This window comes from Saonia flava, assembly GCF_011927795.1.
Taxonomy (GTDB): domain Bacteria; phylum Bacteroidota; class Bacteroidia; order Flavobacteriales; family Flavobacteriaceae; genus Saonia; species Saonia flava.
Map to the genome: position 1 here is coordinate 57,672 of NZ_JAATJJ010000001.1, position 115,343 is coordinate 173,014.

Annotated in this window: 105 protein-coding genes (2 of these 105 cut by a window edge); 44 read left to right on the plus strand and 61 right to left on the minus strand. The window is 35.3% G+C overall.

The annotated features are described in order from the left end of the window. On the plus strand, positions 1 to 65 hold the 3' end of the coding sequence (locus GGR42_RS00285; protein WP_245201363.1) for a fasciclin domain-containing protein. The gene continues 514 nt to the left of window position 1, outside the view; 65 of the gene's 579 nt are visible here — the last part of the coding sequence; its start codon lies beyond the left edge, outside the window; its stop codon occupies positions 63 to 65. Here GGR42_RS00285 and pheT read toward each other — a convergent pair. After that, positions 57 to 2,480 (minus strand): phenylalanine--tRNA ligase subunit beta, encoded by a 2,424-nt coding sequence (pheT, locus tag GGR42_RS00290; protein WP_167959380.1) that lies wholly within the window; start codon positions 2,478 to 2,480, stop codon positions 57 to 59. The genes GGR42_RS00285 and pheT overlap by 9 nt on opposite strands. A gap of 85 nt (positions 2,481 to 2,565) precedes the next feature. Next, positions 2,566 to 3,738, minus strand: coding sequence for a 2-isopropylmalate synthase (locus GGR42_RS00295; RefSeq protein ID WP_167959381.1), 1,173 nt, complete (start codon positions 3,736 to 3,738; stop codon positions 2,566 to 2,568). 171 nt (positions 3,739 to 3,909) lie between these two features. Here GGR42_RS00295 and GGR42_RS00300 point away from each other — a divergent pair, with 171 nt between their 5' ends. The 3 genes from GGR42_RS00300 (at position 3,910) to GGR42_RS00310 (ending at position 7,890) form a co-directional block, all read left to right on the plus strand. Further along, positions 3,910 to 5,454: a hypothetical protein gene (locus GGR42_RS00300; RefSeq protein ID WP_167959382.1), complete on the plus strand. Its 1,545-nt coding sequence runs from the start codon at positions 3,910 to 3,912 to the stop codon at positions 5,452 to 5,454. Between the two features lie 180 nt (positions 5,455 to 5,634). Continuing rightward, the gene (locus tag GGR42_RS00305; protein WP_167959383.1) at positions 5,635 to 6,171 is read left to right on the plus strand and encodes a gluconate 2-dehydrogenase subunit 3 family protein; all 537 of its coding nucleotides are present in this window, start codon (positions 5,635 to 5,637) and stop codon (positions 6,169 to 6,171) included. A 3-nt stretch (positions 6,172 to 6,174) separates the two neighbouring features. Beyond that, a complete protein-coding gene (locus tag GGR42_RS00310; RefSeq protein ID WP_167959384.1) occupies positions 6,175 to 7,890 on the plus strand; it encodes a GMC oxidoreductase in 1,716 nt (571 codons plus the stop codon). Between the two features lie 108 nt (positions 7,891 to 7,998). Here the strand turns inward: GGR42_RS00310 and GGR42_RS00315 are convergent, their stop codons facing one another. The 4 genes from GGR42_RS00315 to panB are packed head-to-tail and all read right to left on the minus strand — an operon-like array spanning position 7,999 to position 10,574. Then, positions 7,999 to 8,526: a DUF4252 domain-containing protein gene (locus GGR42_RS00315; RefSeq protein ID WP_167959385.1), complete on the minus strand. Its 528-nt coding sequence runs from the start codon at positions 8,524 to 8,526 to the stop codon at positions 7,999 to 8,001. 37 nt (positions 8,527 to 8,563) lie between these two features. Beyond that, a complete protein-coding gene (locus GGR42_RS00320; RefSeq protein ID WP_317169665.1) occupies positions 8,564 to 9,262 on the minus strand; it encodes an RluA family pseudouridine synthase in 699 nt (232 codons plus the stop codon). Next, the gene (gene lspA / locus GGR42_RS00325) at positions 9,252 to 9,740 is read right to left on the minus strand and encodes a signal peptidase II (RefSeq protein ID WP_167959387.1); all 489 of its coding nucleotides are present in this window, start codon (positions 9,738 to 9,740) and stop codon (positions 9,252 to 9,254) included. Before lspA ends, GGR42_RS00320 begins: the two co-directional genes overlap by 11 nt. 15 nt (positions 9,741 to 9,755) lie before the next feature. Further along, positions 9,756 to 10,574 carry a 3-methyl-2-oxobutanoate hydroxymethyltransferase gene (gene panB, locus GGR42_RS00330; RefSeq protein ID WP_167959388.1) on the minus strand — a complete coding sequence of 273 codons (819 nt, stop codon included), beginning with the start codon at positions 10,572 to 10,574 and terminating at the stop codon, positions 9,756 to 9,758. A 155-nt stretch (positions 10,575 to 10,729) separates the two neighbouring features. On the opposite strand from panB, the gene GGR42_RS00335 reads away from it, so the two are divergent. From GGR42_RS00335 to GGR42_RS00345, 3 genes are all read left to right on the plus strand, one after another. Beyond that, positions 10,730 to 11,962, plus strand: coding sequence for a vWA domain-containing protein (locus tag GGR42_RS00335; protein WP_167959389.1), 1,233 nt, complete (start codon positions 10,730 to 10,732; stop codon positions 11,960 to 11,962). Between the two features lie 60 nt (positions 11,963 to 12,022). Beyond that, a complete protein-coding gene (locus GGR42_RS00340; RefSeq protein ID WP_167959390.1) occupies positions 12,023 to 12,490 on the plus strand; it encodes a nuclear transport factor 2 family protein in 468 nt (155 codons plus the stop codon). Positions 12,491 to 12,558: 68 nt separating this feature from the next. Next, the gene (locus GGR42_RS00345; RefSeq protein WP_167959391.1) at positions 12,559 to 13,488 is read left to right on the plus strand and encodes a 3-keto-disaccharide hydrolase; all 930 of its coding nucleotides are present in this window, start codon (positions 12,559 to 12,561) and stop codon (positions 13,486 to 13,488) included. A 12-nt stretch (positions 13,489 to 13,500) separates the two neighbouring features. Here GGR42_RS00345 and GGR42_RS00350 read toward each other — a convergent pair whose 3' ends face one another. The 10 genes from GGR42_RS00350 to GGR42_RS00395 form a co-directional block, all read right to left on the minus strand. Further along, positions 13,501 to 14,607: a Gfo/Idh/MocA family protein gene (locus GGR42_RS00350; protein ID WP_167959392.1), complete on the minus strand. Its 1,107-nt coding sequence runs from the start codon at positions 14,605 to 14,607 to the stop codon at positions 13,501 to 13,503. A 763-nt stretch (positions 14,608 to 15,370) separates the two neighbouring features. Then, the gene (locus GGR42_RS00355; RefSeq protein WP_167959393.1) at positions 15,371 to 16,246 is read right to left on the minus strand and encodes an amidohydrolase family protein; all 876 of its coding nucleotides are present in this window, start codon (positions 16,244 to 16,246) and stop codon (positions 15,371 to 15,373) included. A gap of 4 nt (positions 16,247 to 16,250) precedes the next feature. Further along, complete coding sequence (locus tag GGR42_RS00360; RefSeq protein ID WP_167959717.1) at positions 16,251 to 17,180, minus strand: amidohydrolase family protein; 930 nt, start codon at positions 17,178 to 17,180, stop codon at positions 16,251 to 16,253. Between the two features lie 23 nt (positions 17,181 to 17,203). Continuing rightward, entirely contained in the window at positions 17,204 to 18,028 is an 825-nt protein-coding gene (locus tag GGR42_RS00365; protein ID WP_167959719.1) for an AraC family transcriptional regulator, read from the minus strand. A gap of 543 nt (positions 18,029 to 18,571) precedes the next feature. Continuing rightward, positions 18,572 to 19,243: a hypothetical protein gene (locus tag GGR42_RS00370; protein ID WP_167959721.1), complete on the minus strand. Its 672-nt coding sequence runs from the start codon at positions 19,241 to 19,243 to the stop codon at positions 18,572 to 18,574. A gap of 340 nt (positions 19,244 to 19,583) precedes the next feature. Beyond that, on the minus strand, positions 19,584 to 19,733 hold the full coding sequence (locus GGR42_RS16955) for a DUF1272 domain-containing protein (RefSeq protein WP_317169684.1): 150 nt from the start codon (positions 19,731 to 19,733) through the stop codon (positions 19,584 to 19,586). Next, entirely contained in the window at positions 19,733 to 20,353 is a 621-nt protein-coding gene (locus GGR42_RS00380) for a DJ-1/PfpI family protein (RefSeq protein ID WP_167959723.1), read from the minus strand. The genes GGR42_RS16955 and GGR42_RS00380 overlap by 1 nt, the downstream gene beginning before the upstream one ends. An 11-nt stretch (positions 20,354 to 20,364) precedes the next feature. Then, complete coding sequence (locus tag GGR42_RS00385) at positions 20,365 to 21,150, minus strand: PIG-L deacetylase family protein (protein ID WP_167959725.1); 786 nt, start codon at positions 21,148 to 21,150, stop codon at positions 20,365 to 20,367. Between the two features lie 96 nt (positions 21,151 to 21,246). Continuing rightward, on the minus strand, positions 21,247 to 22,158 hold the full coding sequence (locus GGR42_RS00390) for a GlxA family transcriptional regulator (RefSeq protein ID WP_262887084.1): 912 nt from the start codon (positions 22,156 to 22,158) through the stop codon (positions 21,247 to 21,249). A gap of 432 nt (positions 22,159 to 22,590) precedes the next feature. Next, positions 22,591 to 22,968 carry a winged helix-turn-helix transcriptional regulator gene (locus GGR42_RS00395; protein WP_167959729.1) on the minus strand — a complete coding sequence of 126 codons (378 nt, stop codon included), beginning with the start codon at positions 22,966 to 22,968 and terminating at the stop codon, positions 22,591 to 22,593. A gap of 128 nt (positions 22,969 to 23,096) precedes the next feature. Here GGR42_RS00395 and GGR42_RS00400 point away from each other — a divergent pair, with 128 nt between their 5' ends. Continuing rightward, complete coding sequence (locus GGR42_RS00400) at positions 23,097 to 23,849, plus strand: SDR family NAD(P)-dependent oxidoreductase (protein WP_167959731.1); 753 nt, start codon at positions 23,097 to 23,099, stop codon at positions 23,847 to 23,849. A gap of 44 nt (positions 23,850 to 23,893) precedes the next feature. Here GGR42_RS00400 and GGR42_RS00405 read toward each other — a convergent pair whose 3' ends face one another. The 18 genes from GGR42_RS00405 to GGR42_RS00495 all read right to left on the minus strand — a co-directional run bounded on the left by GGR42_RS00405 (position 23,894) and on the right by GGR42_RS00495 (position 42,642). Further along, entirely contained in the window at positions 23,894 to 24,496 is a 603-nt protein-coding gene (locus GGR42_RS00405; RefSeq protein WP_167959733.1) for a class I SAM-dependent methyltransferase, read from the minus strand. Positions 24,497 to 24,612: 116 nt separating this feature from the next. Then, the gene (locus GGR42_RS00410; protein WP_209023905.1) at positions 24,613 to 25,383 is read right to left on the minus strand and encodes an alpha/beta fold hydrolase; all 771 of its coding nucleotides are present in this window, start codon (positions 25,381 to 25,383) and stop codon (positions 24,613 to 24,615) included. A gap of 212 nt (positions 25,384 to 25,595) precedes the next feature. After that, positions 25,596 to 26,489 (minus strand): hypothetical protein, encoded by an 894-nt coding sequence (locus GGR42_RS00415; protein ID WP_167959735.1) that lies wholly within the window; start codon positions 26,487 to 26,489, stop codon positions 25,596 to 25,598. 53 nt (positions 26,490 to 26,542) lie between these two features. After that, the gene (locus GGR42_RS00420) at positions 26,543 to 27,397 is read right to left on the minus strand and encodes an IS3 family transposase (RefSeq protein ID WP_167959737.1); all 855 of its coding nucleotides are present in this window, start codon (positions 27,395 to 27,397) and stop codon (positions 26,543 to 26,545) included. After that, on the minus strand, positions 27,394 to 27,765 hold the full coding sequence (locus GGR42_RS00425) for a transposase (RefSeq protein WP_167959739.1): 372 nt from the start codon (positions 27,763 to 27,765) through the stop codon (positions 27,394 to 27,396). The genes GGR42_RS00420 and GGR42_RS00425 overlap by 4 nt, the downstream gene beginning before the upstream one ends. Before the next feature lie 236 nt (positions 27,766 to 28,001). Beyond that, entirely contained in the window at positions 28,002 to 28,319 is a 318-nt protein-coding gene (locus GGR42_RS00430; RefSeq protein ID WP_167959741.1) for a hypothetical protein, read from the minus strand. Between the two features lie 337 nt (positions 28,320 to 28,656). Continuing rightward, positions 28,657 to 29,094, minus strand: a complete 438-nt coding sequence (locus GGR42_RS00435; RefSeq protein WP_167959743.1) for a hypothetical protein — start codon at positions 29,092 to 29,094, stop codon at positions 28,657 to 28,659. Between the two features lie 435 nt (positions 29,095 to 29,529). Beyond that, entirely contained in the window at positions 29,530 to 30,609 is a 1,080-nt protein-coding gene (locus GGR42_RS00440) for a serine hydrolase domain-containing protein (protein ID WP_167959745.1), read from the minus strand. 365 nt (positions 30,610 to 30,974) lie between these two features. Then, entirely contained in the window at positions 30,975 to 32,066 is a 1,092-nt protein-coding gene (locus GGR42_RS00445; protein ID WP_167959747.1) for a Fic family protein, read from the minus strand. Positions 32,067 to 32,308: 242 nt separating this feature from the next. Continuing rightward, the gene (locus GGR42_RS00450; protein ID WP_167959749.1) at positions 32,309 to 33,088 is read right to left on the minus strand and encodes a DUF6090 family protein; all 780 of its coding nucleotides are present in this window, start codon (positions 33,086 to 33,088) and stop codon (positions 32,309 to 32,311) included. 502 nt (positions 33,089 to 33,590) lie between these two features. Next, the gene (locus GGR42_RS00455) at positions 33,591 to 34,265 is read right to left on the minus strand and encodes an SIMPL domain-containing protein (protein ID WP_167959751.1); all 675 of its coding nucleotides are present in this window, start codon (positions 34,263 to 34,265) and stop codon (positions 33,591 to 33,593) included. Between the two features lie 605 nt (positions 34,266 to 34,870). Next, positions 34,871 to 35,260 carry a hypothetical protein gene (locus GGR42_RS00460; protein ID WP_167959752.1) on the minus strand — a complete coding sequence of 130 codons (390 nt, stop codon included), beginning with the start codon at positions 35,258 to 35,260 and terminating at the stop codon, positions 34,871 to 34,873. 571 nt (positions 35,261 to 35,831) lie between these two features. Continuing rightward, positions 35,832 to 36,359 carry a tetratricopeptide repeat protein gene (locus GGR42_RS00465; protein WP_167959755.1) on the minus strand — a complete coding sequence of 176 codons (528 nt, stop codon included), beginning with the start codon at positions 36,357 to 36,359 and terminating at the stop codon, positions 35,832 to 35,834. Between the two features lie 636 nt (positions 36,360 to 36,995). Next, on the minus strand, positions 36,996 to 37,871 hold the full coding sequence (locus tag GGR42_RS00470) for a carboxypeptidase-like regulatory domain-containing protein (protein ID WP_167959757.1): 876 nt from the start codon (positions 37,869 to 37,871) through the stop codon (positions 36,996 to 36,998). Between the two features lie 277 nt (positions 37,872 to 38,148). Then, positions 38,149 to 38,895, minus strand: a complete 747-nt coding sequence (locus tag GGR42_RS00475; RefSeq protein WP_167959759.1) for a DUF6794 domain-containing protein — start codon at positions 38,893 to 38,895, stop codon at positions 38,149 to 38,151. 364 nt (positions 38,896 to 39,259) lie between these two features. Further along, complete coding sequence (locus tag GGR42_RS00480; protein WP_209023906.1) at positions 39,260 to 39,667, minus strand: hypothetical protein; 408 nt, start codon at positions 39,665 to 39,667, stop codon at positions 39,260 to 39,262. Between the two features lie 558 nt (positions 39,668 to 40,225). After that, on the minus strand, positions 40,226 to 40,843 hold the full coding sequence (locus GGR42_RS00485; RefSeq protein WP_167959763.1) for a protein kinase family protein: 618 nt from the start codon (positions 40,841 to 40,843) through the stop codon (positions 40,226 to 40,228). A 536-nt stretch (positions 40,844 to 41,379) separates the two neighbouring features. Then, complete coding sequence (locus tag GGR42_RS00495; protein WP_167959767.1) at positions 41,380 to 42,642, minus strand: MutS-related protein; 1,263 nt, start codon at positions 42,640 to 42,642, stop codon at positions 41,380 to 41,382. A gap of 525 nt (positions 42,643 to 43,167) precedes the next feature. On the opposite strand from GGR42_RS00495, the gene dnaK reads away from it, so the two are divergent. Beyond that, entirely contained in the window at positions 43,168 to 45,075 is a 1,908-nt protein-coding gene (dnaK, locus tag GGR42_RS00500) for a molecular chaperone DnaK (RefSeq protein ID WP_167959769.1), read from the plus strand. Between the two features lie 80 nt (positions 45,076 to 45,155). On the opposite strand, the gene GGR42_RS00505 is transcribed toward dnaK, so the two are convergent. After that, entirely contained in the window at positions 45,156 to 45,863 is a 708-nt protein-coding gene (locus GGR42_RS00505) for a Bax inhibitor-1/YccA family protein (RefSeq protein ID WP_167959771.1), read from the minus strand. Between the two features lie 162 nt (positions 45,864 to 46,025). Between GGR42_RS00505 and GGR42_RS00510 the strand changes: the two genes are divergently transcribed. Beyond that, positions 46,026 to 46,955, plus strand: a complete 930-nt coding sequence (locus GGR42_RS00510; RefSeq protein WP_167959773.1) for a hypothetical protein — start codon at positions 46,026 to 46,028, stop codon at positions 46,953 to 46,955. Between the two features lie 49 nt (positions 46,956 to 47,004). Here the strand turns inward: GGR42_RS00510 and GGR42_RS00515 are convergent, their stop codons facing one another. From GGR42_RS00515 to GGR42_RS00525, 3 genes are all read right to left on the minus strand, one after another. Continuing rightward, positions 47,005 to 47,814 (minus strand): hypothetical protein, encoded by an 810-nt coding sequence (locus GGR42_RS00515; RefSeq protein ID WP_209023907.1) that lies wholly within the window; start codon positions 47,812 to 47,814, stop codon positions 47,005 to 47,007. A gap of 195 nt (positions 47,815 to 48,009) precedes the next feature. Continuing rightward, positions 48,010 to 48,564 (minus strand): GNAT family N-acetyltransferase, encoded by a 555-nt coding sequence (locus tag GGR42_RS00520; protein ID WP_167959775.1) that lies wholly within the window; start codon positions 48,562 to 48,564, stop codon positions 48,010 to 48,012. Beyond that, complete coding sequence (locus GGR42_RS00525) at positions 48,561 to 49,205, minus strand: alpha/beta hydrolase (RefSeq protein WP_167959777.1); 645 nt, start codon at positions 49,203 to 49,205, stop codon at positions 48,561 to 48,563. Before GGR42_RS00525 ends, GGR42_RS00520 begins: the two co-directional genes overlap by 4 nt. A 71-nt stretch (positions 49,206 to 49,276) precedes the next feature. On the opposite strand from GGR42_RS00525, the gene GGR42_RS00530 reads away from it, so the two are divergent. The 14 genes from GGR42_RS00530 (at position 49,277) to GGR42_RS00595 (ending at position 64,979) form a co-directional block, all read left to right on the plus strand. Continuing rightward, positions 49,277 to 49,699, plus strand: a complete 423-nt coding sequence (locus GGR42_RS00530) for a PaaI family thioesterase (RefSeq protein ID WP_167959779.1) — start codon at positions 49,277 to 49,279, stop codon at positions 49,697 to 49,699. Position 49,700: 1 nt separating this feature from the next. Continuing rightward, positions 49,701 to 50,756, plus strand: a complete 1,056-nt coding sequence (locus GGR42_RS00535; protein WP_167959781.1) for a chorismate-binding protein — start codon at positions 49,701 to 49,703, stop codon at positions 50,754 to 50,756. Positions 50,757 to 50,794: 38 nt separating this feature from the next. Then, positions 50,795 to 52,552, plus strand: a complete 1,758-nt coding sequence (gene menD / locus GGR42_RS00540) for a 2-succinyl-5-enolpyruvyl-6-hydroxy-3-cyclohexene-1-carboxylic-acid synthase (protein ID WP_167959783.1) — start codon at positions 50,795 to 50,797, stop codon at positions 52,550 to 52,552. 40 nt (positions 52,553 to 52,592) lie between these two features. Beyond that, positions 52,593 to 52,931 carry a DUF2853 family protein gene (locus tag GGR42_RS00545; protein ID WP_167959785.1) on the plus strand — a complete coding sequence of 113 codons (339 nt, stop codon included), beginning with the start codon at positions 52,593 to 52,595 and terminating at the stop codon, positions 52,929 to 52,931. A 78-nt stretch (positions 52,932 to 53,009) separates the two neighbouring features. After that, on the plus strand, positions 53,010 to 53,840 hold the full coding sequence (locus GGR42_RS00550; protein ID WP_167959787.1) for a CvfB family protein: 831 nt from the start codon (positions 53,010 to 53,012) through the stop codon (positions 53,838 to 53,840). A 156-nt stretch (positions 53,841 to 53,996) separates the two neighbouring features. After that, complete coding sequence (locus GGR42_RS00555) at positions 53,997 to 54,602, plus strand: SPOR domain-containing protein (RefSeq protein ID WP_167959789.1); 606 nt, start codon at positions 53,997 to 53,999, stop codon at positions 54,600 to 54,602. Positions 54,603 to 54,607: 5 nt separating this feature from the next. Then, complete coding sequence (gene menA, locus GGR42_RS00560) at positions 54,608 to 55,516, plus strand: 1,4-dihydroxy-2-naphthoate octaprenyltransferase (protein ID WP_167959791.1); 909 nt, start codon at positions 54,608 to 54,610, stop codon at positions 55,514 to 55,516. A 30-nt stretch (positions 55,517 to 55,546) separates the two neighbouring features. Next, complete coding sequence (locus GGR42_RS00565) at positions 55,547 to 56,308, plus strand: LytR/AlgR family response regulator transcription factor (RefSeq protein WP_167959793.1); 762 nt, start codon at positions 55,547 to 55,549, stop codon at positions 56,306 to 56,308. 426 nt (positions 56,309 to 56,734) lie between these two features. After that, positions 56,735 to 58,702, plus strand: coding sequence for a sensor histidine kinase (locus tag GGR42_RS00570; protein WP_167959795.1), 1,968 nt, complete (start codon positions 56,735 to 56,737; stop codon positions 58,700 to 58,702). Positions 58,703 to 58,778: 76 nt separating this feature from the next. After that, positions 58,779 to 59,831, plus strand: a complete 1,053-nt coding sequence (locus tag GGR42_RS00575) for an o-succinylbenzoate synthase (protein ID WP_167959797.1) — start codon at positions 58,779 to 58,781, stop codon at positions 59,829 to 59,831. Next, positions 59,822 to 60,781, plus strand: a complete 960-nt coding sequence (locus GGR42_RS00580) for a CPBP family intramembrane glutamic endopeptidase (RefSeq protein WP_167959799.1) — start codon at positions 59,822 to 59,824, stop codon at positions 60,779 to 60,781. The genes GGR42_RS00575 and GGR42_RS00580 overlap by 10 nt, the downstream gene beginning before the upstream one ends. Further along, entirely contained in the window at positions 60,765 to 61,850 is a 1,086-nt protein-coding gene (locus tag GGR42_RS00585) for an AMP-binding protein (RefSeq protein ID WP_167959801.1), read from the plus strand. Before GGR42_RS00580 ends, GGR42_RS00585 begins: the two co-directional genes overlap by 17 nt. A 39-nt stretch (positions 61,851 to 61,889) precedes the next feature. Next, a complete protein-coding gene (locus tag GGR42_RS00590) occupies positions 61,890 to 63,236 on the plus strand; it encodes a M24 family metallopeptidase (protein ID WP_167959803.1) in 1,347 nt (448 codons plus the stop codon). Between the two features lie 48 nt (positions 63,237 to 63,284). Continuing rightward, positions 63,285 to 64,979 (plus strand): tetratricopeptide repeat protein, encoded by a 1,695-nt coding sequence (locus GGR42_RS00595; protein WP_167959805.1) that lies wholly within the window; start codon positions 63,285 to 63,287, stop codon positions 64,977 to 64,979. A 28-nt stretch (positions 64,980 to 65,007) separates the two neighbouring features. On the opposite strand, the gene GGR42_RS00600 is transcribed toward GGR42_RS00595, so the two are convergent. Next, positions 65,008 to 66,636, minus strand: coding sequence for an acyl-CoA carboxylase subunit beta (locus GGR42_RS00600; protein WP_167959807.1), 1,629 nt, complete (start codon positions 66,634 to 66,636; stop codon positions 65,008 to 65,010). 65 nt (positions 66,637 to 66,701) lie between these two features. Between GGR42_RS00600 and GGR42_RS00605 the strand changes: the two genes are divergently transcribed. From GGR42_RS00605 to ettA, 3 genes are all read left to right on the plus strand, one after another. After that, on the plus strand, positions 66,702 to 67,685 hold the full coding sequence (locus GGR42_RS00605; protein WP_167959809.1) for a Gfo/Idh/MocA family protein: 984 nt from the start codon (positions 66,702 to 66,704) through the stop codon (positions 67,683 to 67,685). Between the two features lie 73 nt (positions 67,686 to 67,758). Further along, positions 67,759 to 67,941 carry a CAL67264 family membrane protein gene (locus GGR42_RS00610; protein WP_167959811.1) on the plus strand — a complete coding sequence of 61 codons (183 nt, stop codon included), beginning with the start codon at positions 67,759 to 67,761 and terminating at the stop codon, positions 67,939 to 67,941. Between the two features lie 39 nt (positions 67,942 to 67,980). Beyond that, positions 67,981 to 69,672, plus strand: coding sequence for an energy-dependent translational throttle protein EttA (gene ettA / locus GGR42_RS00615; protein ID WP_167959813.1), 1,692 nt, complete (start codon positions 67,981 to 67,983; stop codon positions 69,670 to 69,672). A gap of 52 nt (positions 69,673 to 69,724) precedes the next feature. Here the strand turns inward: ettA and GGR42_RS00620 are convergent, their stop codons facing one another. The 3 genes from GGR42_RS00620 to GGR42_RS00630 all read right to left on the minus strand — a co-directional run bounded on the left by GGR42_RS00620 (position 69,725) and on the right by GGR42_RS00630 (position 73,368). Further along, positions 69,725 to 71,113: a M16 family metallopeptidase gene (locus GGR42_RS00620; protein ID WP_167959815.1), complete on the minus strand. Its 1,389-nt coding sequence runs from the start codon at positions 71,111 to 71,113 to the stop codon at positions 69,725 to 69,727. Further along, on the minus strand, positions 71,113 to 72,504 hold the full coding sequence (locus tag GGR42_RS00625; protein WP_167959817.1) for a M16 family metallopeptidase: 1,392 nt from the start codon (positions 72,502 to 72,504) through the stop codon (positions 71,113 to 71,115). The genes GGR42_RS00620 and GGR42_RS00625 overlap by 1 nt, the downstream gene beginning before the upstream one ends. Before the next feature lie 63 nt (positions 72,505 to 72,567). Further along, the gene (locus GGR42_RS00630) at positions 72,568 to 73,368 is read right to left on the minus strand and encodes an MBL fold metallo-hydrolase (protein ID WP_167959819.1); all 801 of its coding nucleotides are present in this window, start codon (positions 73,366 to 73,368) and stop codon (positions 72,568 to 72,570) included. Positions 73,369 to 73,578: 210 nt separating this feature from the next. Here GGR42_RS00630 and GGR42_RS00635 point away from each other — a divergent pair, with 210 nt between their 5' ends. After that, positions 73,579 to 74,466: a hypothetical protein gene (locus tag GGR42_RS00635; protein WP_167959821.1), complete on the plus strand. Its 888-nt coding sequence runs from the start codon at positions 73,579 to 73,581 to the stop codon at positions 74,464 to 74,466. 69 nt (positions 74,467 to 74,535) lie between these two features. Here GGR42_RS00635 and fumC read toward each other — a convergent pair whose 3' ends face one another. Next, complete coding sequence (gene fumC, locus GGR42_RS00640) at positions 74,536 to 75,933, minus strand: class II fumarate hydratase (RefSeq protein ID WP_167959823.1); 1,398 nt, start codon at positions 75,931 to 75,933, stop codon at positions 74,536 to 74,538. A gap of 142 nt (positions 75,934 to 76,075) precedes the next feature. Between fumC and GGR42_RS00645 the strand changes: the two genes are divergently transcribed. After that, the gene (locus tag GGR42_RS00645) at positions 76,076 to 76,249 is read left to right on the plus strand and encodes a hypothetical protein (RefSeq protein WP_167959825.1); all 174 of its coding nucleotides are present in this window, start codon (positions 76,076 to 76,078) and stop codon (positions 76,247 to 76,249) included. A gap of 49 nt (positions 76,250 to 76,298) precedes the next feature. On the opposite strand, the gene GGR42_RS00650 is transcribed toward GGR42_RS00645, so the two are convergent. The 7 genes from GGR42_RS00650 to GGR42_RS00680 form a co-directional block, all read right to left on the minus strand. Further along, positions 76,299 to 78,794 (minus strand): TonB-dependent receptor domain-containing protein, encoded by a 2,496-nt coding sequence (locus GGR42_RS00650; protein ID WP_167959827.1) that lies wholly within the window; start codon positions 78,792 to 78,794, stop codon positions 76,299 to 76,301. Between the two features lie 13 nt (positions 78,795 to 78,807). After that, positions 78,808 to 79,296 (minus strand): hypothetical protein, encoded by a 489-nt coding sequence (locus tag GGR42_RS00655; RefSeq protein WP_167959829.1) that lies wholly within the window; start codon positions 79,294 to 79,296, stop codon positions 78,808 to 78,810. Positions 79,297 to 79,390: 94 nt separating this feature from the next. After that, entirely contained in the window at positions 79,391 to 79,735 is a 345-nt protein-coding gene (gene arsC / locus GGR42_RS00660) for an arsenate reductase (glutaredoxin) (RefSeq protein WP_167959830.1), read from the minus strand. A gap of 2 nt (positions 79,736 to 79,737) precedes the next feature. Further along, positions 79,738 to 80,836, minus strand: a protein-coding gene (gene prfB / locus GGR42_RS00665; protein ID WP_167959832.1) for a peptide chain release factor 2 whose coding sequence is annotated in 2 segments (ribosomal slippage) — positions 79,738 to 80,772 and positions 80,774 to 80,836 — 1,098 coding nt in all. Because the reading frame shifts where the segments join, the coding sequence is not laid out codon by codon here. A 61-nt stretch (positions 80,837 to 80,897) separates the two neighbouring features. After that, on the minus strand, positions 80,898 to 81,752 hold the full coding sequence (locus GGR42_RS00670) for a transglutaminase-like domain-containing protein (protein ID WP_167959834.1): 855 nt from the start codon (positions 81,750 to 81,752) through the stop codon (positions 80,898 to 80,900). A 45-nt stretch (positions 81,753 to 81,797) separates the two neighbouring features. After that, positions 81,798 to 82,745, minus strand: coding sequence for an alpha-E domain-containing protein (locus GGR42_RS00675; protein WP_167959835.1), 948 nt, complete (start codon positions 82,743 to 82,745; stop codon positions 81,798 to 81,800). 9 nt (positions 82,746 to 82,754) lie between these two features. Beyond that, on the minus strand, positions 82,755 to 84,218 hold the full coding sequence (locus tag GGR42_RS00680; RefSeq protein WP_167959837.1) for a circularly permuted type 2 ATP-grasp protein: 1,464 nt from the start codon (positions 84,216 to 84,218) through the stop codon (positions 82,755 to 82,757). Positions 84,219 to 84,415: 197 nt separating this feature from the next. Here GGR42_RS00680 and GGR42_RS00685 point away from each other — a divergent pair, with 197 nt between their 5' ends. Together GGR42_RS00685 and GGR42_RS00690 are read left to right on the plus strand one after the other, a co-directional pair. Continuing rightward, positions 84,416 to 86,821 carry a zinc-dependent metalloprotease gene (locus tag GGR42_RS00685; protein WP_167959839.1) on the plus strand — a complete coding sequence of 802 codons (2,406 nt, stop codon included), beginning with the start codon at positions 84,416 to 84,418 and terminating at the stop codon, positions 86,819 to 86,821. Between the two features lie 11 nt (positions 86,822 to 86,832). Next, positions 86,833 to 87,855: a threonine aldolase family protein gene (locus tag GGR42_RS00690; RefSeq protein WP_167959841.1), complete on the plus strand. Its 1,023-nt coding sequence runs from the start codon at positions 86,833 to 86,835 to the stop codon at positions 87,853 to 87,855. Here GGR42_RS00690 and GGR42_RS00695 read toward each other — a convergent pair. Continuing rightward, entirely contained in the window at positions 87,850 to 88,176 is a 327-nt protein-coding gene (locus GGR42_RS00695) for a YegP family protein (protein ID WP_167959842.1), read from the minus strand. The genes GGR42_RS00690 and GGR42_RS00695 overlap by 6 nt on opposite strands. Before the next feature lie 184 nt (positions 88,177 to 88,360). On the opposite strand from GGR42_RS00695, the gene GGR42_RS00700 reads away from it, so the two are divergent. After that, complete coding sequence (locus GGR42_RS00700; protein ID WP_167959844.1) at positions 88,361 to 89,461, plus strand: OmpA family protein; 1,101 nt, start codon at positions 88,361 to 88,363, stop codon at positions 89,459 to 89,461. A 49-nt stretch (positions 89,462 to 89,510) separates the two neighbouring features. On the opposite strand, the gene GGR42_RS00705 is transcribed toward GGR42_RS00700, so the two are convergent. Both GGR42_RS00705 and GGR42_RS00710 read right to left on the minus strand, forming a co-directional pair. Continuing rightward, positions 89,511 to 89,966: a thioredoxin family protein gene (locus tag GGR42_RS00705; RefSeq protein ID WP_167959846.1), complete on the minus strand. Its 456-nt coding sequence runs from the start codon at positions 89,964 to 89,966 to the stop codon at positions 89,511 to 89,513. 43 nt (positions 89,967 to 90,009) lie between these two features. Further along, complete coding sequence (locus tag GGR42_RS00710; RefSeq protein ID WP_167959848.1) at positions 90,010 to 90,336, minus strand: YbaB/EbfC family nucleoid-associated protein; 327 nt, start codon at positions 90,334 to 90,336, stop codon at positions 90,010 to 90,012. Positions 90,337 to 90,402: 66 nt separating this feature from the next. Between GGR42_RS00710 and GGR42_RS00715 the strand changes: the two genes are divergently transcribed. The 4 genes from GGR42_RS00715 (at position 90,403) to GGR42_RS00730 (ending at position 95,591) form a co-directional block, all read left to right on the plus strand. Further along, positions 90,403 to 92,541, plus strand: a complete 2,139-nt coding sequence (locus tag GGR42_RS00715; RefSeq protein WP_167959850.1) for a S9 family peptidase — start codon at positions 90,403 to 90,405, stop codon at positions 92,539 to 92,541. An 87-nt stretch (positions 92,542 to 92,628) separates the two neighbouring features. Next, positions 92,629 to 93,666, plus strand: coding sequence for a PLP-dependent cysteine synthase family protein (locus GGR42_RS00720; RefSeq protein ID WP_167959852.1), 1,038 nt, complete (start codon positions 92,629 to 92,631; stop codon positions 93,664 to 93,666). 122 nt (positions 93,667 to 93,788) lie between these two features. After that, positions 93,789 to 95,048: an aminotransferase class I/II-fold pyridoxal phosphate-dependent enzyme gene (locus GGR42_RS00725; protein ID WP_167959854.1), complete on the plus strand. Its 1,260-nt coding sequence runs from the start codon at positions 93,789 to 93,791 to the stop codon at positions 95,046 to 95,048. A 171-nt stretch (positions 95,049 to 95,219) separates the two neighbouring features. Beyond that, a complete protein-coding gene (locus GGR42_RS00730) occupies positions 95,220 to 95,591 on the plus strand; it encodes a DUF2200 domain-containing protein (protein ID WP_167959856.1) in 372 nt (123 codons plus the stop codon). Between the two features lie 24 nt (positions 95,592 to 95,615). On the opposite strand, the gene GGR42_RS00735 is transcribed toward GGR42_RS00730, so the two are convergent. Both GGR42_RS00735 and GGR42_RS00740 read right to left on the minus strand, forming a co-directional pair. Beyond that, a complete protein-coding gene (locus GGR42_RS00735) occupies positions 95,616 to 96,737 on the minus strand; it encodes a GNAT family N-acetyltransferase (protein ID WP_167959858.1) in 1,122 nt (373 codons plus the stop codon). Positions 96,738 to 96,824: 87 nt separating this feature from the next. Further along, positions 96,825 to 97,847 (minus strand): transporter, encoded by a 1,023-nt coding sequence (locus GGR42_RS00740; RefSeq protein ID WP_167959860.1) that lies wholly within the window; start codon positions 97,845 to 97,847, stop codon positions 96,825 to 96,827. Positions 97,848 to 97,959: 112 nt separating this feature from the next. Between GGR42_RS00740 and GGR42_RS00745 the strand changes: the two genes are divergently transcribed. The 4 genes from GGR42_RS00745 to GGR42_RS00760 are packed head-to-tail and all read left to right on the plus strand — an operon-like array spanning position 97,960 to position 103,404. Continuing rightward, the gene (locus tag GGR42_RS00745; RefSeq protein ID WP_167959862.1) at positions 97,960 to 98,223 is read left to right on the plus strand and encodes a DUF4834 family protein; all 264 of its coding nucleotides are present in this window, start codon (positions 97,960 to 97,962) and stop codon (positions 98,221 to 98,223) included. 21 nt (positions 98,224 to 98,244) lie between these two features. Further along, on the plus strand, positions 98,245 to 100,677 hold the full coding sequence (locus GGR42_RS00750; RefSeq protein ID WP_167959864.1) for a YfhO family protein: 2,433 nt from the start codon (positions 98,245 to 98,247) through the stop codon (positions 100,675 to 100,677). A gap of 1 nt (position 100,678) precedes the next feature. Further along, positions 100,679 to 101,965, plus strand: a complete 1,287-nt coding sequence (locus GGR42_RS00755; RefSeq protein WP_167959866.1) for a glycosyltransferase family 4 protein — start codon at positions 100,679 to 100,681, stop codon at positions 101,963 to 101,965. Next, positions 101,950 to 103,404 carry an oligosaccharide flippase family protein gene (locus GGR42_RS00760; RefSeq protein WP_167959868.1) on the plus strand — a complete coding sequence of 485 codons (1,455 nt, stop codon included), beginning with the start codon at positions 101,950 to 101,952 and terminating at the stop codon, positions 103,402 to 103,404. Before GGR42_RS00755 ends, GGR42_RS00760 begins: the two co-directional genes overlap by 16 nt. Before the next feature lie 90 nt (positions 103,405 to 103,494). Here GGR42_RS00760 and GGR42_RS00765 read toward each other — a convergent pair whose 3' ends face one another. The 4 genes from GGR42_RS00765 to uvrA form a co-directional block, all read right to left on the minus strand. Beyond that, a complete protein-coding gene (locus tag GGR42_RS00765) occupies positions 103,495 to 105,801 on the minus strand; it encodes a TolB family protein (RefSeq protein WP_167959870.1) in 2,307 nt (768 codons plus the stop codon). A 322-nt stretch (positions 105,802 to 106,123) separates the two neighbouring features. Further along, positions 106,124 to 107,320: a hypothetical protein gene (locus GGR42_RS00770; protein ID WP_167959872.1), complete on the minus strand. Its 1,197-nt coding sequence runs from the start codon at positions 107,318 to 107,320 to the stop codon at positions 106,124 to 106,126. Positions 107,321 to 107,678: 358 nt separating this feature from the next. Continuing rightward, on the minus strand, positions 107,679 to 108,509 hold the full coding sequence (locus tag GGR42_RS00775; protein ID WP_167959874.1) for a sulfurtransferase: 831 nt from the start codon (positions 108,507 to 108,509) through the stop codon (positions 107,679 to 107,681). A gap of 1 nt (position 108,510) precedes the next feature. Next, on the minus strand, positions 108,511 to 111,291 hold the full coding sequence (gene uvrA, locus GGR42_RS00780) for an excinuclease ABC subunit UvrA (RefSeq protein WP_167959876.1): 2,781 nt from the start codon (positions 111,289 to 111,291) through the stop codon (positions 108,511 to 108,513). A 245-nt stretch (positions 111,292 to 111,536) separates the two neighbouring features. Between uvrA and GGR42_RS00785 the strand changes: the two genes are divergently transcribed. From GGR42_RS00785 to GGR42_RS00795, 3 genes are all read left to right on the plus strand, one after another. After that, entirely contained in the window at positions 111,537 to 112,121 is a 585-nt protein-coding gene (locus GGR42_RS00785) for an RNA polymerase sigma factor (RefSeq protein ID WP_167959878.1), read from the plus strand. Between the two features lie 69 nt (positions 112,122 to 112,190). Further along, a complete protein-coding gene (locus GGR42_RS00790; RefSeq protein WP_167959880.1) occupies positions 112,191 to 112,334 on the plus strand; it encodes a hypothetical protein in 144 nt (47 codons plus the stop codon). A gap of 299 nt (positions 112,335 to 112,633) precedes the next feature. Beyond that, positions 112,634 to 113,215 carry an RNA polymerase sigma factor gene (locus GGR42_RS00795; protein WP_167959882.1) on the plus strand — a complete coding sequence of 194 codons (582 nt, stop codon included), beginning with the start codon at positions 112,634 to 112,636 and terminating at the stop codon, positions 113,213 to 113,215. A gap of 228 nt (positions 113,216 to 113,443) precedes the next feature. On the opposite strand, the gene GGR42_RS00800 is transcribed toward GGR42_RS00795, so the two are convergent. Continuing rightward, positions 113,444 to 114,109, minus strand: coding sequence for an endonuclease III domain-containing protein (locus tag GGR42_RS00800; protein ID WP_167959884.1), 666 nt, complete (start codon positions 114,107 to 114,109; stop codon positions 113,444 to 113,446). Positions 114,110 to 114,161: 52 nt separating this feature from the next. Here GGR42_RS00800 and bcp point away from each other — a divergent pair, with 52 nt between their 5' ends. Beyond that, complete coding sequence (gene bcp / locus GGR42_RS00805; RefSeq protein WP_167959886.1) at positions 114,162 to 114,614, plus strand: thioredoxin-dependent thiol peroxidase; 453 nt, start codon at positions 114,162 to 114,164, stop codon at positions 114,612 to 114,614. Positions 114,615 to 114,669: 55 nt separating this feature from the next. Here the strand turns inward: bcp and GGR42_RS00810 are convergent, their stop codons facing one another. Continuing rightward, a protein-coding gene (locus GGR42_RS00810; protein WP_167959888.1) for a TonB-dependent receptor crosses the window boundary here: on the minus strand, positions 114,670 to 115,343 show its 3' portion. Its footprint extends 778 nt past the window's final position; only the last 674 of its 1,452 coding nucleotides appear in the window; the start codon falls outside the window, past its right edge; it ends in the stop codon at positions 114,670 to 114,672.

The window sequence follows — 115,343 nt, forward strand, 5'->3', positions numbered from 1 at the left end:
AATGCAATGGTGTTATTCATGTCATTGATAGCGTAATCAAGCCTAGTAAAGTGGCCCTACCTTAATTCTGCCCCCAATTCCTTTTCATATCGATAGCGGAACTTCTCCATTATCTTGTCTATCTTCTTATCGGTTAACGTATTATTGGAATCTTGTAATGTAAAACTTACCGCATAGGATTTTTTTCCGCTAGGCAACTTATTTCCAGTATATACATCAAAAAGAGAAACATTCTTTAAAAGAACTTTTTCAGTCTGTAGTGCAATATCATAGACTTTTTTAAATGGAACATCATTATCCAATAACAATGCTAAATCCCTTTTTACGGCAGGATACTTAGGTATTGTTTGGTAAACAATACTATTGGATTTTGCAGCTTCTACAATATTGTCCCAATTAAAATCAGCAAATAGAACTTCCTGTTTTATATCAAACTCTTTCAGTATAGATTTTTTAATGACACCAAAAGAAACTATTTCCTTTTTGGAAAAGGTTATTGTAAGACCTTCAGAAAAAATGGAGTTTTTTGTATAGCCACTACTGGTATTGACAATGCCAAGGCGTGCCAAAATAGAATCTATTGTTGATTTTAAAAAGTAAAAATCTGATTTTTTTGTAGAAATGGCCCAACTGTCCTCAGCTCTATTTCCAGTAACCAAAAGTGACATGTGTTTATTCTCTACCCTTTCATTGAATTGGTGGTAGGTTTTACCAAATTCAAAAAACTTTAGACTAGACCTTTTTCTATTAATATTGTATGAAATAGCTTCCAAACCAGAAAAAAGAATAGATTGTCTTAGGACTGATAAATCCGAACTCAGAGGGTTCAACATATGAACATCATGCTCTTCATTTATTCCGTCAATGAGTTTGTTATAATCAGGATTGGTAAGACTATTGGCTAAAATTTCATAAAACCCATTAGATGCTAAAAGATCGCCAACAATGTTTTGTAGTTTATAGTCTTCAAACTTTGATGTAGGAGCAATAGAAGCATTTAATTTTTCCTTAAAATCAATTTTGTTATACCCATAGACCCTTAAAATCTCTTCAATTACATCGACTTCCCTTTGTACATCAGTTCTATAGAAAGGAATTGTTATGCCCAATCCTGTTTCCGTAACGTTCTGGACTTTGATGTCCAAAGAGGAAAGAATAGATTTAATAGTATCTCTTGGGATTTCTTGTCCAATAAGTTTATTTATTTTATCAAATGTTAAAAATACTTGATAGTCATCTTTTTTATTGGGATAGATATCCACAACTTCCGAGGTAATGTCACCGCCGGCAATTTCCTTAATAAGAATGGCAGCTCTTTTAAGGGCATACTCAACGTTATTTATATCTATTCCACGTTCAAACCGAAAAGAAGCATCAGTGTTTAACCCATGTCTTTTAGCTGTTTTTCTAATTGAAATAGGGTCAAAATAAGCACTTTCCAAAAATATTGATGTGGTATTTTCGGTAACACCAGAATGTATTCCGCCAAAAACCCCTGCTATACACATGGGTTTTTCACTGTCACATATCATTAGGTCATCCTTATGAAGTTCTCTTTCTTCACCATCTAAAGTTGTGAATTTTGTGCCGGAAGGAAGTGTTTTAACAACAATTTTATTTCCTTTTATTTTAGCAGCATCGAAAGCATGAAGTGGTTGCCCCAGTTCGTGCAATACATAATTGGTAGCGTCTACAACATTATTGATAGGACTTAAACCAATTGCCTGTAGTCTATTTTTTAACCAATCTGGTGATGGTTGAATAATAAGATTGCTCATGGTAACTCCACAGTATCTAGGAGCAAGTTCATTGTTCTCTACTTCAACATCAACCTTTAATGCCCTATTTTCAACATTAAAATTACTTGCAGAAGGCGTTATTAGTTCTTTGTTGATTTCTTGTTGTAGAAGCCCCGCCTTTAAATCTCTGGCCACTCCATAATGACTCATGGCATCTGAACGATTGGGTGTAAGACCAATTTCAAAAACCTCATCATTTTCTACTTTAAAAACTTCTGAGCATGGAGTTCCTATTTTTATAGTGTCACTAAGAACTAAAATCCCATCATGGCTTTCTCCTAAACCAAGTTCATCCTCGGCACAGATCATCCCATGACTTTCCTCTCCTCTAATTTTTCCCTTTTTAATAGTCCAGGCTTGACCTTCCTTATCGTACAAAGTTGTTCCAATGGTAGCTACTGGGACCGTTTGTCCTTCTTCTACATTTGGCGCTCCACAAACAATTTGTAAAGGTTCCTCCAATCCAACATCAACCGTAGTAAGCTTTAATTTATCGGCATTTGGATGTTTAACGCAAGTAAGAACTTTACCAACTACCACACCTCTTAATCCTCCTTTTACAGATTCAAAAGGTTGAATTCCTTCTACTTCTAAACCTAAGTCGGTTAAGAGTTCTGCAGTTTTGTTGGAATCCCAATCAATATTTATAAACTGTTTTAGCCAGTTGTAAGAAATTTTCATCAATGAGTTTTAAAGCAACCAAAGATAAAACAATGTCGGTATACATTCAATAGGGATGCAGTTCTATTATTGAGGGAATTTTGGACTAGGCTATACTTTCGATTTTAATACCGCTTGCCTCAATTATTTGATGGATATCCTCATCAAGAATTTCTTTCTTTTGGTCGGCAAATTCCAGGAATTCTGTATATACAATATCCAATTGAAGTTTTGTAAGTTCGTACCCAATGTTTTTTGCCCTGTATGCTAGAGCAGCTCTTCCACTTCTTGCTGTGAGAACAATAGAGGACTCGTTTACTCCAACATCTTCCGGATCCATTATTTCATAGGTTTCTCTATTTTTTATAACTCCATCTTGATGTATCCCCGAACTATGGGCAAAGGCATTAGAGCCTACAATAGCCTTATTGGGCTGTACGGGCATTCCCATTTTTTGCGATACCATTTGGCTGGTATCATATAATAACTTGCTGTTTACATTGGTATACAAATTCAGCGATGGATGCTGTCTTAAAATCATCACCACTTCTTCCAAAGAAGTGTTCCCTGCACGTTCTCCAATACCATTAATAGTGCATTCTATCTGTCTCGCCCCATTTATTACACCAGCAATGGAATTTGCCGTTGCCAACCCTAAATCATTATGACAATGACAAGAAAGTGTGGCCTTGTGGATTCCTTTTACATTTTCTTTTAAGTATTTCATTTTTGCACCGTACTCCTCTGGTAGACAATATCCCGTAGTGTCTGGAATGTTAAGCACTGTTGCACCCGCTTTTACAACTTCTTCGCATACTCTTGCTAAAAAATCATTATCCGTTCTACCTGCGTCTTCTGCATAGAATTCTACATCTTCCACAAAAGTTTTGGCATATTTAACGGCTTCAACGGCCCTTTCTATAATGGCATCCCTATTGGAATTGAATTTGAATTTAATATGCGAGTCAGAAGTACCTATGCCTGTATGAATTCTTGGCTTTTTTGCATGCTTTAATGCTTCGGCAGCTACCTCGATATCCTTTTTTACAGCTCTGGTAAGACCACATACCGTAGCATTTTTCACCAATTTTGCTATTTCATTTACAGAACCAAAATCACCTGGACTGGAAATAGGGAAACCTGCTTCAATTATATCCACTCCCAAATTATCCAATCGTTCGGCAATGACCAATTTTTGGGTAGTATCTAATTTACATCCAGGGACCTGTTCACCATCTCTAAGAGTTGTATCAAAAATTTGTACCTTATCTTTACTCATATTATTTGCATAATTTTAAGCTCTTAAATTTACATAATTTTAAGCAACCTTTACGAAGTTATGGTTAGCTAATGCCAAATTAGCGAAAAGCAAAAAACATTTACAACGCCAAATTATATTACGGTGTATTTAAAATGTTGATATACAATTATTTAAATTATATTTTTTACGATGACAAATGCCCATAAAGATACACTGTTTGTTTTGATTAAATCTCTTTCAAAATCTGAAAAAAGACAGTTTAAATTGTATGTAGGGCGTTTGGGAGTAAATACGGATGCCAAATTTTTGGCTTTGTTCAATTTATTGGACAAAATGAAACTGTATGATGAAAAGACAATTTTGGATAGTGGAGTGGTAAAAAAAACCCAGTTGTCCAACCTTAAGGCTCATCTGTACAAACAAATATTGGTAAGTCTTAGATTGAACCCAGTGAACCAGAACATAAGGGTTCAAATTCGTGAACAATTGGATTTTGCCACAATTTTATATCAAAAAGGCCTCTACAAACAAAGCCTGAAAATCTTAGATAAAACAAAGGCCATGGCCATAGAGAATGAAGAAAAAAACATTGCCTATGAAATTGTGGAGCTGGAGAAAATAATTGAAACCCAATATATTACGAGAAGTATTCCTGATAGGGCAGATGAATTGGCCATACAGGCAAAAGAGCTTTCTGCCCAGAATGTAATGACCAGTAAACTTTCCAATTTATCCTTACAATTATATGGAATAATGTTAAAGGTTGGGTATGTTAAAAATGATAAAGATTATCAGCAAGTACAGGAATATTTCGAAAAGCATTTACCAAAATATAACATCGAAAATTTAGGATTTAGAGAGAAATTATGGCTGTACAAAGCACACTTATGGTATAGTTTTTTAATTCAAGATTTTTTATCATGCTATAAGTACTCCAGTAAATGGGTAGACCTTTTCTATGAACATGAAAAAATGATTTATCTAAATCCAGTTTTCTTTTTAAAGGGAAACCATTATTTATTGGAATCCCTATTTTATGTGAGGTATAGTACCCAGTTTAAGGAGACGTTGGAAAAGCTTGAAAACATAGTAAAGAGTAAGGAGTTTCCAAAAAATGACAACATAAATTCATTGGCCTTTTTGTATATAAATTCAAACAAGCTAAATCAGCATTTTTTGGATGGAACCTTTGATAAAGGTCTGTATTTAGTGAATATTATAGAGTACGGAATAAACAAGCACAGGGATAGAATAGATGAGCATCATATCATGGTGTTTTATTATAAGATTGCCTGTCTTTACTTTGGAATTGGAGATAATAAGAATTGTATTCTTTATCTTAAAAAGATAATCAACAATAAGAATCTTAAAATGCGCGAGGACCTTATGTGTTTTGCGCGTGTATTAAGTTTGGTGGCACATTATGAAGCTGGAATGGATTATCATTTAGAGGTGCAATTAAAAAGCACATACAAGTTTTTGTTGAAAATGAACGACTTACATGCCGTGCAAAGGGAAATGATTAAATTTTTGAGAAAATTAGGCGATATCTACCCACATGAGTTGAACAATGAATTCCAAAAGCTTTATGACGAGCTTAAAAAATATGAGAATCACCCTTATGAAAAGCGAGCCTTCCTATACTTGGATATTCTTTCTTGGTTAGAAAGCCATTTGCAAAACAAGCCTGTTGCCCAAATTATTAAGGAAAAAGCCATGACATTAACAAGATAACCCTTATTGCCCTTCTCGTAGTTAAGTTGTTAAATTATTGCCAAAATCTAGTTAAAAACAGGAAGATGGTAATTATAGTCCTGCTTTTTAGTTATTTTAATAACTTAAACCATTCAGATTTTAAATATACCCAATCCAATGTTTAAGGGGTTGGAAGTTTAATAATTAACCAACCTAATCATGAATAGACGTAATTCACTTAAGAAGCTAGTTATGGCTTCTGCCGGACTGGTAGCATTGCCAGCTTGGGCCCAGGGATGGGAGGCAAGTACTATTGAGCTCCCCCAACTTTTTCCTATTGAGGAACAAGAAATACTTACAGCTGTTGCAGATACAATCATTCCTACAGGTGATTCCGTTGGAGCATTATCTGTTGGAGTGGAAAAGTTTTTGCAGCGATTGTTTGCCGATTGTTATGAACAAGATGTGCAAGACAATATAAAAGTTCAACTAAACGCATTGGATGCATCTGCAAATAATGAATATGAACAATCTTTTGTGCTTTGTGACCAATCCCAAAGAGAAGCATTGTTACTAGCTTTGACCGAGGTAGAAGAATCACCGGAATCCAACTTTTTTAATCTTGTAAAGAATGAAACCATAAGAGGGTTTAGAACTTCTAGAAAAGTTATGATGGACCATCTAGATTATGTAATGGCCCCAGGTTATTATAATGGATGTGTAGATGTCAAGGAAACGGAAACTGCAAGAAAATAGATTATGGCAAATTTTAATATAGACTCAGAAGAGAAAAGAACATATGACGCCATAGTTATTGGTTCTGGAGCCAGTGGTGGATGGGCGGCAAAGGAATTATGTGAAAAAGGACTAAAAGTTTTGGTTCTGGAACGAGGGAGAGAAGTTAAACATGGAAGAGATTACCCTACAGCATCTAAAGCCCCATGGCAATTTGACTATAGAGGTACTGTGCCTATTGAAAAGAGGACTGGTTTTAAAAATGCAAGATTTCTTAGTGAGTCCATATTGCCCTTTATGATAAAAGATGATGAACAGCCATATGTGCAGGAAAAACCTTTTCAGTGGTTTAGGGGATATCATATGGGGGGAAAGTCTATGCTTTGGGCAAGACAGACACAACGTTGGAGTGATTTTGATTTTGAAGGCCCAAAACGAGATGGATTTGCAGTGGATTGGCCTATACGTTACAAGGATCTTGCCCCATGGTATGAACATGTAGAAAAATTTGCAGGTATTGCTGGAAGCAATGATGGATTGGCCGAATTACCGGATAGTGTTACCATGAAAGGTTTTAACACCAATTGTATTGAGGATTATTTTAAGGAAAGTGTAAAAAATAATTATGAAGGACGATATGTAATTCAGGCGCGATGTGCACATTTAACGGACCCTCAGGAAATTCATAAACAACAAGGGCGCTCCAAGTGTATGCACCAAAACCAATGTTTTAGGGGTTGTTTGTATGGAGGCTATTTTAGCAGCAACTCTTCAACCTTACCATGGGCGGAAAAAACAGGGAATTTAACCATTCGACCACATTCTGTTGTACATTCCATTATTCATAATGATAAAAAGAAAAAAAAGAGTAGGGCAGAAGGAGTACGTGTAATAGATGCCCATACCAATGAAATGATTGAGTTCTACTCAAAAATAGTTTTTGTAAATGCATCAACTATTAACTCTAATGCAATCTTATTAAATTCAACCTCAAAAAGATTCCCAGAAGGTTTGGGTAATGAGAATGGGCTTTTGGGAAAGTATATGTCCTGGCACAATTATCGTGGAAAGGCGAGTGCGGAATATGAAGGTTTTAGAGATAAAAAAACAAGTGGACGCAGGGCAAGTCATGCCTATATGCCCAGATTTAGAAATGTATTTAAACAAGAAACCAATTTCTTAAGGGGATATGCTGCAGGTATAAGTGGAAGTAGAGGTAAATCAACAGATACGGATATGATCGGTGGACAATTGAGAGACAATATCCTTAATCCTAAATTAAATGATAATTGGAATATTAGTAGTTGGATGATGGGAGAGGTTGTTCCTACGGAAGAAAACCATGTTCGCTTGCATAAGGAGTTAAAAGATAAATACGGAATACCACAAATTGTTATTTCTTGTGATTGGACGGAAAATGATGATAAGATGGTAGAGGATTACATGGAGCAGACCCAAGATATGTTTGAAAAAGCTGGTTTTGTTAATATTGAAGTTAGGGACACCAAATCCGCTCCTGGATCCGACATACATGAAATGGGTGGTGTAAGAATGGGACATGACCCAAAAACATCCATATTGAACAAATGGAACCAAATGCATGCCTGTAAAAATGTATTTGTTACTGATGGTGCCTGTATGACGAGTACAAGTTGTCAAAACCCAACATTAACATTTATGGCCATCACTGCTAGAGCAGCAAACTATGCTGTTGAAGAATTAAAAAAGCAAAACATATAGGTTTTGGATTTTTATACGTTTGTAGTAATAGAGTAGTGTTTATTATTTAATTCAATATGATGCCTCAGAAGAAGTTCCTCTTAGTGCATCATATTGTTTTTATGCACTTTAATTTTGGTTAATGCTTGGAGTTTGTAAACTGAACTGGTTGACCAAACCATTGGATAGTTTCTCAAACTGGTCGCTCTGTGCCATGTTCCTAACTTTTATTGGGTCAAAATTTCCATTAAAATAAAGAAAGGAACCATTGATATTGTTATTGTTGTATATCAATATTTCTTTGACCACATCTCTTTTTTCCCTGATGGAGATCACGTTTCTCTTTGTTTCATCATTTTTTCTGAAAACTTCAATAAAAGAAGTACCTGTTATGCTATTCATTTGGCTGTTAAGGAAGTTGGTTCTAGATTCTGTTGCACTTGGAAATTGCATATAGCGTAAGTCTTTAGTGTTACCTACCAACGACTTCATTTCAGGAGAAATGTCACTAATGAGCGACAACATAAATTGGGGAACCCTAATGGCGGTAACCTGATTGTCATTTTTATGTGCAGCATAAAAACTGTCAATGGAATTGTAGCTACTACATGAAGTTATCAAAAGAAAAAACAACAAAAAAGAAAATTTGCGTATCATAGTTATAGTGTTTAAGGCACTAAAAGTAGGGAAAAAGTTATAAACACGCATTCCAAACTACGTCGTCGGGTGGAGAGGCAATTAATTGAAGCTCTTCCTTTTTTACAGGATGAATAAAAGATAAACTTCTGGCATGTAAGTGAATGCTTCCGTCTTTGTTACTACGGTCAAAACCGTACTTTAAATCCCCCTTTATTGGACATTTTAATGCGGTAAGTTGAGCCCGTATTTGGTGGTGACGGCCCGTTTTTAAATCAATCTCTAGGAGGTGATAATTTTCAAGTTTCTTCAAGATTTTATACTCTAAAATAGCTTTTTTACTTTCTGGAACTTCCTTTTTATGGGCGTAGGATTTATTCTGCTTGGTATTACGCTTTAGCCAATGAATAAGAATACCTTGTTCTTTTTCCGGTCTATTTTTAACCACGGCCCAATAGGTCTTTTTTGCTTCCTTTTCCGCAAACAGTTTATTCAATCTAGGTAGCGCTTTAGAGGTTTTGGCAAAAACAACAATTCCAGAAGTTGGTCTATCCAGACGATGTGCCACTCCTAAATAAACATTACCTGGTTTGTTATACTTATCCTTTATATATTGCTTAACTACTTCACTTAATGGCACATCCCCTGTTTTATCACCCTGAACAATATCACCGGGCCTTTTGTTGATGACAATTAGGTGATTGTCTTCATATAAAACTTGAAGATTATTGGAATTTGAAAGTGTTTTATTGCTCACTAAAAAGAGATTTTTTATATCTAAGGGAAAATAAAAGAATAAAAATTCCTCCAAGTGTAACGGATACATCTGCCATATTAAATATTCCTGTTTTTAAAGGTCCTAAGTTAATGTGCACAAAGTCCGTAACAGAACCATAGGCCACACGGTCAATTAGATTTCCTATTCCACCTCCGATAACAAAAGCAAATGCTACAATCAACCATTTATTTAAATTAGTTTTTTTAAGAATACTAAATAACAGAATCAATAAAATTATAATAGGAAAAATTTGTAATAGAATGGTTTTGAGAGGTTGCGGAAGATTTTGTCCCGTTCCCAACATGGCCCCTGTATTTTCAACGTTGGTCAACACTAGATTGTTCTTTACTACCTGTATATATTCGGATGGAGCTATTTTCTTTCGGACAATATCCTTTGAAATTTGGTCACAACCAATATTCAGTAGAACAATCAACAAAATTACAATTCTTTGCATGTTCGTTGTAATGCTTTAATACTGTTCTTCGTCGTTTGGAAAATCACAACTCTTTACATCATCCACATATTGAGATATGGCATTGCTCATGTCCTCATATAAATTTAAGTATCTGCGCAAAAATCTAGGATTAAACTCATGTGTCATCCCCAATAAATCATGTACAACCAAAACTTGGCCATCAACCCCATTTCCAGCACCGATTCCAATAATGGGAATGGAAACACTTTCTGCTACTTCTTTGGCCAATTTAGCAGGAATTTTTTCTAGGACAATAGCAAAACATCCAGCTTTTTCTAACATTTTGGCATCCTCCTTTAGTTTCTCAGCCTCATGCTTTTCTTTGGCCCTAACCGTGTAGGTTCCAAATTTATATATGGATTGTGGAGTCAGGCCTAAATGCCCCATGACAGGAATACCGGCATTTAATATTCGTTTTATGGATTCCTTAATTTCAACTCCACCTTCTACTTTTACTGCATGCCCACCACTTTCTTTCATAATCCTAATGGCAGAACGCAAAGCTTCTTTGGAATCACTCTGGTAACTTCCAAAGGGAATATCAACCACAATCAGGGCCCTTTTAGCAGCCCTAACCACAGATGATGCATGGTAAATCATTTGGTCTAGTGTAATTGGTAAAGTAGTCTCATGACCGGCCATTACGTTACTTGCCGAATCACCTACAAGAATAACATCCACATTGGCGGCATCCACAATTTTTGCCATTGAATAGTCATAGGCTGTGAGCATGGAAATTTTTTCACCGTTTTTTTTCATGTCCACAAGGGACTTTACAGTAACTCTTTTGTATTCTTTTTTGGCAGTAGACATTCTATTTTTTTTAATTGGGATAAATGTAAGGAGATTAGTTGAATTTTTTTTGTGGATGGGAATTGTTCTGGAAAACAGATTAAATACCATAACACAGATTTAATATTGCAGCAAGCAACCAAAATTGGTTTTGTCTATCTAAAAAGAAAAACAAGATGAAAAATTATACTAAGGTCTTATTGGTAGCATTGGGATTTATTTTCATGGGCTGCGATAGTAGTTCTGCAGAAAGTGACCCAACGGTGGACGGTATTTATTCTGATGAAGGTGAAAGTTCGCTTTCTTTTTCTGGAGAAGGGTCTGGTGGTTCTGGGACCTCCGGAGGGTCTGGAAATCAAGAAGGGGAAGCTGGTTTGGTTACGGCGGCAGAATGGAATGATTTGGATAACTGGACTTTTTGGAGCGGTTTATTGGAATCGGAAGAGTTTAAGAAAATGCCAAGTTATTGGAGCTTTTATAACAACAATAGAATTTCTGTACTGGTAAGGGACAATACAGGAGCTCCTGTACATGGAAGCAAGGTAGAATTGATAAAAGATGACAACCTAGTCTGGACAGCAAGGACCGATAATTTTGGAAAAGCAGAACTTTTTATTGGATTTAGACAAGAGGTTCAATCCTTTAATATTGAAGAATATAGTTTAAAGGTTAATGATCGGTCCATAAATACACCTGTGAAACTTTTTTCAGAAGGTATTAACGAAATAATGGATAATACCCCTGCTCTTAATGATAGAGTAGAACTTTCCTTTGTGGTTGATGCCACTGGCTCCATGTCCGATGAGCTTGAGTTTCTTAAAAAAGACCTTTTAAGTGTTATAGAACGGGTTAAATCAGAAATTCCAAATGCACAAATTTTTACATCTTCGGTTTTCTATAGGGATGAGCAGGATGAATATGTGGTTAAACAATCTGGCTTTACAGGTGATGCCAATACAACACTTAATTTTATAAAAGCGCAAAGTGCAGATGGTGGTGGAGATTATCCAGAAGCTGTTCATTCTGCCTTGGATGAGACGATAAATAAATTACAGTGGTCCAGTTCCGCTAAAACCAGAATAGCATTTTTATTGTTGGATGCCCCTCCACACTATAACACCATAGTAGTAGAAAGTCTTCAAAACTCTATAGAGACTGCTGCGGCAAAAGGAATAAAAATTATTCCAATATCGGCAAGCGGAGTGGATAAGGAAACAGAATTTGTTCTTAGATTTTTTTCAATTTCTACAAATGGAACCTATGTGTTTATAACCAATGACAGTGGTGTGGGAAATGACCATATCGAGGCCAGTGTAGGCGAGTACCAAGTAGAGAAACTAAACGATCTAATGGTAAGACTCATTGTTAAATATATAAATGGCGCCAATATTTCTTTTGATGGTGAGTAAGCAATTCCGATATTAAAATTTTATCATGTATTTTTGATTAGAACATCAATATCAAAAAACATGAAGACCCTAATTTGCTTTTTTCTTGCTTTTTTTACAATTGCCATTAATGCCCAAGATTCTGAAAAATCGGAGGTGCAAAAAACGGTGGAAGCCTTTTTTGAAGCGTTCCATAAAAAGGATTCAATTGCGATGAACAGTTTTGTTGGGGGAGAGGGAGTTAAATTGCAAAGTGTCTTTATGGATAAAGAGGGCAAGCACCATATAAGAACAGAAGAATTTAATGGTCTGGTAAAGTCCATTGTAAGTATTCCTGATAGTGTTGTTTTTCAAGAAAAATTATTTGATTTTAATATACAAGTGGACGGACTCATGGCCAATGTATGGGTACCCTATGAATTTTGGTATAATAATGAGTTTAGCCATTGTGGCGTTAATTGTCTTCAGATGTTTAAAGATGATGATAAAAAATGGAAAATTATATATTTAATAGACACCCGAAGAAGAGCAGGGTGTTTGGAGAAATAAATCTCTACTTAATAACAGTATTTGTATCTTTAACTAATTAATTTCAATTCAAAACCAACTTCTTTAAAATGAAAAATGTTCCCTATTTATTTTTGCTTACTTATTTTGTGTTTTCTACCATGATTTATGCCCAAGATGTTAATCCATTGGAAGGCAAATGGGATTTGGTCATTGACCAATCCGGAAAAGAACTTCCTTCTTGGTTGGAAATACGCCATTCTGGAAACCATACGCTTGTTGGTCGTTTTGTATATGCTTTTGGAAGTGCTCGCCCCATATCAGAAGTAAAGGTAAAAGATGGGGAGTTCAGTTTTGATATTCCACCACAGTGGGAACCAGAAGGAACTAACATGATGTTTTTGGGTCGTTTGAAAGAGAGTGGATTAGAAGGTACCATGACCTATACTGATGGAAAAACATACAATTGGACCGCAACCCGCGCACCCATTCTTCCGTACAATGAGAATCCTACTTGGGGAGAGCCAATTTCCTTGTTTAATGGTAAAGACCTTTCTGGATGGCATGCCATGGGAGAAAACCAATGGGTTGCGGAAGATGGTGTTCTAAAAAGTCCTAAATCTGGTTCTAATTTAGTGAGTGATGCTTCATTTAAGGATTTTAAATTACATATTGAATTCCGCTATCCTGAAGGAAGTAATAGTGGTGTTTATTTACGTGGGCGTTATGAAGTGCAGATTACGGACCCCATAAGCACTGAACCTTCTGATGTGGAATTTAGTGGAGTGTATGGATTCCTTACGCCCAATCAATTGGTGGCAAAGGGCCCCGGAGAATGGCAATCTTATGATATTACCTTAATTGGTAGACGAGTAACTGTAACAGTAAATGGCATAACAGTAATTAAGGACCAAAATATCCCAGGGATTACAGGAGGCGCCTTGGATAGCCAAGAGGGGGAACCAGGCCCTTTTTTAATACAGGGAGACCATGGTCCCATTGAGTATAGAAATATTGTGGTGACACCTGTTTTGGAATAGACCAGGCATATTTTAGTTATTGATCTTAATGGTTTTTTTGGATTTGGCACTTTTGACAGCTGCATCCAATATTTCCATGGTGATCATATTGTTTTCTAAGGAATACGGATCATAGGGACTTAATTTTGTATCTCCTCTAATCACCGATGCAAATAAGGCAAAAGGCTCATCATATGGTGGTGTTCGTTCTTCTAACCTAAAAACATTTTCACTAAAACCATCATATCCTTCGGAAATGCGAAGACGTAGGTCATGGCGGTTGTCTGCATAAATAGCTCCCGTTTCTCCATATATTTCCATATCCTTTCTTCCTATGGGCCAGTTCCAAGAAGGTTCTAATATGGCCATGGCATTATCATAGGTAAGGATAATAGTGGCATCGTCATCTACTTTGGGGTTGTTCTCGGGCTGTAATTGTTGGGTCACCGCTGTTACCGAAGTTGGTTTTTTTCCATCCTGCAACCATGTCATTAAATTGGCACCATAGCAGCCAAAGTCCATGATGGCGCCACCCCCATTAAGAATAGGGTCCGTGAGGAATTCTAAAAATTCGGCGCTTACATTTATTTTTTTTGGCCCCTTATGGCCATCGCGCACAATCACCTTTCTAAGCCCTCCAATAGTACCTTCCTTATAAAGCTCATATGCCCTTAAGTTGGTGGGATACCAAGAAGTCTCATAATTGGTAAGTAAATGAATGTTGTGTTTTGTAGCTAAAGTTTCCATTTTTTTTGCATGTTCCAGACTTACGGCCATAGGTTTTTCTACCATTACATGGATACCTTTTGGTGCACAGGTCTCCACAATGGCCAAATGGTCGTATATGTTACCAAATCCGGCCACGGCTTCTGGACGAACGGCAGTGATCATTTCCTCCATTGTGCTATAGACCATGTCCAATGGAAAATTATATTGTTTAGATAATCGCTCTGCCAAATCCCTATTGGTTTCCACAATACCCACCATTTCTACATCACCTTTGGATTCCCTGCTTAAAATCCAACCTACATGACCATGGTTTAAACCTATGACTCCTAACTTTATAGGTTCTTCTTGGGCAACCATTTTTAATGACACTAATAGAATAATACTGTATCTAAGTATGGATGTGTTTATCATGATCTTGAATATGTTCTAATGCCCTACTATAAGTAGTGGGTTATGGATTTTAAAAGTAATGATTTTATTTAGGTATTTATAAAAGATCCTTGAACGTTATCTATTATACTGTCCTACTGGTAAGTAGTATTTTATTAACTTAGTTTTTTAAATATTTTGGGAATAAATTCTGTCTATTAGCCTTTTTAAGGGAACTATGCCAATTTCTTTGTTCTCATATGGCACTAGTATAATTGGCAGGTATTTTTTCTATCATTTCTAGATTTGAGTGTTGAATTACGAACCACATAACATATTCAAATTTTTTCTCCCACAAGAGTTCATCTAATATATGATTTGTATAAATTTAAAAGCGAGTCAATAGCTTTTTGATTTTGTAGATCTAATTTCTTTTGTTCTTATCAGTAGTTTCTGTCCTATAAGTCTGATCGTCCGGCTTAATTTTATTAATCATTTAAATAATGGTAAATCCAAATTATTTGCTTTATTCTAAAATACTAAATGTTTCTTCAAGAGAAATGCAGATAAGACATTGAAATAATCTGCAAGGCTAAAAATTATTAGTATGGTTGTTTTTAATATTTACTAATTTAAAATTATGATGGCAATATCATTAATTTTAAATTTTATATCAGTTAACTACTGTTAACTTTTTTAGTAAAAATTTTTGTTTAGATTGCCCCTAACGTGTTTATATATGGGGAGTTGTGGTTTTGATAAAGTACTAAACTGCCTTATTTTTTATAAATGTTGTTGTGATGCGCTATTCTTTTAATTTCAAAAATCTTAGGGCGTTTTCATAAAATATTTTCCTTTTATCATTCTCTGATAGAAAATCATAGCTATTTAATTGATTTATGCTTTTTTCAATTGCATGTGGCCATACCATTTGATCAGAACCAAACATTATTCGGTCAATTAGCCCATATTTTTTGGCTTTTTTCAAAAACTGTTCGGCATAATCCATTGGTTGCTCATGCACCCAAAGAATTACTCCTAAATCAGTATACAATTGAGAGTATTGGAGCATAAGTCTTAATGTGTTTTCATAAAAAACTTCTCCGGCATGCATTATATAAATTCTCAATTTTGGAAATTTTGCAAGTACATCTTCAACTGTATAAGGGTCTCCGAGCTTTATTCTGAAATTTGGGTGGCCCATATAGGTAATACCAATGGGTCCTCCGCCAGTATGTACAGCAATAGGGACATCATATTGTTGACAAATTTTTAAAAAGGGCTCAAATCTTGGGTCTGATAAAGTAAGGCCATCATACAAGGCTCCTATTTCTCCGAAAACCTTTAGTTTTCCAGATTTAATTAATTCCTTAAAAGCAATGGTGTCTTTTGGGGGAGAGTTGGTATAATATCCTGGAATTAAAACCCCATCATTGTCCAATTTATTGGGTCCTCCGATAGTACTGACAATTGCTTTCTCGACATTGAAATCCTTAAGAATTTTAAGTAATTCGTCCCTATAGGTTTGGTAATCTTTAGGAGACATGATACCATCAGGCGCTGGAGCTGTATAATAGGTTTGCTCTGTATAGTCATGAAGATGCATGTCAATAATAGGTTGACCTTTTTGAGAATAACTTAAAAATGGAATAATTAGAAGTATAAATAATCTTTTTTTCATTTTACTAGTGTTTATAAGAGTTTTTATGTTTTGTAATTTCCTCCTCATTAAGACCGAGGAAATTTGCAGCGTTGTTGTAGAAAATATCTTCTTTTTGCTCCATGGTTAAAAATTCTGCCCGGTTAACTCCTTCAATTGCTTTTTCAATAGTAGATGGCCAGACCATTTGATCGGTTCCGAACATGATTCTTTTTCCAAATCCGGCATCGGTAAGCCCTTTCAGGTAATTATGAAATTCAGCCCTCGGCAGAATCCAACTAATTGCACCAAGCTCTACATACAAATGAGGGTGTGCGTACATCAAAGCTTTCATGTCTTCCAAATATGGCCAACCACCATGAGCGAGGTATATTTTCATTTGAGGATGACGGATCAAAACTTCTTCAATTTGCAGGGGATTTGCATTGGCTACCCGAACATCCTTCAGGCCCATGTAATATATTCCACCTGGAGGACCCCCCGGTAACATGTGGTATCCAATAGGAATGTTTAGTTCTTCCGCTAAATCAAAATAAGGAGCAAGAAGTGGGTCATCCGCTGTCATGCCGCCATAAAATGAAACAATTTCACCTATTGCATCCAGTTTACCCTGTTGATGTCGTTTCCGTAGTGAGTCTGCAGATACATTTCTTCCACTAATGATTACTCTATTAGGATCCTCGGTGCGCCAAAGTTTACCATCAGAGATCATCGCCTTTACCACATTATTCTGTTCAAGTATTTTGAGCGTTTCTTTTTTCTGTTGCTCGGGTCCCCGAACCCCTTTGAATTCATCATCCGTTAGTGGATTCCTGTAATCTATACCGAACATAGAAGCCCCTGCCTCCTGATTATAAGCATGAATATGCATGTCAATAATGGGGCCTTTATAAGCTTGTGCCAGGGCATTCATCCATAAAGACCAACACATTGCGCCAAGTACCAACTTTCTCATAATGATTTCGTTAAAATCCTAAATTAAAGTGCTAAATTATCCAAGTCTGTCAGATTATAATTGTAAAAATCCGAACTATTAGCCTTAAGTTTTAAAAATTCGGAGGGAGAAATACCGCCAAACTTTCTAAAATCTTTAATAAAATGTGCTTGATCATAATATCCACATTCATAGGTAATGTTAGTCAAAGAATCAGCAGAGCTGCTCAGAAGAAGATTCGCGGCTCGATTAAAGCGCACAATTTTTTTAAAGTGGATCGGACTCATACCCACATACTTTTTGAATATTTTTTGTAAGCTACGGTTCGTAATACACAAGGATTCGCTGAGTTGGTCAATCGAGACAGCCTGTTTGGATTTTAATGTGTTAATAGCATATGGCAGTCTGGAATCAACTTGGTCTAGTTGTACATGTGCCAGTATAAATGATTCCAGTTCTATAAACTTATCACAGATGTTATCTATTTCTTTTAGCTGTGATGAGATTCGATCTATATCACTTGCACAAAAGAACAGATCCATGTGTAAAAGGGTATCGAGCAATTCATGTGCGGGTATGTGTTTCAAATAAAATAAACCAAAGTTGTTGAACTGGACCGTCATAAATTTCATCCCCACATAAGGACGTAAGACAGCCGTGCTACTGCATGATGCATAAATGGAGCTATCCGTTAAACTTTCGTCCAGATGAACCTTTTCATTCAATGAAATAAGAAGGTTACTTGTGGCATTTGGGAATATTGCCATAGATCCTTCTAAATTGTCCTCTGCAGTAATCTCGACATAGCTCAGAAAGTTTACTATCTTAAAAAGGGCAGGATGGGTCGGTATGTAAATTTTTTGTATCAAAGGTCAATTGTATAGGAAATGCATATAGCAATTCGGGCCTTTTGTGTGTGCTTAAAATTTGACGCAAAAACAAGTAACAACAATATTTACTTTTATCTATATTTTTTAATGCATTGTAATGACTTGCTATGCTCAGTTCGTTGATTTTTAAGGAAATATAGTAAAATTCACTAACTATCGGTTTAAAATTTGGCCAAAAATTGGGAGTTGGGTTTCAAAAGATAGGTTACCAAGAAGGCGGCGTAGCGATCATATCTTGTGTGTTTTGTGGTATTGTGAATAAAGATTAGAGTACCTCATGAGCACAGCGAACACATGAATTCTTTGATCAAACAATAAAATGGTATGGGTAAATTGTTTTTAGCTGCTGTTGTAACATCGTTTTGAGTCGATGTCCAGTTGAAGCTGGATGCCAGTGAATGGGTGAATATGGTTTAGTGGGGCGTTAAGTAAAATTTCCTGTGGGGCGGGAACAACTTAATTTAGTGCCAACACAACTCAACTTTGGTTTAATTTTACACATTCATTGTTGGCAACAGTAATTTACTTCCCCTCTTTTTTGGTAATTACCATCTCAATTAACGATGATGAATCTTTAAATAAATCAGATAGAATTTGGATGCTGTACTCCCCTAAGTCCATAACAAAGTCATCTTTAACTTCAGAACTATAAAAACTGAAACTTTTTACATCGTTTTTTACTTTCACTTTTAGAGTATAATGTACATCATCAAAATAGTTGCTTTTGCCATCTTGGGGTAGGCCATCGGAGCCCCACTCATGGACATAATTTGTAATTTCTATTTCTACTAAATCATCTTTATTGCCTATACTGGAACTTCCATTACTGGACAGTGCAAAAGCTTTTCCAAATAATGCTTGTTCTATGATTAGATATTTGATATTGTTTTCAATGACAAAAGTTAGAAAATAGTTGCCGTATATTTTGGTATAATATTCTTTTGTTGCCTTATCGTTATCAATATAAAACTCTGTTATGAACTCACCATTATTATCGAGTTTAAGATACATATCCCCAATTAAGTGGGCTGCCGACTTTTCGCCATACACTTGAAGTAAGGCACCTATATTAAGAGCTTTATATTTTATATTATTGGTAAGCCCCTCTTTTAACTCTATCTTTTTTTTAAACCCTTGCGCATTACTACTAATTGACATTAAAAACACTATTATTGGTATTGTTATTTTTTTCATTCTATACAACGGTTAAGCTAAAGCTTATTGTTTAGTTTTATTTTTTTCTTGCCCAAAGTTAAATTCATAAGATTTAGCGACCTAGTAAATATACGCAGACCTTTCGGTTTATACCTATATACATAAGGTTCCGCATTGCGTATAGTTTTCCTATGTTAGTATTCTATTATATTTTATTCAATAATTTTTATTTGGTAGCTCTTATAGTCAGCTATTTTTTTGTAGGGCCAATATTTTTATAACGTTCTAGGATTTCAGTTTTTAAAAAACGGGTTTCAGTGCTATTTTTGTACTTGTTGGATGTTTGTTTAATTGGGCCTTTGTTCTTGCAGGTCTTTTTTCAAAACCGCCGCCACAATTGGGGCAAACGTTCAATAATATAGCCACCACATTCTTTACAAAAAGTACATTCATAGGTACATATCATTGCTTCACTACTATCATTTGGTAATGGGCTACGACAGTTCTCGCAGTTTGTTCTAATTTCTATTACCTAGTTTTGTTTTGTAGTTGTTGGTTATCAATATCATATTCTATTCTCTTGGCTGTTGTTTTGGCTACCTCAATGTCAAATATTCTTTTGATAATATGTAATGACATATTAATGCCGGCAGAAATTCCTGCCGCGGTTATTATTTTACCTTCATCAACGAATTTTTGATTTTGTACAACATTAACCTTAGGATATCTTTCTTTTAGTTCATCAATAAACATCCAATGGGTCGTTGCTTTTTTTGAGTCTAAAAAGTTACATTCTGCCAAAAGAATTGCACCTGTACAGACAGATGCTAAAATAACTACATTTTCATATTGCTTTTTTATCCATTTTAAAACCGTATTATTCTTTACCTCTACTTCCTCTGCACCATAACCTCCGGGAATAATTAATATATCCAATTTAGGGTGATGTACAAAGTTATGCGTAGGTTCTACTTTAAATCCGTTGCACGCTGTAAGCAAATCTCCTGTTTCTCCTATTGTAGAAACATTGAATAGTTTTTTAGAGTTCTTCTCAGCCATCGCAAATACTTCAAAAGGTCCGGTAAAATCTAGCACATCAGCATCATTGAAAAGTAAGATGCCTACTTCTATTTTAGTTTTTTTATCCATTGAATATGATTTTAATAGTGTGAATTTTGAAAATAAATAGTGTCCGATTTTTGGTGTAAAATATTGTAGAAATCATCCATTTCATCCGTTATGAACTGGCTTTGATGGCAATTAAGAGCTTGCCTTCCTGTTTCTATATCTTTTTGTTCAACTATTAAAGGATAATTCAAATAGTATGGGTCAACTGTTTTCCAAACGGATTGCATGAGTTTACCTAACTCAGATTTTGGTTTTGAAATGGTGTTTATTGTTTTTTTTGAAAGCCCAAACAATAATAATTTTTGAGATGCTCTAAAAGGATGTTTTTTAAATACTTCCGATGTTATATTAGATACTGTTCTATGGTCTGGATGCCCCGTACCGCCATCTGCACCCCATGAAAATAAAATGTCTGGTTTTATTAAAAGATATAAACTATCTACTTTTCGCTCAAGTAAATTTAAATTTTCAGGGTTCGCCAATGTACCATCTTCAAAATTTAGCAGCACTAACGAATGAATTCCTAATTTATCTGCAACACATTGTATTTCGGCTTTCCTTAATTTTGCCAATGAATCGCCTGCAGGTATTTTGGCATGTGGTCTTACTCCGTGTCTACCATCTGTGGTAACAATTAAATGGACCTTAATACCTTCTCTACTATATTTTGCAAGTAGGGGAGAAATGGTAGTCTCGTCATCTGCATGCGCAAACACCGCCATAACGGTTTTTATAGACATTTCTTGATTAAGTTTCGATGTATTTTTACAAGCTGCACAAAGGCTAAACAGGACTATTAATTGGATACTATTTTTCATTGTATTTAATTATTATAATGAAATACAATAGTAAGTCTGATTTTTAGTTTTAATCGGACAATATGAGGAGGAATAGCGCCAAAACAACTGAAAAGTTTAGGTGGTTTTTAAAAGGTCTCGTAATTGTCTTGCATTGGTATAACCACATAGTTGGGCTATATGATCCATTTTAAAATCAGAATTTTTAATAAGATTTGTTGCCTTCTCAACTCTAACCTTATTTCGATATGCTGTAATAGTGATACCAGTTACGGACTTAAATATACGCGAGAGGTTACGTGGGCTACTATAAAAGTGCTCTGCCAAAGTTTCTAAATTGGTTTTTTGTTGAATATTTTGAATAATCCAATCTTGAACGGCATGTACTTTTTGGTGCTGGTGCGACCTATATTGTAGAAAAATACTTAACTGTTTATCCTCCCCATCTCGCCTAACATAAACTACAAGTTCGCGGGCAACTTTTGCAGTAACTTCGCTGCCATGTAGTTCTTCCAGCATAAAAAGTGCTAAATCTATACCAGTAGTTAGTCCTGCACTGGTATATATATTCCCATCCTTGGTGAAAAGAATGGACTTCTTAACATGCAATTTTGGAAATTGAATTTGAAGTTTGTCAGCCAGAGACCAGTGTGTTGTACAAAACCTACCATTTAAGAGTCCCGATTGGGCTAAAATAAAAGCGCCACTACATATGGAACAAATTCTTACACCCCTCGAACTAGCATTTCGAAGCCATTTAAAAAAAGAAGCGAATTCGTTTTGATCTAGATTGGTTTCTGCGCCACCGGGAACACAAATAATATCATCTTCGGATGGATTAAATTCGCGGTGTGATTTAAGATTGTTAATTGTAATCCCTGACGACGTGATTATATTGCTCTTTGACGAAAGGTATTGAAATTCATAATGTATACCAAACAAAGAAGATTCTTGAAAAACTTGAAGTATGCCGCTGATATCGAGCATATGAACCTTTTTTGTAATCAGGAAATAAAGGGTAGCGGGCATTTTATAAAAGTATCTTTATTTTTTAGAACAAACTAAATTGTGGCAACAGCTGCTTCTAAACCCCACATTTTACACATATATTTAAGGGCGGGTCATAATGAAACACAACACCGCGCTATGTACGACATCTGTGAAAGCAGTGTGCGAGTTGAAGTACTGGTGGTAAATTTTAAGGAAATATAGTAAAAACCTTTTTTGGTTATGGACTGTATTGGGGATAAAATTTGTAGTGCCACCGAGCGCAGCGACCGATGAATATTTTTAAAAACAATAAAAATCAATGAATAATTCGACATCATAGTCTCGTATAACCGTCAGTTAGGGGTTTAATTAGCATTAGTTTTCGGTTTTGCACTGATTTTATCAATTCCGAGTGGATTCTTGCCTGTGCTGAGCGTAGTCGAAGCATAGTCAAATCCGCCGCAATTGCGTTTATAAATTGTTGTGTGAAGTATTTTTGGTGTTTTTATTTGTTTCATTTTTAATTCTACTATCTCCCCATTCCTTCAGATAGCGGATGAATGGAATAAGTTCTTTGCCAATTTCTGACAATGAGTATTCTACTTTGGGTGGGACTTGCTTATATACTTTTCGGTTAATTAGATTATCGCTCTCTAATTCCCGTAACGTTTGTGTGAGCATTTTTGTTGTAATATCTGGTATTGTTCTACTTAATTCTCCATAACGCAAAACTGTAAATTCGTGCAAGTACCATAAAATTCTACCCTTATACTTTCCACCAATTCGTCTAAAAGCATAATCAACAGAACAAGTAGGTATGTCTGGACAATATTTTTGCTTTTTAATCATTTTTTTTACAATTTAAATTACTGATAATCAACAATACATACTTTTTAGTATGTAGCATACAAAAAAGTACATACTTGATATAAAGGTATATATAATATAGTTTTGAAGTTCATTAAAACGAAATAAAAATGGATTTAAAATTAAAAAATAAAGTAGCTATAGTCACTGGTTCATCAAAAGGGATTGGTGCAGGAATTGCTAAAGCATTTGCGAGTGCAGGTGCAAAAGTTGTAGTTAATTATGCATCAAGTAAAGAAGATGCAGAAAAAGTAGTAAGTAAAATTACAGAAAATGGAGGTACAGCTATTGCTATTTATAGTGATGTTACAAAATCGGAAGATGTAAAACGATTATTTGAAGAAACCAAAAATGCTTTTGGTCAACTCGATATTTTAGTGAACAATGCTGGAATTTACAAATTTGAACCTTTAGAAGGTGTTACCGAAGACAGTTTTCACTCTCAATATAATACACACGTTTTAGGTACTATATTATCTACTCAACAAGCTGTCAAACTTTTTGGAGATAAAGGAGGAAGTGTTATCAATATTAGTTCTACGGTAAGTCAAAACCCAGTTGCAGGTTTAACTATTTATGCTTCAGCAAAAGCAGCTATTGATAATTTAACAAAATTGCTAGCGAAAGAATTAGGCGATAGAAAAATAAGAGTAAATGCTATTGCTCCAGGTATTACAGAAACTGAAGGAACTAGAAGCGGTGGTATTATTGGTAGTGATATGGAAAAGCAGATGGTAGCAATGACTCCTTTAGGACGTACTGGGCAACCTGATGATATTGCAAAAGTAGCTGTTTTTCTTGCTTCTGATGATGCAGGTTGGGTTACTGGCGAAAGGATTAGTGTTGCTGGAGGACTGTTGTAAGCAATTTTATAATTAGACTTTAAAAATCATAGTGCTATTGAGTGCTATGATTTTTTACATTTAATCAAAAACATTGGTTGATTTTCACTCACTTCTTTGATTTCAAAAAGCCCAAATTGTTCAAATTCTGTTTTCACAGATTCTTTATCGTAATAAAATATTTTAGCTCCTTTATGAAATTCGTAACGGTCTTTACTAATGAGCTTGCCTTTTCTAAAATTTGGTGCTTGTTTTGTTATTGCAGTAAAAAACATATATCCATTTTCGGTTAATTGGTTGTAACAATCTTTGATTAGTTTTTTTCTTTCGTCATTGTCCAGTAAGTGAATAAGAGCATAACAAAATATTCCATTATATTTTTTTTTATCAAAAGGCATTTCAGCCACGGAACCATGATATATGTCCATATCCGTTCTGTAATTTTTATATGCCAATTCAATAGCGGTTTTGGAAATTTCAATTCCCGTTACATCAATTCCGTTGTCTTTAAAAACCTTTGCATTTCGTCCGTACCCAATTCCGGGAATGAGAACGTTTCTCACAGAGTTTTCTAAAAAAAAATCTTTTGTCAAGATAGCAGATTTTGAAGGTTCATTCCCCCACATTTCTTGCTTGTCAACAAAGTTCTCTTCCCAAAATTCTGTCATTTTTCTAAGTGTTTGGTCATATTGCACACAACGCCACGCTATTTACGACATCTGCGGTAGCAGTGTGCGAGATGGAGCGCTGGCGGCTAATTTTTAAGGTGTTAGCACCTGTTTTTTTATTCATTTAATCCGTTTATGAATTCACTTGCTTTTTGTAAAATCAGTTCTGGCACTTCTTTATGTGGCGTATGCTTAACATTTGGGATAACTAATTGAGTTGATTGCCCGTTGGTTTGTGTTATAATATTTTCTACTTGTTTTAGCGTTCCGTATTCATCTTCTTCGCCTTGTATTATGAGTGAAGGACATGTGATTTTTGGTAAAAACCCTTCAATATTCCAATTTCTAAATTCGTCTGTTGTCCAAGTAGAAGCCCAAGCCCAAAACATTTCGTCTGTCTTGCTTCCGTGATATTTTTCCAATTTGGTTTTTAAGTTGGTTGTTTTATAGAGTTTTATGGCTTCTTCAATTCCGTTTATGGTAATGTCCTCTACAAATATGTGCGCACCTTCGGTAATAACTCCCCGTATTTTGTTGGGATATTTTCCTGCTGTTATTAATGCAATTGAACCACCGTCGCTGTGTCCAAAAAGAATTGCTTTGTCAAGTTGCCAAAAATCTAACAGTTCATTGAGTAAATCCGCTTCTTGCTCCATATAATAATAGTCTCTTTTGGAATATGAAAACGCACAAGATTTTCCATATCCTTGTCGGTCATAAACGAGAATATTGCATTTGGTTAATTCGCCAATCTTTTCTGGAAAACCCCGCCATAATTCTATGCAACCTAAAGAGTCGTGAAGGAAAATAATTGTGGGTCTGCCAGGAAATCTGTCAGTTCGCTTAATTGTTATTTCGTCTAATTTAATTTTTGTTTTTGTCTGCAATTTAGTTTTGTTTTTCAAATAGGTGCCAACGCCGCGCTATTTAGGACATCTGCGAAGCCAGTGTGCAAGTTGGAGCGCTGGTGGCTAACTTTTCGGTTTAGCACTGACCAATTTTTATGTTTATATTTTTGTTTTATAACTTAAACCGCTATTACTTATATACCATATTGGGGTAGTTAGATTTTATATTCTTAAATTTTTACATGAAATGATTATTGAGGCCTAAGGGTTTCTATAATCTTTGCATCAACCCAATATTTTGTAGTCTCCCAATATGTACTGCCATCTTCCTTTTCTTTTTCTTCGGACCTTCCAAAAAGCAAATACTTTCCATCAGGTGTTAACCTCGCACCATTTTCTACTAGTGTTGAATTTATCTTGTCTCCCATATTAATAGCAGGACCCCATGAACTATCTTGCTGTCGAAAACTGATATAATTATCAGACATTCCATACCCTTCGTCTCGCTCACTACCCCATATTAAGAAAGATTCATCTGGAGCTATAAAAGGGTGAGCGGTCCATTTTCCTGTATTAATATGTTTACCAAGTAATTTTGGTTCTTCACGTTTACCATCTATAATTCTTGACATTCGGATTACGTCATTACTTTTATAGTCATCAAAAACAAGAGTACCATTAGAAGATACAGACATCACCATGATGCCCCAATCTTCCCTATCAAACATAGGGCCAAGACTTTTAATTTTTGACCATCCAGAACCTGTACGTTCTATGTAGTTCCATCTGGAGTATAAGGTGTTACTATCGCTAGGGTTATGTTTAAAGCTATATTTATTAACTCTATAAGAACTACCTTCATTCCGATAAACAACTACTGGATCCTCAAAGGGGTCGTTGCCCGAGTAAGTAAAGTAAAATTCTTTCATGTCTAAAGAGTTCTCATTTCCTAACTTCCAATCTTGAGAGGGATTCTTTATAGCAACAAATATTTCAGGAGTTAATCCTGGTGGTTTATATCCAAAGTATAGGTTTTCTTCTGAAGAAGGATTATCCTTTTTTGGTTCTGATTTTTCAGTTTTACAAGCATTTAAAATTAACATAAATGCCAATGCTAAGACTTTAATCATCTGATTTTTCAACATTCAATTTGTTTTAATGTCTTGTCCTGAAATATGGCTACAGGTTAAAAATAGATTTACGCTGTTAATTTATATACCATATTCGGTGTATTATAGTCTAAAGATAAATGTAATCTGATCTCGTTGTAGAGATTGATTGCATTTTTTGTTGCTCTTTTTGCGTGTGCCACGTCTGTAAAGGTCTGGTCGAGGTAGAACTCGTCCTTTAGGATTCCGTTTACGCGCTCTGCCATGGCATTTTCGTAGCAATGGTTCTCTTCGGTCATACTGATGTCGATTTTGTTCCTTTTGAGTATTTGTGTGTATACATTGCTGCAATACTGTATTCCCCTGTCCGAATGATGGATCAGCCGTTCAATATCCTTAGCTTGGTAGAGTGCCTTGTTCAGCGCCCTAACGCATCCTTTGAGTTCTAAGCTGTCACTAAGGTCATACCCAACAATTTTCCTTGAATGCATATCCGTTATGAGTGCCAGGTAACAAAACCCTTTTACGGTTCTAATGTATGTGATATCGGAGACCCAAACTTGGTTTGGTCTATTGACCTCTATATCTTTTATGATGTTCTTGTACTTGTGGAACCTATGTAAAGAGTTGGTTGTTCTGGAACTGTATTTTTTTCTAAGTGTTAGCATATTGTGTTTTCTTAGGATGTTGAACAAGGTGTCCCTGCCTATTTTCAGATTGGCCCTGGCAAATTCGTCTTTCAGTGACCTTTCAAGTTTTCGTACACCTTCCCTTGGGAGGGACCTGCGTCTTTTTCGAACTATCTGAATGATCTGTTGTTCCCGTCTTAAGCGCTTTTCCGCCCTATCCTTATGCTTGTAATAGGCATCACGTTTAAGTTCGAAACAAGCTGTTATAGTTGAAAGAGAAGCAGATCCCTTGGACTTTTTCTTGGCCTTTATCAAGGCTTGATACTTAGTTTTTTTTTAAGTTCCATAACGGATTTATAGCCCAGTTGTTCTGCGGCCACTTCAAGATAGGAATCGTCTATGAGCGCATCCATATCTTTTTTTAAGAGTAGTTTCTTTAGTTGTTCAATCTCTTTTTGAAGCTGTTTAATGCGTGTAATCTCGTCTTTTGTCTTCACGGTCACTCTGGTGTTCATAAGGTCTGTACGGTTGTATTTTCTTATCCATTCGTTAATGGTGGTAGGGGCAATACCATACGCTTTACCTAGTTGATACTTGTTTAGTTTTCCGGTGGTAAGTTCGTCTAAAATTTTGAGTTTGAAAGATTCTGAATACCGTCTGATTACTTTGTCATTTTTGTACATAATGTTTAAAATTATGTAGCCTTTATTCAGGACGGGTCATAATTACTGTCAACGGTTTTGTATATGGCTTCGTTGCGTGTTTAAGTACTAAAGTTAGCAAACAAATCACGGATAGTAAATTCCAGCGTAATTTGCGCAAGTAGCCTGTAACTAGCAATGAATATTATACATTGCTACCTGCTGTTTTTATTTTTATTTACCGAATATTATTTAAAATCAATTTATAAGAGCATTTTTTAATTATCTCGAAACGATTCATAACTTGGTAAAGGAAAATATTCATTCATCAAGTCTATCTTTTCAAATAATTCACCCACCCCTAGACTTGCCCAGACAATTAGAATGCCAAGAATAATTTTAATAATCAACTGTACTTTTTTGGGTATCAGCTCTATTATATAGTTGAGAATTGGAAGGTAAAAAATTAGGGATAATAATATTATTACCAGACCAAAAAAAGGGTCATTTCCCCAGAAGGTATTTACAAATCCAATAAAGGAAAACAATAAACCGAACAATAGATTTATTGAAATTGACAAGATTGATTTTTTCATAAAATTTGATTTAATTTTGGTTTTACCCTTTGTGTTTTTATTAAGGTTATCTATTTTAGTTTTGGCAGTTCTCCTTTTTACAAATTACAGGTAACACCGGGCTATGTACGACATCTGCGAAAGTAGTGTGAGAGTTGGAGCGCTGGAGGCTAATTTTGAGGAAATATAGTGAAAACCTTTTTTGGTTTTGGACTGTATTGTTAATAAAATTGGTCGTGCCACCGAGCGTAGCGACCGATGAACACCCGTGAAATAAAAAGCAACGTGTTCGTGTATGTTTCCTTTCGTGAAGCACTAAGTTGGTATATGAACAATACACGTTGTTGACAAATGTTTATTATAGGTAATTAAAGAATAGTTCAACAAAAACACCAAGGATAACACTTAATGTAGCTACCAAACGAGATAAACGTTTTAATTTAAATGTGTTTGCAAATGCTAGCCATAGACAGAACAAAGCACAAATCGATAAAATTATTGTTCCGTATAAAGGTACTATGCTATTGAAAAAGCCTATTTGATTAAAAAGAGGATCTAGCAAAGCAGTAAATCCAAAAAGAGCTAAAGTAAAATTTGTCTTTTTATGCCCTACAAATAGGTAATAACTTGCAATTAACAGCTCTATACTTATGGCCAAAGGACCAAATTGGTTATAGTATTCTCTTTTAAAATATGCCTCAAATCCTTGAGGAAATTCAATCTTTAATATAAAGGCAACACTTAAAGCAGCACCAATAATCAAAAGTAATAATGAAATAATTTTTCTTTTTTTCATGAGGCCTTTCTAAATTTTTGCCAACGTCGCGCTATGTACGACATCTGCGAAAGCAGTGTGCGGGTTGGAGCGCTGGTGGCGAATTTTAAGGAAATATAGCAAAATCGCATGACTGTTGTTTGGGAATTTGTCATTTTTTGGGCACCGTGTCCCAAATAACAGGCCTCAAGAAGGCCACAGAGTGGCCGTATCTTATGGATTTTGCGGTATTGGGAATAAAATTTGCCGTGCCACCGAGCGCAGCGACCGATGAACACCCGGGAAATAAAAAGCAACAGTGAATAAATTGTATACCCGCCTGCCGGACGGCCAGGTAGCGTCCTAATGTGTCGAGTAGATGAGCCGTTGCGGCGATCTTGGCAAAAAGAAAATATTATTTAACTTTAGAGAACTGGACTTGGGCTTTTCATAGGATACAATGTTGTACAGCGTTTTTTAATTTATTTCCGCTGTCAATTTAGCAATTTTTCGTGTGATTTTGGTTGGTGAGTTACAATCGCAATTACTCAGTCCAATAACATAAATGTCTTCATTTGGAAGATAAACTCCCATAGATTTAAACCCAAAAATACTTCCACCATGTTCTCTGCTTAGGTTTTCATTTATTTTTTTAACATGCCACCCATATCCATAATTTATTTTGTCTCCATTATTTAAGGTGTAATTGGTAAATGCTTTATCAGCTATCTTTTTGTCTACTAATTTGTTATAAGTAAGAGCTTCTTGCCATTTTAACATATCGTTTACATTAGACATCAGAGAACCAGCAGAACTGGGTATTGTGAAACTTATATACCTTGCGTTAATGTAGTCTTCTTTTTTATGATATCCATAAGCTCGTTTTTTTATAACCTTCCTGTGACTTGCGAATAACGACGCATCCATACCTAGCTTTTTGAATATATGCTCTTCTATAAAACTAGCATAACTCTGTTTGGATATAGATTCTATGATATAACCTAAAATGAGGTAACCTGAATTATTGTATTTAAACTTTTCTCCTGGTTTAAAATCCATAGGCTCATTTTTAAAGAAGTCTATGACTTCTAGAAGTGTTAAGTCCTTTCTAGCAATATCATTTAAACCTTTTATTCTTGTAAAACTTTTTATACCAGAAGTGTGATTTAATAAATGATGAATTGTTATTGTTTCTCCGTGTGTAGGGTAGTCTGGAATATACTTTGTGATATTGTCATTCAAATTCAGTTTACCTTCTTCTAAGAGCATTAAAATGGCGATTGCGGTAAATTGTTTTGTCATTGAACCTATTTCGAAAACATATTCTGAAGTTAAATTAACATCTAGTTCTAGATTGGCTTTTCCGACTGATTTTTGATAAATAGGTTTTCCTGCTTTTGCTACTAAAAATACTCCACCTGGACCATTTTTATCTTTGAATGTATTTAAGATTAAACTATCAATTTTAGCTTCAAGGTTTTGAGCATAGCTTTTAGATTGTAAATTAAAGAATAAGATGATAATCAGTAGATACTTTAAATAATGTGCTTTTTTCATTTTTTGTTATTTCTAAATATATTTATTCGTAGGACGACAAATCAAACAATTTGGTTACAAAAAATAAAAATAGAATTTGTGAAGATAGTTTCTTTAAATGCTGTACAACGCCGCGCTATGTGAAGTCCGGCTAATTTTAAGGAAATATAGCAAAATCGCATGACTGTTGTTTGGGAACCTGTCTTTTTTTGGTCACCGTGTCCCAAATAACAGGCCTCAAGAAGGCCACATAGTGGCCGTATCTTTTGGATTTTGCGGTATTGGGAATAAAATTTGCCAGGGATGCCTTATGATGAGAATTATGTGTCTGGATTAACTTAAAAGAACTTGTTTTTCACCTCAGTTCTTTGTTGGCAAATCGTTTTTTAACGTATGATTTTCATTAATTCATCAAAGACATAAATCTTGTTTCGTTTTCCGCCTGTTATTTCTATCAATATTTTTTCTTCCTGAAATTTGTCTAAAAGATTATAAATTGTTTGATAGCTATTTGTATTAATTTTAGTTTTTATATTCCTGAATGAAGTAACTGGATTTTCAAAAATTATATCAAGTAAATGAATGGCATATTGAGAATTAAAATCTGATAGTTTTTCTTTTACTGATTTATATAAATCAAGCATATTCATAACCTTATTTTGAGTGTCTAAACCTTGTTCTTTTATTGATATAAGAAAATATTTAACCCAAGATTCCCAATCATTCTCCTTATCAACTAATCTTAAATAAGCATAATAATCATCTCTATTCCTTTCAAAATATTCACTAACATAAAGTAATGGATATGAGAGTATTCCTTTTTCATAAAGCATAATAGGTATTAGTAATCTCCCTATTCTACCGTTTCCATCCATAAATGGGTGTATCGCTTCAAATTGATAATGAGCAATTGCCGTTTGAACTAGCACATCTGGTTCATCTATTGAATTCACAAATTTCCCCCAATTTGATATTAAATCATTCAGTTCCTTTGCAGATGGTGGAATAAAAATTGCGTTATCTATAGTAGCACCTGGTTTCCCAATGAATACAGGGATTTTTCTAAAATTACCTTTGTCCTTATTTGTACCTCTTACTGAATCTAATAGGATAGAATGAAGTTTTTTTATAAAGTTTTCTCCAATTGGTTTCTTTTTCAATAATTCAATAGCAATATGAATTGCAGTTCTATAATTGATAATTTCTCGAATGTCTTGTTCCTTTGAATCTTTCTCTGAACTTTTTCCATCTGCTTCGTATCTAAATACTTCTTCAATCGTTGCTTGAGTACCTTCAATTTTAGAACTTGCGACTGCTTCTTTAGTTAGGAGAGGTGAAATTAATAAACTTTGATTAGGAATATTTGTCAACAATCCGTTTAAGCTTCCTAAAACTCTATTTGCTTCACTTATTTCTTTGATTATAAGAGTATAATCGATTTTAGGAGGTAATAATTCAAGTTTGTGGTTTTTCATCATTTTTCTTATTCCAGTCTATTGGAATTCAAAGATACGTTATTCCATTAAAACTAAAAAATATGGAATAAGGAAATGATTATTCTATTTGATTGGAATAAGAATTCTAAACATTTTTTGAAGGTTTTGATAAATGTTTGCCAGGGATGCCCTATGATAAGAATTATGTGTCTGGGTTAACTTAAAAGAACTTGTTTTTTAACTCAGTTCTTTGTTGTGCTTTCGTTATTATTTTCAGTATTTCTTTATTCATTTTTTTGAACAGTTGTATTCTTATTTTCTAAAATATCAATTAGTTTAAGACATTCTTGCTTCCCTTCTTCTAAATAATTAAGATAGGAAGAGGTAAGCATATTATAAATACTTGCTCTATTACCTAATTCAACAATCAATCTGTTATCTGTTCTAAGCAAGCGTGCAGTCTTCAAAAAAGTTTCTTCACTAAAAATAAAATTTTTAGATACTGGGATATACTTATAATTGAAAACAGGAACTCCGGCATTAACTAAATCTTTTAATCCTCCTTCATACCAGACTTGCTGGTTATATAGCCTTTCAAAAGATTCTTCATATGTTATAATAGCATCTATTTTAGTTTTATCCTCTATTAACCGCATACCTCCAGAATTTTTCAGCTGCGATAAGGTTCTGTCAGTTTGGGTAACAAAATCAGGGCGCACAAGGCTTTTTACATACAAAATTATAAGCTCAGGGTCTTTATTGTCATTTATATTATAACTATAACAACTTAATGCTAGTGAATCCAGATTATTAATACGTTCTTCATTTAGAGCAATTGCATTTTTAAAATTGGACAAATCTGTTTTTGTGTCTTCAATTAATGAAGAAATATAACCCTGTTCGATCTTGTGTTCCGTTTTTTTTTGATTCCAATTATTGATTTGAAGAGCAATTAGAATTCCAATAACTACAAGAATAACTTCGCCAATGGCATAAAGCATATACTTGCTAAACTTATTTTCTATAAGCATTTTTTGTCTAATTTTTCTAAAGAATTTTATCATTGGTTATTGGTTTCTGATAATGAAGCACAACGCCGCGCTATGTAAGACATCTGCGAAAGCAGTGTGCGGGCTGGGGCGCTGGTGGCTAATTTTAAGGAAATATAGCAAAATCGCATGACTGTTGTTTGGGAACTTGTCATTTTTTGGTCACCGTGTCCCAAATAACAGGCCTCAAGAAGGCCACATAGTGGCCGTATCTTATGGATTTTGCGGTATTGGGAATAAAATTTGCCGTGCCACCGAGCGTAGCGACCGATGAATACTTTTAAAAACAATAAAAATCAATGAATAATTCGACATCATCGGTTGGGCTAAGCGTAGTGCGGGGGGCAAGGAAACTTTTCGTTTCCGTCTGCCACCGTAGCTAAAGCTTATTGTTTTGCTTTTTCTTTTTTTTGTTCCAAAGCTAAATCCATAAGATTTAGCGACATCATAAATATACACAGACCTTTCGATTTAGCCCTAAAGTCCGTATTACGTTTAGGTTTTGTTGTACACAGTATTATTCCGTACTAAATTTAATAACTACTGTTTTCCATTCCTGTCCAAATATGATGTTTTTATTAACATCCCAATTTTTATTTTGAAGAGCACTTAAGTAAACGTCTTTGATATTAATACTAATATTATCAACTTCTTTTCCTTCTCTAACTTCGATAATCTTACCTAATTTTTGTCCAGTAAGACTAGCAATCATTTGTGCTTTTTTATTTGCTTTTTCTAAAATTTTTGAAAACAACCTTTTTTCGTCCAATTCTGTATCTCCGTATTCAATTACCCCTACTGAACCTGTTATATAGTCTAACGTTTTCAATTCAGTCGTCAGTTTTTCCAACTGTTTAGAGGTATTCAGTTCAACGGCAAATCCTAATTTCCAAAATCCCGCAAAATCGTGAATTTGAAATTCAGAGTTATTTAAAGGTCGGATTTTATAATTTTTGTTTTCAAGAAATAATTCAAGCTCCTTATACTTTTCTTGCATTTTTATCTTAGCAGAATCCTTGCCAATCGCTCCATTTTCATCATAGCGATTAAATTTGGATTCACTTATTTGAACATTATATTCAAAATTGATTGGTTTCATTCTTATAGAATCTTTAATTTCTATTTCAATAAGTCCACTTTGACCAAATCCAAAATTGGTAATAAGTATAAACAGGTATATTATTTTCTTCATTTTTGATGGTTTTTTATATTGTGTACAACGCCGCGCTATGTACGACATCTGCGAAAGCAGTGTGCGGGTTGGAGCGCTGGAGGCTAATTTTAAGGAAATATAGCAAAATCGCATGACTGTTGTTTGGGAACTTGTCATTTTTTGGTCACCGTGTCCCAAATAACAGGACTCAAGAAGGCCACATAGTGGCCGTATCTTATGGATTTTGCGGTATTGGGAATAAAATTGGTCGACCAGATTGTATATAGCGTCCTGATGTGTCGAGTAGATGAGCCGTTGCGGCGATCTTGGCAAAAAGGTCCCTTATCCTACGGATTAGGCAATCTGACAGAGCGCGGTGATGATGTCGACTGGCTTTTGGTGTGTTGGCTGCGGTAGCAGTGCAACAAAAGTACGCCGCAGACGACCGAGCGTAGCGACCGATGAATACTTCTAAAAACAATAAAAATCAATGAATAATTCGACATCATCGGTCTCGTATAACCGTCAGTTACGGGTTAATATGCGTTAATTTTCAGTTTAACACTGACGTTAGCAATTCCGAGTGGATTCGGACGTAGTCGAATCCGCCGTAATTGCGGTTATACATTGTTGTAAAACGTTTTTTAATTCCATTCCACGTTTAGTTTTTCCAATTCCGTATTTAATTCAGCGAGTGAATTCGGTTCAATTATCTGCGTATTAATGGTCAATTCCTTTTTGTCCGTTTTTAAGATATAATCTCCCGCAAACTTTTTAATTCGTTTTATTTCAGTCAGATTTAGTTTTTTTCCAAACGGTCCATTTATATTAATAATTCCGTTTTCGACTGTCAAATATTTATACTTTTTTTGGTAAAAGTAGAGTCCTAAATACATTAGAGAAATTATAATCCATCCATAGTCAGTCCAATTCGGTTCTTCTTTTCCAAAAACTCCGACAAAGAACCAAATTAACCATACTAGTCCTAAAATTAAATTCACATTCAGTTGTTTCTTTTTGTATCCTATTTTCATTTCGTAAATGTTTTACAACGCCGCGCTATGTACGACATCTGCGAAAGCAGTGTGCGAGTTGTAGCGCTGGTGGCGAATTTTAAGGAAATATAGCAAAATCGCATGACTGTTGTTTGGGAACCTGTCTTTTTTTGGTCACCGTGTCCCAAATAACAGGCCTCAAGAAGGCCACATAGTGGCCGTATCTTATGGATTTTGCGGTATTGGGAATAAAATTTGCCGACCAGATTGTATATAGCGTCCTGATGTGTCGAGTAGATGAGCCGTTGCGGCGATCTTGGCAAAAAGGTCCCTTATCCTACGGATTTGGCAATCTGACAGAGCGCGGCGATGATGTCGACTGGCTTTTGGTGCGTAGGCTGCGTTAGCAGTGCAACAAAAGTACGCCGCAGGCGACCGAGCGTAGCGACCGATGAATACTTTTAAAAATAATAAAATCAATGAATAATTCGACATCATCGGTCACGTATAACCGTCAGTTACGGGTTAAATTAGCGTTTATTTTCGGCTTAACACTAACTTTAGCAATTCCGAGTGGATTCGGACGTAGTCGAATCCGCCGTAATTGCGGTTATACATTGTTGTGCAACGTTTTTATTTCTTTTTCAATTCGGTTTGTTTCCGATTCGACTAATGGTTTTAATTTAAGTTGCCTTACTTTTTTAATGTATTCAATCGCTTTATTATAATCTTCTCTCAATAGTTCGACATTAGCCAAATTCAATAATACGATTGATTTATCATTTTCAGTTCTTAAACCTATATCCAATGCTTGAGTCAAATCAGAATGGCTTTTTTCAAATTCCTTTTTCTCTAAAGCAATAATTCCAGTTGTAAAGTAGTAATAACTCTTATGTCCTTTAGTCAGTTTATCTGGATTTTTGATTTTAGAAATCAGTTCTTCTGCTTTTTTTACGTTGTCTTTTTTTATTTGTTGAAAAGCAGCATAAACAGTTCCGTATTTGAAATATCCGTAAATAAAAAGTCCACCTGCTATTAACATCATTGACATATTTACAAAATCCTCTTTTGAGTAAAAATATGCAGCCGCAATTAAGCTAATTATAACAAGTACAATTCTTATAATTGGTGTAAACATAATTTTTCAGGATATTTTGGTCAAATGTTGCACAACGCCGCGCTATGTACGACATCTGCGAAAGCAGTGTGCGGGCTGGAGCGCTGGTGGCTAATTTTATGGAAATATAGCAAAATCGCATGACTGTTGTTTGGGAACTTGTCATTTTTTGGTCACCGTGTCCCAAATAACAGTCCTCAAGAAGGCCACATAGTGGCCGTATCTTATGGATTTTGCGGTATTGGGAATAAAATTTGCCGTGCCACCGAGCGCAGCGACCGATGAACACCCGTGAAATAAAAAGCAACAGTGAATAAATTGTATACCCGCCTGCCGGACGGGCAGGTAGCGTCTTGATGTGTCGAGTAGATGAGCCGTTGCGGCGATCTAGGCAAAAAGGTCCCTTATCCTACGGATTTGGCAATCTGACAGAGCGCGGCGATGATGTCGACTGGCTTTTGGTGCGTAGGCTGCGGTAGCAGTGCAACAAAAGTACGCCGCAGGCGTATTCGACATCATCGGTTAGGCTATGATTAGTTGCGGAAATGTCCGTTAGGATATTTCCAGCGTAGGTTTAAAGTTACTAATAATTGAGAAAGATTTTCCGTGAGGAAAATCCATAGCAATTAATTATAGGTATTGTTGTAATGCGTTTTTTCAATAACTGAATTCAATTCCAATTCCTAAACTCAATTCGCTGAAGTCATTTACTTTATAATATTTTAGAAACCCATATACCCCTTTATACTGTTTTTTAATTTCGGCTTGATATTCACTCAAGTTTTTATAGATTGTCGTTTTCGCAGATATCGATATTAAAAATGGTTGTCCTACCCAAGTTGCAAGTCCAAACGTTGGTCCAACTGATTTAATACTTTTATTTTCTGATGTTTTACTAAAGTCAATAGAGCTTACGCCAATAATCGCACTAATCCTGTTGAAATTTAGGCTTGTTTCTGCTGAATATGCGGATAGCTCTATATTATTGTTATAGTCCAAGTTTCTAAGGGAGGAATTAAAGTCGGCGTTAAAATCACAGCTAACAAAAAGGTGGTGTAAATTTATGTAAGCCTTCAAAAACCTATTTTCTTTAAGGTTGGTTTGGTAACTAACACCAGTCTTAACAGTCGGCCAACTATAATTTGGTGTAAATGAGAAGTGAAACTGCCCTCCGACAGGATTATTAACAAGCCCACTATTTAAATAGAACCCAATATGTCGTTCGTCGAACCAATCAATATTGCAGTCCTCTTTTATGAAAATTTCAAGATTTCTTTTCTCCCCTAGTTTGAATTCAAGAGCTTGAAAGCCAATATATGAAAAAGTCAAGACGTCAAGAGAATCAGGCACAATGATTTTAAATTTTCCGTCAAAGTCTGTTGCGGTCCCGTTTTGTGTGCCCTTAATAATCACATTAACACCAGGTAATGGCTCTTTGTCACTTTTTAACATCACTACCCCAGTATATTCTTTTGACTGACTGAAAGAAATACCGCTGACAATAAGAAATGCAAAGAGAATAGTTTTTTTCAAAATAGGATGGTTTTATTTCTACCTAATATATTTCAACTTATAACATAGAAAAAGTCATATTGAGTAAAACCATAGTTTGGGTTAGGGAAAGTATGTGCAAAATGCATTACAACGGTCATGGCTATGGCAAGTAGGGCAGGCAAGGAAACTTTTCGTTTCAGTCTGGTCTACGAGCCAAAGCTTTTTGTTTTTATCTTTTTCATTTTAAAAGCCAAATCCAAAAGATTTGGCGGACTTAACAAACACGCCCAAGCCTTTGAAGATAACACTTTTCGCCCTATTTGCTATAGGCATTGTTGCCAGTAGTTTTTATCTTCCACGCAGTTTCTTCTAGCCATACTTCAAATTCGTCTCCAACGTTCACCTCCTCCATCATAATTTCAGTCAGTTGGTGGTTTTTGTTCAAAATTTTGACCTTTATAACCGGTTCTTTTGAGTCATCTTCAAAATATTTCCCAGTAATTATTCCGTCAACTGATAAGTCCTTTGATGAGTTAAAATCCCAGTCTAAGTTCGGACAAGAATAATCCACAACACTATTATATTCGCTAACAGGCATTTTGACATTGATAGTGTCATTTATTTGGTAACTATTATATTTTTCTAAACCTATAATTTTCTGTTCTTTCGCACATTCAATATATGGCTTTTCGCTTTCAATTATTTCGTTCACTTTATCTTGAATATAAACGTTTTCATCATTCAGATATTGATGATAAGAATATAATATTAATCCAGACATATAATCATAGTGAGTTATTCCTAATGAATTGAAATACGACACGATGGAGTCCGATTTAGCGTGACGTCGTAATAAATTGTTTCTCAAGTGTAATCCAATTCCAAAGTGCAAATCATTAGGTGTTGTATCGTTTTCCTTTATGTTTTTAAAATGCTCTATATCTTCCGCACTCCAAACTTCGTTTAAGTACTCAAAAGAGTAATTCAGCTCTTTTGGAATTTCATCCTTTCTATTACAAGATAGAAGGCAAAATATAGTAAGAATTATTATTAGGTTTCTCAATTTTTCTTAAATTACTGGCAACGCCGCGCTATGTACGACATCTGCGAAAGCAGTGTGCGGGTTGGAGCGCTGGTGGCTAATTTTAAGGAAATATAGCAAAATCGCATGACTGTTGTTTGGGAACCTGTCATTTTTTGGTCACCGTGTCCCAAATAACAGGCCCCAAGAAGGCCACATAGTGGCCGTATCTTATGGATTTTGCGGTATTTCCTTAAAATTAGCCGACCAGATTGTATATAGCGTCCTGATGTGTCGAGTAGATGAGCCGTTGCGGCGATCTTGGCAAAAAGAAAATATTATTTAACTTTAGAGAACTGGACTAGGGCTTTTCATAGGATGCGTTGTTGGCTAACGTTATTTTTTATCAGTTTGACTTATCATCTCTATTTAACAAATTTATTAACCCATGAGCATCACGTGTCAAATACTCAACAATAGTGCTTCCTTGTTCTATTTGTATATTTTGATAGTGACCAGCGAGAATATAAAAATCACCAGTGTGCGTTAAAAGATTCTCTAACTTTTCGATAAACTTATCTTTCGAATAATTTAGATTTATATCAGAAGAGGTGTTAGTCATATCGTTTATATGGCTTTTTATAGATACTTTATCCTTATCCAATTCGATTAATGAATTTATTCTGTATTCTCCGTTATGTCGATTAATTATTTGAACTTGAAAATTGGTAGTTTCATTTTTTTCCAATAGCAGTTTTAGATGCTTAATAGGCTTAATCACCGAGTGTTCAGTTAAGTTATTTGTTTGAGCCATTACATTAACTGAAATTAAGAACAGTACGCAAAAAAATATTCTAGTTGAGTTATTCATAATGTTTGCCAACGCCGCGCTATGTGAAGTCCGGCTAATTTTAAGGAAATATAGCAAAATCGCATGACTGTTGTTTGGGAACTTGTCATTTTTTGGTCACCGTGTCCCAAATAACAGGCCTCAAGAAGGCCACATAGTGGCCGTATCTTATGGATTTTGCGGTATTGGGAATAAAATTGGTCGACCAGATTGTATATAGCGTCTTGATGTGTCGAGTAGATGAGCCGTTGCGGCGATCTTGGCAAAAAGGTCCCTTATCCTACGGATTTGGCAATCTGACAGAGCGCGGCGATGATGTCGACTGGCTTTTGGTGCATAGGCTGCGGTAGCAGTGCAGCAAAAGTACGCCGCAGGCGTATTCGACATCATCGGTTAGTATAAGAATAGTAGCCAACTGCGTGGTACTTTCCTGTCAAGTTACAAAAAAGTTGAAGCGGGCTACAACCCTTGAATTTACTACAATCCTGGCTATTATTTTTATACATTGTTATGCCCTGGCTTTTATTCATTATCAATCAGTTTAATTTTCGCAAAATACCACGGAACAGGTTCAAATCCTTTATCTTCGTCGTTCATATAATCAACAAGTTCTTTCCATTTTGTATCATTGTCAATTAATCCATAATCGTTGAGTTCTATTTCTAAATCACGTTTTAAGTCTCCGTGTAAATCGTGGCAATGAAATGTATGAAATCCGCCGCCAGATTCAACTCCAATTAAATCATACCCTAGTAATTTTCCATTGTCGTTATCATGTTCTCGATTCCTCAGTTTATACCTTAATCCAATTTCACCCATATTCTCACCTTGAGGTTCAAATTCCTCAATCAGATTATCCATTTCCGACAGTGGAAGGTAAATTCCTAAAATCATAGATTCCTTTATGTGTGAGAAGAATCTATCTCGATATTCTCTGACAGAATCAATGTTGTAAAACAACTCTGGAAAACCAATCTTGTTCTCAATATCCTTTTTATCAGTCCAAGAATGTATGTGATTTAGTGTCTCGGAATTAATGTTAAAATTCTTATTCACTTCATCTTTATCATTTTCACGAATAGTCCATGGTCTTGAAAATGAATCCAACAAACTATCATTTATGCAGTTGCTACATGTCAAAACCTTTTTGCCAATAAAAGTCCCGAAATCAATCTTTCGAGTTTTAATCAAATAATATCCAGCTTTATAATAATCCATATTAGAACCAAAACTTATTCATTGCTTTTAAGAAATCTTCATTATCAACTGGAAACCCAGAGGCAGAACCTATCAATGAATCTATATCACAGTGGGGACACAATGCGGTCGCACTTTTAGGATTATCAGTATCAATCCACTCTACAATCTCATTAGGCTTTGAAGTCTTTAAACAATAGAAACATCCGCAAATATCACTATTGAGTATCTCAGCTTTATGTAAACTCGAATTCTTATGTGCTCTTTCTATTAATTCTCTGTTAAAATCCATAAGTTTCACTTTTGCAGTTCGCTCCTAAGCTTGGGCATAACGTTTATGTATAAGAATAGTTGCGGGTTTGTATGCGAGGATTTTCCGAAGGAAAATCAGACGTTACAAACACGCAACAACCATTGATTAAGGACTAAACCGCAATTATTTTTATACGGTGTTGTAAGCCGTTTTTTACGCATTTTATTTAGTTTAATAATTTATTTAATCCTTCTTTATCGAATAAAATCCGACCAACTTTAATGTCTGACCAACCCTTTTTTAGTTTATAAGTAAAGGTTGGTTTGTCCTCTATAAGTTCACAAACAATGTAATAATTTGATATTTGGTCATTGGAAATATTTTTCAGTTCCTGAATGTGAGTTGATATAAAAAAATAGGAATTTTTAAATTTACTCAGACCATTTATTGTTGTTTGGCAAATCTCGAAAGCATCTTCTACATTTGTACCACTAAACAGTTCATCGAAAATTGCAAAACATTTTTTTCCATTTGCTGCGTTTTTAACAACGTTTTTGAGATTAATTACTTCTGTCATAAAATGACTGTAACCATTTAGAATGTCATCCCGTCTATTAATTTCTATTGAAAAGCGATTGCAAAACGGAATTTCTCCAAAAGACGCAGGTATTCCAATTCCTAAATGTCCAAAATATATGCAGAGTCCAACAGCTTTTAGGAAAGTTGACTTACCTGACATATTAGGTCCATTCAATAAAATCACGTTGCTCTCGGTTTCAAAATCGTTCTTTACAGGTTTGTTGATTAATGGATGATAAAAGTCTTTTAGTTTAATATGTTCCTTGTCAAAATTTGGAAATGTAAAGTTGTTTTTATTAATCCCTAAATTGATTGATAGATAAGCCTCAAACAGAAATAAATTTTTCCAAAAAGGCTTAATCAAATCTGTTTCTTTAAGGGTTTTTATTTTTTCTGTTAATTCTATAACGTGTTTGTCCTTTAACCTTTTCTCTCGGATAATATGCTCATATTTGAAAAGTTCAAAACTTGATAGAAATTTTAAAATTTCTTTAATTTCGGAAGCATATTCTTCTGGAAATTGATTTAATTTTAGTCGTGTAAAGTACCTTGATTCTAAGCGATGAAAGAATAATATTAGTTGATTGAACTTACTTGTATATCGAGTTTTTTCTTGTTTGGAAGCAAATAGTTTATACTTTAATTTTTTTTGGGATAAGTCCTCTATTTTTTCGTCGTTTAAAAAATAATGGACTTCATTTAAGTATAAAACGGTATATGAATAGTCTTTAAGAATTTGATTGTTGGCGGTAAACCCTTTTAAAATATTCTGGCGAGTAACAATTTTGGTTGTCGATTCTAAAGGTGTTTTTAAAATTCCAATAATTTTTTCCTTGGCGAACATATTTAAAGAATAGTCGAACAATGGTAAGAGTTCTTTTTCAATATTTAAGTCTTTCAAATTGTTCATTATAATTCTTAGATGGATGTTTTTTAAATGGCTTACAACACATAAATATATGCAAGTTTTGGATTTACCCACAAAATACAATATATTTTGTAAAGCCAGTAAAAACAGACAATAAGAAAGATTTATGTAATTGGTTATTTTGTATATCAAATTCATATAGTAAATTACTGATATACAAAATACACATATGAATGTTGACAAATATTCTTTTGTGCCAGACCAATATCGTAACCCCGGGTTATGTAGGGCATCTACCATAGTAGTAGACCGGTTATAGCTAATGAGGCCGTATCTTTTGGATTTTACCGTATTGGGAATTCATGTATCCAATAAAAACATACTTTCTGTAAAAAACCCTTGAATTTTCTGTGAACTGGTTTTGTAGGTTCAATATCCTTCCTATACGCAATTATAGGCTTTGTCAACTTATAAATGACATCCTGTCAGTTTTTCTCCCTTGGCATATTGTTTGTCATTCCAATACCGAGTAAAAAACAGAACGCACTAATTATTTAAAACATAAACATGAGTAAAATTATAGGAATAGATTTAGGAACAACCAACTCTTGTGTCTCCGTAATGGAAGGTAACGAGCCCGTTGTAATTCCTAATGCAGAAGGAAAAAGAACCACTCCATCTGTCATTGCCTTTGTAGAAGGTGGGGAGATCAAGGTAGGGGATCCAGCAAAAAGACAAGCGGTAACAAATCCGCACAAGACCATTTACTCCATAAAACGTTTTATGGGGAACAAATTCTCCGAGTCCAAAAAAGAGGCAGATAGAGTACCCTATAAAGTGGTAAAAGGGGATAACGATACTCCAAGAGTGGATATAGATGGCCGTTTGTACACGCCACAGGAATTGTCTGCCATGATTCTTCAGAAAATGAAGAAAACGGCCGAGGACTATTTGGGACAAGATGTAACACGTGCCGTAATTACGGTACCTGCTTACTTTAACGATGCGCAGAGACAAGCTACCAAAGAAGCGGGGGAAATTGCAGGTCTTACCGTAGAACGTATTATCAATGAGCCTACAGCGGCATCTTTGGCGTACGGAATGGACAAAAAAGATACAGACCAAAAAATTGTAGTATTCGATTTTGGTGGGGGTACACATGATGTTTCCATCCTGGAATTGGGAGACGGAGTTTTCGAGGTATTGGCAACAGACGGAGATACCCACTTAGGGGGTGACGATGTGGACCAAAAAATAATTGACTGGTTGGCCGAGGAGTTCAAGAAAGACGAGTCTATGGATTTACGAGAAGATGCCATGGCATTGCAACGTTTACGTGAGGCTGCAGAAAAAGCAAAAATTGAATTGTCCTCTTCTGCACAGACAGAAATAAACTTGCCATACGTAACGGCAACGGCATCAGGCCCCAAGCACTTGGTACGTACCTTGACAAGGGCCACTTTTGAGCAATTGATAGATGATTTGGTAAAAAGGACCATTGAGCCTTGCCAAACTGCTTTAAAAGCAGCTGGTCTGTCTAAAAGTGATATTGATGAGATCATCTTGGTAGGTGGTTCCACAAGAATACCTGCTGTACAGGAAGCGGTAGAAAAATTCTTTGGTAAAAAACCATCAAAAGGGGTAAACCCGGACGAGGTGGTTGCAGTTGGCGCAGCTATCCAAGGTGGTGTATTAACAGGAGACGTTAAAGATGTATTGTTATTGGATGTTACACCTCTTTCTTTAGGTATAGAAACTATGGGTAGTGTAATGACTAAGTTGATAGACGCCAATACAACGATTCCAACAAAGAAATCACAAGTGTTCTCAACAGCAGCGGATAATCAGCCATCAGTGGAAATCCATGTGCTGCAAGGGGAAAGACCTATGGCGGCGGACAACAAAACAATTGGTCGTTTCCATTTGGACGGTATTCCACCAGCACAAAGGGGAACACCACAGATTGAGGTAACCTTTGATATTGATGCCAATGGTATTATTAAAGTTTCGGCTACCGATAAGGCAACAAACAAAACTCAGGATATTCGTATTGAAGCTTCTTCTGGATTAACAGAGGAGGAAATCAAGAAAATGAAAGCTGAGGCAGAAGCAAATGCTGAGGCGGATAAAACTGCCAAGGAAACAGCCGATAAGTTGAATGAGGCAGATGGAATGATCTTCCAAACAGAAAAGCAACTAAAAGAGTTTGGTGATAAATTATCTGATGATAAGAAAAAGCCAATCGAAGATGCTTTGGAAGAGTTGAAGAAAGCCTATGAAAGCAAAGATTTGGCTGTGATTACGCCAGCTTTGGAGAAAATCAATGAAACTTGGAAAGTGGCATCGGAAGAAATGTACAAAGCGCAGGCAGAAGCACAACAAGGTGGTGCAGCTCCAGAAGGAGATACTGCTTCTGGTGAAGGTCCCAAGGAAGGCGATGATGTTGAAGACGTAGACTTTGAAGAAGTGAAGTAATCTTTAAAAAGAAAACTATATTTCATAAAAAAACCCGCAGTAAAACTGCGGGTTTTTATTTTATAAAAGTTTAGATGTATTTAATCTCTAGATAGTATACTAAGGATATACCAAAACAAAAGCATAAGAGAAGCAAACAACCCTAAAGAGGCAGCTACATATTGATGCTCTTGGTATTTATGTATCATGTTGGAAGTTTGGTAAAGAATAGAACCAGAAGCCAGCACAACCATCCCAACGCTAAACCATAGCCCAAGGTTAAACCCGAACAAGGTTCCTGCTATAATTAACCCTAATGCTATAAAAAAACCAATGGTTAGAGCAGATTTTAAGAAAGAAAAATCTTTTTTGGTCAAAAAAACAACTGCAGACAATCCTGTAAACAAAGATAGGGTCAATACAGCCGCTTGGTTAAGAATGCTAAAGGCACCACCATCCGCCATGACCATGGCAATAAAGATTAATGGAATAAAAATAAAAGCTTCTGCTATAACATATAAAACCAGGCCTGCGTAATGCGTTTTTAGGTTGTCACTCTTTAAGGCCATTTTTTCCGCATAGTTGGTCACTAGCATAAATCCTCCAAGCAAAAGAAGCCAACTATAACCACCAGTTAAGGATAAAGCTAGATTTACAATGGCTTCAACTTGAAAAAACAAGGTTTCCACCAGTATAAATAATAACACTGCACCCGCCAAATGGGAATAGGTTTTCTTATAAAATGCAACTCTTGATTCATCTGTTAGGTCACTAACTAATTGAATCACTTTGGGTTCATTGTTTTCCATAAAATTAAGTTTAGGTTATTCAATTTAGTTCAACTGGCGTAGTAAGGTTTTTATTGCATTTTGTAGTCCAACAGTAAATATATTCGATTTTGAGAATTTTCCTCCCCCTTCATTTGGTCGGTTTTTTTTCCATAATGAGGTTTTAAAGACTAATTTTGAAGTATGAAAAAGCACTACACCATTACTTTTCTATTTGTTTTTTGTTGGATGAATACTTTATTGTATTCCCAAGAAGTACGGATTTTTACCCTAAATGATTTTGACCTAAAGGGAGATGTAAAATCTTGCCTGGTCATGACCGATTATGGTAAGGAGGAGTTTGATTTTGATGAAAAGGGGTACTTAACAAAATTGGTAACCCGTTACAACGACTCGGATTACACAACGACCCATTATAAATATGACAGCGGGGAGCTTATGGAAAAAAGGGTCGAAAATTATATAGATGGGGAGTTTGATGAGAGTACATCCATTGCAAATTTTTATGAAATAGATACTACCCAAAACAGAAAAGTAACAGAAAAAATATTTTCCTATAGCAATGAGGCGCTGGATCAATATGAATATATATATGATGGGGACAACAGGCTGGTATCCATAAAGAAGACAAATAATGATGGAGTAGATGAGACAGTCGTAGATTATACCATCTATAAGGGGGAAAGCACAACATCGTACCTTTTGAACGGAGTGGTGCAAAAATCCATTAGGACATCCGAAAAGAAAAAGAAGAACGGGAAAATTATGAGGACTGTTTTAACAAAAGAGTTTTTGGAAGGCAATCCCATAAAGGCGTCGGAAGAAATATTTGGTGATGACCAAAAATTAATTTCCGAAACTAAGTTTACTTATGATACTGTAACCAAAGGATTTGTTCCCGCAGAGAAATTACAGTACAGTTACAATGAAAAGGGGATGATAAGTGGTTTAAAATCCAATAGAGAAGGAACGGAGGATATAAAGAAATTTATTTATCAATACGATGGGGAACCTCACCAAAATTGGATCAAGAAAATAAGAACTCCGGATAATGCCTATACCACTAGGAAAATAGAATATTATGCCCAAGTTGAGGTAACCCAGGAAAAATAAAAAAGGACATATAATTAAATATGCCCTTTTAAACACTGTGCCATAGCTTTTATTTTGAAGGATTGGAAACGCATTTTTTAAACATTTCCATTGCTTTTGCTTGTAATGATATGGTTTGCTGCAAATAATAGTTTTTAGTCTCTTCTAACGTCTCATTGTTCAATACTTCATCTTTTCTGGATTTATAACCATTGATAAGAGATTGCGTATTGTCGCATCCATATATAATTGCCAATTCTTTGATTTTTCGTTCCAAATCGTCCAAAGACTGTTCGGCTACTCTTTTAAGTCGCAATTGTTCTTCCAGTTCAATTTGGCGATTAACTTTTGCCTGTTCCGCTAAGATTTTTTGCTCTTCAATTTTTTGCTCAAGAATCTGTTGTTGTTTTAACAACTTTTTTTGTTCTTCAGCCAATCTTTTTTGTTCTTCCGTAAGGTTCTGATCCACTATGTTTTCTATCAAATCAGGATCTACAGAATTATTTGGAGCATTGTTGTTTCCAGAACAGACGTCCATTGTTGTTAAAACATCCTGTGCATAACCAAATGCCCTTTTGGTGTGATACCTGCCCATGTCCCAATCTTCTGGGTCAATAGCGCTTTTTAATTGGTCTATGCCGTCTATAATTGGATTTAGGGCTTTGTTACATCCGCAGTTGGTAATTAGTCCTTCAGCTTTTTCAAAAGCCTCCAATGCTCTTTCCGCATAATATTTTTGATGGTCAAAATTATCTGCATTTAAGGCTCTTTTGGTATGTGCTACTGCGTAGGTTGCTGCTGAATATGCTGTGTCACAATTTGCAGAAAGAAAAGAGGTGGTTAGTAAGGAAAAGAATAAAATTAATGTAAAATTCTTCATAACACGGTTTAGGTTTTCTAGTTTAATAGATTTAGGTCCGGGTGGCGCAAGATTGGGAATCTTAGATTAATTATAAAAAAAATGTGGTAAACAGCTTAATCTTTGTTGTGTAGTTGCCTATATAGTTGAGAAGAAAAATACTGACAGGGAAAAAACTTAAATAGTTTGTATTGCTCCTGTTGCAAAAGTTAAAGGTTATTTGGAACTCCACTCTTCCTTTAAGATACCATAGAGACAGGTATTTCTTTTATAGCCATCCAGTAAATAAACATTTTTGCGCAATACGCCCTCGAGTACGGCTCCTAGTTTCTCAACAGCCTTCCTGGAGGCCATATTCCGCTCATCCACGCGGAATTCCACTTTCTCAAACCCCATGGTAGTAAAAGCATAGTTCAACATTAGAAATTTCATATGTCCATTAAGTCCGGTTCCCTGAAATTCTCTACCTATCCAAGTTGAACCAATTTCCAGGACTTTGTTCTTCCGGTCAATGCGCATATAACGCGTACTGCCTGCATACTTTTTATTTGTTTTATCGAATATAACAAAAGGGATGGCCAATTCTTGCTCTTGAAGTTGTAGGGCGGTTTCAACATAATTTTTCAAGGCCTCTGGAGTTTCAATATCAGATGGTGAATACTGCACCAGCTTTTTTTGGGAGGCTATAGGGATTAAAAAGTGATAGTTCTCCATGGTTAGGGGAGAGATTTTTACATAGTCATTTTCTAATACAATTGGAGAGAAATTCATTTCACTAGACTATTTACAATTTCTTTTTTTACTTCATGTCCTCCATCAAAAGTAATCTGTTTGGCCTTTCCTTTGAACAAAATTTCAATCTTTTGTTTTTCTGTTCTCAAACGTTCTTCTGTTAAATATTCATCTTTGTCCCCCATAATGACGGTGACAGAGGTTTTTTCTTCCAGAAAATCAAAATCACTAGAAGTCAACTCATTGGGAATGCCACCCGCATAGAGAATAAGTTGGTTGCATTCAATTTTGTTTTTAGCTACCCATCTGGAAGCAATGGAGACTCCCTGAGAAAAACCAAAAACAATAAGATTGCAATGGGGAGGTATTTTCTCTGCTTTAAAAACTGCATTTATATAGCCATGAAGATTCTCCATTTCCTGAACGGTACTCTCTTTAGTAAGCCAGCTGGCACCAACATGTTTGTATTGATTGTTTAAGTAGTATTTAGAGGGAGCTTGCGGTGCAATTATATAGTTTTCCTCCGATGGTAATTCATTAAAATACTTAAGGAAATACCGACTTAAATAACCAATTCCATGAAAGACCAACCAAACATTTTTAGTCTTCTCGGAAAGCCCATTTAAATAAGAATATGAATTTGTGGATGTATATGTAATTTGCTTTTCAGAAGTTTCCATAGATTAAAATCAATAGGATTGTATTTGCTTTTATTGATTAGGGAATGCTTAATTTTACAAAAAATGAATTCATGGACGAATATCGAGATAAAATCTTAAACATTTGTAATGAAACCCGCAAAGGAACCTTAATGGAGACTTTGGATATTGAATACATTGATGTAGGTGAGAATTTCTTGGTTGCAAAAATGCCGGTAACTCCCAAAGTTTACCAACCAGATGGGGTATTGCACGGAGGAGCGTCCGTTGCCCTTGCCGAAAGTGTTGGTAGTGCCGCATCTTACATTTTTTTAAATGGGCAAGAGTTTTTTGTTCGTGGAATAGAAATTGCCGCAAACCATGTAAAAAGTGTGAAAGAGGGTTTTGTCTATGCCAAGGCCGTAATATTGCACAAGGGAAGGACCACCCAACTTTGGGAAATTAAAATAACCAATGACAATGATGACTTAATTTCCGTTTGTAAACTCACCACTATTTCATTGCCTAAAAAGTAATATGTTCTCCCAGTTTTTAGAAAAAGTTGATGGGCAATATTCGCTCAAATTACCTTTTGTTGTTTATAGGAAACCTAACCAAACTAAGGTCAAGGCAATTTTCCAAGAAAATGACCAACTTCACAGGTTTACAGAATTTACTAAAAATGGATTTATTTTTGGTGCATTCGATGATGAACACCCCATAAGGATAAAGATTGACAGAATTGAGGAGGTAGAATACAACCCGAAAATGGAAGTAGCTATTGATAAATATCCATTTGCTACGGGGGATAAACATCAGAAGGAGTTTCATATAGATTTGGTGACTAGGGCAATCAACGAAATTAAGCAAGGATCTTTTGAAAAAGTTGTAGTGTCCCGAAAGATTGAAGTTCCCTGCGATACCGCCCCACTTTCCTTATTCCTTTTGCTTCTAAAAAGATATAAAAACACTTTTTGTTATATCTGGTACCATCCCAAAGTTGGGCTATGGATAGGGGCTACTCCAGAGACACTTTTAACTGCCAATGGCAAAAAGTTTAGTACCATGTCATTGGCGGGTACTTTGGAGTACAAAGCCAATCTGGAGCCTGTATGGGGAGAGAAGGAACTCAATGAGCAGGAATTGGTGACTCAATATATTTCTGACAATCTAAGAGACAACCTCAAGGGAATGACGGTTTCCAAACCTGAATCGGTTAGGGCTGGAAATTTATGGCATTTACGGAGTAATATATCAGGAGAAATCACCATTGGACTAAAAGAAACGGTTGAAGCATTGCACCCAACCCCTGCCGTATGTGGACTTCCCAAGTCTAATTCAAAAGCTTTTATTCTTACGCATGAAAATTATGATAGAGAGTATTATACGGGCTTTTTGGGAGAGGTAAATTTTGGTGAAGATAGTAATGAGAGTCATTTGTTTGTAAATCTTCGCTGCTTGAAATTGGTTAAAAGTATGGCATTTATATATGTAGGTGGAGGTATCACAAAAGCATCCATACCAGAAAAAGAATGGAAAGAAACCAATATAAAGGCAGAAACAATGCTCAATATTATTAATTTTTTTAAATGATTGGGTTTAAAATATAAGGCGTTGTACTTTTGTCCTTAATGAAATATTCCAGCATTCCTTCTGCGCAGACCGTTGTGCATCACTGTAAGGCAAACAATATTAAAAATATTGTTATTTCCCCGGGATCTAGAAACGCACCATTGACCATAGGTTTTACCAAGGATTCCTTTTTTAGGTGCTTTAGTATTGTGGATGAGCGTTGTGCCGGTTTTTTTGCTTTGGGAATGTCTCAAAATATTCAAGAACCAGTTATTCTAGTTTGTACTTCCGGGAGCGCCTTGTTGAATTATTATCCTGCAATTGCCGAAGCTTTTTATAGTGATATTCCCTTAGTTGTTATTTCTGCAGATAGGCCCAACCATAAGATTGATATTGGCGATGGGCAGACCATACGCCAAGAAAATGTATTTCAAAATCATATTGGATATTCAGCAAATTTAAAGTTGGATATTTTGCATGCAACAGAAAAGCTTAAAAAGGAAAATAATGCTTTGTTTTCCAATTTAGAAAACAGTTTGGCAGGGCAGGAGCAGGTGCAATCGTATAATGACAATGAATTAAATAGGGCTCTTAATATTGCCATTGGAGACAACTCTCCGGTACACATAAACGTACCTTTTGAAGAGCCCTTGTATGATTTGGTAGAAAATAGTACGGTTACCCCTTTGGTAGTTTTAAGGGAAATAGGAAAAAAAACCGTTGAAACTGATTTTAAAGAGTATGCCCAAATTTGGAACTCATCAGTAAAGAAAATGGTTTTAGTAGGTGCCAGCCCCCCAAATAGTATGGAACAGCAATTTTTGGACGAACTGGCTGAGGATACTTCTCTACTAATATTTACAGAAACCACCTCAAATCTTCATCACCCTAATTTGTTTCCAAGTATTGACAGTATTATTGCCCCCATTGAAAAATCCAGTGAAAAAGAGAAGCTTTTTAAAGAGTTGCAACCAGATATTTTATTGACTTTTGGTGGGCTTATTGTTTCAAAGAAAATAAAGGCATTCCTAAGGCGATATAAACCCAAAAACCATTGGCATGTTGGTACTAAAAAGGCATACAATACCTTTTTTAGCCTAACTCATCATTTTAAAATGGATGTAAATTCATTTTTTAATAGTTTTTTGGATGTTGCCCATTCAATGGACAGTGAATATTTGGAGCATTGGCTAGAAATCAAAAAAAAATATGTGGCACGAAGAAGCGAGTACCTTTCCAAGATTCCCTTCTCAGACTTATTCGTATTTAACGATTTAATAAAATGTATTCCAAATGGGTATCAAGTGCAGCTCGCAAATAGCTCTACAGTGAGATACACACAATTGTTCGATTTTAAATCATCATTGCATGTTTTTTGTAATAGGGGAACAAGTGGGATTGATGGCAGCACTTCTACGGCCATAGGTTCATCTATTTACAATGAAGCTCCTACTTTGTTAATAACAGGCGATTTGAGTTTCTTTTATGACAGTAATGGCTTGTGGAACAACTATATTTTGCCAACCTTTAGGATACTATTGATCAATAATGAAGGTGGAGGAATTTTTAGAATATTGCCCGGCAAAGAAGATACAGAAGAGTATAGGAATTATTTTGAAACGAGTCATAAACTGAACGCTTCCCATCTTGCCAAGATGTATGGTTTTGAATATATTTTAGCATGGGATGACAACTCATTAAATACTGCATTGTCAACATTTTATGAAAAGTCCAGTAGCCCTAAACTTTTGGAGATAAAGACCCCTAGATTATTAAATGATAAAATTTTGCTTAGTTATTTTGATTTTATATCTTAGAAGAATAAATTTATTAAACACTTAACAAACATTAATAATTATGAGTAAAAGAGACGAATTAATTGAAAAGTATGCTTCTGATTTGAAAAATAAAATTGGAGTTACTCCAGATATGGATTTGTTGACCAAAGTTACAATTGGTTGCGGGCCATCAATATATAATCGTGATGCCTCAACAGTATCAGGTTCGGACGAAAAAGAGTTGGAAACGGTTAAAAATAATTTTTTGATAAAGAAGTTGGGCTTAAGTGATTCTCCAAAACTTATGGAAGGAATTAATTCGGTTATTGAAAAATATGGTTCTTCTGAAAGAAATAAATATAGGGCTGTTGTCTATTATTTATTGACCAAGCATTTTGGCAAGGAGTCAATATACTAGTAAAATTTAATATACTATTAAAGCCGTTCAATTAGAACGGCTTTTTTTATATCCAAGGTTAAACAATACCTTTGCAAAATGATAGAATTAGGAAACTATAACACACTAAAAATTGTTAGAAATACGAGCGTAGGTCTTTTTTTGGAAGATAGTGAAGGTACCGATGTACTTCTTCCGAATAAGTATGTTCCAGAAACCTATGAAATGGAAGATGATATTTCCGTTTTTTGTTATTTGGATTATGATGAAAGGCCCATTGCCACAACTTTAGAACCTTATATAATTAGAAATACTTTTGCTCTGTTAAAGGTTGTAGATGTAAATGAGTATGGGGCATTTTTAGATTGGGGGCTGGAAAAACATCTATTGGTTCCCTTTAGGGAGCAAAGGGACAAGATGAAACAAGGGCAATGGTATGTTGTTTATTGTTATATGGATGAAATGTCGTTTAGATTGGTTGGATCCAATAAGTTGAACAAGTTTATTAGCAATGAAAGCCTGACCATTGAACCGTATGAGGAAGTGGATATTATTATTACCAGAAAAACAGATTTGGGTTGGGAAGCCATTATAAACAATGCCCATAAAGGGCTAATTTTTTTTAGTGATGTCTATAAAGAAATTGCTGTAGGCGATAAAACAAAAGGATACATAAAGAATATTAGACCAGACAATAAGATAGATGTTTCCCTGGAACCCATTGGTTTTAAAAGCTTAGAGCCCTCGGCAAACATTATTTATGAAGCTGCGGTAAAGAATGGAGGGTTCTTAAACCTACATGATAAATCCAATCCTGAGGAGATAAAGCGCCAACTGCAAATGAGCAAGAAATCATTTAAAAGAGGAATTGGTGTTTTGTACAAGGAAAGAAAAATAGTAATTAACGAAAATGGGATAAAAATTATATGAATTTAATTGCTAAACAGTAAATTCTTGCATAACGAAATGAATATCAAATAAATATAATGAATTAATTGCCCCATTAATTTTAAAGTTTTAAGAAAATATCTATTTTTGAATAATACTGTATTTTAGTATATTAAGGACCCCGAAAATTTAGAATGTATGCCATTTATAGAAGAAAGTGATTTACTGGAATTGCATAAGGATGTTGATAAGGCACAAATAATTAACGAACGCCTGCTTGATCAAATTAAAATAAAAAATAAAGAACTTAGAAAAAGTAAAATTCAACGCAATGTGTTGGCAGGTGTTACTGGGCTTTTCTTAATAGGCACATTGGCAATATTTTCTTTTTCTGCGGGAGTTAGCCAATCTGGTTCGCTGGAATCTCAAAACACCAACAACCTGCTTGTTTCTATAGATAGCCTGGATGCCATAAAAGCTAGAATAGATAACCTAAAAGAACAGAACGATGAGCTTAGTCTGGTTAAGGAGTTCTATTTGGCAAAGAAATTTTTGGAAAAAGAAAAAATATATTCTGTACAGGTAAAATCATTTGTGGATAACAATGTTACTCTTGCTTCTGATGCATTGACGAACACTCTTTTTGTTAAAACAAATCCTTTTTATTCGTATTCACTTGGTAATTTTGAAACATTGGATGAGGCTAGGTCTTTTAGATTTCAGCTTGTAAAAATGGGCTTTAAAGATGCCTTTGTGGCCTCCTACCAAGATGGGAAACGATTAGCAATTGAAGATCCATATTAATAATCTTGACAAAAGCAAAAGCATGGTTTAGTGCGGCGAGGTTAAGAACACTTCCTCTTTCTGTATCTGGCATTATAGTGGGTGCGGCAATAGCCAATAAATATGGTTATACTGACTGGTTATTGTTCTGGTTGGCGATTTTTACAACTATTGGTTTTCAGATAACATCAAATTTTGCAAATGATTATGGTGATGGCATTAAAGGAACAGATAATGAGGATAGAATTGGGCCAAAACGAGCCTTGCAAAGTGGCCTTTTAACCAGAAAAGAGCTAAAGTCCGGAATACGTTTCTCGGTACTATTGTGTTTGTTACTTGTTGTTTTGGTGGTATATAGAGCATTTGGCACTGAAAATATAGTATACCCACTTGTTTTTATATTTCTTGGTATAGCAAGCATATGGGCCGCGATTAAATACACTGTCGGTAAATCTGCATATGGGTACCGGGGATTTGGAGATGTCTTTGTTTTTATATTTTTTGGATTGCTGAGTGTTTTGGGATCCATGTTCATTTTTACCAAGTTTCTTACTGTTTATGCTGTGCTTCCAGCTATTTCAATAGGATTATTGAGTACGGGAGTTTTAAATCTTAACAATCTTAGGGACTATGAATCTGACAAAAAATCAAAAAAAAATACTTTAGTGGTAATATTGGGATATACAAGAGGTAAGAAGTATCATTATTTATTGCTCTCCATATCTTTTATATGCATGCTATTATATACAATATTTAATTATTTGCATTTAAAAAATATGTTGGTACTATTAGGTTTTATACCTATTTTCCTTCATTTAATAAAGGTTCGTAATATTAAAAAGCCAATTTTGTTAGATCCAGAATTAAAGAAAATAGCACTAAGTACTTTTTTGGTTGCGATACTCTTTTATATTGCGTTTAATAAATTTTTGTAAATTTGAGTATAAATAATAAACTTAACTACTTTGGAACAACCAATTAGAATCCTTATCGTTGAGGATAATGTTATCATTGCAGATGATATGCAATCCATGTTGGAGGAAATAGGATATGAGATTGTTGACAATGTTATTGTTTACGAACAAGCAGAGGAAGTTCTTAAGACTAAGGAGGTAGATTTAGTTTTGATAGATATTATTCTTGCTTCTGATAAGACAGGAATAGATTTAGGGAAGCTGATAAGGAAAAAGTATAATATCCCCTTCATTTTTGTTACTTCAAACTCAGATAGAGCTACAGTGGAAAATGCCAAAACAGTAAAGCCCAATGGCTATTTGGTAAAACCATTTGAGCAACAAGACCTTTATACATCTATTGAGATAGCATTATCAAACTTTAATTATAATGAGAAATCTCAAAATAGTGAAGGTATTAATAATGTGGATGAAGATGAAAAACTAATGTCCAATGCGGTACTTAAAGATTCAATTTTTGTTAAAAAGCAGCATCTTTACTATCGTATTCAGTTTGAGGATATTCAATTTATAAAGGCGGACAATGTTTATTTGGAGGTAAATACTGTTGATAAAAAGTTCCTGGTACGTTCACCCCTAAAAGATTATTTGGAGAAATTACCTCAGAATAAGTTCTATAGGGCGCATAAGTCATATATTGTAAACGTAGATCATATCAATGCCATCAACTCCAAGGATATTATGATCAACAACAAATTGATTCCTATATCTAAAGATTTTAAAGAGTTTATCATTTCTGCTATGAACTCATAATATATAAACGTGTTTGCATTGGTTTATACTAAGTAATTTTTCTTACATTTTAGAGAGACAAAAAACCCAAAACATCGATTAAAGGCAATTAAAAAAGGCTATATCTCTTTTTACAACAAAAAACCATAATTACACAACAAATTTCAATTTTGCTTTAATGATAATAATACATTTGGAGTGTTAATAAGATGACCCCAAATCTTATCATTTTTCATATAATTCTATAATAGGCTATGTAGTTTTACATAGCCTATTATATTTTGTATAAGTATAAAACAAGTTGATTTAACGTGTACAAGTCGGTTTATACAACACTTTAATTTTTGTTTACAACAAAAATTAATAAGTACTGTTATATAATAGTAAGTTTGATTGATAACCTATTGCTAAAAGCAAAATATTAGTTGCAAGTTTTTCCCTGGTGTGATGATTAAAAAAATCTGTTGTAAAATTAAATGTGCGCTCATAGTTCTTTTTTTGACCGGCGCATGTGTCTTTGCACAAGATTCTTTAAGTACGGAAGAGAATTTATTAAAGAAGTTCCAAGATGCTGAAAATGCCAATGGGCGTTATTTTTTCTTTTTTGATACACTTAATAGATATAATGAAAATTCAGCCTATGATTGGTTGGATGCTGTCAATATATACCATAATAATTCTTATAAAATAAATGATTCTTCTGCCATAAGGCAATACAAGTTAATACAGTCTCAATTATATCATGATATTGGTGATTATGATAAAAGCATAGCCATAACAAAAGAACTTTATACAGAAATCAACAAACTGGACCTGGAAACAAAAGAACGTCTATTAAATATAATGGACAATGCCTACTCCAAATTAGAACTTTATGACAAGCAAATTGAAATTAGGGAGGAAAAACGCCATCTAGGTTTAACAAGTGATGTCGCCTTTTATGATATATATTCCAATTTAGGCCTTCATAGAAAAGCCATGGAAGATTATATCGTTGAAGTAAAGAAAACTATTAGTGAAGATGATCATTATGGTTTGGCTGAATACAACAACAATGTGGGTAATTTCCTTAGATTGGATAGGTCTGCCCCAACGGCATTTCCTTATTTTAAAAAGGCCCTTAGTTACATTGACCTTTACTTAATCGATATTACCGAAGAGAAAACAGAAAGGGAAGTTGCTAGGGGAAACTTGTTAAAAGGTATTATTGAAGGTAATATTGGAAAATGTCATGTTCAATTAAAAGAATATGAAGAAGCCCTTCCTTTTTTAGAAAAAAGCATAGAGTCCATTAATGAAAACCATGAAGGGGTATATTCTGAAGATGTTATAGAAAACACGCTAAATCTGGTTGATTGTCATTTACAGTTAAAAAACTACAAACTTGCCAAGGAATATTTGGACCAAGAGTTAAGAATAACGAACGTTGCTCATATCATTAAAAAAAATCGGCTGCTAGCCCTTTATTATGATATGATCGAGGATTACAAAAATGCTTCTTTTTATTTAAAGAAAAATGTTAAAATAGCAGATTCTGTTGATCTTACTACACCAAAATTAAAAAGGCAGCAGTTAGCGGCCGTAGCAGAAAAACAAATGGAAATATCCAGGTCCATGATCAATCAGCAGAAACTGGAAATGGAGAAAACGAGAAATGAACTGGCGTCCAAAGATGAAAAAATGAGCCTCGTATTTATTTCTTTAATTTTTACTTTATTAGGTTTTGCAGGATTAGTTTTTGCTTATCTAAAAAGTATCAAAAACCAGCGTTTAATTGCCAAGCAGAAACATATTATTGAAAATTCTTTGGTTGAGAAGGATTCTCTATTAAAGGAAATTCATCACAGGGTAAAGAACAATCTTCAAATGGTGTCCAGCCTTTTGAGCTTGCAAACTAAAAATACAAGAAGCAAGGCAGCAATTGAAGCTTTAGAAGAAGGTAAGAGTAGGGTAAAGGCTATGGCATTGATTCATCAAAAACTGTATCAGAATGATGATTTATCTGTGATTGAAATGCAAGGCTATATTGAAAGTCTAATCAATAGTGTACAGTCTGTTTATAAAAAAGGTGGGCACAATATTAATATCACAATAGATACCGAAGGAGTAGAATTGGACATTGATAGGGCTATTCCCTTTGGGTTAATTTTAAACGAGTTGGTGTCCAACTCTTTTAAATACGCATTTCCTGATGGAGACGAAAATGGCAAAATATATATTCACCTTAGAAAAAATGACGACCAAGGTTATTTTGAATATACGGACAACGGTGTTGGGCTTCCAGAAGATACGGACGAAAGGGCCAATTCTTCCATGGGAATCCGTTTAATGAACCGATTGGTTAACCAACTGCAATCCACCTTAAATATTGACAAAACTGTTGATGGTGTGAGGTTTTGGTTTAATTTTAAATAGTTTTTTAGTGTAACAGATTCAATTTGTAATTTATCTTCTATTTACAGCTTAAAATTCTCTAATTTTGATTTTAAGCATGAAAGCCCTTTTTAGAAAACATACTTTAAATTTTAAAAGGCCCAGTGGTACTTCTAGGGGCATTCTTACACAAAAAGAAACCTGGTTTTTAATTCTTGAAGAAAACAACAAGTATGGTATTGGAGAATGTGGCCTGTTAAAAGGGTTAAGTTTTGATGATGTTCCAGAATATGAAGACAAACTTAAATGGGTGTGCAATAATATACATCTAGGAAAGGACTTGTTGTGGAATGAATTGAAAAAGTTTCCAAGCATTCAATTTGGAGTGGAACAGGCATTTATTTCCTTAGAGGCCGAGAACCCTTTTGAATTGTTTCCTTCAGATTTTACCATAAACGAAGCTTCAATTCCCATTAATGGATTAATCTGGATGGGAGATCAAGTTTTTATGCACGACCAGATTAAGCAAAAGCTTGCCCATGGCTTCACTTGTTTAAAGATGAAAATTGGAGCAATTAACTTTCAGACGGAAATTTCTTTGCTGAAATCTATTAGAGAAATGTATCCAAAAGAAGAAATAGAATTGCGGGTAGATGCCAATGGAGCATTTCATCCAAATGAAGCATTGGAAAAACTTAAGGTCCTATCTTATTGCGACCTACACTCAATTGAACAACCTATAAAGCAGGGCAATATACATGGAATGAAGGAATTGTGTTCCAAAACCCCATTGCCCATAGCTCTAGATGAAGAATTGATAGGAGTAAATGATGTAACAGAAAAGAAAAAATTACTACAAACAATACAACCACAGTATATCATTTTAAAGCCAAGTTTGGTTGGAGGGTACAAGGGAAGCCAAGAGTGGATTGATTTGGCAGAAGAATATTCCATTGGTTGGTGGGTGACAAGTGCCTTGGAAAGTAATATTGGATTAAATGCCATTGCACAATGGACATACACTTTAAACAATAAATTGCCTCAGGGATTGGGTACGGGTAGTTTGTATACAAATAATATAAATTCTCCTTTGACTATTCAGAAAGGAAGAATATATTACAAGACCAATAATAGTTGGCAAAATGATTTAATACAGAATTTATGTATATAGAACAGGCTTATAAGGGTTTAAGTGAAACATGGAGATATGTTTTGGGATTTTTTTTAGTTTTTATTGCATGGCAATTTGTTGGAGGTATCCCATTAATGGCGGCTTTAATTTTAAAATCCAATTCACTTGCCGACTTAACTGGTGATTTGGGGCAAATGGCTGAAATTTTAGGAACTAACACCTTCCTGTTTTTTATGCTTTTAACTTTTGTTATTGGACTAGTTTGCCTTTTTGTTTTTGTGAAATTTGTTCACAAACAAGCAATATTATATTTAACAACATCAAGAAATAGGGTTGATTGGAAACGAGTTCTTTTTTCCTTTTTTCTATGGGCTATAATTTCTATTGCTTTTATATTAATAGATATTTATTTCACACCTGAGAATTATGAGTTTAATTTTAATTTAGGCCCTTTTCTAATTTTGGCAGTCATTGCTGTTTTAATGATTCCCATACAGACCAGTATGGAAGAATATTTTATGAGAGGTTATATGATGCAGGGCATTGGTATTATGGCAGGGAATAGATGGGTTCCTTTATTTATTACGTCCACACTTTTTGGTCTTATGCATATTTTTAATCCAGAAATTGGTAAGCTTGGGTATGGAGTACTTGTGTTTTATATTGGAACTGGTTTTTTTCTAGGAATCCTTACCTTAATGGACGAAGGCTTGGAACTGGCCCTTGGTTTTCATGCCGCAAATAATCTTACAGCGGCACTTTTGGTAACGGCGGATTGGACTGCTTTTACTACAGATTCAATTTACAGGGACATTTCGGAGCCTACTCTAGGATGGGATATTTTTATCCCTGTTTTGGTAGTATACCCAATTTTACTGTTTATTTTTTCAAAGAAATATGGCTGGACAAACTGGAAAGAAAGATTAACGGGGAAAGTACTTTCCAAGGAATCCTTTGCAGAAGTTAATGTTAATGATGTCCAATTATAATCACATTCATCCAAGTTTTAAATTAAATGGAATTTCTTGTTCCAAAAAAGAATTGGGACAAGTCGCCTGTGGCCTTATTAAAGAAGGAATGCCTTATGAGGTTTCAATAGGATACTTTCTTTTGGATTGGTTGTCATCAAAATCTACTATAAATGTAAAAACTTCGGGTTCTACAGGAATCCCCAAGACCATTGTTCTAAAAAAAGAGCATATGGTTAATTCTGCCTTGGCCACAGGAAACTTTTTCAATATACAATCTGGAAGCCTTGCCCTATTATGTTTACATACGGACTTCATTGCTGGAAAGATGATGCTTGTAAGAGCTATGGCACTTGGGCTAGAGTTGGACTATGTTGAGCCAAGCGCTAATCCGCTACTCTATTGTTCTAAAAAGTATGAATTTGCTGCAATGGTTCCTTTACAGGTTGAAGGTTCTTTGCAAAAATTGAATCAAATAAGAACATTAATAGTTGGTGGCGCACCATTATCTTATAGCCTTGAAGAAGAACTAAGCACTATAAAATCTAAGGTGTATGAAACCTATGGCATGACGGAAACTATAACACACATTGCCGTAAGAAAAGTATCCAGTGCTTCTAGTAGAGTCAATAACTATTTTAACATTCTTCCCGGTATTACGATTTCAAAGGATAATAGAGATTGTTTAATTATCAGCGCACCGAAAATTTCTGACTCCAATATTGTAACCAATGATGTAGTAAGATTACATTCCAATTCAACCTTTGAATGGTTGGGGCGTTTTGATAATGTTATAAATTCTGGCGGTATTAAATTTATTCCAGAAGAAATAGAATCTAAGCTCGCATCCATTATTACGAACAGACTTTTTGTTGCGGGAATTCCTGATGAAAAATTGGGACAGAAACTTATTTTGGTAGTTGAGGGAAATGAAAGCTCAACTAAAATAATTGAGAAAATAAAAAATTCAAATTCCTTGTCAAAATTCGAAATTCCCAAAGAAGTTTTTATGGTTGAAAAGATAATAGAAACCAGTAATGGGAAAATTGACCGCCATAGAACACTTGAACAACTTGTTGACAATAAATAGGAATTCATTTTTGTATTTTCATCCAATAAAGTTAGAAGTATGAAAAAAATAGTAAGACTGTATTTATTTCTTTTATGTTTTGCGGTTAATTCCCAGCAAATTTTATCGGAAAAAGAAAGAGCCATAGTAGTAGATGAAATCTTGGCCGACCGTTTTAATAATTTACTTCCAAGTTTAATGGATGCCACTGGGATTGATATGTGGATTCTTATTTCCAGAGAGTACAATGAAGACCCAGTTTTAAGGACCATGTTGCCTTCTACTTGGTTAAATGCCCGCAGAAGAACAATTTTACTTTTCTATAGGGATAGGTCTAAGAATAGTATAGAAAAATTGGCAGTGGCCCGCTACAATGTTGGTGATAATATTAAATCTGCTTGGGATAAAGAAAAAGAGCCCAATCAATGGAAACGTTTAATACAACTGATAGAAGAGCGAAATCCATCAAAAATAGGTTTAAACTATTCTAAAGATCATAATATAGCAGATGGTTTAGATAAGACAGATTTTGATGAGTTTATGCAAAACCTTCCAAAAAAGTACCATTCTAAGATAGTTTCTGCTGAACAATTGGGGGTAAGGTGGATTGAAACACGCTCGGAAAGGGAAATGGTTATTTATAACCAGTTAGTGGATATTACACATGATATTATAGCCGAAGCTTTTTCAGAAAAAGTAATCACCCCGGGAATAACAACAACTAATGATGTGGAATGGTGGATGCGGCAAAAAGTAACCGATCTGGGATTGGAAACGTGGTTTCACCCAACTGTGGATATACAGCGAACTAGCGAAGAACTAGTGGGTCATTTGTATTCCTTTTCCGGTAGACCAGAAGACCAAGTAATTTTGCCTGGAGATTTATTGCATTGTGATTTTGGAATAACTTATTTAAGATTGAACACGGATTGCCAAGAATTGGCTTATGTACTTAAACCCAAGGAGGTTGAAGCACCAGATTATTTGGTAAATGCCTTGAAGGATGGTAACAAAGTACAGGATTTTTTAACCCAGAACATGGTTGCGGGAAAAACAGGAAATGAAATTTTGTTAGAATCTCTTCAAAAAGCAAAAAGTGCTGGTTTAAAACCCGCAATATATACACATCCTCTTGGAATGTACGGCCATTCTGCCGGTACAACTATTGGTATGTGGGATTCCCAAGGCGGTGTTATGAAGGATGATGGGGAAAATTATCCGCTAAACCCTAATACAGTATATGCTATTGAGTTAAACACTACGGTTACAATTCCAGAGTGGAAACGGGATATACGAATAATGTTGGAGGAAGCAGGGTTTTATGGAGAAGATGGGTTTAGGTATGTTAATGGTCGACAGACCGAATTATTGTTGATACCCCGTCCCAAACCTCAATTGGGAAATTGATTTTTTTTTGTACTTTTAATAACCTGTTGACTATTAAATTATTAGCGTATGAGGTTATTGTTTGCAGTACTAGCATTTCTCTTAATATCTCCTATTTCTTATGGGCAAAAAGAGATTAAGGGAATAATCACCAACAAGGGAGTCCCTTTGTCTAATGCCAATATCCAAAACTTAAATTCGGATATAAGTGTTAATTCTGATATTGAGGGACATTATATAATACACGCTAATCCAAAAGAAGAATTGCTCTTTACATACATGGGCATGGATTCCATATCTATCATTGTGGAGGATGTGACCAAAATATTGAACATGGAAATGGCACCAAGAGTGGAACAACTAAAAGAAGTGGTAGTCACCAAAAAACGTTTGCTCCAAAGTCAAAAAGAGTTAGAACTTGAATATGCTACCAATGAAAGGCTTGTTCGCACTGCTTTTGGGATTATTGATCCGGCCAAAGTTGCATATAGGGTAAGGGTATTGACTAAGAGGGATATGATATCCAATCATTACCATTTTGGAATGTATTTACAAGGAAAATTTGCTGGCCTTAGCGTAAGCATACGACCGGATCAAAGTTTTGATGTTTTTCTAAGACCGGGCTCATCTTATTCGCCAAAGCCTGCTATTTTTGATATTGATGGACAAATTTTTAATGACGGTCCCACATGGTTGGATCCCAGTATTGTTGAACGGGTCGCAATCTTGTCAAGTCTAGCTGCTTCGACCAGGTACGGTTCTATGGCCCATGGCGGTGTGGTGGTGATCAACACAAAGAACGGAACGTACTTGCCTAAAGAACCAGATAATACTCCTTATGACTATGCCTTGTTAAGGGACAATGTTTTGTCATCAGAGACGATGCCTTTTTACAACTTAACAAAACCAAATTATTTAAAGAAATTGGAAAGTGCTTCTTTCGTTGGAGAAGCATGGCAGATATTTAAAGAAGAACAGATTAGTTATGGAAAATCACCTTATTTTTTACTGGATTCTTATGCTTTTTTCAGAAAGAAATGGAGTGGGGACGAAATTGTAAGTGATTTAAGGTCAACGATCTTGTTGGAACATGGACAAAACCCTGTTATACTTAAATCTCTTGCCTTCATTTTGGATGCTTCGGGAGAGTTTCATCGATCCATCGATATATATGAGGAAATATTAAAGCTACGACCCAGCTATGCGCAATCCTACAGGGATTTAGGCAATGTCTATGGAGAACTGGGTAATGATAACAAAGCAGTTGAAATATATTCAAGGTATATCAATTACACGAAGTTGGATACCGTTTCCAATGTTAAAAATATCGATTCCATAATCATGACCGAGTTTGGTCAAAAAATTGGCGAAAAAAGCCAAGTAGTTACTGGAACAACACGTTTGGTTTTTGAATGGAGTCATAGTGATGCAGAATTTGGCCTGCAATTTGTCAACCCAGATAACCACTATTATACTTTTGAGCATACCTATGAATCTGATAAAAATCAATTCTATAATGAAAAGACCAAAGGATATTCCAGTATTCAATATTTTATGCACAATGAGTTGGAAGGCAAATGGAGGGTCAATCTAAAATACCTAGGGAATAAAACCTATGAACCTACTTACCTTAAAGTTACGGTGCAAACCATGTTTGGCACCAAAAAGGAGGAAAGAAAAGTGCATTTATTCAAGTTAACAGAAAAAAATGTCAACCAAGAACTTCTCGAAATATCCAATACTCTATTGGCTATGGGTAACTGAATTATTATGAAAGTAACATCTTTAATTTTTAAACCTGTAAAACCCCCATATTAAAAGGCTTTTCAATAGGAGCATGGTTGGCGGCTTCTATGCCCATAGAAATCCAAGTACGGGTTTCCAACGGGTCTATAATGGCATCGGTCCATAAACGGGCAGCCGCATAATATGGAGAAACCTGCCCATCATATCTATTTTTTATTTTGTTAAATAGTTCTGCTTCTTTTTTCTCCGTAATTTTTTCACCTTTCTTTTCCAAAGAAGCTTTTTCTATCTGTAACAAGACCTTGGCCGCAGAATTTCCACTCATTACTGCGAGCTCTGCACTCGGCCATGCTACAATTAACCTGGGGTCATAGGCTTTTCCACACATGGCGTAGTTCCCTGCACCATAACTATTCCCAATAACCACGGTAAATTTGGGTACTACGGAATTGGCCACTGCATTTACCATTTTCGCTCCGTCTTTAATGATGCCTCCTTGTTCACTTTTACTACCCACCATAAAACCGGTTACGTCTTGTAAAAAAACAAGCGGAATTTTCTTTTGGTTACAGTTGGCAATAAATCGCGTCGCCTTATCAGCGGAATCAGAATAAATTACTCCGCCAAATTGCATTTCCCCTTTGGCTGTTTTAACTACTTTTCTTTGATTGGCAACAATTCCCACGGCCCAGCCATCAATCCTGGCATAGCCCGTTAAAATTGTTTTTCCATAGCCCTCCTTGTATTGTTCAAAATCTGAATTATCCACCAAGCGTTTAATAATTTCCAACATATCATATTGGTCAGAACGGGAGGCCGGTAAAATCCCATAGATATCATTAGGATTATCTATTGGGTTTTCTGTCTTTGTTCTACTATAACCAGCCTGATCAAAACCACCTATTTTATCTACTATATTTTTAATGGTATCCAAGGCATCTTTATCGTCCTTGGATTTATAATCGGTTACACCACTTATTTCACAATGGGTAGTTGCCCCACCCAGTGTTTCGTTATCTATATTTTCTCCAATAGCAGCTTTTACCAGATAACTGCCCGCTAAAAAGATACTACCTGTTTTGTCCACGATTAGTGCCTCATCACTCATAATGGGTAAATACGCACCTCCGGCTACACAACTTCCCATAACCGCTGCAATTTGGGTTATTCCCATACTGCTCATAACCGCATTGTTTCTAAAAATACGTCCAAAATGTTCTTTATCAGGAAAAATTTCATCCTGTAGGGGCAAGTATACTCCTGCACTATCTACCAAATAAATAATAGGAAGTTTATTCTCAATGGCTATCTCTTGCGCTCTAAGATTTTTCTTTCCTGTAATGGGAAACCAAGCCCCAGCTTTTACGGTGGCGTCATTGGCAACCACAACACATTGCTTTCCTTTAACAAAGCCAACCTTAACAACAACACCTCCAGATGGACAACCACCATGTTCTTCATACATGCCATCTCCAACAAAGGCCCCGATTTCAATTGCTTCCTTTTTATCATCCAAAAGGTAGTCAATACGCTCTCTGGCGGTCATTTTTCCTTGAGCATGCAATTTTTCTATGCGTTGTTTTCCGCCTCCTAGCTTTACTTTTGCAAGTTCTTTTTTTAGATTTGAGAGGAGTAATTTATTATGGTCTTCATTTTTGTTGAAGTTGATATCCATTCTTAATAGGTTTCTTTAATTATGCTAAAGATATTGATTAACTTTGAGAAAACTCAAGAACAAAAATGAAAGAAAAAATCCGATGGGGAATCATAGGCCTTGGTGGAATTGCCAAAAAGTTCGCTGATGACCTAAAGTTGGTCGATGATGGGCAATTGGTGGCAGTTGCATCAAGAAGCTTGGATAAAGCCAAGGCTTTTGCAAAAGATTATAATGTTAAAAATGCTTTTGGTAGTTATGATGAGCTTTTTAAGTTTCCCGATGTGGATGTTCTCTACATTGCTACACCACATGATTCGCATGCAGAATTGAGTATTGCTGCCATGACCAATGGAAAGCACATACTTTGCGAGAAACCTGTTGCCGTAAATAGAAAGGATGTTGAAAAAATGGTTGCTGCGTCTAAAGCGAACAATTTGTTTTTAATGGAGGCCATGTGGAGCAGATTTAATCCATCGATTATAAAGGTTAAGGAATTGATTGATGATGGTGCAATTGGAGATGTTGCCTATGTTAATTCAGATTTTACCTATTATGGCTTGGATAGGGATGAGGAAGGTAGAATATTAAATCCAGAGTTGGCAGGAGGGTCTATTTTGGACATTGGTATTTATCCAATTTTCCTGGCCTATCTTATTTTGGGAAAACCCAATGAAATTATTGCTCGTTCAAATTTTTATAAAACAGGAGTGGAAATTCAGACCTCCATGATTTTTGACTACGAAAATTCACAAGCAATACTTCACAGTGGTTTTGCCACAGACTTGCAGGTGAAGGGAAAAATATCAGGAAGCAAGGGGTCTTTGGTATTGCATCCCATGTGGCATATGGCACAAGGATATTCAATTGAAAAAGGGGGTGCTGTTCAAGATTTTAAATTGCCAACCCTTGGAATGGGGTATTCTTATGAGATTATTGAAGTGCATAATTGTCTTAGGGCAGGTAAACTGGAAAGCGATTTATGGTCCCATCAAAACAGCTTGGACTTAATGGAACTTATGGATGAAGTTAGGAGACAAGTAGGGGTGGTTTTTCCTTTTGAATCTTAAAAAATTTATGTAGACTAGGGTATTCCTTTAAATTTACGATATTTGACGGTTACAAATAAACTAAACTTTAAATATGGTTATGAATAAGAATACAGTGCTCGCATGGGCCACTTTTATTATGATTGGTGTAGGAATAGGACTTATTGCTTTGGGTGCTTTTCGATATGACGAAATTGCTGGTTGGGGTTTTGCAGCTGTGGGTGTTGGTTTTTTTGCGATTGCCTGGGTTTTTAATGCTCTTAAAGGAAGGGTATAAATAGTTTCAGTTTCTTCTTTTTAATTAAATTCATTTCTTATGTCTGACGATAAAAAGGTCATTTTCTCCATGTCTGGGGTTACAAAAACGTATAAAACTGCCAATACTCCAGTTTTAAAAAATATATACCTCAGTTTCTTTTATGGTGCCAAAATTGGGATTTTAGGTCTCAACGGTTCTGGTAAATCCACCCTTTTACGGATTATTGCTGGGGTAGATAAGAATTTCCAAGGAGATGTTGTTTTCTCTCCTGGTTATAATGTGGGTTATTTGGAACAAGAACCCAAATTGGATGAAAATAAGACTGTTTTAGAAATTGTTAAAGAAGGAGTTGCAGAAACGGTAGCAATTCTTGATGAATACAATAAAATAAATGATATGTTCGGTTTGCCCGAAGTATATGAGGATGCAGATAAGATGCAAAAACTCATGGACAAGCAAGCAGAACTTCAGGATAAGATAGATGCGTCTAATGCCTGGGAGTTGGATACCAAATTAGAAATAGCAATGGATGCACTGCGTACCCCCGATTCCGATAAGAAAATTGCCGTTCTTTCTGGTGGTGAACGTAGACGTGTAGCACTTTGTAGGCTTTTATTGCAAGAGCCAGAGATATTGTTGTTGGATGAACCCACCAACCACCTTGATGCCGAGTCAGTTCATTGGTTGGAACATCATTTGGCCCAGTACAAAGGAACTGTTATAGCAGTAACGCATGATAGATACTTTCTGGACAATGTAGCAGGATGGATATTGGAACTGGATAGGGGAGAGGGTATTCCTTGGAAAGGAAATTATTCTAGTTGGTTAGACCAGAAATCCAAACGTTTGGCCCAAGAAAACAAACAGGCTTCCAAAAGGCAAAAAACCCTGGAGCGAGAGTTGGAATGGGTAAGACAGGGAGCTAAAGGGAGACAGACTAAACAAAAGGCACGATTAAAGAATTATGACAAGTTAATGAGTCAGGATCAAAAACAACTGGACGATAAACTTGAAATATATATTCCAAATGGCCCCCGTTTGGGAACCAATGTGATTGAAGCAAAAGGAATAAGTAAAGGGTACGGGGATAAACTACTCTATGAAGATTTAAACTTTAATCTTCCACAGGCTGGAATTGTGGGTATTATTGGTCCTAATGGAGCAGGTAAGACTACTATTTTTAGGATGATTATGGGAGAGGAGACTCCAGACAAGGGAGAATTTGTTGTTGGAGATACTGCTAAGATTGCTTATGTGGACCAAAGCCATTCCAATATTGACCCCGAGAAAACTATATGGCAAAATTTTAGTGATGAGCAAGAGCTTATTATGATGGGGGGGAGACAAGTAAATTCTAGGGCCTATTTAAGTCGATTTAATTTTTCTGGTAGTGAACAGAACAAAAAGGTGAGCATGCTTTCTGGAGGTGAACGTAACCGACTTCATTTAGCTATGACGCTTAAAGAAGAAGGAAATGTCCTTTTGTTGGATGAACCTACCAATGATTTGGATGTAAACACATTACGAGCTTTGGAAGAAGGTTTGGAAAATTTTGCAGGTTGTGCAGTTGTAATATCTCACGACAGATGGTTTTTGGATAGAATATGTACCCATATATTGGCTTTTGAAGGGGATTCACAGGTTTATTTCTTTGAAGGTTCTTTCTCTGATTATGAAGAAAACAAGAAGAAACGCTTAGGAGGCGATTTATTGCCTAAGCGTATTAAGTATAAGAAACTAATAAGATAAAAAAAGCTCCCGTTTTTGGGAGCTTTATGTTTCATAGAATTTAGAGAACATACTATTGCTTCAAAGGCTTTTTGATTGTTTCTTCTATCTGGTTTTCAATTTTTTGCTTGTCTCCTACAACTATTAAGGTCATATTTTCTGGTCTAATATATTTTCTGGTCATTTCCTGAACTTTTTCAGGAGTAATAGCATGCATGCTTTTTACTTTGTTTTCTAAGAATGAATCATCCAAATCATGTGTGTCTAAAAATATGAGTTGACCAATAATACCACTTGGGGATGAATTCTGTAAAACATAAATGCCAGATTCATAATTTATTATACCATCCAATTCTTCTTGAGTAGGAGGTTCATTTTGGAGTTTTTCAATTTCATTCTTTATCTCTTGCAAGGAAGCACCGGTATGTTCTGTGGTAACATCTGCTCTTTCATACCAAATACCAGTTTTATAATTCTCTGCTAAAACACTTCTGGGAGAATAGGTATATCCTTTATCTTCTCTAATATTACTTGTAATCCTAGATGCAAAAGAACCTCCTAGAATGGAATTAGTAACATCCAGAGCAATATAATCTGAATGTGAAGGGTCTGCTACTGGTAAACCATAATAAATGGTTGATTGCGGAGCATCTGGTCTATCAATAATTTTGACAGTGTTGGATGTGACCGCCTCGGCGATTGGATATTCAGATTCGTTCCCAGGCCTCCAATCAGCCATTGAAGTTTCAACTGCTTCTTTTACCTCATCAGAATCAAAATTTCCAGCAACATAGATGGTAGTGCGTTTAGCTCCAAAATTTGCTTCATAAAACTCTTTTATATCTTCAACTGAATAAGAATCTATATTATCTTCAGATGGATATACCCGCCCGTAAGGATGATCAGGATATATTTCAGCATAAAAATCTCGATAAGCTTGAGAACCTGGAGTAGATAAATCTACTGAAAGTTCGCGTTTCATATCACTTTTCAATCTATTTAATTCTTCTGCTGGCCATTTAGGGTTTTTAAGAACATCCGCAATTACTTTTACAGCATTTGGAGTAAACTCATATAGAACAGAACTAGTTAAGTATGTGGTATGGGAACCAACACCCATATTTAGATTACCTCCCATGCCAGCCATTTCATCTGCTATTTCTTTAGAGGTTTTTGTTGTGCTCCCTTCCTCCAATAAATCAACTAGTAAATCAGATAACCATACTTGGTTTTCTTTTTCATTTATATTTCCAGTCTTTATATTAAATCTAATAGTTGCTTTTGGTAAAGATCCATAAGGAATAAGTACCAATTTTAATCCATTGTCATAATCAATGACTTCTTTATTGGGAAGTGAGAAGTTCTTAGGTTCTCCACCTACTGGCGGTTGTTCTTTTTCTTGAGCTTGTATAAAAGAAAAAGTAAATGCAAACACTACAATATATATGATAATATTCTTCATTATTCTGTTTTTTCGTTATTAGCCAATAATGGATTTACTCTTAAAATAGTACGGTTTGTTTTTCTAAGGTACTCATCAATTGTTTTTAGCATGATTTCTGGGGTCACCTTTTTAAACTCATCCTCAATATAATTTATCCTATCTGGGTCATCATCAAATAAGGCAAAACTACATAGTAAATCAGCTCTGCCTAGCCCAAAAAAGCCACCTAGATCATCATATAATTGTGACCTAACTTTTATAATTGCTTTATCGATCATTTCTTGGGACATATTGGTTTTTACATCAGTCATTACCTCATCAATAGATGTTAATATATTTTCTTTTGACGTTTCAGTATCATAAGTAAAATTATACATCCATAGCATTGGACCTTTGTAATTGAACATATTCCCTAAGTAGTTAATACCACCTCCAAGATCGGATGTGTATCCTTTTTCTTTTTCCAATTTTTGCTTTAAAAGGCCGTTATCTCCCTGCAACAAAATTTGATCTAAAAGGCCCATGGCGTAATACTCTGGAGTATTTCTTTCTGGCATATGATATGCCAAAGCAATTGCGGGTTTATTGGCTAAAGCATCATCTTTTATAGTGTCTTTTTCTACCTCCTGTCTTGGTTCTGAAATGTCTGGTTGAGCAGGAAGCTCAGCCGATGGAATATTCCCGAAATATTTTTCTATCCATGCTTTGGTTTCTTCTATCTCAAAATCACCTACTACAGAAATAGCAGCATTGTTCGGAGCATAATAAGTTTTAAAAAAACTAGCAACATCTTCCAGGTTTGCCGCATCCAAATCCTCTAAATCACCATAAAAATTGTGTGCGTTGTTCCAATTGGTATTTGCATATTGTGGCATGTCTAACCATGGAAATCCTCCATATGGTTGATTTAGCACATTTACCTTTACTTCGTTTTTTACAACACCTTGTTGATTGGTAAGATTTTCTTGGGTAATATCCAATCCTCGCATACGATCAGCTTCTGCCCATAACATTGTTTCCAGTTTGTGCGAAGGAACAATTTCAAAATAATTTGTAAAGTCAAACCTTGTAGAACCATTGAGAACACCACCGTTTTGTTGAATTAGTTTAACAAACTCCATTTTACCCAAATTTTTGGACCCTTGGAACATCATGTGTTCAAACAAGTGGGCAAAACCTGTACGATCTCTGGGTTCTATTCTAAAACCAATGTTGTAATATGCAGCCACAATTGCGGTAGGAGAGGTCTTGTCTTGGGAAAGAATTACTTTTAAGCCATTATCCAACTTATAATATTCTACTGGAACTTGGAATTTAGCTATTTCCTTTTTTTTCTCTTTGTTTTCCTTGCAATTAGATAATAGTAATATTACTAACACCATGGAAAACATTTTAAATGTTTGCTTCATATATTGTTTTTAAGGATAGTTAATATAAATAGGACTCTATTGTTTATCAAATGTTACAAAATATTAATAGGGTTGTGATGGATACCAATCCAATTGTATCACTTGAATATTGGAATCTCCAGAATTGACTAATTCCTTAAATTTTGCCACATCACTAACATCTGGATTTCCCCTAAAATGATAAGGGTAGACTTGCGTAGGCTTAAATTCTAGTACTGCACTGGCTGCACTTTCCTCCGTCATGGTATAGGGCAGGTTCATGCAAATAAAGGCTTTGTCAATGTTCTTCAATGTTCTCATTTCTGGAATATCTTCTGTATCGCCAGAAAAATAAATACGTTGGCCACCAATATTTAACACATACCCATTGCCACGCCCTTTGGTGTGGAAATTCAATGCCTCTTCCCTTAAATTGTACATCGGAATAGCTTCTATCATAATGTCCAGAAGTTCTTTGGACTCCCCATTGTTTAGAATTGTGATTATCTCTTTGAATTCATCCGGCATTTCATCAGCCACGGCCTGTGGGACAATGATTTTGGCCTTTTCCGTATTTAGCGCTTGCAAGGTTTCAACATTAAGATGGTCACCATGTATATCGGTTATTAATATCAAATCAGGTTGTTTTTGACCTTCATACGTACTTGCACCACCAACAGGATCTATGTAAATAGTAATATCTCCCCATTCTAAAACAGCGGTAGCGTGTTCAATCGGAATTATTTTAACATCAGAAATAGTATTTTCCAAGGTAATGGACTCGTTGGAACTTAAATCGATCTCGGAGTTGTTGGACTTGTTTTTTTCTTTGCAACCAACTAAAATTAGGCTGAAACAAGTAATCGTAAAAAATATTTTTTTCATAAAAATTCATTTTAGGTTCATACATGCTATAATCCATTCAATGTTAATGAAGTAGCAATATGTTCTCGTGAATTATAAAGTTAAGACATCAATCTTTAAATAGATGTTTTTTTATTTTAAAAAAATCCAAATGTTAAAATGTAGCGTATATAAATCAAAATCAAACAACTATTATAAAATTTACGAACAAGATTATTTAAATACTATATTATGACGGAAACAAAGAATAACAATGGGTTAAAGGTAATAGCAGGTTTACTGGGTGTAATTTTGCTAGGTACCATTATTTACACAGTAAGTCTTTATCAAGACAAGAAAAAGACAACTACTTTACTTACTCAAGAAAAAGATTTGGTTGTTGAAGACCTAAATAGCTTAAAATCTGAATATGATAAAGCTATTATGGAAAGCAATGCTACAAACGAAGAATTGGTAGGTGCAAGAGACAGAATTGCAAAATACATTGATTCTGTTAAAACAATGAAAGCTGATATTTCTTCACTTTCTAGATACAGAAGACAAGTTAATGTACTTAAAGCCGAAAGAGAGCAATTGCTTAGACAAGTAGATTCTTTAACACAATCTAACAGTTTATTGGCAATGCAAAGAGACAGTACTTATGTTGAGTTGGAAAAGCAAACTGTATTTAACGATTCTTTGGTTGTGCAAAACACCCAATTGGCAGATGCGGTTGAAAGAGGTTCTGCATTGAACTTAACTAAAATCAATGTTGATGCCGTAAGAGAAAGAAACAATGGTAAATTGGTTTCTACTTCTAGAGCAAAAAGCACAGATAAAGTAAAAGTATGCTTCACAATTGCGAACAATGTTATTGCTGAAGCTGGTGATAGAGAGTTTTTAATAGAAATTCTAGATCCTCAAGGAAATGTTATTGGTAGCGGTCTTTCTAAAACCAACGATGCAGGTGCTTCTATAAACTATAGTAAGGGAACTGGTTTCTATTATGAGAACAGCACATTGGATGTATGTGATTTCGTTGATAAACCAGCTAGTGATTTTCAGAAAGGAAACTACATGGCAAACGTTTATGATGATAATTTGAAATTATTGGGTACTTCCAATTTTACTTTAAAATAACACAAACACTATCTATTATCTAAAAAAAGGGAAAATCTTATTGATTTTCCCTTTTTGCTTTTTTTAATTTTATTTTAAAGACCCTACCATATTTTCAGGCTTTACCCACAGGTCATATTCTTCGGCTGTGACATACCCTAGGTTAATTGCCTCCTCTTTTAACGTTGTTCCATTCTTATGGGCAGTATTTGCAATTTCGGCAGCCTTATAATATCCTATCTTGGTATTCAAAGCTGTTACCAACATTAAAGAGTTGTTCAACAATTGCTTTATTACCTGGCGATTAGGTTCTATGCCAGAAGCACAATGTTCATCAAAGCTAGTACAAGCATCACCCAATAACTGAGCAGATTGCAAAATGTTAGCAGCCATCATGGGTTTAAAAACGTTCAGTTCGTAATGCCCTTGTGTGCCTCCGACTGATATAGCCACATCATTGCCCATTACCTGAGCACAAACCATTGTTAAAGCTTCGCATTGGGTTGGATTAACCTTTCCTGGCATAATAGAACTTCCAGGTTCATTGGCAGGAATAATAATTTCTCCAATCCCAGAACGAGGTCCAGAAGCCATCATTCTAATATCATTGGCAATTTTGTTCAAAGAAACAGCCAATTGCTTTAAAGCGGAATGACTCTCAACAATTGCATCATGGGCTGCCAATGCTTCAAACTTATTTTTTGCTGTAATAAAAGGTAATCCTGTAAATTTTGCAATGTACTTGGCGACAAGAACATCATATCCTTCTGGAGTGTTTAATCCTGTTCCCACTGCTGTTCCTCCAAGGGCCAACTCACTTAAATGCTCCAAGGAGTTATTTAATGCCTTAAGTCCATGATCCAATTGGGAAACATAACCAGAAAATTCTTGACCTAAGGTTAGGGGAGTGGCATCCATTAAATGTGTGCGGCCTATTTTTACAACACTAGAAAATTCTTTAGATTTTTTATCAAGCGTATCTCGTAATTGTGTTATGCCAGGAACGGTGACCTCAACAATTTTTTTATATGCGGCAATATGCATTCCCGTAGGGAAGGTGTCATTGGAAGACTGGGATTTATTGACATCATCATTTGGCTGAATTGTTTTTTCTCCCTCACCAATTATTTTACCGGCAATTTCATGGGCACGATTGGCGACCACCTCATTGACGTTCATATTGCTTTGTGTTCCAGAACCGGTCTGCCATATGACCAATGGGAATTGGTCATTGTGTTTCTCCTCCAAAATTTCATCACAAACCATTGAGATCAAATCTCTTTTTTCTTTGGAAAGAACACCTAGCTCACAATTGGTATGCGCAGCGGCCTTCTTTAAATAGGCAAAACCAAAAACAATATCCAAAGGCATGGATGCGCTTGGCCCTATTTTAAAATTGTTACGGGAGCGTTCTGTTTGTGCGCCCCAATATTTATCTGCAGGGACCTTTACCTCTCCCATGGTGTCTTTTTCTATCCTAAAACTCATTTTTAATACATTTGATAAGGAACAAAGGTACTGTTTTGATGAACATTTTATGTTTCATAAAAGTGATTTTGGTATTTTTTTCAATTTGATTTGCACTATTTATAGTTTTCAAACTATCTTTGTAATATTAAAAATAATTTCCATGTTTGAGTTTGACCAGTATTTAGGATTTTTAGCTTTTTTAACCATATTGACCATAGGTTTTTGGCTAATGATATTTTTGTTGACATTTGTTGTGCCTTATTGGTTGTTTGGAAATATAAAAGAGTTATTAAAAGAAAAGCGCGATAAGAAAAGAGCAGCGCGTAACGAATAAAAAAAGAAGCCATTAGGCTTCTTTTTTGTTTTTATAAAAAGTTTCTTTTCTAACCTTCAAAACCTTCTCCATCGTCATCTCCACCTCCATTGCGTTCTCCACCTCTTCTTCTTTCCTTTGGTTGGTTGAACCTATAAATAAAAGATAATCTAAATTCCCTTGGCCTCCATTGGAATTCACTTTCTGAAGTAAAGAACTCGGTTTCTGTATATGACATTCTTTTTCTGGAATTAAAAACATCACTTATATTAAAAGAAATAGTTGCTCTATCTTTAAAGATATCTTTGCTCATAGCGGTATTTAAAGAGAACATGCCTTTGGTCTTGGTTTGGGCATTTTCTCGTGGTCCCATATAGAAAGCATTGTTCTGCCAATCTATTTTCCATGGTAAGGAAACTTTGGTGCTAAAACGTGAAAACCAACTGGTGTTTTCCGCTCCATAATCCACATTATTAAAAACCCCCTCTGTAGTAAATTTAAAAAAGTTAAAGCTACTGTTTACACGTAGCCATTTAACAGGATTGTATAATATGCCAGCTTCTGCACCAACCCTTTCATTGGTGGATAAATTTATAGGTAGAGATCTAATAATTCGAATTCCATCTGATGTTGTTTCCCCAGTTTCTTCCTGCACTCTTTCAAAAGCATTGGTTTCTTTTTGATAATAAATAGATGATGTCAATGTTAATTTCTTCCATCTTCTTAAATATCCCAAGTCATATGCGTTGGCATATGCCGGGTCCAAATCTGGATTTCCCTGAAATACATTTGTTCTACTTGCCCTAGATGGAAAAGGGTTAATAAACCATCCTCTTGGTCTATTTATTCTTCGATTATATCCTAAAGATATATTTTCGTTTTCCTGTATTTCAAAAATTAAGTTGAGTGTGGGGAAAAGGCCCAAGTAATTTTTATCAAAATTCACATCAACATCAATTCCCAATTGCTCAGAAAGTGTTTCTGCATTTACATCGGATTCCAACTCACCTTTTAATTGGGTATTCTCAAGTCTTAAACCCAGTAAAAATGAAAACTTGCCATATTTGTTACCATACTGGGAATAAAAGGCATTCACATTTTGTGTATAGGTAAACTTATTGGTTAAATCCGTGTTTGTAATATACTGGCCAGAACCTTGATTTAGGGTATCCAATTGGTAATCGTTTAGCTCTTCTCTAAATGTTCCCCTGTATCCTGCTTCAAATTGGGAATCACCCATTGGCAGTACATAATCCGCTTGTGCTAAATAGTTGTTTTGGGTTTCAATTTCATAGATTCTCTCTGATGCCAACAACTCATTATTGGGAAAAGTATTGTTCTCAATAATTTCTGTAAGAACATCCTCATCATCAAACGAGTATTGCACGTCCGCGGTTAACTTATGTCCGTCATCATTAAAATTGTTTGTATAGTTCATGGAGAACTGGTAATTGCTATCATCTTCATTTTGATCCTCACTTCTGAAGGTTCTGCTATCAATGGTAGAACCAATAAAACGCTGCGTTGCATTTTCATTAATGTCCTGTTCATCTGAGAAACGAGCAAAAACACTACCGGTAAGAGAAGATTTTTCAGAAAGAAAATATTCCAGACCAAGGTTTACATTAAAACCGGTATCATTTCTGGATATATCCCTATCTTCATAAATCCTGTCAAAGTCGCCACTGGTATATGTGTTATCAAAAAAAGCATTCCCAGGTGATTCTCTATGAAAATATCCAAGGGTATTGAATAGATTGAATTTATCTGTTCTTAGATTGAAATTAGTAGATACTTGATACCTAAATGGATCAGCAATATTAGCATTAATAGAACCATTAATGCCCAAAGTTTTCTCTTTCTTTAGAACAATGTTTAAAATACCAGCAGTTCCTTCTGCATCATATCTTGCTGATGGACTAGTTATTACTTCAACCTTTTCAATTGCATCTGCAGGTAATTGTTTAAACACATCTGTTGAGCCAAACCCTGCAAGGGCAGAAGGTTTGCCATTGATTAGGATTCGCACATTTTCATTTCCCCTAAGGCTAATTGCACCTTCTATATCCACATTTACCGATGGGATATTGTTCAAGGCGTCATTTACAGTTCCACCACTTGTGGTTAAATCCTTACCTACGTTATATACTTTTTTATCTAATCTAACCTCAACAGTTGTTTTTTCACCTACCACTTCTACCGCTTCCAACTGTTCTACATCCAAAGCCAGCTTTACTGTGCCTAAATCTGTTGAAGAACTCAATAATTGATCGTTTAGCGTATACGTTTTATATGAGATATATTCAATTCGAATATTATATCTACCAGGTTTTGCTTCAACATCAAACTTTCCATCCTCGTTGGTAATTCCACCCGTTACAATATTAGGATTTTGAACACTTTGTAGAACTAGTGTTGCATATTCCAAGGGTAGATTGTTGTCCTGGTCTAAAACTGTCCCTGTGATTTTTATTGGTGGCCTTTGTCCTTGATCTGGGGAAGGTCTTTGGGCTGTTATTGATAAAGATATTGTCAATAGCAAAAATAAAGGGAGTAGTTTTCTCATAGGTGGTTTTTGGTTAAGTCTTCTTCTTTTTTTTCTTTTTCTTTTCTTTCTTCTTTTTATCTTTAAAACCAGCTTCTTGTAATTTAACAAAGGCATTGTACTTTTCCTCGGAGAGGCTTGCCTTTAAATCATCATCTTGGGTTTTATATATTTTCTCTAATGCCTCTTTGGTTTTTTCTTGATCTAGCTGAAGAATTTGCAATTCCATTCTTTTTCTTATGGAAGTGGTAAGTATACTACTGACCACTGCAGTCTCAAACTCACTTAGTTCCAGGGCTTCAGTAATTTTTGGCATTTCCCCTTCAACAATCTCCTCTGCTGTTTTAGGTTCTGGTTCCTTGTCCGGAATTTCTGCTTGCGGAACCGTACTACGTCCTCTCCCACCATAACCATATCCACCACGTCCATAACCATATCCACCATAACCATATTGGGCATTCATTTCTATAGAACTTATGATTAAAAAAAAGAACAGTATTATATTTTTGTAATGTGTTTTCATGATTTCAATCGTTTACTTGGATTATAAATGTTTTTTAAGGTTTAAGCACCTATCGTTAAATGTTTGTTAAAGTAAATATACCTTTCGAGAGCGACTAATCTAATAGCTCTTCAATTTTCTCTGCTGGCCTACCTATAACAGCTTTGTTGCCTTTAACAACTATGGGTCTTTCTATTAGATTGGGGTACTTTACCATAGCTGATAGAATTTCATCATTGGACAATTTTTTTCCTTTATATTTTTCTTTCCAAATGGATTCATTCTTTCTAACCAGCTCTATTGGTTCAATGGACAAATATTCTATTATTTGTTTTAATTCCTCCACTGAAGGAATGTTTGCTATATACTTGATGATTTCAAAATCCTTGCCAGAGTTCTCCAAAACAGCCAAACCTTCCCGGGATTTTCTACATCTGGGATTGTGATATATTTTTATCATAACTAACTTTCTTCCTTTTGTCCCATCATCATTAGATAGGCCTTTAAAAATTGATCTATATTTCCATCCATCACCGCATCAACATTTCCAGTCTCCTCACTTGTTCGTACATCTTTAACCAATTTATAAGGATGCATAACATAATTACGAATTTGAGAACCCCATTCAATCTTCATTTTGGAAGATTCAATTTCTTGTCTGGCTTCCATTTTTTTTCTCAATTCAATTTCATAGAGCTGAGATTTAAGCATTTTTAAAGCTGTTGCCCTATTGTCATGCTGGGAGCGAGAATCTGAACATTGAATTTGTATCCCAGATGGTTTATGCACCAATTGTACTTTGGTCTCAACCTTATTTACATTTTGGCCTCCAGCGCCACTTGAACGGGCCGTGGTAATCTCTATATCTGCTGGATTAATGTCTATTTCTATACTATCATCAACCAGAGGATATACGTAGACTGATGCAAAGGATGTATGTCTTTTTGCATTACTGTCGAAAGGTGATATACGTACTAATCTATGCACACCGTTCTCGCCTTTTAACCAACCAAAAGCAAATTCACCATCTATTTCTAGCGTTACAGTTTTAATACCCGCTACATCCCCGGCTTGATAATTAAGCTCCTTTACCTTATATCCATTTTTCTCACTCCACATCATATACATTCTCATGAGCATGGCAGCCCAATCACAGCTCTCTGTGCCACCAGCACCCGCTGTTACTTGTAGTATGGCTGTAAGTTCATCCCCTTCATCGGAAAGCATATTTTTAAACTCTAACTTTTCGAGGGAAGCAAGAGTTTTTTCATAATGTGTATTGACTTCATTCTCCGAGATATCTCCCTCTTTTTGAAATTCTATGAAAATTTCTAGATCATTGACCAAATTTTCGGCATGATAGTACTCATCCACCCATTTTTTTTTGGATTGGATGGATTGCATTTGAATTTGTGCTTCTTGTGGATTGTCCCAAAAAGTTGGAGACAAGGTTTTTTCTTCCTCGTTCTCTATTTCTATAAGTTTCGCATCGATGTCAAAGATACCTCCTTAACGCACCAAGGCGATCAATAAGACCTTTATGTTGATCTGTTGTTACCATTTAAAATAAATTTGCCCAAAAGTAAGCTACTTTTTTTGTTTTAAAGACAACCTGGGAATTTTTACTGTTGTTGGCTAAATACTTTTACGGAATGGATGGTTTTATTTTCCCCGCTGGTGTAGAGGACTCCCCTAAGTGGTGAACAATCTTTATAATCCTTACCATGGGCAACTTTAATATGATCAATGCTGGTCAATAAATTATTGGTTGGATCAAAACCTACCCAACCCAAATTGGGTATATAGGTCTCTGCCCAAGCATGCATTTGGGAATCTCCGAAATAGCCATTTCCTTGGTGTAAATAACCTGAAACATATCTTGCAGGCACACTATTTTGCCTTGCCAGAGCACAAAAAAGATGTGTGAAATCTTGACAGACACCATGTCTTTTTTCAATTATTTCGTCAAGTGTTGTTTCAACATCAGTAACATCAGTTTTAAAATAGAGATGTTTAAAAACAAAATAATTTAAGTTTTGAAGATTATCAAAAATTGATTTCTCCTCATTAAAAACAAATAGCCTTTCATTGTTTTTTGGCAAGGATGTTAAATATGTAGTTCTAAGAAATGGTTCAAAATCAACTTTAAAACTTAGATCATGGATTCTTTCATAATCTTTCTCTATGTCTGGCGATGGGACAAAACCAAAAGGATTCACTTCTTTTTTTATTAATTTAAATGAAGCATTAAAAGAGATGTTTTTGAACTTTTGTTTAGGATGTACCCGTATTGTTTTGAACCCCAATCCATTTATAGAATGTTGGTTTACAGCATTGATGGAATTATTAAACTCCACACTAATAAATTCTTGGGTATCATTTTCCTCTGGAATGATTAAAAATTGCCAATGGGCATCATTAACCCAGTTTTCGTAACTATTTTGGGCTTTATAGCTTATGGAATATTCTAAGAACATGAGAGTTTATATACAGGTATGCTAAGGTAAGTCATAAGAAGAACATTAATAGTCAAAAAACTCCTTTTCCATTTTATTGCTGATCTTCACAAGACTTTCCAAAATATTTTCTATAAAGCTTTGAATATCCTCTTCGATTTCCTCAATATATTTAAATTCATATTCAGCCCTTACTTTACCTATTAAGAAAGCAGTCGAATTTTTATTATATTTTTTTGATGAGTCCAACACCTTTACATGATTATAAACTTGGTTTAGACTATTCATAATTGATCTGGGACAATTTGGGTTCAAAATTAAAAACTCCAAGGTAGAAATGCTGGTCGGTGTTTTCTTATAAAATCGTTTCATCATATCATAGGATTCTGCACATTTTAGCAATGTGGACCATTCATAACTATTACTGAATTTGTCTCCATAACTTCCCTGGGCATTCAATGCATCATTGTATTTAGAATTAATAATTCGTATTACTTGGGTTGCCCTTTCTATGTTCACGCCCATCATTATAATTGCATAAACTTCATTATGTAGTAAAGTACCACGCAATTTAGCTCGTAGTATAGAGGTCATTTCGGTAATGTTTACAGTAAAATCAAACAAACCTTGTTTCATAAAAGACTCAGCTGGGTAGTTCAGTACAAAATGATAGAATTTGTTTATAGCTTCATATAGTTCCGTGGAAATTAAATCTCTAGCACTGTTTGCATTTTCCCGAGTGCTTTTTACATTATTTAAAATAGAATATGAAAATTCTGGATCTAGACCAATTTTGTATAATATTTCTTCTTCGTTTAATTTTTTTTTGGAATCATTTTCTGGTTCACCTACCATGAACAACATGGATCGCAATACAAATTGTCTTGATTGTGATATTTCATTGGGTGCATCTAAGGATGAAAAATAATTCACATTAAGATATCGTGCAATATGTTCAGAACGTTCAATATAACGTCCCATCCAAAAAAGATTGTTGGCTACTCGTGCAAGCATAATAAGGTTTTATTTTTTTAGGACCCAAGTATCCTTGGATCCACCCCCTTGGGATGAGTTAACAATTAGGTTGCCTTTTTGTAAAGCCACGCGAGTTAGTCCACCTTTCAAGACAAATTCTTTATCCTTGCCAAGTATTGTATAGGTTCTAAGGTCTACATGTCTTTGTTCAAAAGATTCAGTATCATCAATATAAGTAGGATGAACGGAGAGAGACATAATAGGCTGAGCTACATATTTTCTTGGATTTTGGCCTACTTGTTTTTTTACTTGCTCAATTTCGCTTTTAGAAAGCCTATTACCAATTGAAATTCCATATCCACCTGCCTCATCTACAGGTTTTATTACTAGCTCAGGAATATGTTCCAACACATATTTCAATTCATCGGGCCTACTACAATGATAGGTGTGAACATTGTTTAAAATAGGTTCTTCGTCTAAATAGTACTTTATAATTTGAGGCATATAGGTATACACGGCTTTGTCGTCGGCAACCCCAGTTCCCGGAGCATTTGCCAACGTTACATTCCCTTTTTTATAGGCCGCGAAAAGACCAGGTACCCCAATAGCCGAATCTGGTTTAAATTCTAATGGATCAATAAAAAAGTCATCAATTCGTCGGTAGATGACATCTACTTTTTGCGGACCTTGTATGGTTTTCATATACACAAAATCATTTTCCACGAACAAATCTCTTCCTTCAACTAATTCAACCCCCATGGTTTTAGCTAAATAAGAATGTTCATAAAAAGCAGAATTATACATTCCCGGAGTAATAACAACGCAATTGGGAACATCTACACCTTTTGGTTTGACCGATTCTAGAAGGTCTAGAAGATTTTCTGCATAATTAGTAACTGTATGGGCTTGATAATGGTTGAAAACCCCAAATAACGCCCTTTTAAGAGCAGTTCGGTTGCAGATAACATAACTAACACCTGATGGACATCGAATGTTATCCTCAAGTACATAATACTTGCCATCGGTATGTTTTATAATATCTGTTCCAGATATGTGATTATATATTCCGCCAGGAGGGTCTATATCCATCATTTGGTGTAAATAATTAATGGAAGAACTAATCAATTCCATCGGGACAATGCCTTGTTTTATAATTTTCTTCTCATGATATAGATCCCACAGAAAAAGATTTAATGCTTTACTACGTTGCAGTGAACCGCTTTCAATAATTTCCCAATCCTCAGGAGCTATTATTCTTGGAAAAAGGTCAAATGGAAAAATTTTTTCTTGCGTACTCTTTTCACTATATACTTGAAAAGTAATTCCTTGATTAAAAAAGGAAGACTTGGCTTTGGTATTTAAATTTACATAGTCATTGATTGAATGATCGCCATAAAGCTTTAAAAGCTTTTTATAAATCTCTATTACATTGCCATTTTTGTCAAATATCTCATCATTTAGGTTTGGATCTCTTTTGTATGATGAGAATATAGCATTTTCAGTATTTACCATTCAATATTGCTTTTCATCAAGTTAAGGGTTTTTAACGAATTGTTTATTAGGAATCTAGCAAAAGACAATTACTTTATTGTCGTTTAGTTAAAAAATCAAAACATTTTTTAAGAATTTCTTTTATTAGGTGTTTATAGGTAAAAACCATGATATTTAATTTGATTTTGCATAAATTTAAATTGTCAAATTTTCAATTTATGAAGCAAAAAATACTTTTATCTTTTTTTTTAGTTTTTACAACCTATAGTTGTTTGTCCCAATTTTCATCCAATAAAGCTGAGTACCAAAAATATGAAGGGCTGTATGACTTTTATTATGATGAGGATACGGACAAGATTTTTTTGGAAGTTAAAGATCTTAATAAAGAATTTTTATATGTGTATTCCTTAAGTAGCGGTATTGGCAGTAATGATATTGGTTTGGACAGAGGGCAATTGGGAAACGAACAAGTAGTCTATTTTAAAAAAGCAGGTGGTAAGTTGCTTTTGGTTCAGCCTAATTTAAAATATAGGGCACTTACCAATAATGAATTGGAAAAAAAGTCTGTGGAACAGGCATTCGCCAAATCCATCCTTTTTGGTTTCAAAATTGAAGAGGAAAAGAACGGAACATACGTAATAGATATTACTAATTTTTTAATGCAGGATGCCCATGGTGTGGCAAACCGGTTAAAAAGAGCGGACCAAGGGTCCTACAGTTTGGATTTGTCCAGAAGTGCATTTGCACTTGAGCGCACAAAAGCTTTTCCTAAAAATATAGAGTTTGATGTGGCATTAACCTTTAAGGGAGAACCAAAGGGCGGGTACATACGTTCTGTGACTCCAAATCCTGGATTGGTTACTGTGGCACAACATCATTCTTTTATAGAACTTCCGGATGATGGATACAACAAACGGGTTTTTGATCCCAGGTGTGGGTCATATCCATTTTCATATTACGATTATGCCACACCGGTGGAAGAACCTATTCTAAAACAATTTGTAACAAGGCACCGATTAGAAAAAAAAGATCCAAGCGCTCTAATAAGTGAAGCAGTTGAACCCATAGTGTATTACCTCGACAATGGCACCCCAGAACCCGTACGTTCTGCTTTGATGGAAGGAGGCAAGTGGTGGAACCAGGCATTTCAATCTATTGGATATAAAGACGCCTTTCAATTAAAAATATTACCAGATGATGCTGACCCCCTTGATGCTAGATACAATGTTATACAATGGGTCCACCGCTCAACTAGAGGATGGAGTTATGGTAGCAATATTACAGATCCCAGAACCGGAGAAATAATAAAAGGTCATGTTAGTTTGGGAAGTCTTAGAATCCGTCAAGATTTCCTGATTGCACAAGCTTTAATGAACAAACCTTTTGGGGAAAGAGATGATAACCATGATGCAATGTTAGAATTGGCACTTGCCAGAATTCGTCAGTTATCTGCCCATGAAATTGGACATACTTTGGGGTTTGCACACAATTTTGCTGCTAGTACAAATGGTAGGGCTTCTGTAATGGATTATCCCCATCCACAATTCTCTATTAATAATGGTGAGATAGATTTTTCTAATGCTTATGATGTTGGAATAGGAGAATGGGACAAAGCAATTGTAGCCTATTCTTATACGGTTTTTCCTGAAAATACGGATGAAAAAAAAGGATTGAACGAGATTTTACAAAAAGCCCAAACAGATGGGTTGCGTTATATTTCTGATCGTGATGCCCGACCCTCAGGCGGAGCACATGCATTGGGACATTTGTGGGACAATGGGAAAAACATCAGTGAAGAGTTGAATAATGTGTTGGCTATCAGAAAATTGGCTATCAATAATTTTTCAATGGATAATATTAGAACTGGAGAGGCAAATTCGGTACTTGAAGATGTATTTGCTCCTTTGTATTTCTTTCATCGTTATCAAACAGAAGCAGTTTCTAAGATAATTGGCGGATTGGATTATAATTATACTGTTAAGGGAGATGGGCAAAATACTGTTTCTGTGGTTGATAAAGAGACACAGCAACAGGCTTTAGCTAGTATTCTTAAAACCTTGGATCCAGAAGAAATAGCTATTCCCAAAGAAAAACTAATTCTTTTCCCCCCAAGAGCGACAGGATTTTATAGAAGCAGGGAATCCTTTAATGGAAGAACCGGGGTTGCATTTGATCCACTAGGGGCGGTAGAAACGGCCAGTAACAACACCCTTTCATTTTTGTTGCACCCTGAGAGGGCCAATAGATTGACACAACAAAAAGCAATGGATAAAAACCAGATAGGCTTAGAGGATGTTGTTTCTTCACTTCTAGATAAAACCATTAAATCCAAAAGTAGTGATGGATATATAGGAGATGTGCAAAAAACAATTAATTGGCAAGTGCTACAGGAATTAATGGCATTGGCAAGCAGTAAGATCAGCTCTCCGCAAGTTACTGAAATAGTTTTGTTTGAAATGATGAGATTAAAGACTTGGATAAGTGAAAAGAAAATAAATCCAACGAATGTTCTTATCAAAAAAGAATTGGAATCCTTTATTGGCAATCCAAAAGGATATGAAAGAAAAACAATAGCTCCAAAAATTCCAGATGGCTCACCTATTGGCATGGATTGCTTTAACTAAACAATTTTGGATTGAAAATAAATTTAATTAGTGATACGGTTACCAAGCCTAGTATAGATATGCTCAATGCAATGATGTCTGCTGAGGTTGGGGACGATGTTTTTAAGGAAGATCCAACTGTAAATGCCCTAGAAGAGAAAGTGGCAAAACTATTTGGGATGGAAGCCGCTCTGTTTTTTCCAAGTGGTACTATGGCTAACCAAACAGGAATTAAATTGCATACACAGCCTGGAGAGCAATTAATTTGCCATGAATATGCACATATTTTCAACTATGAAGGTGGAGGCGTAAGTTTTAATAGTGGTGTTTCTTGTAAGTTGTTAAAAGGAAGTAGGGGAATGATGACGGCTGAGCAAGTAGAGCAGGCCATTAATCCCCCTGATTTTTATCATAGTCCCTTAACCTCATTGGTTTGTGTTGAGAATACAACAAACAAAGGAGGTGGTGCCTGTTGGGACATGGAAGAATTAAAGAAAATAAAAAAAGTTTGTGGTGACCACAACCTATCTTACCACATGGATGGTGCTAGGTTGTGGAATGCCATGGTTGTAAAAAAAAACTTGCCAAAAGAATACGGAGAACTTTTTGATACCATAAGCGTCTGTTTTAGTAAAGGACTGGGATGTCCTGTGGGTTCTGCATTGGTTGGCAGTAAAGATTCTATACATAAAGCATTACGAATAAGAAAAGTATTTGGTGGAGGTATGAGGCAAGCCGGATTTTTAGCTGCAGCTGCTATCTACGCTTTAGACAACAATGTGAACAGGCTACAAGAAGACCATATTCGCGCAAAAGAACTTGGAGAATGCCTTGATTCACTTTCCTATATTCAAAAGGTAGAGCCTATTGAAACTAATATTTTAATATTTGAAATTGATGAGTCTAAAATGACCCAATCCCATTTTACCCAAACACTAAAAGAAAAAGACATTCATATAATTGGAATGGGTCAAGGAAAGTTAAGAATGGTCACACATTATGATTATACCCAAGAAATGCATGAAATTGTTTTGAATACGCTTAAAAAATTATAATTTTTTCCAATCGGCTATTTTAGCTAAGCTGTTCTTAATGTTTTTAATGCCATTTTCCATCCCAGCCTCTGAATTATAGAGTTGACTACTCCCAATTAAATTTCCTTTTTTGTCTTTTAAATTAAAAAGAAATTTACCATTGTGATTTGTTTTTCTTTCAAATACGGATGGACTCTGTTTTAATTTTGGATTAAGTCCCGCAAGGGTACTTTCAACTTCACCCTTGCTATTAAAGGGCACGCTTTTTAATATAGTATTACCACTTTCGGTTTTTAAACTAAACCGGTAGGTATGGTTTTCTTCTTTTTCAATTTTAATCATTGCTCTGTACTTTATTTAAAGTTACAACTTCTTATGAAGAATTGTTGATTTTGTAGCTAAACACCAAAAAAAATACATTTTTTAAATTTAAAAGTGACTTTTTTAAGAATGATGTTTCTAAAAGAATAGAGGTATTAAAAGAATACCGTAAACCATTAATTATTTAAAAACTAATCTTCTGATTATGAAAAAAGTTCTATTTATTTTATCATTATTTACCTTTTCAATTTCGATGGCACAAGATTTGCCAACAAATCCAGAGCCCGGAAAATGTTATGTACGCTGTACAACACCAGATGTATACGTTAATGAAACAGTAACGTTTATTACAAAGCCTGCATATAAAGTATTGAAAACCTATCCTGCCACTTTTAAGACAGTTACAGAAAGAGTTCTTGTTAAAGAGGAAAGTAAGAAACTTACTGTTGTTGCTGCAAAGTGGGGTACAGAAACTGTATCATATGTATCTAAAGAAGGAGGTAATAGCTTAAGTATAATTCCTGCTTCCTTTAGGTCTGCTTCTGAAACAATTGAAATTAAGCCAGCGTATGCTCAATGGGAGTTGGGATCACCTGCCCCTGATTGTGCTTCTGGAAACCCAGATGATTGTCGCTATTGGTGTTATAAAGGGTATCCTGCTGAATATACAACAGTGCAAACACAAGTTTTAGGTAGTGATGCAAGTACAACAAAATCTCCATTGGGGAGTCAAAATGCAGTATATACCAAAAGAGTTCTTTTGGAGCCAGCTAAGGTTGTGGAAGTAGTAATTCCTGCTGAGTACAAAGAAATAACAAAAACAGTATTGGATAAAGATGCTTACACAGTTGAAGAATCTATCCCAGCAGTAACAAAAACAATTACAAAAGAGGTTTTAAAGGACAAGGGTGGATTAACTTCTTGGAAAGAAGTAGAATGTTCATTGGTTGAATATCAAGCCTTACCAATTAACTGGAATTTAGGTAGTGCAACATTAACAAGTGCAGCAAAGACCATTATTGACACACGCTTAATGCCAGTATTAAAGCAAAATCCTGGAGCTAAATTAGAAATAGCTTCTCATACGGATGCTCGTGGTACTTCAAGTTCAAATCAAGATTTATCTGATAGAAGAGCGAAAGCGGTTGCAGACTATTTAATCTCTAAAGGAGTTAACTCTAGTTTATTGGTTGCAAATGGATATGGAGAACAAAGATTGAAGAACAGATGTGCTGATGGTGTTTCTTGTACAGAAAGAGATCATTCTGTAAATAGAAGAACAGAGTTTAGATTGATAAACAACTAAAAGAAATTCTCTTTTAATAAAAAAAGGCTTCCTGTATGGAAGCCTTTTTTTATTTATGATTTTTAAGTAAATTAAGATGATAACCAACTTCACCGTTCATACTATAGCCAGAGATTTCATCTAATACTTTTCCTTTGGGATTTAAGATTTTAAGAAGCGGGAACACCCCTTTTTTATTATATATGGGCAACATGTCTTTGTTATGTTTAATTTGCGAATCGGATAGTAGATCCTGATTTCGGGGAATATCAATGTACAAGAGAATAAACTCTTTGGATAAATCTGCAAATTCTTGTTTGTCAAACAAATCTTTTTTTAGCATCTTACATGGAGCACACCAGTCGCTTCCCGTGAAATACAAAACAACATTTTTATTTTCTTTTCGGGCTTTCTCCATGGTCTTATTATAATCAGTTTGCCAATTCAGTTCTTTCTCTATAGCACTATCCATCTGAGAAAATGAAATAAAGGGAAGAACGAGTAAAATAAATAATTTTGTTTTCATATAGTTAAATTTCACTTGGGGCATATCAATAGACCCTGTGGTATTATTTAAATAACGAATCCATTCCAGGAATATTGGGCATTCCATCTTTGGCCACGGCCGCAAGTTCAGTTTCATTTATCTTTGTGGCATTTTCTATGGCCCTGTTAAGTGTTGTTATCAAATAATCTTCCAATTGGTCTTTGTCTTTCAACAGGCTAGAATCCAAATCTATTTTCTTAATTGTTCTATTGGCGGTCAGGGTAACCTTAATTAATCCGTCAGATGATTTTTCATCCACAAGAACGGAATCTAAACGTTTTTTAGTTTCCTCAACTTTTTTCTGGGTTTCTTTCAATTTACCCATCATTCCCATTAAATCTCCAAACATATTGCTGCGGTTTTAATAAATTATATATTCAAAAATAGTAAATTGGGAGAATTAAATACACTATCCATGAGCCATTTGCATATTAATAAAGTTGTTTTGTTGTTAAGTATTACTTTTGCGCTTTCTTGTCAGAACCAAAAAAAGGACAAAATTGAAATGAAGGCACCGATTGCGAAAAAACAGGCAAAAGAACTGGAAAAACATGGGGATATTAGAATTGATGATTACTATTGGTTAAATGATAGGGAAAATGATGAGGTAATAGAATATTTAGAGCAGGAGAACGCCTATTACAAGGAGATGACAGCTCATACAAAAACTTTTCAGGACACTCTTTTCAATGAATTAAAGTCTAGAATTAAAGAGGATGACTCATCCGTTCCCTATAAACGTAATGGATATTGGTATTATACAAGGTATGAGGAAGGAAAAGAATACCCTATTCATGCCAGAAAAAAAGACAACTTAGACTCTCAGGAGGAAATTATGTTCAATGGCAATGAAATGGCAGTGGGGCATGAATTCTTTAATTTAAGGGGGATTTCCATAAGCCCGGACAACAAATATGCCGCTTTTGCATTGGATACCGTTTCTAGAAGACAATACTATATACAAATTAAAAATCTTGAAACTGGAGATATCTATCCAGACAAGATTGAAAATACAACGGGAGGCAGTGTTTGGGCCAATGACAATAAAACTTTGTTCTATACAAAAAAAGACCCGGTAACACTTAGGTCGGACAAAATTTACAAGCATAAATTTGGCACAAATGCCAATGACGATACTTTAATTTTTCATGAAAAGGATGATACTTTTGGCACATTTGTATACAAATCCAAATCCAAAGAATACATAATAATTGGCTCATATAGTACTTTAACAAGTGAGTATCAAATTGTAAAAGCGGATACTCCAGATGAATCGTTTAAAATGTTTTCACCCCGGGAGCGTGGGTTGGAATATTCTATTTACCATTTTGACAGCGATTTTTATATTCTTACCAATAAGGATAAGGCAACCAATTTTAAGTTGATGAAAACAAGTAAAGAAAAAACATCACATAAAAATTGGACGGAATTCATCCCACATAGGGAAAATGTACTTTTAGAGGATATAGACATTTTTAGGGACTATTATGTGCTTTCAGAAAGAGAAAACGGGTTAAGCAAACTTAAAATTAACCGTTGGGACAATACAGATAGTTATTATTTGCCATTTGACAATGAGACCTATACGGCCTATAGCTATGCCAATTTGGAGTTTGACACGGAAACTCTTCGTTATGTATACAATGCTATTACCACTCCTTATTCCATTATCGATTTTAATATGAGGACTAAGAATAAAGAGGTAAAGAAGGAGCAAGAAGTATTAGGGGGAAAATTTAACAAAGAGAACTACCGTTCACAACGAGTTTGGGCAACGGCAAGGGATGGTGTTAAAGTACCTATGTCTATAGTATACCATAAGAATACCAAGCTGGATGGAACTAGTCCTTTATTGCAGTATGCCTATGGTTCATATGGCAGCACTACAGATCCTTATTTTTCAACTTCAAGATTAAGTCTTTTGGACCGTGGGTTTGTTTTCGTAATCGCCCATGTTAGGGGAGGAGAGTATTTGGGAAGACAGTGGTACGAGGATGGAAAATTACTTAAGAAGAAAAACACCTTTACAGATTTTATTGATTGTTCCAAGTATTTAATTGAGAACAAATTTACAAGTGCAGAACATTTATATGCCTATGGTGGTTCCGCAGGTGGATTACTAATGGGGGCTATTGTAAATATGGCTCCAGAGCTTTATAATGGGGTTATAGCCGCCGTTCCTTTTGTAGATGTAGTTACCACAATGTTAGATGATTCTATACCATTGACAACAGGGGAGTTTGATGAATGGGGAAATCCAAATGATAAAGAATATTACGATTACATAAAATCATATTCTCCATATGATAATGTTGTTGCTCAAGATTATCCTAATTTATATGTCACCACTGGTTTACACGATTCGCAGGTACAATATTTTGAACCGGCAAAGTGGGTGGCAAAATTACGTGAAGTAAAGACCGATTCTAATTTGCTTTTGTTTGATATAAATATGGATGCGGGGCATGGCGGGGCATCAGGTCGATTTGAAGCCCTAAAGGAAACAGCTAAAGATTATGCCTTTTTATTGGATTTAGAAGGACAAATACAGTAGTTTAAAAAAAATTGTTAATTTTGTCGCTGGAATATTGTTATCAGTTTTATATCTTGTAATCATATTCCCCTAACTAGACAATCCTTTATGGAACCCAAAATCAATGCTTATAATAGTCTCCTAGAGCTTATAGGAAACACTCCTTTAATCAAGTTAAATAAAATTACCTCCTCATTTGAAGGGAATTTTTATGCAAAATTTGAAGCCTTTAATCCAGGTCACTCCTCCAAAGATAGAATAGCGGCTTACATTATTGAAGAAGCAGAGCGTAAGGGTATTTTAAAGGAAGGAAGCACCATAATAGAGACAACCTCTGGGAATACTGGTTTTAGTATTGCCATGGTAAGTATAATTAAAGGGTATGAATGTATTTTGGCTGTTAGCTCTAAGTCTTCCCAAGATAAGATAGATATGTTACGAGCAATGGGTGCAAAGGTATACGTTTGCCCAGCCCATGTTAGCGCAGACGACCCAAGGTCTTATTATCAGGTAGCAAAACGTTTGCATGAAGAGACAAAAGGTTCAATCTATATCAATCAATATTTTAATGAGCTGAACATGGAAGCTCATTATAATTCTACTGGACCGGAAATATGGGAACAAACAAATGGGAACATTACTCATTTAGTAGCCTGTAGCGGAACTGGTGGAACTATTTCGGGAACATCAAAATATTTAAAAGAACAAAATCCAGGTATTAAAATTATTGGCGTTGATGCTTTTGGGTCCGTATTAAAGAAATATCATGAAACCAGAGAGTTTGATGCCGAGGAAATTTATCCATATCGTATTGAAGGTCTGGGAAAAAATTTAATTCCAGGCGCAACGGATTTTGATGTCATTGATGAATTCATAAAAGTTACCGATGAAGAAAGCGCCCATACAGCAAGAGAGATTGCAAAAAGTGAGGGAATGTTTGTTGGGTATACCAGCGGTGCTGCCATGCAGGCATTAAAGCAATTAAACGCAGAAGGAATATTTGATAAAAACAGCAATGTTGTTGTTATATTCCCAGATCACGGTTCTAGATATATGAGCAAGGTATACAGTGATGATTGGATGAATAATCAAGGGTTTTTTGATGCTAAGACAGAAGAAGCGCAAAAAATAGAGTTTGTAAAATAAACAAAGTAGAATAGTATATTTAAGCAATGGTCAGAATGACCATTGCTTTTTTTTTGAGCAAAATTATTTATGAATGCCAGCAAAAAATCCATAATTTTGCAGTTAAATCAATTTTTGGTTAGATGAAAGACTTATTTGATAGAATTATTGAGAATAAAGGACCATTGGGAAAATGGGCTTCACAAGCAGAGGGATATTTTGTTTTCCCCAAATTGGAAGGGCCAATTTCGAATAGAATGAAGTTCCAAGGGAAGGAAGTAATTACATGGAGTATCAATGATTATTTAGGTCTTGCCAACTTGCCGGAAATTAGAAAAGTTGATGGAGATGCGGCAGCTGAACATGGAGCGGCATATCCTATGGGTGCTCGTATGATGAGCGGTCATACGGAGTTGCACGAACAGTTGGAACAAGAATTGGCCGACTTCGTAAGTAAAGAATCTTCGTATTTGTTGAACTTTGGTTATCAAGGGTTTATGTCAGTAATAGACGCCCTGGTTACTAAAGATGATATTATTGTTTACGATGTAGATGCACATGCCTGTATCATAGATGGTGTTCGTTTGCATATGGGCAAACGTTTCACTTTTATGCATAATGATGTTGAAAGCTTGGAAAAGAATTTGGAACGCGCCACAAAAATGGCAGAACAGACCGGTGGAGGAATTTTGGTTATTTCTGAGGGTGTTTTTGGTATGCGTGGAGAACAAGGCAAATTAAAGGAGATAGTTGCTTTAAAAGAAAAATTCAATTTTAGGCTATTGGTGGATGATGCCCATGGTTTTGGAACACTTGGAGAAACAGGAGCAGGAGCAGGGCAAGAGCAAGGAGTGCAAGATGATATTGATGTATATTTGGCGACCTTCGCTAAGTCTATGGCTGGTATTGGAGCGTTTGTAGCTGCAGATAAAGAGATCATAGACTACTTAAAATACAACTTACGTTCTCAAATGTTCGCTAAATCATTACCTATGGTTTATGTGAAAGGAGCCTTGAAAAGATTGGATATGCTTAGAACTATGCCAGAGCTTAAAGAGAAACTATGGGAAAATGTAAATGCATTACAAAACGGCCTTAAAGAGAGAGGTTTCGATATTGGTACCACAAGTAGTTGTGTTACACCGGTATATTTAAATGGAAGTATTCCGGAAGCTATGGCACTTGTAAAGGATTTAAGGGAAAACTATGGTATTTTCTGTTCAATAGTCGTTTATCCGGTAATTCCTAAAGGTTTAATTTTGCTACGATTAATACCGACGGCTACTCATACTTTAGAAGATGTGGCCATTACTTTAGATGCTTTCTCTGGAATTAGAGAACGTTTGGAAAATGGAACATATAAAAGATTATCAGCAGCTGTTGCTGCGGCAATGGGTGAGTAACTAACTACACTTTGAAAATATATCCCAAATTCTAATTTCTAGAGTTTGGGATTTTTTATACATTGTTGTCAATATCTACCTCTATTTTATTTTGAAAAAAAAGGGAGAACAATCACAAAGAGTGTTTGTAGAGGTTGACTAGTTTGGGTACCTAATAATAAAATTCATGTTATGAGCGCATTAAAAAGTCAAGATGAGCGTATTGAACAAATGATATTTGCTTCGGTATATCCGCATTACCTCACCAAGGTTGAAAAGAAGGGTAGAACAAAGGACGAATTACACCAGGTCATTAAATGGCTAACAGGTTATGATGAAAAAAAGCTTCAGGAACAAATCGATGATAAAGTTACATTTAAAATTTTTTTTCAGAATGCATTGTTAAACCCCAACGTTCGTCTAATAAAGGGTGTAATCTGTGGTTATCGAGTAGAAGAAATCACAAACCCTTTAACCCAAAAGGTAAGGTATTTGGACAAGTTAGTGGATGAACTAGCTAAAGGGCGTAAGATGGAGAAAATCTTAAGGGTTGGAGCAGTTTAAAACACAATGCTTCTAACAGAGAGTTTAACCTAAGTTTTTCCTATATGTTCTCCTACGCTTATGAATAACCGGGTCAAAATGTTTCCAAATTTGCTTAATGGCAATGTTATCCTCTAACTCCGGAGTCCTAATACAGGTGTCTATTCCTTTTTCTTTGAAAGTCTTATAATATTCATTGAACATGACAGCTGTTATCCCCTTATTTTGATACTCGGGATGCACTCCAATCAAATAAAAAATAACGTCCTTACTATGTTTTTTTGCTTTTAAAAGATGAAAAATCCCAAAGGGAAATAGTTTACCTTTTGCTTTCTGTAAAGCTTCAGAAAAAGAAGGCATTACAATTCCAAAAGCTATTAGTTTATCTTCCTTATCAACAATGAATTTGATATACTCTGGATTAATAAAACTAATATATTTCTTTTTAAAATACTCTTTTTGGATATCGGTAATGGGAACAAAAGAGGATAGAACAGAATAGGTCTCATTAAAAAGGTCGAACATTTTATCGGCCATGGGCATCACCTCTTTTGTACTGGTGAAATTAATGGCTTTTACTCCATACCTTTTTTTAATAAGGTCATTTACTTTCATAAAAAACTTTGGGTCGGCATTAGAAAACGGAAACTTATTTTCCATATATTCCTTCTCTTTAACAAATCCCAATTTTTCAAAATGTGAAGCATAGTATGGGTGATTGTACCAAGTTATCATGGTACCTATATGATCAAAACCTTCAGTGAGAACACCAACTTTGTCAAGATTGGAAAATCCTACGGGGCCTTCCATGAATTCTAAGGTATGTTCTCTTCCTATTTCTTCTACTTTCTTTAGTAGTGCTTCAGAAACAGCACTATCATCAATGAAATCGAACCAACCAAAACGCATTTTACTTACTTTTTGGCGGTTAATTTCTATTTTATTGATGATTGCAGCCACCCTACCTACAATTTCATTCCCCTTATAGGCAAGAAAAAACCATGCATCCGCATCTTTAAAAGCGGGATTCTTTTCTTTATTAAAAGTTTCCAGTTCATCGTTTACAATGGGAGGAACCCAATAAGGTGAGTCTTTGTACAAAGAAAAAGGAAAGGAAACAAACTTCTTTAAGTCAGATTTTGTGACTGCTTCTTTAAGGGTAATCATATGCTCATTTTTCAATGACCAATATCAGCAATATAAATCAATAGAAAAAACAGGAATGTATTTTTTGTAGTATCAATTAAAATAAATCTAAAAATCTATCACACCATTATCGGTAGGTTTTTTCTTTTTACCCTTTTTCTTTTTCTTCTTTTTAGAAGAACCGAACAGCCCTTTTTTACTGTTCTTTTTCATACTATTTTTCCTTATTTCCCCACCGTTTTCATCAGCATTTTGATCTTCAATGGGAACTAATTTGTCTTTATGGAAATCGAAGCGATATGAACCTCCTATTGATGCAAAAAAGCGGGAAGGCGTGTTTTTAAAACTTCCTCCAAAATTAACATCTGCCTGCAGACGTTCATTGAACAGATGTGCCATACCCGTTCTAATGATCATGTCTCCGTAGCGGTCACTTTTTATGCCTTGGTTTTCCAGAAAAACACTCCACTTAGGGTTTCTTAAGGCACGGGTAATGGATATTATATAACTTAACTCAGGATCTTCTGTCCCTATGCGATCATAGGCAACATTGGTAATCAATACAAACCGAGGGGTTAATCTACTTTGTGTTGCAATCATTCCCCTATAAGAAATAGTTGGGTCGCTTGGATAAAATGGGTTGTCTCCCAAGTTAAAGGTTGCTCCACCATATAGGGAAACGGCTGGTAAAAGATTTTTTAGTTGAAATACATTGTTGGCACGCCAGCTAAGTAAATTGGGCTTATTGCGTTCTGGATTTTTAAAGGGATCAAACACCAAGAATTTTAACCCAGCTCTGTGCCTTGTAAAATTTGTTCTGGAATAATATTCACCTAGACTTTCATAATCCTTGTTTTCATGCACATAGGTGCCTTCCCAAATGAGTTCCAATTCTTCAAACAAAAGACCATATCTAATGGCCATTTCGCCACCAAAACGATTTACTTTTGTCAATAACTCAGTATGTTCTTGATTCTCATAAACAAAGCCCACCTCTGTCTGTAATACACTTTTTCCAACAGCATAGGCACTTACCGATTGCCCAGGCCGATTGGAATTTATAACATCTGTATATTGAGAAACTACCACAATAGGAAGTAAAAACAGGAGGAAGGAAATTATTTTTTTCATTTTCTGATTGATGCAAAACAGCCTGTTTTAGGCTATTTTAGTATTATTTTATGACTTTTGCATTCGTATTGCAAAGGTAGATTTGTATTTTTGATAGAAACTAGTCTAATTCATGGTTGTACTAAAAACGCTTTTAATACTACTATTAGTATATTATTTGCTTAAAATGCTTTTTCGATTGTTTGCGCCTAAACTTTTTAGCTATGCCGCAAAAAAAACCGAGGCACATTTTAAAGAAAATTTTGAAAAATTCACCAATGAACATGCTCCCAAGGGAGAACAAGTAGGAGATGTAATCATTGATAAAAAGCCAACCAGAAAAAACAACTCTTCAAAAAAAGTTGGAGATTATATAGATTTTGAAGAAATTGATTGATATTAGCGTAAAATCAACTCAATGAAACCTGGCTTTAAAGCTTTATTCACCCATTTTTTTGTTGTCGTATTTTTTATTGTAGCCGCACTGGCGTATTTCCATCCTGTTCTGCAAGGAAAGGTCATTTTGCAATCGGATATTGTTCAATATAATGGAATGGCAAAAGAGCAGACCGATTTTAAAAACAAAACAGGAGAGGAACCCTACTGGACCAATAGTGCTTTTGGCGGTATGCCCACTTATCAATTGGGGGCCAATTACCCCCATAATTATGTAAAGAAACTGGATAGACTTATTCGCTTTTTACCAAGACCTGCGGATTATCTTTTTTTATATCTCATTAGTTTTTACATACTACTTTGTTGCCTAAAAGTAGATTTTAGGTTAGCCATTCTTGGGGCTTTAGCGTTTGGTTTTTCTACGTATTTAATCATTATAATTGGTGTAGGCCACAATGCAAAAGCACATGCTTTGGGATATTTGCCCATGGTTTTAGCTGGAATCTTGCTCGTCTTTCAAAAACGATATTTGTGGGGCTTTGTACTTACTTCAATAGCCATGGCGCTGGAGGTTGTGGCTAATCATTACCAAATGACCTATTACTTTATGCTGCTGGTCTTAATCTTGGGAACGGTCTACTTTATTTATGCCATAAAAAACAAAGAATATAAACACTTTTTTATCTCTGTTGGTATTTTATTGGGAGCTGTTGTTCTTGGTATTGGTGCCAATGCCACAAGTTTATTGGCCACTAAAGAATATGCAGATTGGAGTACAAGGGGGAAAACGGAGCTTACCATTAACCCCGATGGTTCACCAAAAGAAAATACCGAAGGATTGAGCAGGGAATACATTACCCAATATAGCTATGGAATCACAGAATCACTGGATTTATTTGTACCTAGACTTTTTGGAGGCAGTAATCAAGAAGATTTGGGAACAAAGTCAAAGGCATACGATTATCTCACAAGCCAAGGTTTGTCAAGAGCAAAGGCATTGGAATTTTCCAGCGGATTGCCCTTGTACTGGGGAGACCAACCTGGTGTTTCCGCTCCGGCCTATATAGGTGCAATTATCTTCTTTCTCTTTATTATGGGATTGTTTTTGGTAAAGGGAAAGTCCAAGTGGTGGCTTCTTGCTGGGACAGTTATGTCCCTTATATTGTCATGGGGAAAGAATTTTAGTTTGCTTACGGATTTCATGATAGACTACTTTCCATTGTACGATAAATTTAGGGCGGTATCCTCCATCCAAATAGTATTGGAACTCTGTGTACCCATTTTGGCCGTTTTGGCTCTTGTGAAATTATTTAAGCAAGAAATTCCGAAAGCAAATAAGGTAAGCGCCTTGAAAATTAGTTTTGTAATCATGGCTGGTTTGGGTATTGCCTTACTTCTTTTAAAGGGTATGTTCGATTTTTCGGGGATAAACGATGAAACATACAGAGGGTATTTTGGTGACGAACTAATGACCATGATACAACGGGATAGAGAAGCTGTGTATGTTAGCGATACCATTCGTTCCCTTATCTATGTTATCTTGGCAGCTTTTGTTATTTGGCTGTTCATTAAGGAAAAAATTAATAAAAACATTGCTATTATAGGAGTAGGCTTACTCATAGTAATCGACTTAATTGGGGTGGATTTGCGGTATGTTGATGGGGAGGATTTTGTTCGAAAAAGAAGAATGACAGAACCGTTTCAAATAACAGCCGTTGATCAGCAAATACAAAGTGATACTTCTAATTACAGAGTGTTTGACCCCTCGGAAGGGTTTCAGGCCAGAACCGCCTATTTTCATAAATCCATTAGTGGTTATCATGCCGCTAGGCCCAGAGGCATGGAAGATTTATTTGATTTCTATTTGTATCGAAACAAGATTGGTGTTTTGAACATGCTTAATGTAAAGTACGTAATTCAACAAGATGAAGAGGGTAGAAGCCGTGCGGCATTTAATCCAGATGCAAATGGTAATGCATGGTTTGTAAAAAAGTTAAAGGAAGTTAAAAGCGCCAATGAGGAAGTCTTGGCATTGGATGGATTGGATACGGCCAATGAAGCTCTCATAAATACAAATGCTTTTCCAGATATTCGAAGGTTCGATTTTAAAGTGGACTCTACATCATCTATTGAATTAATAAAATATGAACCCAATCACTTAATTTATAAATCTACCAATCCTTATGTGGGGATTGCTGTATTTTCGGAAATGTATTATGCCAATGGTTGGAATGCCTATGTTAATGGTAACCTTAAACCCCATTTTAAAATTAACCATGTGTTACGCGCATTAAGATTGCCAGAGGGCGAACATACGATTGAGTTTAAGTTTGAGCCAAAAGTTGTGGAAACAGGGAGTAAAATAACTTTAGCAAGCTGTATTTTACTGGGATTGGGAGTTTTAGGAGGTATAGGATTTTCTTTTTGGCACCCTCGTAAGAAAGAGGAAGAATAACATGCGAAAAGTACTCATCATAACATATTACTGGCCACCCGCAGGGGGTCCGGGAGTTCAACGATGGTTGAAATTTGTGACATATCTTAGAGAATTTAATATAGAGCCAGTTGTATATATTCCAGAAAACCCCAACTATCCCATTACCGATGAATCTTTTTTAAATGAAGTTCCAGAGGGAATCACTATTTATAGGCAACCTATTTTTGAACCTTATCGTTTAGCCAATATTTTGTCAAAAAAGAAAACAAAGCGCATAAGCTCTGGAATTATAGAAACTCAAGATCAATCTTTTTTGGAAAGAACAATGTTGTGGGTCCGCGGCAATTATTTTATTCCTGATGCACGGAAATACTGGGTTAAACCATCCATAAAGTTTTTGATTAAAGTATTGAAGAAAGAAGTTATTAACACTATAATTACTTCTGGTCCCCCTCATTCTGTGCACCTTATTGGCTTAGGATTAAAAAAGAAGATGAAACTTCAATGGTTGGCAGACTTTCGGGATCCATGGACTTCTATTGGTTATCATAAAAAATTGAAGCTCTCCCGATTTGCACAAAACAAACACAAGGAATTAGAACGGTTGGTGCTTACCAGTGCAGATAAACTAATCGTAACCAGCAAAACAACTAAAAAGGAGTTTGAATCCATTACTAAAAAATCAATTAAAGTAATTACCAATGGGTTTGAACCTGCTGATAACAAAGGGATTCAATTGGATAGTAAGTTTACCATCTCTCATATTGGCTCTTTATTAGGTGGAAGGAACCCAAAGAACCTATGGAAGGTGTTGGCTGGGTTGGTCAATGAAAAAGAAGGTTTTAAGGAGTCGTTACAATTACAATTTGCTGGGGTGGTGAGCAAAGAAACTATGCAGAGTATTTTAGAAGCAGGTCTGGAATCCTATACATCTTATTTAGGGTATGTAGATCATCAAAAAGCTTTGGAACTTCAGCGGGCATCACAGGTGTTATTGTTGGTTGAGATTGATTTAGAAGAAACCAAAGGGATAATTCCTGGAAAATTGTTCGAGTATATGGCGGCAAAACGGCCTATTTTGGGAGTTGGTCCAAAAGGTTGGGAAGTTGCTAAAATGGTAGAAGACACTTATTCTGGTCAAATTTTTAAGCATCAATCAGAATCAGATTTAAAAAGTGTAATTTTAGACTGGTTTTTGCAGTACCAACGACAAAAATTGACTATTTCCTCAACCAATATAAATCAATATAGTAGAAGGGAACTCACAGGGAAACTAGCCGAATATATTACATGGGAATCGTATTAAAACAATCTTTTAGGAACACATTTATTACCTATTTGGGTTTTGGTATCGGGGCCATCAACATTCTATTTCTATATACCAATTTCTTAACGGATGAATATTTTGGACTAGTGGGTGTTCTGTTGTCAACAGCAACCATCCTAATGCCTCTAATGGCATTTGGAGTTCCCAATACCTTGGTGAAATATTTTAGCAGTTTTATAGATACCAAAGATAAAGATGGTTTTCTTACTTTAATGCTGTTATTGCCCCTTGCCATAATTATACCTTGTACGCTACTTACTTATATTGGTTTTGAAATGATTGGGGATTTTTTATCCAAAAAAAACACTATAGTAAAAGGATATGTGTGGTACATTTTTTTAATAGGTCTGGCCATGGCCTATTTTGAAGTCTTTTATGCATGGTCCAAGGTACAGATGAAATCTGTTTTTGGGAATTTTATGAAAGAGGTTTTTGCCCGTATATGTGTCACAGTTTTGTTATGCCTGGTCTATTTTAAGATTATATCCGTTGATGTTTTTTTAATGGCTTTAGTTTGTGTCTATTTATTACGTACCATCATTATGAAGCTTTATGCTTATACTTTAAAATTTCCTAAGCTAAATTTCACTTTTCCCAAAAACACTTCTGAAATTATTAAGTACAGTGCCTTTATTATTTTGGGTGCTTCCGCTTCTGTTATTGTATTGGAGATTGACCGTTTTATGATAAACCAATATATTGCAATTGAAAATGTGGCATATTACAGTGTTGCTATATTCATTGCCACTGTTATTGTTGTTCCTTCTAGGGCAATGCATCAAATCACCTATCCTTTGACAGCAGAACTCATGAACAAGAAGGATGGCATAGGGTTAAAAGAACTCTACCAAAAAAGTTCATTGACCTTGTTTATTGTTTCTGGGCTTCTGTTTGTATTGATTATTTTAAACCTTTCCGATTTATATACCTTAGTTCCCCAAGCCTATAGAGGAGGATTTTTTGTTGTTTTTTTAATTGGTTTAGCAAAAGTGTATGATGCCTTGTTGGGAAACAATAATTCCATTTTGTATAATTCTGACCACTACAAAACAGTACTGTTCTTGGGTGTTTTCTTGGCTATATCGACCATTGTTTTAAATTTATGGCTTATTCCTCAATATGGCCTAAATGGAGCAGCTATGGCCACTTTTTTCGCTATTGTTATTTTTAACACCACTAAATTATTCTATGTACAAAAGAAATTTAAAGCACAACCCTTTACATGGGAAACTATGCAAGTGTTGGGACTTTTGTTACTTATAGGAATCCCAATTTATTTTTTGCAACTTCCTTTCCACGCCCTTATAAACATAGCTTTAAAAAGCATTGTGGTGGTTTTACTTTTTGTTGGGGCATTATATAGATTTAGAATATCCAAAGACATCATTGGAGCATTGGAAAAGATTTTTAAGTTCTAGTTCTGCTTTAAAAAAGGTCTAGGCTATGATTTCTTTATGGCGAGGTTCTGTACCTTTTTAAGGGCTTATATACTTTGGCTAGTATTCACATTAATTCTCTTTTAGCCAAAGCGGTGCACCATCTTCCCACTTATTGTGTGTTAATCTAAATTTCTCCCCATCTGCGAGTCTTATCGCCGTAATTTCACCATACATTTGAGGACTGAAAATATAAGGCTGTATTAATGGCTGTTCATCATTAATTCCAAATTCTTCGGAGGTATAGATCAACCATTCACCATTTGGAGAGAAATGCGGATGCCCCTCTTGTCCCGAATAGGTGGTAAGTTGTTTTGGTTCACTCCATACATTGTTGACCTTTTCAGTTAAATAGATGTCCATGGTTTTTACAGTACCATCTTTATCAATGCCACTCACGTCCGAGCAATAAGCAATTTTATCGCCATCATAAGAGATTACAGGGAAGGTTTCCTTGTCCGGGCTATTGGTAATATTGGTTGTGGTTCCATTTTCTTCAACATATATATCCATATTGCCGGTTCTTCCGCTTCTAAAAACCATTACTTTATTATCTTCAGAATAGTCGGCAAAGCCAGTATTGCTCTCCAAATCGGTAACACGTTCCAATGATTTGTTTTCAAAGTGGTAGCGATAAACACAACCCCTGGCTTCTGGGCTTCTTCTAAAACCTCCTACGGAAAACTGAAGGTACTTACCATCTGGAGTAACTTTGGTGTCTATTATATTAGAAAACTGCGGGTTAAAACCACTATCCGGCCGAAAGTTGAACAAGTGCTCTATTTTATTTGCTGCGTAATCTACTGCATAAAAATCTTTTTCTGTATTAAAAAATGAAGACAACATAAGTCCTGCGTAAAGAATAACCAACGCATAAGGAATGAACATAAATGTATAAAGCTTATACAACGAAGCAATGGGCTTCTGTGACTGTCTTCTTTTAGTATACATGAAATAGGCCAATATGCCCAGTACTAAAAGCACAGTTGCCGTCACAAGTAAAAAAGATTTTACTGTACTAATGGGCATTACCTTGAAGAACAATTGATTGTCGGTAGTTCTTACCAAAAACGCAACAACAACAACAGCCACTAAAGAAAAAATGAGATGCTTCCAAAAGGAAATGGTCTTTCTTTTCTTAACACTCTGGTAGATTCCATAGAGCAACCAAACAATTGCAAGTAATGGTAGCAATAGGACGGGATAGGCAAATGGTGCTATGGCCTCCTGAAAACTATTTGCTTTGGCAACACTATAAACAATCTTTCCATCAGGTGTTGCTGGTGCGGCAAAAGATCGTCTAATGCCATAAAATGAAAGCGTTTTGTTTGGTATATCTTTTATGACTTGAGGGCTGTTTTTAACCAATAAATCGCCAACAAAATCATCCATATTTGTGGGTTCTTGCTTAGGTGTTTCACCACCATGATAAAGCATTATACCAGAATCATGGTAGTCTACGTTCAACATATTCATTTGTTGAACCAAGCTGGAGTCTATTTCCTTTGTTTTTGGGTCCAGTCCAAGAATAGAAAACCCATTAGGCTCTTCTATAAAACTGGTAAATAAAATTTTACCATCAGATTTCATAAGAGGAGATACACAAGAATAAGTATCGGGAGATATTTGCCTGGCGTTCTCACCAGTATTTGACATTTTAAATAGTTTGAATGATTCATTGCCATTGTTATAAAGATAATCGGCAGAATAATAAAGGATTTCTTTATCATCTTTGGACCAAACCGGGCTTCCTTCCCAATCCTTGGAATTTGTAAGTCTATTTGTACTGGACCCATCTGCATTCATCACATATATATCTCCTGTTCGTTGCATTGTAAAAACCAATCTCGGAAGTGGTTTGGTTTCGTGTGCCCGATCACTTGAAAAGGCAATTTTTTTCCCATCATTAGAAAACTTTGGTCTAAAATCCCCGCCTTTATTATTTGTTAGGTTGACCGCCTCTGAAATATCCAAGGTATCCAAAGGTGAAAAAGGTAATTTATAGATATCCGAGTTGCCTTCGTGAGTAGAAACAAAGGCCATCCATTCGCCGTCGGGTGAAAAGTCCATTTGATCTTGCATGGAATTACTTGTTACCAAAAGCCTTGGATTAGAGCCATCTTGAATACTTTTAAGAAACAATTGCGGACGACCATTTCGTTCAGAGGTAAACACTACCCATTTTCCGTCTGGTGAAATTTTGGCATCGTAATCCAAACTTTCGTGTTCCGTGAATTTAGAGAAGCTTTTTCCATCATCTTTAGACAAATAAATGTCCCATCCTTGTGGTCTAAAAGAGGAATAAAATACTTTTTCTTGGGCTTGGGATATACTTCCGAAGATTGTAAAAAATGCAATGAGTATGGTAATTTTTTTCATTGTTTATGATTTGTTGCTAGCGTATGGATATACATTTCATTATATATTATTTCCTTTTTGTAAAGACTTTTTCCCTTGTTTAGTTTCTTATTCATACAAGGTTATTGCCTTCAATAAAACCAGAGTAATGAATAATGTTCTCATATTGGGCCACTTAAGATTATTGAACTTAAGTTCAAAAAATGGGGGAGCAATAATAACTAGGGGGAGATACTTATAAATGTCCAATAAATTAGGGAAACTACAAAATTATTAAAGGAAAAACCCCGTAGGGAACTTAATCCGCTACGGGGTTTTACAACTAACCAACCTAAAAACTATCTTATTGTCTTCTAGAACTTCTAGCGGACATTGTATTGTTACTTCTGGTAGAGGTACTTCGGCTTGTGGCTTGTGTACTTCTGGAACTTCTGCTTGTTGGAGCAGATGCTCGTTGCGGTGTTCTTTGTTTTTGATACACCACCGTTTTTTGTCTCTGTGGTGATACCGTTCTTTGTACTGTTCTCGTCACAGGCTTTCTGTTTGTAGAAGTAGTACTTCTGGTAACTGTTCTACTGCTAGGAGTAGTGGTCACTTTTCTTTTGGTTACGGTTCTAGTTGGTGTAGACCTTTGTGTATTACCTGTGTTTTTGCGCACAGTAGTACTTTGTCTTACCGTTCTGTTACCGTTTGTGTTTCCTCTATCTACAGTAGTTCTGCTCACCGTTCCTCTTTCTGGACTGGTACGTACCACCGTTCTCTTGGTTTTGGTGATATCTCCTCTTTGGGCCACAGTTCTATTGCTTCTTTGCGCATTGGCACGCTTGTAGGTGTTCTCTCTTGCAACCACTCGCTTATCATTTCTGTACACCGTATTTCTATCATTTCTATTCTTATACTTATAAGATTTTCCAATTTTTGCATATGCCCTTCTATTGTTGTGCATATAAGGTCTATAATAAGTATATCTAACTGGGCTATAGTATTGCCTGTAGGGTCTGTTATACACTAGACAAAGGTTTAAGGCCGGTCTAGCAAAGAACCTATGGAAAGGTCTATATACATAACGTCTGTTGTACACATTTATAAATCCTGTGTGGTGGCTATAGAATCCACGGTTGTTATAATAAGCATACATGCCTCCAATTCTATTAACTCTACCTCGTCTGTACCAGACATCCACACTTCCTACTTGGGTCACACGACCAAAAGCATCATAATAGATAGGAACATTCTCTACTTGGATTACAGCTCCGTAATCATCATACTGTACAAATGGGTTATAATCAAAACCAGAGTTAAAAGTGATGTTTGCTCTTCTTGAGCTATAGGACGCTCCAAAACCAACTCGGTTATCTATATAAAAGTCAAATTCTCCATCCGGATATACCGAAAAAGTAATGCCGTTCTCCAAAAAAATGAAGGAGTTGTTGTATCTATAAGCATTGCTTGGTATGGCAACCTTATCTTCTGTTGTTGTGGCCATAGTACTTAAAGTACCAAAAACCAGTGCTGTTAAAAGGTATATAATTTTTTTCATCATATAAGGTTTTAAAATTCCGAATGAAACTATTTTGCATTCGCTTAGTATATTACAAACAGCGTGCCAAAAAATGAAAAAAGATATTAACTCATTGATATTTAATTAGTTATAAATTTTGAATTGAAGAGTGAGAATACTTTCGAGGTAAGTGTAGGACTAGTTGGAAGTGAAATTTTTAGTTTAAAAGGTCTATATTCTTCTCGAATTGACCAGGTGATTTTTTGGATATTACAATTTAGATTGCCTTTCTACCAGAGGGTGATATCTCACTTAATGTTTTTTAGATTTCTCAGTCGCTTTGCTCTTTAGAAATGACCGGATTGCTTTCTCTCATTATGAACAAACATGAGAAATATTATTTTACAATAGGAAAATCACAGGATTCCTGCCCCCATTCAGCCCATGATCCATCATAAAGTGCTTTATTGTTGGCATTCACCAATTGGCATCCCAAAAGAATAATACAGGCCGTCATGCCCGAACCACAGGTGAATATTTGTGGAGAATCATTTAGGTTGAGTTTTTCAATTACTTTTTTAAGCTCCGTTTTTGGAAGAAACTTACCATCTTTTAGCAGTTTGGAATAGGGTAGGTTTATAGAGTTTGGGATATGTCCGCTTTTATACCCTTCTCTGGGTTCAGCAACCTCACCATAAAACCTAGCCTTGGATCTAGCATCCAATACGGTTGCTTCTTTGGATTCTATATTTTTAATTAAATCCTCATTGGTGACCACCAAATCTTTTTGATAGTCCGCTGTGAAATCACCCAAATTATAAAATTTAATTTCTTTTGCTTCCGTTTCATAACCCTTTTCTATCCAGACAGGTAAGCCACCATCCAATACGGCCACATTTTGGAAACCCATTATTTTGAACATCCACCAAGCTCTTGGGCTGGAATATATTCCCAATCCATCATATATAATAACTATGCTATCTTTTTTGATACCCAATTTTCTGCATTCTTGCGTAAAAGTTTCGGGAGAAAGCATTGTTGTGGGCAAAGCACTTTCTTTATCCGAAAAGGAATTTTTTATATCAAAAAAACGTGCATTCTTAATTTGGATTCCTGGATAGACAGTATCAATGTTGGCAATGGTGTTCTTTACTGTGGCATCTAGAATTATTAGTTTGGGATTGTTCAAATTTTCTTGAAGCCATTCAACAGACACTAAAGGTTCCATATTATGTAATTTTTTCCGTTAGATAATGGGCGGTATAAGATTCCTTGCTTTTTATGATTTCCTCAGGTGTTCCCTGTGCAATAAGTTGTCCGCCTTGTTCCCCTCCTTCTTGGCCTAGGTCAATTATATAATCAGCACATTTAATCAATTCTATATTGTGTTCTATGACAATAATAGAATGTCCTTCAGAAATTAAGGCGTCAAAAGATTTTAATAGTTTTTTAATATCATGGAAATGAAGCCCGGTTGTTGGTTCGTCAAAAATGAACAAGGCCTTCTCTTTGGATTTTCCCTTGATCAAAAATGAAGCCAATTTAATCCGTTGGGCCTCACCGCCAGAAAGGGTAGAGGAGGACTGGCCCAATGTTACATAGCCCAAACCAACGTCCTGTAAAGGTTTTAATTTGGTCATTATTTTAGCTTGATCATGGGCCTCAAAAAATGTAACGGCATCATCTATGGTCATGTTTAGAATATCATCTATTGAAGCCTCGCCAAATTTAACCTCTAACACTTCCTTTTTAAACCTTTTGCCATTGCACACATCACATTCCAGATGTACATCTGCCATAAACTGCATTTCTACAGTAATTTCACCTTCTCCTTTACATTTTTCACATCGACCTCCATCTACATTAAAAGAAAAATGTTTGGGTTGGTACCCACGTAGCTTGCTCAGCTTTTGTGAAGAAAATAATGCTCTTATATCGTCGTAAGCCTTTATATAGGTTACTGGGTTGGAACGAGAAGACCTGCCGATGGGGTTTTGATCTACAAACTCAATATGTTGTAGGGTTTCATATTTGCCCTCCACTTTTGTATACTGCCCAGCCTTCTCACCATATCCACCCACTTCCTTTAAAATAATGGGGTAAAGTATTTTTTTGACCAAGGTGCTTTTTCCACTCCCTGATACTCCGGTAATCACAGTTAACATATTCAGAGGAAATGTAACATTGATATTTTTAAGGTTGTTTTCCCTTGCACCAACAACCGTAATTTGGTTGGTTGATGTTCTCCGCTTGGTAGGCACCTTAATTTCTTGTGTCCCATTTAAATAACCTGCTGTTAAGGAAGTGGACAATAAAATTTCATCCAAGGTACCTTGTGCTACTACTTCACCACCATGGGTGCCTGCTTCTGGACCAATATCAATAACGGTATCCGCGGCCTTCATAATATCCTCATCATGTTCTACTACAATCACGGTATTTCCAAGATCACGTAGTGATTTTAACACCTCAATGAGATTTTCGGTATCCTTTGGATGCAGACCAATACTGGGTTCATCCAAAATATACATGGAACCTACCAAACTACTTCCCAATGACGTTGCTAAATTAATACGTTGGCTTTCCCCACCAGAAAGGGTATTGGATTTTCTATTGAGTGTTAAGTAACTTAGCCCTACTTTGCTTAAAAAACCTAATCGGCTATTTATCTCTATTAAAAGCCGGGAAGCAATTTTGGAATCGTGCTCACTTAGGGAAAGTGATTCAAAAAATACCATTAATTTTTTTATGGGAAGTTCTACCAAATCCGAAATAGATTTTTCATCTACCTGTACATAATCTGTTTCTTTTCGTAATCTTCTTCCTTTACATTGGGTACACTTGGTTTTTCCACGATAGCGGGAAAGCATCACCCTATTCTGTATTTTATAACTTTTCTCCTCTAGTTCCTTAAAGAATTTAGAAATTCCAATAAAATGGGCATTTCCGTCCCAAACGATTTGTTTTTGTTCATTCGTAAGCTCAAACCACGGTTTATGAATGGGAAAATCGAATTTATAAGCAGAGTTTACCAATTGCTCCCTGTACCAGCCCATGCTCTCTCCACGCCATGGAAAAATAGCACTTTCATAGACTGATAATGAGGTATTGGGAATTACCAAATCTTCATCGATTCCAATGACATCTCCATACCCTTCACATTTTGGACAAGCACCATATGGATTGTTAAAACTGAACAAATGTGTATTGGGTTCTAGGAACTTCATTCCGTCCAATTCAAATTTGTTACTAAAAGGTTTTTCTTTTTTTGTTTCCAACTCCTCAATAATGCATTCCCCATTTCCTTCAAAAAAGGCAGTGTCTACAGCATTTGCCAATCGGTTAAAGAAATCCTCATCATTTTTAGTGATAATTCTATCCACTACCAAATGAAAATTTCTATCCATTTTGGTAATAGAGTCATCAATCCTAAGAATTTCACCTTTATGTTTTATTCTTGCGTATCCTTGTTTGGATAACATTTGAAGGGATTTTATGGGGTCTCGGTCTTTTTTTATGGTAATTGGAGCCAGCAATAAGAGTTTGGTACCCTCAGGAAAGGTTTTAATGTAGTTCATAACATCCGTTACCGAATGTTTTTTGACTTCTTTTCCAGAAACGGGCGAGATAGTTTTCCCGATACGGGCAAACAATAACTTTAAATAGTCGTAGATTTCTGTAGTAGTACCAACAGTGGAACGAGGATTGGTGGAATTTACTTTTTGTTCAATGGCTATGGCCGGGGCAATACCTTTTATATAGTCTACCTTAGGTTTGTCCAACTTGCCCAAAAATTGGCGGGCATAAGAAGAAAGGCTTTCTACATATCTTCTTTGTCCCTCTGCATAGAGGGTGTCAAAAGCCAAACTAGATTTTCCAGAGCCTGACAAACCAGTAATTACAACCAATTTATTTCTTGGAATCACCACATCAATATTTTTAAGGTTGTGCAGTTTTGCACCCTTAATAATAATGTTCTCTTTAGGATTTACTTCTGCTAATGTAGGCATGGGCTTTGTTAAGGTATCAAAGATACAATATGTCCTTTTTAATTGCTATTAGGAAGTTATTAATGATATTTAATTTGAAAGAAAAGAGGTTTAATTCCCCATATTTTATATTTTTTCTATATTTGGCATGTAATTAATAAACAGAAACGCCTATACCGCACAATTACTTTTTAAAAGTTAACCTATTATAATTTAAATCTCTCCGTGAGGAGAGGCCCCTAAGTTTAACCCAAAAAAGTAATTCCATGGAACTCCAATTAGACGACTCTGTTTTAGTCAAAAATTACATTCAAGGAGACGAAAAATCCTTAGAAATCCTCATAAACAGGCACAATCAAAGAATTAGCAGCTTTATATATTCCAAAGTATTAAACCAAAGCATCACCGAAGATATTTTTCAGGATACCTTTATTAAGGTCATACGTACCTTAAGAAAAGGCAGTTATAGCGAAGAAGGTAAGTTTTTACCATGGGTATTGCGTATAGCCCATAACCTTGTTATAGACCACTTTAGAAAGAATAGAAGATTGCCCAAGTTTGAATGTAACGAGAACTTCAACATTTTTTCTGTTATTGGCGATGGAAAGTTAAATGCGGAAAAGCAATTGATAAAAGATCAAATAGACTTTGATATACAACTTCTAATAGAACAATTGCCCGATGACCAGAAAGAAGTCATCTCTATGCGTATGTACAAGGATATGAGTTTTAAGGAAATATCCGAAAATACAGGGGTTAGCATAAATACAGCCTTGGGCAGAATGAGGTACGCACTTATTAATCTTAGAAAGTTAATTGAGACCCATAACATTGTTTTAACGAATTATTAGGTAGTAGGTCGAACTATCTAAATACCTCCATATTGGCTGCGTTATCTTAAAACAACTAAGCAAAATAATATGGAAGAAATTTACGCTAAGAAGAATGAAACATGTGAATTGATTAAAGCTCAACCAGAAACTGTACAGTTTTTATTGAATTATTCCAAGTCAATGCACATTGTTGATTATGATGGTTTAAAGTTTGAAAACAATAAGAATTAGAGATACAAACTTTCCCCCAACGTAATATTGGGCACTAAATTGCCTTTTTTTTACAAAATAGAAAAGAGAAGAAGCCACATCAAAAGATGTGGCTTTTTTTGTAAAGAAATATAAAACGATGGTTTGACATCAAAAAATCGGTGTTTGACAACATACTTTTTCTAGGACCTCCCTATTTCTATACTTTTAAATTGTAATTGAAACTCAGCCATATAACCTATCAATTACGTATTAACTATTAACGTTAAAACAAAAAATCATCCTTTAAAAAGGGGCTCATCTAAAAAAACCTAAGTAACATGGAAGTTAAAATAGAAGATTCAGTATTAGTAAGAGAATATATTAGCGGAGACGAAAAAGCTTTGTCAATTCTTATTAATAGACATAACCAAAGAATAAGTAGCTTTATATATTCTAAGGTTTTGGACCGTGATATTACGGAAGATATTTTCCAAGATACTTTCATTAAAGTGATCAACACTCTTAAAAAAGGTTCTTATAGCGAAGAAGGTAAATTTTTACCTTGGGTTATGAGAATTGCCCATAACTTAATCATAGATCATTTTAGAAAGAACAAAAGAATGCCAATGTTTGAAGGTAGTGATGATTTTAATATTTTTTCTGTTATAGGCGATGATAAATTAAATGCTGAAAAGCAGATTATTAAAAATCAAATTGATTCTGACCTACGTGAGTTGGTAGATGAATTACCAGAAGACCAAAGAGAAGTCCTTTTAATGCGTATCTATAAAGATATGAGTTTTAAGGAAATATCCGAAAACACTGGGGTTAGCATAAATACTGCTTTGGGAAGGATGAGATATGCGCTTATCAACCTTAGAAAAATAATCGATAAGCACAATATTGTTCTTACCAACTAAGAATAGCTTAAATTCTCTTAAAGCAATAATTCCATTTTAGTAGCGTTATTTAATCATAACAATACTATTTTATGGAAAAAATTTACTCAGAACAACAAAATGCATGCAGACTGGCAAAAGTTTGCCCGGAAACTGTAAAATTTCTTTTGAATTATTCCAGGTCATTATATATAACTAAATATGACTATATAAGTTTTGAAGGAAATTTAAACTAAAACAAAAAAGTTCTCATTGAGAGCTTTTTTTGTTTTTGTAATAATCATCCAACACTGTCTTTCTTCCTATTGTTTTGGTAATGATGTCTTTATCAAGATTCCAGCCCCTCGCAGGTGAGTATTCACGTCCGTACCAAATAATCTGTAAATGTAAATCGTTCCATAGTTCTTTAGCGAACAATCTTTTTGCATCCTTTTCTGTCTGAACTACGTTTTTACCGTTACTAAATCCCCATCTGTACATTAATCTGTGAATGTGTGTATCTACGGGAAAAGCTGGAATACCAAAAGCTTGGGAAACTACAACACTTGCCGTTTTATGACCTACAGCCGGGAATTCTTCCAACAATGCAATATCTGAAGGGACAACTCCATTATATTTTTCAATCAATATTTTTGATAGACCATGGATTCCTTTTGATTTCATTGGGGAAAGCCCAACGGGTTTAATTATTTCCCTGATTTCTTCCACAGATAATTTTACCATATCATAGGGATTGTCAGCTTTCGCGAACAACAAAGGTGTAATTTGATTAACTCTTACATCTGTACTTTGTGCAGAAAGAAGTACTGCAATAAGAAGAGTATATGGATCTTTGTGGTCCAAGGGAATGGGTATTGTAGGATATATTTTTTGTAGGGTCCGTATTGCAAAATCAACTTTTTCTGCCTTCGTCATTAATGTGTATTTTTGCTCAATGAGTGAACTCAAATTTAACTATAATATATAAATGGACACATTAAAAGTAGGGGATAAGGTTTCAGATTTTTCGGTTAAGGACCAAGATGGAAACACTATAGCATTATCAGACTATAAAGGTAAAAAATTGGTGGTTTTTTTCTACCCCAAAGCAAATACACCAGGTTGTACAGTTGAGGCATGTAATCTTAGGGATAATTACAAGGAATTGCAAAATGCTGGTTATGAATTAGTTGGTGTTAGTGCTGATACAGAGAAAAAGCAATTTAATTTTAAGAAAAAGTTTGACTTCCCATTTCCCTTGTTGGCCGATGTTGACCATACTGTCTTAAACATTTTTGGTGTTTGGGGTTTAAAAAAGTTTATGGGAAGAGAATTTGATGGTATTCATAGAAAAACTTTTGTCTTGGATGAAGAAGGTGTTATAACCAAGGTTATTGACAAAGTAAAAACAAGTAACCACGCACAGCAGATATTGGAATAAAAAAATGTCCCTTTTATATGAGGGACATTTTTTTACTAGAATTCTAACAAGAGGTTTATTTTTCTTGCACCACTACTTTTTTCTGGAACAGGCCTTCTTTTTTTATGATTTCGGCAATACCTTCTGGTAGCATGTCTTCCCAACCACCTTCGCCATTAACAATTTTCTTTAGGACATCGCGAGAGAAAATATCCATAATTTCTGGATCATAATCTATGATATCCATTACTTTACTATTGTATTTAAAGAATTTGTACAATTCTTTCATCCTAGGATGTACTTGTATATTGTTACTGGTCATAATCTGACCCGTTTCGGCATTTTTCATAGGATATAGATACACCCTTAAATCCTTGAAGAACAATTTTCCAAAGGCTTCCAAAATACCACCACTTAAATGGCTGTAATACTGTTCGTCAAAAATATCAATTAGATTATTGACGCCCATTGTCAATCCAATTCTATTTTTGGTATAGTTGTTAAAATATTCTACAAGCCTATAATATTCCTGGAATTTGGATATCATTACCGTATGCCCCAAGGAACACAGGAGTTTGGCCCTATCCATAAAATCTTGTTCATCAATCTTACCCGAAGCCTTTAAATTGGCCAGTGTAATTTCAAAAACAACAATGGTGTTCTTTTCCACAACGGTCTGTTCCCTTATGAAAATATCATATGATTTTTCCAACATATCCATGTTCACCTTGGTCACAGGTCTAAAACTAC

Coding starts and splice junctions, on each gene's coding strand:
- pheT (WP_167959380.1), bottom strand. CDS start 2,480: ATGAAAATTTCTTACAACTGGCTAAAACAGTTTATAAATATTGATTGG.
- GGR42_RS00295 (WP_167959381.1), bottom strand. CDS start 3,738: ATGAGTAAAGATAAGGTACAAATTTTTGATACAACTCTTAGAGATGGT.
- GGR42_RS00300 (WP_167959382.1), top strand. CDS start 3,910: ATGACAAATGCCCATAAAGATACACTGTTTGTTTTGATTAAATCTCTT.
- GGR42_RS00305 (WP_167959383.1), top strand. CDS start 5,635: ATGAATAGACGTAATTCACTTAAGAAGCTAGTTATGGCTTCTGCCGGA.
- GGR42_RS00310 (WP_167959384.1), top strand. CDS start 6,175: ATGGCAAATTTTAATATAGACTCAGAAGAGAAAAGAACATATGACGCC.
- GGR42_RS00315 (WP_167959385.1), bottom strand. CDS start 8,526: ATGATACGCAAATTTTCTTTTTTGTTGTTTTTTCTTTTGATAACTTCA.
- lspA (WP_167959387.1), bottom strand. CDS start 9,740: ATGCAAAGAATTGTAATTTTGTTGATTGTTCTACTGAATATTGGTTGT.
- panB (WP_167959388.1), bottom strand. CDS start 10,574: ATGTCTACTGCCAAAAAAGAATACAAAAGAGTTACTGTAAAGTCCCTT.
- GGR42_RS00335 (WP_167959389.1), top strand. CDS start 10,730: ATGAAAAATTATACTAAGGTCTTATTGGTAGCATTGGGATTTATTTTC.
- GGR42_RS00340 (WP_167959390.1), top strand. CDS start 12,023: ATGAAGACCCTAATTTGCTTTTTTCTTGCTTTTTTTACAATTGCCATT.
- GGR42_RS00345 (WP_167959391.1), top strand. CDS start 12,559: ATGAAAAATGTTCCCTATTTATTTTTGCTTACTTATTTTGTGTTTTCT.
- GGR42_RS00350 (WP_167959392.1), bottom strand. CDS start 14,607: ATGATAAACACATCCATACTTAGATACAGTATTATTCTATTAGTGTCA.
- GGR42_RS00355 (WP_167959393.1), bottom strand. CDS start 16,246: ATGAAAAAAAGATTATTTATACTTCTAATTATTCCATTTTTAAGTTAT.
- GGR42_RS00360 (WP_167959717.1), bottom strand. CDS start 17,180: ATGAGAAAGTTGGTACTTGGCGCAATGTGTTGGTCTTTATGGATGAAT.
- GGR42_RS00370 (WP_167959721.1), bottom strand. CDS start 19,243: ATGAAAAAAATAACAATACCAATAATAGTGTTTTTAATGTCAATTAGT.
- GGR42_RS00380 (WP_167959723.1), bottom strand. CDS start 20,353: ATGGATAAAAAAACTAAAATAGAAGTAGGCATCTTACTTTTCAATGAT.
- GGR42_RS00385 (WP_167959725.1), bottom strand. CDS start 21,150: ATGAAAAATAGTATCCAATTAATAGTCCTGTTTAGCCTTTGTGCAGCT.
- GGR42_RS00390 (WP_262887084.1), bottom strand. CDS start 22,158: ATGCCCGCTACCCTTTATTTCCTGATTACAAAAAAGGTTCATATGCTC.
- GGR42_RS00395 (WP_167959729.1), bottom strand. CDS start 22,968: ATGATTAAAAAGCAAAAATATTGTCCAGACATACCTACTTGTTCTGTT.
- GGR42_RS00400 (WP_167959731.1), top strand. CDS start 23,097: ATGGATTTAAAATTAAAAAATAAAGTAGCTATAGTCACTGGTTCATCA.
- GGR42_RS00405 (WP_167959733.1), bottom strand. CDS start 24,496: ATGACAGAATTTTGGGAAGAGAACTTTGTTGACAAGCAAGAAATGTGG.
- GGR42_RS00415 (WP_167959735.1), bottom strand. CDS start 26,489: ATGTTGAAAAATCAGATGATTAAAGTCTTAGCATTGGCATTTATGTTA.
- GGR42_RS00425 (WP_167959739.1), bottom strand. CDS start 27,765: ATGTACAAAAATGACAAAGTAATCAGACGGTATTCAGAATCTTTCAAA.
- GGR42_RS00430 (WP_167959741.1), bottom strand. CDS start 28,319: ATGAAAAAATCAATCTTGTCAATTTCAATAAATCTATTGTTCGGTTTA.
- GGR42_RS00435 (WP_167959743.1), bottom strand. CDS start 29,094: ATGAAAAAAAGAAAAATTATTTCATTATTACTTTTGATTATTGGTGCT.
- GGR42_RS00440 (WP_167959745.1), bottom strand. CDS start 30,609: ATGAAAAAAGCACATTATTTAAAGTATCTACTGATTATCATCTTATTC.
- GGR42_RS00445 (WP_167959747.1), bottom strand. CDS start 32,066: ATGATGAAAAACCACAAACTTGAATTATTACCTCCTAAAATCGATTAT.
- GGR42_RS00450 (WP_167959749.1), bottom strand. CDS start 33,088: ATGATAAAATTCTTTAGAAAAATTAGACAAAAAATGCTTATAGAAAAT.
- GGR42_RS00455 (WP_167959751.1), bottom strand. CDS start 34,265: ATGAAGAAAATAATATACCTGTTTATACTTATTACCAATTTTGGATTT.
- GGR42_RS00460 (WP_167959752.1), bottom strand. CDS start 35,260: ATGAAAATAGGATACAAAAAGAAACAACTGAATGTGAATTTAATTTTA.
- GGR42_RS00465 (WP_167959755.1), bottom strand. CDS start 36,359: ATGTTTACACCAATTATAAGAATTGTACTTGTTATAATTAGCTTAATT.
- GGR42_RS00480 (WP_209023906.1), bottom strand. CDS start 39,667: ATGGCTCAAACAAATAACTTAACTGAACACTCGGTGATTAAGCCTATT.
- GGR42_RS00495 (WP_167959767.1), bottom strand. CDS start 42,642: ATGAACAATTTGAAAGACTTAAATATTGAAAAAGAACTCTTACCATTG.
- dnaK (WP_167959769.1), top strand. CDS start 43,168: ATGAGTAAAATTATAGGAATAGATTTAGGAACAACCAACTCTTGTGTC.
- GGR42_RS00505 (WP_167959771.1), bottom strand. CDS start 45,863: ATGGAAAACAATGAACCCAAAGTGATTCAATTAGTTAGTGACCTAACA.
- GGR42_RS00510 (WP_167959773.1), top strand. CDS start 46,026: ATGAAAAAGCACTACACCATTACTTTTCTATTTGTTTTTTGTTGGATG.
- GGR42_RS00515 (WP_209023907.1), bottom strand. CDS start 47,814: ATGAAGAATTTTACATTAATTTTATTCTTTTCCTTACTAACCACCTCT.
- GGR42_RS00520 (WP_167959775.1), bottom strand. CDS start 48,564: ATGAATTTCTCTCCAATTGTATTAGAAAATGACTATGTAAAAATCTCT.
- GGR42_RS00525 (WP_167959777.1), bottom strand. CDS start 49,205: ATGGAAACTTCTGAAAAGCAAATTACATATACATCCACAAATTCATAT.
- GGR42_RS00530 (WP_167959779.1), top strand. CDS start 49,277: ATGGACGAATATCGAGATAAAATCTTAAACATTTGTAATGAAACCCGC.
- GGR42_RS00535 (WP_167959781.1), top strand. CDS start 49,701: ATGTTCTCCCAGTTTTTAGAAAAAGTTGATGGGCAATATTCGCTCAAA.
- menD (WP_167959783.1), top strand. CDS start 50,795: ATGAAATATTCCAGCATTCCTTCTGCGCAGACCGTTGTGCATCACTGT.
- GGR42_RS00545 (WP_167959785.1), top strand. CDS start 52,593: ATGAGTAAAAGAGACGAATTAATTGAAAAGTATGCTTCTGATTTGAAA.
- GGR42_RS00550 (WP_167959787.1), top strand. CDS start 53,010: ATGATAGAATTAGGAAACTATAACACACTAAAAATTGTTAGAAATACG.
- GGR42_RS00555 (WP_167959789.1), top strand. CDS start 53,997: ATGCCATTTATAGAAGAAAGTGATTTACTGGAATTGCATAAGGATGTT.
- GGR42_RS00570 (WP_167959795.1), top strand. CDS start 56,735: ATGATTAAAAAAATCTGTTGTAAAATTAAATGTGCGCTCATAGTTCTT.
- GGR42_RS00575 (WP_167959797.1), top strand. CDS start 58,779: ATGAAAGCCCTTTTTAGAAAACATACTTTAAATTTTAAAAGGCCCAGT.
- GGR42_RS00580 (WP_167959799.1), top strand. CDS start 59,822: ATGTATATAGAACAGGCTTATAAGGGTTTAAGTGAAACATGGAGATAT.
- GGR42_RS00585 (WP_167959801.1), top strand. CDS start 60,765: ATGATGTCCAATTATAATCACATTCATCCAAGTTTTAAATTAAATGGA.
- GGR42_RS00590 (WP_167959803.1), top strand. CDS start 61,890: ATGAAAAAAATAGTAAGACTGTATTTATTTCTTTTATGTTTTGCGGTT.
- GGR42_RS00595 (WP_167959805.1), top strand. CDS start 63,285: ATGAGGTTATTGTTTGCAGTACTAGCATTTCTCTTAATATCTCCTATT.
- GGR42_RS00600 (WP_167959807.1), bottom strand. CDS start 66,636: ATGGATATCAACTTCAACAAAAATGAAGACCATAATAAATTACTCCTC.
- GGR42_RS00605 (WP_167959809.1), top strand. CDS start 66,702: ATGAAAGAAAAAATCCGATGGGGAATCATAGGCCTTGGTGGAATTGCC.
- GGR42_RS00610 (WP_167959811.1), top strand. CDS start 67,759: ATGGTTATGAATAAGAATACAGTGCTCGCATGGGCCACTTTTATTATG.
- ettA (WP_167959813.1), top strand. CDS start 67,981: ATGTCTGACGATAAAAAGGTCATTTTCTCCATGTCTGGGGTTACAAAA.
- GGR42_RS00620 (WP_167959815.1), bottom strand. CDS start 71,113: ATGAAGAATATTATCATATATATTGTAGTGTTTGCATTTACTTTTTCT.
- GGR42_RS00625 (WP_167959817.1), bottom strand. CDS start 72,504: ATGAAGCAAACATTTAAAATGTTTTCCATGGTGTTAGTAATATTACTA.
- GGR42_RS00630 (WP_167959819.1), bottom strand. CDS start 73,368: ATGAAAAAAATATTTTTTACGATTACTTGTTTCAGCCTAATTTTAGTT.
- GGR42_RS00635 (WP_167959821.1), top strand. CDS start 73,579: ATGACGGAAACAAAGAATAACAATGGGTTAAAGGTAATAGCAGGTTTA.
- fumC (WP_167959823.1), bottom strand. CDS start 75,933: ATGAGTTTTAGGATAGAAAAAGACACCATGGGAGAGGTAAAGGTCCCT.
- GGR42_RS00645 (WP_167959825.1), top strand. CDS start 76,076: ATGTTTGAGTTTGACCAGTATTTAGGATTTTTAGCTTTTTTAACCATA.
- GGR42_RS00650 (WP_167959827.1), bottom strand. CDS start 78,794: ATGAGAAAACTACTCCCTTTATTTTTGCTATTGACAATATCTTTATCA.
- GGR42_RS00655 (WP_167959829.1), bottom strand. CDS start 79,296: ATGAAAACACATTACAAAAATATAATACTGTTCTTTTTTTTAATCATA.
- arsC (WP_167959830.1), bottom strand. CDS start 79,735: ATGATAAAAATATATCACAATCCCAGATGTAGAAAATCCCGGGAAGGT.
- GGR42_RS00670 (WP_167959834.1), bottom strand. CDS start 81,752: ATGTTCTTAGAATATTCCATAAGCTATAAAGCCCAAAATAGTTACGAA.
- GGR42_RS00675 (WP_167959835.1), bottom strand. CDS start 82,745: ATGCTTGCACGAGTAGCCAACAATCTTTTTTGGATGGGACGTTATATT.
- GGR42_RS00680 (WP_167959837.1), bottom strand. CDS start 84,218: ATGGTAAATACTGAAAATGCTATATTCTCATCATACAAAAGAGATCCA.
- GGR42_RS00685 (WP_167959839.1), top strand. CDS start 84,416: ATGAAGCAAAAAATACTTTTATCTTTTTTTTTAGTTTTTACAACCTAT.
- GGR42_RS00695 (WP_167959842.1), bottom strand. CDS start 88,176: ATGATTAAAATTGAAAAAGAAGAAAACCATACCTACCGGTTTAGTTTA.
- GGR42_RS00700 (WP_167959844.1), top strand. CDS start 88,361: ATGAAAAAAGTTCTATTTATTTTATCATTATTTACCTTTTCAATTTCG.
- GGR42_RS00705 (WP_167959846.1), bottom strand. CDS start 89,966: ATGAAAACAAAATTATTTATTTTACTCGTTCTTCCCTTTATTTCATTT.
- GGR42_RS00710 (WP_167959848.1), bottom strand. CDS start 90,336: ATGTTTGGAGATTTAATGGGAATGATGGGTAAATTGAAAGAAACCCAG.
- GGR42_RS00715 (WP_167959850.1), top strand. CDS start 90,403: ATGAGCCATTTGCATATTAATAAAGTTGTTTTGTTGTTAAGTATTACT.
- GGR42_RS00720 (WP_167959852.1), top strand. CDS start 92,629: ATGGAACCCAAAATCAATGCTTATAATAGTCTCCTAGAGCTTATAGGA.
- GGR42_RS00725 (WP_167959854.1), top strand. CDS start 93,789: ATGAAAGACTTATTTGATAGAATTATTGAGAATAAAGGACCATTGGGA.
- GGR42_RS00730 (WP_167959856.1), top strand. CDS start 95,220: ATGAGCGCATTAAAAAGTCAAGATGAGCGTATTGAACAAATGATATTT.
- GGR42_RS00735 (WP_167959858.1), bottom strand. CDS start 96,737: ATGATTACCCTTAAAGAAGCAGTCACAAAATCTGACTTAAAGAAGTTT.
- GGR42_RS00740 (WP_167959860.1), bottom strand. CDS start 97,847: ATGAAAAAAATAATTTCCTTCCTCCTGTTTTTACTTCCTATTGTGGTA.
- GGR42_RS00745 (WP_167959862.1), top strand. CDS start 97,960: ATGGTTGTACTAAAAACGCTTTTAATACTACTATTAGTATATTATTTG.
- GGR42_RS00750 (WP_167959864.1), top strand. CDS start 98,245: ATGAAACCTGGCTTTAAAGCTTTATTCACCCATTTTTTTGTTGTCGTA.
- GGR42_RS00755 (WP_167959866.1), top strand. CDS start 100,679: ATGCGAAAAGTACTCATCATAACATATTACTGGCCACCCGCAGGGGGT.
- GGR42_RS00760 (WP_167959868.1), top strand. CDS start 101,950: ATGGGAATCGTATTAAAACAATCTTTTAGGAACACATTTATTACCTAT.
- GGR42_RS00765 (WP_167959870.1), bottom strand. CDS start 105,801: ATGAAAAAAATTACCATACTCATTGCATTTTTTACAATCTTCGGAAGT.
- GGR42_RS00770 (WP_167959872.1), bottom strand. CDS start 107,320: ATGAAAAAAATTATATACCTTTTAACAGCACTGGTTTTTGGTACTTTA.
- GGR42_RS00775 (WP_167959874.1), bottom strand. CDS start 108,509: ATGGAACCTTTAGTGTCTGTTGAATGGCTTCAAGAAAATTTGAACAAT.
- uvrA (WP_167959876.1), bottom strand. CDS start 111,291: ATGCCTACATTAGCAGAAGTAAATCCTAAAGAGAACATTATTATTAAG.
- GGR42_RS00785 (WP_167959878.1), top strand. CDS start 111,537: ATGGAACTCCAATTAGACGACTCTGTTTTAGTCAAAAATTACATTCAA.
- GGR42_RS00790 (WP_167959880.1), top strand. CDS start 112,191: ATGGAAGAAATTTACGCTAAGAAGAATGAAACATGTGAATTGATTAAA.
- GGR42_RS00795 (WP_167959882.1), top strand. CDS start 112,634: ATGGAAGTTAAAATAGAAGATTCAGTATTAGTAAGAGAATATATTAGC.
- GGR42_RS00800 (WP_167959884.1), bottom strand. CDS start 114,109: ATGACGAAGGCAGAAAAAGTTGATTTTGCAATACGGACCCTACAAAAA.
- bcp (WP_167959886.1), top strand. CDS start 114,162: ATGGACACATTAAAAGTAGGGGATAAGGTTTCAGATTTTTCGGTTAAG.